We start from the raw sequence: 113161 nt of genomic DNA, 5'->3' as shown, positions 1-113161 counted from the left end.
GGCTGGCGGTGGCCCCCGGGTTCGTGGACGCCCACGCGCACTCCGACCTGGTGCCGCTGATGGCGCGGGCGCAGCCGTTCAAGCTGCTCCAGGGCGTCACCACCGAGGTCAACGGCAACTGCGGCTTCTCCTACGCCCCCGCCGCCTCCGCGCTGGAGGAGCTGACCGGCGAGGACGTGCCCGACTGGACGTTCGCCCAGTACCTGGACGCCGTCGAGGACGCCGGGCCGACCAACCACGTGGCCACGCTCGTCGGGCACTCGACGCTGCGCGGGGCCGTGGCCGGCTTCGACGAGCGCCTGCGCGAGGGCGACCTGGAACGGATGTGCGAGCTGGCGGCGGCGGCCTTCACCGCAGGGGCGTGCGGGCTGTCGAGCGGCCTCATCTATCCGCCGGGCAGCTACGCCGGCACGGCGGAACTGGTGGCGCTGGCCAAGGTGGCGCACGGGTACGGGGTGCCGTACACGACGCACATGCGCGACGAGGGCGCCGGCCTGGCCTCCGCGCTGGACGAGGCCGTCGAGATCGCGCGGCGGGCCCGCGTCCGGCTGCAGGTGTCCCACTGCAAGGTCGCGGGCCGGGCCAACCACGGGCAGGCGGGCATGCTGCTGGCCAAGCTGCGCCAGGCCCGCCTCGAAGGGGTGGACGTGCGCGGCGACCAGTACCCGTACCTGGCGGGGGCCACCATGCTCGCCGCGCTGCTGCCCCCGTCGGCGCTGGCCGGCGGGCAGGTGCGCGACCTGCTGGCGGCCCCCGCCGAGCGGGCGCGACTGCGCGCCCTGGCCGAGTCCGGCGGGACCGGCGCGGGGCTGTGGCAGGACGCCGCCCCTGACGCGGTGCTGGTCACGGGGCACGCCGAGGAGGCTCACGCCGGTCGCACGCTGGCCGCGCTCGCCGCCGACCCGGTCTTCTCACACCTCGGTGGGGACACGTGGGAGGTCGCGTGCGCGCTCATCGCCGCCGACCCGGCCGCCACGATGGTGATCTCGCTGATGTGCGAGCAGGACGTGACCGAGATCATGCGCGATCCGCTCATCGGCGTCGGCTCCGACAACGGGACGCCGGTCGGTCTTGAGCATCCCCGGACATGGGGCTGCTTCCCGCGCTTTTTCGGCACGTACGTACGCGAGCAGCGGCTGCTCCCGCTGGAGGAGGCGGTGCGCAAGGCCACCTCGGCGACCGCCGACCAGTTCGCCCTGCACGGACGGGGCTGGCTCGGCCCCGGCTCATGGGCCGACGTCTGCGTCTTCGACCCGGAGACGATCGGCCATGCCGGCACGTACGCGGACCCGTCCGTCCGGCCGTCCGGGATCGCGTACGTGCTGCTCGAAGGGCGGGTGGTGGTGGAGTCGGGCGAGTTCACCGGCGAGCGCAGAGGACGTGTCCTGCGCTCCGGGCACTGACCGGAAGCCGGCGCGGCGCTGTAGGTTCTGAAGGGATGCGGGCTCTCACGCCCGGTGGCGCTCCCAGCGGACCTCGCCGTCCTCCCACCGCTCCGTCGGGCTCAGCCCGGCCGCCGTGGCGACGGAGGCCGAGGCCGCGTGGTCGGGGTGGATGTGCGCCACGACCGTGTCGACCTCCCGTTCCATGAGGTGCTCGACCAGGGCGACGGCGGCCGCGCGGGCCAGCCCGCGGCCCTGCCACGGCGTGCCGACCACCCAGGCGACCTCGGCCGTGCGCCCGTCGATCGTGGCCTGCACGTAGCCGACAAGCCGGTCCTCCGCGCGCGGCCGGATCATCCAGTTGCGCCAGCCGGGCGGCCCCGACGTCTGCCGCTCGTAGCGGGTGCGCAGCTCGGGCTCGGTCAGCGGGACGCCGCCGGTGAACTCGTGCAGGGCCGGGTCGGAGAGCACGCCCGCCATCTCGCCCGCGTGATCGGGGTGGAGGGGGATGAGGACGAGAAGCGGCGTCTCGATGCGGTCCATCCGCCCACGATAGGGCTCCGCAAGTGGCGCTGTCGGCAGGTGTTGGCGGCTATGGGGTGACAACGAACGACCTTGGCCCATACCAGGGCGAAGCGGAGAGTTGAGTAGACCTCTACGCGGGAGACTTCCATGACACTGCAGATTCCGACGCCCGGTGAGCGGATCTCCGAGACGATCAGCCGTCTGCGGGACACGGCGGGGCCGGTCGTCCGCGTCGAGCTCCCGGGTGAGGTCGGCGCGTGGATCGTGAGCTCGTTCGAGACGGTCGAATACGTCCTCACCAACGACGGCACGCTGTTCAGCAAGAACCCGCGCAACTTCCCCGCGCTGAACGACGGCACCATCCCGCCCGACTGGCCGATCCGCCAGGTCATCTCCGGTGACCACCTGCTGGTCAAGGACGGCGCGGACCATCGGCGGCTCCGAGGGCTGGTCAACCGGGCCTTCACGCCCGGCCGGGTGCAGGCCATGGGGCCGCGCATCCAGCAGATCACCGACGACCTGCTCGACCGGATGAACGATCAGGACGGTGTGGTCGACCTCGTCCGGGTCTTCAGCGAGCCGCTGCCGATCGCGGTGATCTGCGAGCTGTTCGGGGTGCCGGAGGAGGAACGGCACCTGATCCGCGCGTACACCAACGTGCTGCTGTCGCACAACGCCACGCCGGAGGAGGCGGCCGCGGCTGGCGGAGGGCTGCTGGGATACCTGCGTGAGTTCATCGATCGCCGGCGGGTCGAACCCGGCGACGACCTCACCACGGGCCTCATCCGGGTGCAGGAGGAGGACGGCGAGCGCCTGTCCGACGACGAGATGGTGTGGTTGCTCTGGCTGGTCCTCATCGCCGGTCACGAGACGACCGTGCACCTGATCGCCAACACGGTGATCGCCCTGGGCGCGGATCCCGAGCAACTGGCCAGGGTCCGGGCGGAGAACGCCTGGGAGGACGTGGTCGAGGAGGCGCTGCGCAGCCGCAACTCCGTGGTCAACGTCTTCTTCCGGTACGCGCTCGAAGACGTGGTGGTGGGCGGGACCACGATCCCGGCGGGCGAGCCGGTCATCGTCACGCTCGCCGGAGCGGGCACGGACCCGGCCAGGTTCGGCTCGGACGCCGCCCGCTTCGACGCCACCCGCGAGCCCGACGTGCACCTCGGCTTCGGCAGGGGGCCGCATTTCTGCCTGGGCGCGCCGCTGGCCCGGCTGGAGGTGCGGATCGCGCTCGCGTCCCTGTTCGGCCGGTATCCGGAGCTGCGGCTGGCGATCAAGGAGGACGAGATCGCCTACACCCCCTCGATCATCACAGAAGGCCCGTTGGAACTCCCCGTCATCCTGGGCCCCCGCACCTGACCACCCCGCCCGCCCGGTGACCGCCGAGCCCGGGCGGGTGCGGGGGGTGGGTCAGCCGCCGCTGAGGCTGTTCAGCAGGTCGGTGACGCCGATGGCGTCCAGGAGTGAGGTCGGGGCCTGGTCCTCCTGGTCCTCCTGGTCCTCCTGGTCCATCTGGTACACCACGTCCTCCTGCGGGACCTGGCCCGGCTGGGCGAGGGGCACGCAGGGGGCCGGGGCGGCGATCAGGGAGTCCACGAGTTGCTGCACGCCGAGGGCCGACAGCAGCGACTTCGGGCGCGGCGCGGTGGGGGCGCAGGCCTGCTTGCTGGTCGTGAAGAGCGTTTCGAGGTATCGCGCGACCCGCTCAGGGTCCTCCTCGGGCGGCAGCAGCGAGGTCGTGGTGTGGTTGGTGCCGTGGCTGCAGACGACCGCGTTGTAGATCAGGCCCTCCATCGTCTCCCCGTCCTGCGCGGCCGTCCCCGGGGCCGGAGTGACGGGTGGCGTCGGGGCGGGAGCGGGGATCGCGGGCGGCGCGTACGGATTCGCCGTCCCCGCGCCCGTCCCGTAGGCGCCCTCCATGGTCCTGAGGCCCGCGACCGAGTCCATGAGCCCGCCGACCACGTCGGCGGTGACCGTGCCCAGCCACGGCGGAGGCGGCGTGACGTTCACGACCCTGCCGTCATGGGTGGTGCACTCGACGGGCGGGAAGGCGGCTTCCTCTTCCGCGTGCGCCGCCCCGGCGGGTGCCAGCAGAACGGCGGAAGTCGCGACGAATAGGGCAATGGCCTGCCTGGACATGATGCTCCCTGAAGGGCGTTGATCGGCTTTTCGAAGCGATCATTACCCTTGGTGGTGGTTCGGTTACTCCATAGTTGGATCTAGCCCTCTTTACCGGTGCGATCGGAGCCCCTGGTCCGGGCTAATATATGAGTACTGTTATATCTCTGGAGAGGAACCCCCTTGCGTCCCCCGATAGAACCGTACGACCACGGCATGCTCGACACCGGCGACGGCAACCTCATCTATTGGGAGGTCTGCGGCAACCCGGACGGCAAGCCCGCGCTCGTCGTCCACGGAGGCCCCGGATCGGGATGCAGCACCGGCGTCCGCCGCAGCTTCGACCCCGAGCGCTACCGCATCGTGCTGTTCGACCAGCGCAACTGCGGCCGCAGCCGGCCGCACGCCAGCGACCCGGCCACCGACCTGAGCCGCAACACCACCCAGCACCTCATCGCCGACATGGAGCTGCTGCGCGAGCACCTCGGCATCGACAAGTGGCTGCTGTTCGGCGGTTCGTGGGGCTCGACGCTGATCCTGGCCTACGCCGAGACCTACCCGGAACGGGTGTCGGAGATCGTCATCCCGGCGGTCACCACCACCCGCCGCTCCGAGATCGACTGGCTCTACCGGGGCGTCGGCCGCTTCTTCCCCGAGGCGTGGGACCGGTTCAGGGACGGTGTGCCCGAGGCCGACCGCGACGGCGACCTGCTCGCCGCGTACGCCAGGCTGCTGTCCGACCCCGACGACAAGGTCCGCGAGAAGGCCGCCATCGACTGGATCACCTGGGAGGACGCGGTGATCTCGATGGAGTCGAACGGCAAGCCCAACGCCTACAGCGACCGCCCCGCCGACGCCATCATGGCGATGACCCGGATCTGCAGCCACTACTTCTCCAACGGCGCCTGGCTGGAGGAGGGCGTGTTGCTGCGCGAGGCCGGGCGGCTGAAGGGCATCCCCGGCGTGCTGATCCACGGCCGCCTCGACATGGGCGGCCCGCCCCAGACCGCCTGGGAGCTGGCGAAGGCCTGGCCGGACGCCGAGCTGATCATGGTGGAGGACTCCGGCCACACCGGCAGCGACACGATGCGCAACGCCATCTTCGCGGCCATCGACCGCTTCGCCGACCGGTGAACCCGCGGCTCGCGATCATCTGGGGGTCTGGACGGTGCCCCTGGCGACCATCGCCTCGCCGTCGGTCGATTCCGTACGGATGAGCCGCGGGTTCGAGAAGGCCGGGCCGGCGGACAGGGCGCGACGATGCGCCGCGAGGCGGCCGTCGCCACCCCTTGTCCGCTCGCTGACCTGCGGTAACAGTAGCGCCAGGGCTCGCACGGCGACCACCTATTTATGCGTGCGGCCGGTACGCGGGCGCGACGGGGCCTCAGGGGGCAGCACTTCGACCGACGTCTTGCGGATGTGGTCGTAGACCAGCGACGTGCGCACGTCGGCGATGTTGCGATGGCGGGCCACGTGGTCGAGCACGAAGTCGCGCAGGTGCCCGGCGTCGCGCACGCCCACCTGGATGATGAAGTCGTCCCCGCCCGACACGACGAACACGGCCAGCGTCTCGGGCAGGGCGGCCACGTAGTCGCGGAAGCCCTCGACGGCCTCGCGGATCTTCGGATGCAGCCGTACGTTGATCAGCGCCTGCACGGGACGGCCGACGGCGTCGAGGTTCACCTCGGCGTGGAAGCCCTCGATGACGCCCGCCGAGCGCAGCGAGCGCACCCGCTCCAGGCAGGTCGAGGGGGCGATGCCGAGGTGCTCGGCCAGCTCCTTGTTGGTCTGGCGGCCGTCGCGCTGCAACTCGGCGAGTATCGCCGCATCAAGTTCGTCCACGTACGCATCCTGCCACGATTTTCCGAACTTCCTTCGGAAGCAGTCGTTCTGAGTTGTCATATCGACGGCATGGGTGTGAATCTCCGGAGAGAACTTCGGAGAGGAGATTGCCGGATGAGCGTGCTCGACGAGCTGGAGCGCCGTACCGACCTGCCCACCAAGGAGCTCGCGGTCAAGTGGGCGATCGTCATCGATCGTGACCTGCCCAAGGGGTTGCAGGCCAACGCCGCCGCCTGCCTGGCCGCGTCCGTGGCGGCCGCCGTGCCGGCGATCGTCGGGTCGGGCGGCGCGGACGCCTCCGGCGCCGTCCACAGCGGGCTGCCGTGGACGGGCTGCACAGTGCTGGGCGCGCCCGCCGCGATCGTGGCCAGAATCAGGAACGAGGCGGCGGCCGAGCCCGAGCTGGTGCTCTGCGACATGGCCGCCATCGCCCAGCGGGCCAGCGTGTACGACGACTATCTGGCCGAGCTGGCCCGCACCGAGGACCCGCCCTACTACGCGGTCAGCCTCTTCGGCCCGAGGGCGCTGGTCGAGCGGCTCACGGGACGGCTTCCGCTGCTGCGATAACCGGGCGGCTCATACGGGAGGAACCAGGGCGAAGTAGCGGTCGAGCACCGCCTGGTCTCCCCGCACGTCGAGCCCGTCGGCCGGCAGCCTGCCCCACAGGAACAACATCAGGTCGGACGCCGTCCCAGCCAGTTCGACGTCCGCCGGTCCGCCGTCCGCCTGCTCGACGTTCGCCGGCCCGCTGTCCGCCAGCCGTACGTGCTCGCCGTCGAAGCGCACCAGCCACTCGCCCGGCCCGTCGGTCCGCACGAACCGGTAGCTTTCCCCCTTCCCCGGCGGCGCCTGCGACCAGGCGCGCCGCTGCGGCGCCATGACCTCGAACGTCTGCGGGATCGCGTCCACGGCGACGTCCGGCGGGATCGGGCGGGCCGTGCCGACGGCGTTCTCGGCGTCCCACCGGTGCACCGCGGCTTCGATGACCTGCATGCGCAGCCAGAAGCCGACGGTCTGCTCCCGCGACCAGGTCCACGCGGGGTCGTCCGGGGCGTGCCGCCCGAACTGCTCCACGAGCCGTTCCACCCCCTCGTCGAACCAGTCGAGCAGGGTGGGCGGGATCGGTCCCGCGCTGGGCGTGCCGTCCATCGAGGGCCAGCCGTCCATGCTGGGCGGCGACTCGGTACGGGCCACCGTGGCGAGGTCGGGCGGCGCCGGCAGCCGGTCTCTGATGAGGACGATCACGAACCGGTGCACCCCGCCCAGGTGGAGCACGAGGTCGGCCATGGACCAGGCGGGGCAGGACGGCACGAGCGTCGTCCCGCCCCGAGCGGCGGCCTGGCGGGCGGCGCTTCCGAAGGCGCGGGCCTCCCGCCGGAGACGTGCGGCAGCTTCCATCACCTCACTGTGCCCCAGGGTGAAGCTCGTTCTCCACCTGATCGGCGGCCGGGCTTCCGGCGTTCGCCGAGGTCAGCCGTGCCGCTCCGGCGACGGCCAGGGAGAGGCCTACGAGCGCGGCGCTCACCCACAGCGGCGCGCGGAACCCGTGCCCGGCCCCGAGGGCGAGCCCGCCCAGCCAGGGGCCGAACGTGGCGCCGACGTTGAGCGCCGCCGTGGCGAAACCGCCGGCCAGCGTGGGGGCGCCGGTGGCGGCGTACAGGACCTGCGAGATCAACGTGGAGCCGACCGCGAACGAGAGCAGCCCCTGGACGAAGACCAGCGCGACCGCGACCACCGGAGTGCCCGCGGTCAGCGCGAAGCCGGCCCAGCCTGCCGCCAGCGCCACCCCGCCGGCGACCAGCAGCGGCACCGGCCGCCGGTCCGCGTACCGCCCGCTGATCGTCACCCCGGCGAACGACCCCAGCCCGAACAGGGCCAGCATCCCCGGCATCCACGCCGCCCCGATCCCGGTGACCCCGGTCAGCAGCGGCGCGAGGTAGGTGAACGCGCAGAAGGTGGCCCCGTTCACCAGGGCGCCCAGCAGCAGGAGCACCAGCAGCCGGGGCCGGCGCAGGGCACGGAACTCCGCGCGGGCGCCCCCGGAGGAGCCCCGCCCCGCGCCACCCGACCCACCGTCGGCTGGCGCAGCTCCGTCGGAAGGGGCGCCGCCGGTTCCGGCCTCGGGAGTCTCGGCCGGTACGGACTTCAGCACCGCGACGACGGCCGGCACCAGCGCCAGGGCCACCGCCCAGAACGCCGAGCGCCACCCCCACAGCTCCCCGAGCAGCGCCCCGCCGGGAACCCCGGCCACGCAGGCGGCGGTCACCCCGCCCAGCAGCACCGAGGTGGCCCGGCCCTTGGCGTCCGGCGGCGCCAGGCCGATCGCGGTCGCCATGGCCACGGCCAGGAACCCGGCGTTGGCCAGCGCCGCCACCGCCCGGCTCACGAGCAGCACCCCGTAGCCGGTCGTGACCGCCCCCACCACGTGGGCGAGCAGGAAGACGACGAGGAACGCCGGCAGGGCGAACCTCCTGGACCACCGCAGGCTCAGCACCGCCATCAGCGGCGCCCCCACCACCATCCCGGCGGCGAACGCCGAGGTCAGCAGCCCCGCGGCGGGGATGGACACGTTCAGATCCTCGGCTATGCCGGGCAGGAGCCCGGACAGCATGAACTCGGACGTCCCCTGGGCGAAGACCGCCAGTCCGAGCAGGTAGACAACGAAAGGCATCGACAACTCCGCGACCACGTCATGGATCGGCACAGGTAAGGCGCGCGGGGCCGAAGTGAAGGCCCCGCGGCGATGGAGTGGCCCGGGATGGGCGTCATGGAGCGACGCGCGATCCCGGGCACGACACGGCCCGTGTCACGGTGATCCGGATGGCGTGGAGGCAGGCGGGAAACATCCCAGCGGGCTCAGGAGACGCGCGTCAGCGCCCTGGCCGGGCGACGGCGGGGCGGAGACGGCGCGTGACGGCCACCGGACGACCGGTGGCTAGCGTCTTGATGCCTCGGGGCTGGACATGACGGTCAATATAGCAAGCCGATCAGCGGTCCCTGACGCCATGGCAAGGCGATCAGCGGCAGGATGTACCCCATCAGCGGTCCCTGACGCCCTGGACGTACTCCATCGCCCGGACGAAGACCGGATCGCTCAGCCGCCGCGTCATCTCCTCCGCCGAGACCTCCTCCACGCGGGACTGGATCCACCACAGGTTCCCGAACGGGTCGCGCACCCGTCCCACCCGGTCACCCCAGTACAGGTGGGTGACCTCGGTGTGCGAGGTCCCGCCCGCCGCGACGGCCTGCCGGTGGGTGGCGTCGGCGTCGGGGACGTACAGGCGCAGGAAGGCGGGGGTGGGTTCCGCGTCCTGCGCGGCGTCGAAGAGCATCACGATCGCGTCGCCGATGCGGACCTCCGCGTGCCCGATCCGTCCTTCCGCGTCGGTCACGCGGCCCAGCTCGACGGCGTCGAACGCGGCCTCCAGGTAGCCGATGATCCCGGCGGTGTCCTGGGAGATGATCCACGGCGTGACGGTGGTGTATCCCTCGGGGATGGGGTTGACGGTCATGGTTTCTCCTTTTTGAAGGGCGATGACGGCCACGTTAGGAGCGCAGTAGGTCAGGACTTGTCCTACATGTCGGGCATTCTGGGATTCATGAGCGAGTCCCGCCTGCTGGCCCTGCTGTCGCTGCTCCAGACCCCGCGCGAGTGGCCAGGCGGCGAGCTGGCCGAGCGCCTGGGAGTCAGCCGCCGCACCGTGCGCCGCGACGTCGAACGGCTGCGCGACCTCGGCTATCCGGTCGAGGCCACCATGGGCTCCACCGGGGGCTACCGGCTGGTGGCGGGGACGGCGATGCCGCCGCTGCTGCTGGACGACGAGGAGGCGGTGGCCATCACGGTCGGCCTGTCCACCGCGGCCAGGCAGCCGGTACGGGGCATCGAGGAGGCCTCGGTACGGGCCCTGGCCAAGCTGGAGCAGGTGCTGCCCGCCCGGCTGCGCCACCGGGTCAGGTCACTGGGCGGCGCCACCGAGCCCATGCCAGGGCTCGACGGGCCGCGGCTCGACCCCGGGCTGCTCGCCACGCTGGCGATGGCGGTGCAGGGAGGAGAACGGGTGCGGTTCGCGTACCGGGCGAACGACGGGAAGGTGAGCGGGCGGCTGGTCGATCCGCACCGCCTGGTGGCGGCCGGGCGGCGCTGGTATCTGCTCGGGCACGACCTCGACCGCGACGACTGGCGGATCTTCCGCCTCGACCGTGTCAGCGAGCTCCTGGCCACGGGCGCCAGGATCGTGCCGCGCGAGCCGCCGGGCGGTGACGCGGCGGCCTACGTGGCCGAGCGGCTGTATTCGGCGGAGCCCACGTACGAGGCCGTCGTCACGCTGCGCCGCTCCGTGACGGAGCCGGTCAGGGCGCTGGGCGAGGTGACCCCGCTGGGCGAGGGCGCCTGCCGGGTGCACATGCATGCCGACACCCTCGACTGGCTGGCCTTCCGGCTGCTGGCGCTGGGCTGCGAGTTCGAGGTGCACGACCCGCCCGAGCTCGTCGCCCGCCTGCGCACGCTGGCCGGGCGGCTCACGCGGGCGGCGGGGTAGCCCTGGCCAGGAAGTCCAGCACCACAGGGCTCGCGACCTCGCGGAACTCCTCGAAGTACGCGTGCCGCGCCCCCTCGATCATCCGCAGCTCGGCCCCGGGGATGCGGCCGGCCAGCAGCGGGGCGTTGGCCGCCGGGTTGAGCAGGTCGTCGGTGCCGTGCACGACCAGCGTGGGCGCGGTGATGGAAGGCAGCACGTCCCAGCTGTCATGGGCGGCGCTGGCGGCCAGGTGGCGGCGGCGGGCGTGGGCGGGCAGGGCGGGATCGCCGAGAGTGACGTGGGGGCCGGGGTGGGTGGCCAGCCAGGCGGGGGTGTACATCAGCTCACGCAGCGCCTGCTCGGCGGCGGCCCGGTCGGGCTGGGCCAGCGACTTGCGTACGTCGTTGCTCCGCTCGATCCCGTGGGCGCCGCCCGGCGAGGTGCAGCCGAGCACCAGCGCGCCGACCCGGGCGGGGTGGTCGGCCGCCAGCCACTGGGCCACCCGCCCGCCCATCGACGTGCCGTAGACGTGCGCCCGCGCAAGACCCAGCTCGTCGAGCACGGCTAGCACGTCGGAGACGAAGCCGCGGGTGCTGTAGGGCTCGTCGGGCTTGTCGCTGCCGCCCGTGCCCCGGTAGTCGAAGGTGACGCACCGATAGGTCGCATCGAAGTCGGCGCGTACGGGGCCCCACCAGCGGTGGTCGTTGGCCTGGCCCTGCAGCAGCACGAGGGGCGGCCCGGCACCGGTGACCTGGTAGAGCAGCTTCACACCGTCGGGGGCGGTCGCGTATGGCACGCCTCCAAGAGTGCCCTACACGGTGACAAGGAAAAAACTCGGGGGGATGATGTCCGGAACGCCGCCCCGGCTCCGACGTACCGGTCGAAAGGACACGACGGAAAGGACTCAGACGATGAAGTACATGATTCTTTCGTACGCCTCCCAGCGCGACTACGACGAGATGACCGGCAAGGACACGGGAGGGGTCGTCTGGAAGCCCGAGGACATGGCGGCCATGTACGAGTTCATGACCACCGTGAACAAGGAGCTGGAGGAGGCCGGGGAACTGGTCGAGACCCGCGGCCTGGCCGCTCCCGTGCACACCCGCAGGGCCGGCGTCCGCGGCGGCGTCCCGTTCGTCACCGACGGGCCCTACGCCGAGACGCAGGAGGTGTTGGCCGGCTACTGGGTGGTGGAGTGCGAGAGCTTCGACCGGGCCACCGAGATCGCCGTCCGCCTGGGGCAGTGCCCGATGCCGGGCAACGGTGACGGGTACGCCGACATCCGGCCGATCACCGACTCGGTCGAGGACCTCGGGTTCTGAGCGCGATGGTCGAGGGCCTGCTGCGTGAGCTGACGCCGCAGGTTCTCGGCGCGCTCGTACGCCGGTACGGGCACTTCGCCATCGCCGAGGACGCGGTGCAGGAGGCGCTGCTCGCCGCCGCCGGACAGTGGCCGGAGGAAGGGCTGCCGGACGATCCGCGCGCCTGGCTGATCACGGTGGCCGCGCGCCGCCTGACCGACCTGCTCCGTGCCGAGCAGGCGCGCCGGCGCCGCGAGGACGACGCCGCCGCGCGGACCCTGCCGGGTGACTGGCTCGCGCCCGCCGCCGACCAGCCGCTCGCCGCCTCGGACGACACGCTGGTGCTGCTGTTCATGTGCTGCCATCCGTCGCTGTCGCCGACCTCGCAGATCGCGCTGACGCTGCGCGCGGTCGGCGGGCTGAGCACCGCCGAGATCGCCCGCGCGTTCCTGGTGCCCGAGAGCACGATGACGCGCCGCATCACGCGGGCCAAGCAGTCGGTCAGGGACAGCGGCCTGCCGTTCCGCCTGCCGCGCCCGGACGAGCGCGCCGAGCGGCTGGCCGCGGTGCTGCACGTGCTCTACCTGATCTTCAACGAGGGGTACGCCAGCACGTCGGGGCCCGACCTGCAGCGCGCCGAGCTGGCGGCTGAGGCGATCAGGCTGGCCCGCATGGTGCACCGGCTGCTGCCCGACGACGGGGAGGTGGCCGGCCTGCTCGCGCTGATGCTGCTCACCGACGCCCGCCGCCCGGCGCGGACGGCTCCCGACGGGGCGCTGATCCCGATGGCCGAGCAGGATCGCAGCCGGTGGAACGCGGACTTCATCGCCGAGGGCGTGGCCCTGATCACCGCCGCACTGCCGCGCGGGCGGCCGGGGCCGTACCAGTTGCAGGCGGCCATCGCGGCTCTGCACGACGAGGCGCCCACGGCGGAGGAGACCGACTGGCCGCAGATCGCGGCGCTGTACGAGCTGCTGCTGCGCATCTCCGACAACCCCATCGTGGCGCTCAACCAGGCCGTGGCGGTGGCCATGGCCAAGGGCCCCGAGGCCGGTCTCGATCTGCTCGAACGCCTCCGCGACGACGACCGGGTGTCCGGCGACCACCGGCTGAGCGCCGTGCGCGGGCACCTGCTGGAGATGTCGGGGGACCTGGCGGGGGCGCGGCGGGCGTACGACGAGGCGGCAGGACGCGCCATGAGCCTGCCCCAGCAGCGCTATCTGCGGGCCAGGGCGGCTCGGCTGTTGACGGAGTGAGTACTCACTCCGTACAGTGAAGCGCATGACGGATGCGACGAGCCGGCGGCGAGCGCCGGCGATGAGCCCGGAGTTGCGCCGCGAGATGATCGTCCGCGCCGCTCTGCCCCTGGTGGTCGAATACGGCACGTCCGTGACCACCGCCCAGATCGCCCGCGCCGCGGGCATCGGCGAAGGCACGATCTTCCGGGCCTTCGGCGACAAGGACGCGCTGCTGGCCGCGTGCATGGCCGAGGCGGCCCGGCCGGACGACACGCTCGCCCACGTGGGGGCGATCTCGCTGGAGCTGCCGCTGGCCGAGCGGCTGATCGAGGCGTCGGAGGCGCTGCGCGGCTACCTGTCGCGGATGGGTGCGGTGGCCGGCGCCCTCGCGGCCTCGGGCGGCCTGCGCCGCGAGCCTCCCTCGGAGGGTTCTTCAGAAGGCGCGGCGGAGAACAGGAGACGGGCGCTGAACGGGCGGGAGGCCTCGATGGCGGCCACCCGCGAGGTCCTGGCGGGCCTGTTCGAACCCGAACGCGACCGGCTCAGGCTGGACCCCGAACGGCTCGCCGAGGCGTTCCAGTTCATGACCATGGCCTCGGGGCGCGGCGTCACCCCGCTCACCTCGGCCGAATTGGTGGAGTTGTTCCTGCACGGCGCCTACGCCGGCGGCCCCGCGGAAAATTGATCGGCGTGGACGGGGAATGCCCGGGCCCCGGGTGTGGTTACATGAATCGTGGCCGGTGTGCCCAGTGTCCCCGGGCCTCACCTATTGCCTTCGCGGACTACCGTTCGGCTGGAGCCGCGTTGTGCCTTTCGCCGAGAGGCGACACGCACACCGGTACGCACTCGTCGGGCGCCCGCCCTCCCCGGAGGGCGGGCGCTCACGTGTGTCAGGTCTTCTCCCAGTACGGATCCGTGATGCCGCCGGGGGAGGCCAGCGCCTCCGAATCGATCCCGGTCAGCCTGGCCCCCGCCTGGTAGGCGCTGTCGAGGAACTCCAGCACCGCGCCCACGGGGTCCTCCATGGCCCGTACGTCGTCGTAACGCAGCACGGCCAGATGGCTGCCCCGCGCCGCGACCCACTCGGCCTGCCCGGGACGCAGCGGCTCCCGTTCCAGGCCCTCGGGTTCCGGCGCGGTGTAGGAGTAGAACGCCGGCCACGGCCGTTCCTTGTCGCCGAACCAGAACCCCGAGCTGATCACCTCCCAGCTGTACGCCTCCCGCGTGACCGGATCGGCCTGCGGCGAGACCTTGACCACGCGCCCGGTGAACCGGGTGACCGCGATGTCGAAGGTGTGCCAGAAGTGGTGCACCGGGCTCGTCTTGCCGGCGAAGTCGGCCGCGAAGCGGTCGAGGAGCTGCACGACCTGCGACAGGATCCGCCAGTAGCGGTTGAGCAGGACGGGGTCGTAGCGCGCGTGCAGGGTGTCCTCGGGGAACGGCGTGTCGTCGCCCAGGTCGAACGGCACCGCCCAGATCTCGGGCCGGATCCCCAGCCCCGCCAGGGTCTCGAAGAGCCGGTCGTGGAACGAGGCCACCGACCTGCCGATCAGGCTGAACTCGGCGCTGCGCCCGTCGAAGACGTCCACCACCAGCCGGTGGCGGACGAGGTCGAAGTCGATGCAGAACAGCGGCTGCTCGCCCAGCCCGCCCATCGGGCGCGTGGTGAGCCCGCGCCCGGTCGGGTGGAACGGGACCTGCCACCAGTGGTTGCGCCGGTTGCTCGACGCGAGCCGGATCTTCCCTACGATCTGCGCGAATCGGTGAAAGGTCTCTTTGGCCTCTGTCCACTCCGCGAGCGGCATGGCCGGGAACAGCTCCATGACGGCCCCCCTCCGACTAGAGCATTTCCCCGCAATCGTAACTACCCTCAGTATTCGCTCAACTCCCAGGGGTCGTGAGCGGAGAAGACCTCGACCCCGTGGTCGTGCTTGAGCGAGCGCAGCACCGCCTGGCTCGACACCCTGCGCTCCTCGTCCACCTGGGCGCTCAGCTGCACGATGTCCATCAGCGGATGGGGGCGCGGCGCCCGCTCCAGCTCGCCGCTGTAGAAGTAGGCGTCGCCCGCGTGCAGCAGCCAGCGGTCGCCGTCCCTGACCGCCACGCCGGCGTGACCCCTGGTGTGCCCGTCGAGCGGCACCAGCAGGAAGTCCTCCTCGGGCAGGCCCGCCAGCGGCCGCACGCCGTCCACGCCCAGCCACCGGGTGCCCGTGTCCGGATAGGTCTCCCAGCGGGGCCCGTGCTCCCAGTGGGAGGGCCGGTAGCGGCGGTTGGGCGCCTGGGCCAGCGCGTCCTTCAGCTCGGCCTCGGTGACGTGCACCCTGGCCTGGGGAAAGTCGGGCAGGCCGCCGCTGTGGTCCACGTCGAGGTGGGTGAGCACGATGTGGCGTACGTCGGAGGGATCGTATCCGAGCGCCGCCACCTGGCGTACGGCCGTCTCCTCCGGGACCAGCGCCGGCTCGACCAACTCCCGCCACTCACGGTCGAGGCTCTCGCCCGGCTCGGCCACGTCGTGCAGGCCCAGCCCGGCCTCCACCAGCACGAGGCCGGCGGCCGGGGTCTCGACGAGCAACGCGTGGCACACCGCCGGCGCCGAGGGCCGGCCGTCGGGGGAGTCGATCTCGCGCATGGAGCCGAGGTTCAGATGGTGGATTCGCATGGCGAATAGACTGCGACTTGAACCGCGGTTCAAGTCAAGGGGAGTGCCAGGGTCGTGGACGACGGACTGATCGACATCGGCGAGGTGGCGGAGCGGAGCGGGCTGGCCGCTTCCGCGCTGCGGTTCTACGAGCGCAAGGGGCTCATCCAGGCCGAGGGGCGCAACGGGCTGCGCCGCGCGTACCGGCCGGAGACGCTGGAGCGCTTGACGCTGATCACCTGTGCCCGCGACGCGGGATTCACGCTCACCGAGATCGCCGCCTTCCTGCGCGCGCGGCCGTCCGACGCGGTGCTGCGCGAGCAGCTGGCGGCCAGGGAGCGGGCGGTGACCGGGCGGATCGCGCAGCTCACCCGGCTGCGCGACAGCCTGCGCCACGCGGCCGTCTGCGAGCACGACCCGCTGGTCGACTGCCCCGACTTCAAGCGGGCCCTCGGACGGGTCCCGCAGGGGTGAAGCCCTATGGCCCGAGCCTGGTCGGGAGCCCGGGCCACCGGGGTCCGTACGTACGCTGTCAGGCGGAGCTGACGTACTTCCTGGGGCGCAGGGCGTGGGCCCGGAGCGCCGCCAGGGCCGCGAGCTGACCGGGCCGGTCCATCCGCACCGCCAGCTCGTCACTGAAGGCCAGCCCCAGCGCCGTGAGCTGCGCCACCAGATCGGTCACCGGCCGGGCCACGTCCTCCAGGCTCGTCGCCGGATGCCAGCCCTCGCCGCCCACGACCTCGGCCACCCGCTCGCGCAACTGGCCTGGCGACATCAGTGTGCCGTCGGCCAGCAGCATGAGCGCGGCCTCCCTGGCCGACACCTCGAACTCGTGCTCACCCCTGGCCAGCAGCAGCCTGGTGACCGCCTTCCACATGGCCGACTTCGACTTCAGCAGCCGCATGCCGTAGTCGGTGATGGCGAGCCTGGCACCGTCGCGCCTGATCGCGCCGAGCTCCCGCTCGGCCAGGTCGCGCAGCCGCAGCGCCTCGGGCGACGGCGCCAGCCGCAGCGGCAGGCTCTCACCCGAGGCCGCCAGCGTCAGCAGCCCGTGCAGCGCGGGCAGGGGTTGCGGGGACACGGGCGCGTGCAGACGCACCTCGAACGGCTGCGCCAGCTCCCGCCTGGCCGGGCCACGGCCGAGCACCCAGCGGTTGAGGCGCTCGCCGTGCACCCGGTTGAGCCAGCTGTCGCCGCCCAGGTCGGTGCGGGGCTCGGTGAGCCAGCGCCGGGTCAGGGCGGCGCGGTCGGTGGTCTCGCCGGCCACGATGGCCAGTTCGAGGGCGGCGGAGCAGGCGAGGTGGGCGCCCAGCTCCTCCGGGCCCATGATCATGCTCCACTGCAGCTCGGGCACGTCGGGCGGGAGCACGCCCGTGGCCTCCAGCGCCTGCTGGTAGGCGCTGGTGCCCGCGTCCTCGCCCTCACGGGCGTAGGTGCGCAGGATCTGCAGGGTCGTAGGGGAGACGCACAGAGCGGCGTACCGCTCCATGCCGCCGAGCTGGAGCAGCCGCCCCAGCGAATGGGCCAGGCGCTCCTGGTCCGCGCCCGTCATCTGCGGGCCGACCTTGAGCGGCAACGTGTACCAGAGGAACTCGCAGACGTCGAGCTGGGTCACCGACTCGAGCGGCTCGCCACCCGTCAACCATTCGACGGCGGTCCTGGCCTCCTCGGCCAGATCCGGCTGAGATCGCTCCAACTCGGCGAGAAGGGCGGTGACATCCGGTGCACTCATGCCTCGAAGTTTGCCGTATCGACCCCGGACCTGACGATGACCGAAACCGGTGCGTATTGGGTCTTGCACAGCGACTACCTAAGAAACCCCTATTGAGCCGACTGTAACGTGATCATATCCACCCTTTTTCAAACAACATGCGGGCCTTCCAGTCCAGGTACGGGATCAGTTCGGCGGACAGGACGGGATGCAGCCACCAGAAGTTGATCAGGGCGAGCAGGGCGAACGCGCCGACGGCCGCCGCCCCGGCGGTGCGCCGCAGCGGCACCACGCCCTTGACCGTGAGCCTGGACGTCCCGATCAGCAGCCCGGCGCACAACGTGATCGCCAGCACCATGAACGGCACCATCGGGATGGCGTAGAACAGGAACATCGTGCGATTGTCGGCGATGGCGAAGTAGAACCACGGCAGCCAGCCCATCGCGTACGCCAGCAGCACGGCCCCCGCCCGCCAGTCGCGGGAGGAGAAGTACCAGGCGATCAGGGCCACGAGCGCGGCCACCGCGCCGAACCAGATCACCGGCGTGCCCACGCCGAGCACCGCCTCGGAGCAGTCTTTCACGCCGGGGCCGCAGACGTTCTGCCTGCCCTCGTAGTAGAAGGCGACGGGCCGTAGCAGCAGCGGCCACTGCCACGGCTCGGACATGTACGGATGAGACGTCTCAAGCCCGCTGTGGAAGGTGAAGACCTGCCACTGGTAGTGGACCCACGACCGCGTCGAGTCGAACAGGAAGAACAGCGGGTTGCCCGCGGAGGTGGCCTGGTCCCAGTTGCGGCCGTAGCCGGTCGCGTTGACGAACCAGCCCGCCCAGGTCGCCATGTAGGTCACGAACGGCACCACGACGAAGGCCAGGGCCCCCTGCGGCACGTCCTTGTTGAGCGCTCCCACGTAGGGCTTGCGCAGCCCGACCGCGCGGCGGGCGCCGAAGTCCCACAGCACCGACATGATCGCGAACGCCACCGCGAACGCCAGCCCCGACCACTTGACCGACATCGCGAAGGCCAGGCAGACCCCGGCCCCGATGCGCCACCACCTGATGCCGAGCGACGGGCCCAGCGTGGACATCGAGGTGCCGATCGGCGAGACCGGCGAGCGCTCGTACCAGGAGACGAGTTTCTCGCGTGCCTGGTCGCGGTCGACCACCAGGCAGGCGAACGCGGCCAGGACCCAGAACATCAGGAAGATGTCCAGCAGCGCGGTGCGGGAGAGCACGTAGTGCAGGCCGTCGAGCGCGAGCAGCAGGCCCGCGAAGCAGCCGAGCAGGGTCGAGCGGGTCATCCTGCGCGCGACCCTGGCGATGACGAGGATCGACAGCGTGCCGATCACGGCCGCGGCGAAGCGCCAGCCGAACGGGTTGAGCCCGAACAGCCACTCGCCCACGCCGATCATCCACTTGCCCAGCGGCGGGTGCACGACGTAGGAGGCGCACTTGTCCAGCTCCGCCGGCGAGCACGCCTGCCAGACGTCGGTGTTGCCGGCCATGATCGCCTTGTCGGCGTCCTTGATGGTGACCTTCTCCACGCCGTGCGTGATCAGCGAGAAGGCGTCCTTCATGTAGTACGTCTCGTCGAACACCACGGACTTGGGATGGCCGAGCTGGAGGAAACGCAGGACACCGCCGAAGACCATGACGAGAATCGGCCCGATCCACCCCCACAGCACGCTGCCGCGCATGGGGGGAAGGACCCGATCGCGTACGGACCGAGTCTCGGGCTGGCTGTCGCCGGCCTCCGGGCTCTCGTAGGCCTGGTACGGGGAATCGGTCACCGCCATTCGGACATCGTACGGGCCCCAGAGCGGTGGTTACCCAAGAAACACCGTCTAATTGGGATGCCCTGCCACAATGGTCAGGTGACTGGGAACGGCAGGTTGGTGCTGGCAGGGGCCCCCATAGGCCAGGCGGGTGACGTCTCGCCCCGGCTGCGTGAGGCGCTGGCGGGCGCCGACGTGGTGGCGGCCGAGGACACCAGGCGGCTGCGCAGGCTCGCCGCCGACCTCGGCGTCGAGATCACCGGCCGGGTGGTGTCCTACTACGACCAGAACGAGGCCGCGCGCGCCCAGGAGCTGGTGGAGGCGCTCAAGGAGGGCCGCACGGTCGTCGTGATCACCGACGCGGGCATGCCGGGCGTGTCGGACCCCGGCTACCGCTTGACGAGCCTGGCGGTCGAGGCGGGCGTCCAGGTCACCGCGCTGCCGGGGCCGAGCGCCGTCACCACCGCGCTGGCCGTGTCCGGCCTGGCCAGCGACCGGTTCTGCTTCGAGGGCTTCCCGCCGCGCAAGACCGGCGAGCGGGACCGGCGGCTCGGGGCGCTGGCAGAAGAGGAGCGCACGATGGTCTTCTTCGAGGCGCCGCACCGGCTGGCGAGCTCGCTGGAGGCGATGGCGCGGGCGTTCGGGCCCGACCGGCGGGCGGCGGTGTGCCGCGAGCTCACCAAGACCTACGAGGAGGTCCGCAGGGGCGGTCTCGGCGAGCTGGCCGAGTGGGCGGCCAAGGGCGTCAAGGGCGAGATCACGATCGTGGTCGCGGGACACGTACCCGGCGAGGCCGAGCAGGACATGGACGCGCTCATCGCGGAGGTCGCCCGCCGGGTCGCCGAGGGGGAGCAGCGCAGCCAGGCGGTCGCCGCCGTGGCCAAGGGGGCGGGGGTGCCGAGACGAGAGCTGTACGACCTGGTTCACAGGCGAACCGCCACGCCATAGGGTGCGCAACGTGAGCAACTGGGGGGTGTCGGCACGGCGGCTCGTCCCGCCCATGCAGGGCTCGGCGCTGGTGGGCTGGCTCGGCCCGATCGCGGTTGCGATCTTCGGCGGTCTCCTGCGTTTCGTCAGGCTCGGCGAGCCCAAGGCGGTCGTCTTCGACGAGACCTACTACGTCAAGGACGCCTACTCGCTGATGATCCACGGCGTCGAGCGGACCATGCTCGGCGACGCGAAGAACCCCGTTGCCGACCAGCGCCTGATCGCCGGCAACCTGGACGTCTTCCAGCAGTGCGCCCAGCCGGTCGACTGCGCCTCCTTCGTGGCCCACCCGCCGCTCGGCAAGTGGATGATCGCGGCGGGCGAGTGGCTGTTCGGGATGAACCCCTTCGGCTGGCGTTTCGCCGCGGCCCTGGTCGGCACGCTGTCCATCCTCGTCCTGGCCAGGGTGGCGCGCAGGATGACCCGCTCGACGCTCCTCGGCTGCCTGGGCGGGCTGCTGCTGGCGCTCGACGGCCTGCACCTGGTGCTGTCGCGCACGGCCCTGCTGGACATCTTCCTGATGTTCTGGGTGCTCGCGGGGCTCGCCTGCCTGGTGGCCGACCGCGACCGGGCCCGCGAGAAGCTGGTCGCCTGGTACGAACGCTCGCCGGTCACCGCGCTCGGCCCGCGCCTCGGGTGGCGGCCGTGGCGGCTGGCCGCCGGGATCTGCCTGGGGGCGGCGTGCGCGGTCAAGTGGTCGGGGATCTTCTTCCTGCTCGGCTTCGCCGTCATGTCGGTCTTGTGGGACATGGGCGCCAGGCGGGCGGTGGGGCTGCGCGAGCCGTACCGGGGGGCGCTGACGTACGACCTGCCCGGGGCGGCGGGGGCGATGGCGCTCGCGCCCGCGGTGACGTTCCTGGCGTCGTGGACCGGCTGGTTCGTCACCGCCGGCGGCTACGGCCGCAACTGGGAGCAGGCCACCTCCTCGGGGCCGCTGTTCTTCGTCGTCGACTCGGTGCGGTCGTGGCTGCGCTACCAGCAGCAGGTGCTCGGCTACCACAGCGGCCTGGACGACTATCACCCGTACATGTCGGAGCCGTGGCAGTGGCCGGTGCTCTTACGCCCGGTCTCCTTCCACTACCCGACGAACCTGCCGCCCTCCGCCTGCGGCGCCGACAAGTGCGCGCAGGCCGTGCTCGGGGTCGGCACCCCCGCGCTCTGGTACGCCGCCGCCATCGCCCTCGTCGGCCTCGTCGCCTGGTACGTCGCCACCCGCGACTGGCGGGCCGGGGCCGTGCTGCTGACCTACGGGGTGGGCTGGCTGCCGTGGTTCTACTACGCCATCGCCGACAACCGCACGATGTACCTGTTCTACATGATCCCCGTGGTGCCGTTCATGGTGCTGGCGCTGGTGCTCATGGCGGGGCTGATCCTCGGGCCGCAGGACGCCCCGGCCGCCCGGCGGGCGATCGGGGCGGCGGTCGTGGGGGCCTACGCGCTCGTCGTGCTGGTCAACTTCTGGTGGCTCTATCCGGTGCTGGCGGCCGAGACGATCACGCAGGCACAGTGGTGGACTCGGATGCTCCTGAGCTCTTGGGTGACCGCCGCGCCCAAGTGACGCCCCTGCGCAGCGTGATCGCCGCCGCGACGCAGGCCAACGGGACGGCGGGCAGGACGTACCGGTAGTCGAACTCCGCCGTCGCCGCCGGGGCCAGCAGCAGCCCCACCGCCCCCAGCCAGGGCAGCACCACCGGGCCGCCGAACTTGCGCCAGCGCACCACGACGCCGTACAGGCCGATCAGCAGGATGCCGCCGAGCATGATGCCGCGCAGGTAGAACACCTTCTGGTAGCCGCTCATGATGCCGGCCCACGGCTGCACGATCCTGGTCTCCGGCGGGCCCTGCTCGTAGCTGAACGCGTCGGTGTCGGTGCGCCCGCCCGCGTACGACGACCATCTCGGCAGCCGCTTGGGCTGGCCGTTCTCGTCGAGCGGGACGTACGGCTTGAACTCGTACATGTTGTACGTCGACTCGTCCGGGAAACGCGGCCGCGACCAGTGGAAGGAGCGGAAGAAGTCGCGCGCCACCACCTGCAGGTAGTCGCCGGGCTGCGACAGGATCGCCTTGGTGGCGAACGCGCTGGCGGCGTCGTTGGTGATCTCGCTCCACTTCTTGTTGATGCCCCACCGGTGCAGCACCTCGCCGGTGCCGGTGCCGTCGCCGTTGCCCTGGCCCCACAGGTACCACTGGGCGTAGTCCTTGCGCTGGTTGACCGGGTCGTTGATGCACAGCAGCAGCAGCTGGACCTCTTTGTACTTGTCGATGTCCATCTTGTTGCAGTCGGCGAAGATGGCCGTGCGCATGTAGAGGATGAGGCCGTCGCTGTTGGTCATCGCGAACTTGCCGTACGCGGAGGCGAACCAGCCCATGTACGCCATCACCGGGATCGCGCAGGCGGTGATCAGCGCCGTGACGGTACGCCAGCCGGCCCGCTTGACCAGCAGGTAGAGCACGACGAGGGCCAGGACCGGCAGCCCGATCGAGCGCGTCAGCCAGGTCATCGCCAGCAGCAGGCCGACGACCGCGCCCGCCTGCCAGGTGAGCCGCCGCTTCCACAGCACCATCGTGATCACGCCGACCACGAGCAGCATGAACAGCGTGTCGGACATCACCATCTGTTCGAGCTGGATCTGGTAGGCGTCGAACAGCACCGGCGCCGCCGCCAGCGTGGCCCCCCACTTCGGCAGCCTGAACTTGATCCGCAGCAGCGCGTAGATCAGGCAGGCCGTGGCCAGGCCCATCAGGTGCTGGGTGAAGATCACCAGGCTGAAGCTGTGGAACGGCTTGAGCAGCATCAGCCAGGTGCTGTAGCCGTCGGGCCTGATCGGGTGGGGCCGCGGGTGCAGCGCCACCGAGACGTACTCGTAGGAGTCGTTGAACCACATCGCCGGGCCGTAGCCGAGCATGGTGATGAGCCGCAGCACGGCGCCGACGCCGAAGGCCGCGGCGAACACCCGATGCCTGCCCAACATCGACAGCGCGCGCGCTATCCGACCAGGGGCGGAGTGGTCCACAGGGGTAATCTCCGCGACGCTCACCATGTTGTAAAGAATGCCAGTCGTTTTCAGGTCCGTGCCCGAGCATGGTCGTCTTCAGGGCATGATGGTTCACTGGAAGAGCCTTAACTGAAGGGTAGACACGTGGAACTGACGGTGGTCATGCCCTGCCTCAACGAGGCGGAGACCGTGGAAGTCTGTGTACGCAAGGCGTTGGCGTGCATGGAGGAGCATGGCATCGAGGGCGAGGTCCTGATCGCCGACAACGGCAGCACGGACGGCTCGCAGCAGCTGGCCCGCGATGCCGGGGCCCGCGTGGTCCACGTGGACGAGAAGGGCTACGGCAACGCCCTCATGGGCGGCATCAGGGCCGCCCGCGGCAAATACGTCATCATGGGCGACGCCGACGACTCCTATGACTTCACCGCGCTGCTGCCGTTCGTGGAGCAGTTGCGTGACGGCGCCGACCTGGTGATGGGCAACCGTTTCCGCGGCGGCATCGCCCCTGGCGCCATGCCGCCGTTGCACCGCTACCTGGGCAACCCGGTGCTGTCGTTCATCGGGCGGCTGTTCTTCCCATCGGCGATCAAGGACTTCCACTGCGGCCTGCGCGGCTTCAGGCGCGACTCGATCCTGCGGCTGCAACTGCAGACCGGTGGCATGGAGTTCGCCTCGGAGATGGTGGTCCGCTCGACGCTGGCCGGCCTCGACGTACGCGAGGTGCCGACCACGCTCGCCCCCGACGGCCGCTCCCGCCCGCCGCACCTGCGCTCGTGGCGCGACGGCTGGCGCCACCTGCGCTTCCTGCTCCTCTACAGCCCGAAGTGGCTGTTCTTCTACCCCGGCGTGCTGATGATGGTCATCGGCCTGGTCGCCGGCACGGCGCTGACCTTCGGCCCGGTCGAGATCGGCGAGCTCGCCTTCGACGTCGACACCCTGGTCGGCTCGTCCGCCCTGGTGGTGATCGGCTTCCAGGCGGCGTTGTTCGCGGTGTTCACCAAGGTCTACGCGGCCGAGGAGGGCTTCCTGCCGGAGTCGCCGCGCATCCGCAGGCTGATCGACATCGTCAGCCTGGAGAAGGGCCTCGTGGTGGGCGGGCTGCTGGCGCTGGCCGGTCTGATCGGCCTGGTCATGTCGCTGGTGCACTGGCAGGTGCGCAGCTTCGGCGAGCTCGACCCGCGCGAGTCGCTGCGCATCGTGGTGCCGTCGGCGACGGCGCTCGTCATGAGCTTCCAGACGATCTTCGCGTCGCTGTTCATCAGCATTCTGGGCATCCGCCGTACGCGCGAGACGTTCATCGACAACGCGGCCCGCGCGGCCGAGGAGGCCGCCGAGGGCCTCGCGCTGGAAAAGGCCAAAGCGAAGAGCTGACCATCCTTTACGCGCTGCCGTGGCAGGCCACCCGCCGCACTCCGGCGGGCGGTCCTCCAGGGAAACGCCCGCTGACCCTTCACCGGCGCGCCGCCGCAACGGCGCGCCCCGTGGGCCGGGCGCCGTGGCCGGCGCGTAACAAACGATCATCACGGACCCCGTAGGCTTAGGACCATGTCCCAGCACATCTTGACCGCCGTCGCGTGGCCGTATGCCAACGGCCCCCGTCACATCGGGCACGTTTCCGGATTCGGAGTGCCGTCCGACGTCTTCAGCCGCTACCAGCGGATGGCGGGCAACAAGGTGCTGATGGTCTCCGGCACCGACGAGCACGGCACCCCGATCCAGGTTCAGGCCGACAAGGAGGGCGTGAGCGCCAGAGAGCTGGCCGACCGCTACAACCGCGTCATCGCCGAAGACCTGACCGGGCTCGGCCTGTCCTACGACCTGTTCACCCGCACGACGACGAAGAACCACTACGCCGTCACGCAGGAGATCTTCAAGGGCCTTTACAACAACGGCTATATCTTCCCCAAGACCACGATGGGCGCGATCTCGCCGTCCACCGGCCGCACCCTGCCCGACCGCTACATCGAGGGCACCTGCCCCATCTGCGGCTACGACGGGGCACGCGGCGACCAGTGCGACAACTGCGGCAACCAGCTCGACCCGATCCAGCTGATCAACCCCAAGAGCCGCATCAACGGCGAGACCCCGGTGTTCGCCGAGACCGAGCACTTCATGCTCGACCTGCCCGCCTTCGCCGAGGTGCTCGGCTCCTACCTGCAGTCCAAGCAGGGCGAGTGGCGGCCCAACGTGCTGAAGTTCGCCCTCAACCTGCTCGGCGACCTGCAGCCGCGGGCGATCAGCCGCGACCTCGACTGGGGCGTGCCGATCCCGCTCGACGGCTGGAGCGAGCAGCCCAACAAGCGGCTCTACGTGTGGTTCGACGCGGTCATCGGCTACCTGTCGGCCTCCATCGAGTGGGCCAGGCGCTCCGGCGACCCCGACGCCTGGCGTCAGTGGTGGCAGAATCCCGACGCCCGCGGCTACTACTTCATGGGCAAGGACAACATCGTCTTCCACGCCGAGATCTGGCCGGCGATGCTGTTCGGCTACAGCGGCATCGGCGCGCGCGACGGCTCGCCGGGCTCGCTCGGCGCGCTCGACGTGCCGTCCGAGGTGGTCTCCAGCGAGTTCCTGACCATGGAGGGCAAGAAGTTCTCCTCTTCCCGCCAGGTCGTCATCTACGTGCGCGACTTCCTGGCCCGCTACGACGCCGACGCGCTGCGCTACTACATCGCGGTGGCCGGGCCGGAAAACCAGGACACCGACTTCACCTGGCAGGAGTTCGTCAACCGCAACAACGGCGAGCTGGTCGCGGCCTGGGGCAACCTGGTCAACCGGTCGATCTCCATGGCCGCGAAGAACTTCGGGGCGGTGCCCGAGGCCGGCGACCTCACCGACGCCGACCGGGCGCTGCTGCAGCGCTCCCGCGACGCCTTCGCCCCGGTCGGGGCCGAGCTGGGCCGCTCGCGCTTCAAGAACGCCATCACCGAGGCGTTCGACGTCGTGCGCGAGGCCAACAAATACCTGGCCGATCAGGAGCCGTGGAAGCTCAAGGACGACCCCGAGCGGCAGAAGTCGATCCTGCACGTCGCGCTGCAGGTGGTCGACGACGCCAAGACGATGCTCACGCCGTTCCTGCCCGGATCGTCCAACAAGGTGTTCGCGATGCTGGGCGGCGAGGGCGTCTGGTCGGGCATGCCGGAGATCCGTGAGGTCGACGAGGACGGCGGCACCCCCTACCCGGTGATCACCGGCGAGTACGACGGGGCCGCCCGCTGGGAGCACCGGCCGATCAAGCCGGGCACGCCGCTCGCGCCGCCCGTGCCGCTGTTCAAGAAGCTCGACCCGAAGGTCGTCGACGAGGAGCTGGCCCGCCTGGGCCAGTGACCTCGAAGCCCGTGTAGTCCTTGAGCGCGATGGCGGAGGCGGTCTTCCTGGCCGACTTCGCCATCAGGCCCTTCCACGGCAGGTAGGGCAGCAGCCGGTTTCTGGTTGACGAACCAGGCCATGAACCTGCTCCGCGGCACCATGAACCCGGCGACGCCCTCGGCCGAACGGCCGCACCCCTCGGCGTAGCCGCGCACCTCGCGCTCGTAGGCGGCGAAGGCGGTGCGGTGGTCGGGGGCCGCGGCCAGCTCGCCCGCCAGCACGTACGCGCTCACCACGGCCAGCCCCGTTCCCATGCCCGACACCTGCGCGTGCAGGGCATGGACGCCGTCCTCCAGCGCCCGCTCCCCGTACAGCGCCTCGACGAGCCGATCGCGTCTCCCCGGGCCTGAGCAGCAGCAGCGCCGGCAACGCCCGCCGCGCCGGACCGCCCAGTGGCACCTCGCTCCCGTCGGCCCGCCACGCGCGGGTGGTGCCGAGGATGCCGTACCGCATGGGGGCTACTTTAGATGCCGTGACCAAGCTTCCCGCCGCCCCAGAGCCGCTCTCCGCACCCGTGTTCGACAGCCACTGCCACCTCGACATCATGGTCGGCAACCGGCAGGCGTCGTCCGGCGACCCGGTGGCGCAGGCCGCGCAGCAGGCGGCGGCGAGCGTGCGGAGCATCCTCGACGACGCGCGGGCCGTGGGCGTGACGCGGCTGGTCACGATCGGCTACGACCTGGCGTCGTCCCGCTGGAACGCGGAGGTGGCGGCCGGGCAGGAGGGCGTGTACGCGGGCGTGGCCATCCACCCCAACGAGGCCCACGCGTCCACGCCCGAGGTGCTGGCCGAGATCGAGGCCCTGGCCGGGCAGGACGCGGTGCGCGCGGTGGGGGAGACGGGGCTCGACTACTACCGCGACTGGGCGAGCAAGGACGACCAGCACGCGAGTTTCCTGGCGCACATCGAGATCGCCAAGCGCACCGGCAAGGCGCTGGTGATCCACGACCGCGACGCGCACGACGACGTGCTCAAGGTGCTGGCCGCGGCCGGTGCTCCGGACAAGGTGGTGTTCCACAGCTTCTCCGGCGACGCCGAGATGGCGAAAAAGTGCGCCGAAGCCGGATATTTCATGTCTTTCTCCGGGCCGGTGACGTACAAGAACGCCTCCTACCTGCGCGAAGCCGCTGAGGCCGCGCCCGCCGAGCTCATGCTGGTCGAGACCGACGCCCCTTATCTGCCGCCCGTCCCGCACCGGGGCAAGCCCAACGCCCCCTACCTCATCCCGCTCACCCTGCGCTGCCTCGCCGAGGTCAAGAACGTCCATCCTGACCGGTTGTGCGAGGTGATCAGCGGCAACGGAGTCACGGTCTTCGGCGAGTGGTGACCATCTTTCGGTGAAGAAGCGGAGGCCGGCGCGCGCCCGCGGCTAGCGTTCTGGCGATCCTGCCCCGCTACCGGAGGTGGTTCGTGCGAGGTAAGAGGCGTGCGCCCCGTCCGTCGCTCCCGTGGCGCTCCCCATGGACGCCCGTCGTGTGCGTGGCCGGCGTGGTGGCCGCGAGCGCGCTCGTGGCGGTGTCGTTCCTCGTCAAAGAGGTCGTTCTGGTCGTGGACGGCGAGCGCAGGCCCGTCCACGCCTTCGCCGGCACCGTCGAAGGAGTGCTCGCCGCGGCGGGCGTCACGATGGCGTACGGCGACGTCGTCCATCCACCCGCCCAGGAGGAGGTGCGCGACGGCGCCACGATCGAGGTACGCCGCGCCCGCCCCCTCACCCTGACCCTCGACGGCCACACGAGTAAGCACCTGGTCACCGCCTCGAACGTGGGCGAGGCCCTGGCCGAGCTCGACCTCACCCCCGCCGCCGGCCGGCTGTCGGCGCCGCCCGGCGACGCGGTGCCGCTGGAGGGGATGGAGCTCACGGTCTACACCCGGCGCAAGGTGTACGTGGTCGCGGGCACCACCCGGCTGACCTCGCGGACGACCGCCAGGACGGTGCGCCAGGTGCTCAGGCAGCAGCGCGTCGAGCTGCGCCGGGGCTATCACGTGGACCCGCCGCTGGACAGCTTTCCCGAGGACGGGACGGTCATCACGATCGTTCCGCCGCGTACCATCCAGATCGACCCCGCCACCGCCCGGCTCGACTGGCCTGCGCTGGCCGCGTGCGAGTCGCATGGGGATCCGGAGGCGTACAACCCTGACGGGCCCTATTACGGCATGTACCAGTTCAGCCTGCCGATGTGGGAGGCCGTGGGCGGCATGGGGTTGCCGTCGACCTGGCCGGAGGACGAGCAGACCTATCGGGCGCAGGTGCTTTATCAGAAGGTGGGCGGCAGGTGGCACGGCCAGTGGCCCCACTGCGGCGCCCGCCTCTTCGGCCGGCCCACGGTCACAGCCCTGCGCCGCTGACGGATCTCATGAGCCGGTGCCGCGGATGCGGCGCCGAATCCGGCGAGCCGGCATGAAGACGGCGGATCCGATCGGCATGAAGACAGCGGATCCGAAACGCGTCCTGTGCGCCGGAGCCAAGACCATCGGCCCGGCGCTCCGGACCGTCAACCCGACACGGAGACCCCGAAGTCGGCGCCCTTGGCGGGCTGGAGCGGTTGCATGGTCTCGGCGTTGCGCCCGGCGACCGCGACCTTGCCGAACGGTCCACCGTCCGGCTGCCCCACGTACAGCCTGTTCCCGCTGAAGGTCACCGACCATCCGAACAGCCCGTCCCCGGTCGTCAGCTTCCGGTCCTCGGCCGCGTCCTTCCAGGACACCACCCGGACGCCGCCCCCGTAAGGAGCGCCGATCGCCAGCCGGCCGTCCGAGGAGGTGGCCATCGAGAACCCGAACGCCTGCTTGCCCTCCTGCGTCACCCTCCTGGTGGGCTTCCTGGCGGTGTCCAGCAGCTGCACGTACCCGGGGCCGGGCGAGCTGACCGCGTACCCGGAGCCCTCCGCGTAGGCGACGGCGTACCCGTACCGATCGCCCGACTCGGCGGTCGGCGAGTCCAGCTTCAGTGACGTCAGCCTCGGGGCCAGCACGTCGTCGATGAAGACGACGCAACCCGAGTCGATCTTGCCCTTCTCGATCTGCCGGCCCAGGCCGTCGTCGTTCTCGTACGGCACACCGACGACCAGCCCGTTCTTCGGCCCGATCGCCAGCGAATAGCCGAACTGGTCGCCCACCTCGCTGTTGCCCCGCACGTCCACGGACTCCTGGCTGATCCTGCGCAGGTCACCCGCGCCCTTGCGCACGTAGACGGCGCCGACGTCCAGCATGTCGCCCTCGTCCTCGTACGGCGCCCCGATCGCGACCAGGTCGCCGCGCGCGGCCAGTGACCAGCCGAAGTGCGCGAACCGCTGCGGCTGAGGCGCGGCCAGCCGCTGCGGGGGAGTGGTGCCGCCGCCGTAGACGACGTACGCGGCCCCGGCGTCCTCGACACCGTCCACGTCCGCGTACGGGGCGCCGATCACCAGGTCGGCGCAGGTGTCGCCGTTGACCTGCGCCAGCCGTACGGACCAGCCGAACCCGTCGCCCTCGCTCAGCCCGGGCACGCTCACCGGCGTCACCTTGCCGGCGGACAGCACGTGCACGGCCCCCTTCCGGTCGTCGCCGAACGGGTCGCCCACCGCCACGTCGTCCACACCGTCACCGTCGAAGTCGGCGGCCCCGGTACAGGCCACGGCCTTCGTCGTAGAGGCTCTTGCCGTGGCGGCCATCGTGGCGGCTATCGTGGCGGTTTTCGTCGTGACAGTCGCGGTCGTGGTGGCCGCCGTTGTGGCGGCGGCTGTTGTGGCGGCGGCTGGGACGCCGCTCGCCACGAGCATGAGTGCGGTGAGCGCGGATCCGATCATCACAGCGCCACCTCGATCTGCTGACCGTTCTCCAGCATGTTCGCCGTCATGCTCACGGGCTTGCGGTACGTCGCCAGGTCGAACACGAACGCGCTGTCCACCCGGGCACCGGGCAGGATCGCCGGTGGCAGCGTGACGGGGATCGAGTCGTGCTCGCCACCCCGGTCGTCGACCATGGTGACCACGGGCTGGACCAGCACCCTGCGCTCGCCGCCCGGATTGAGCATCGTCCAGCGGATCACGCAGAGTTGTCCCTTGGTCGCGGTGATGCCCTCGTACTCCCTCAGCCCGCACTCCGGCGCCGCGGACACGATCGCGACCGGGTCGTCGAAGTTGGCGCCCAGAGCGAACCTGCGGCCCACGTCGTTCGGCTTGGCGCTGCCGACCACCTGGGTGGGGGTGCCCGGGGTTCCGGTGACGGCGGTGTTGCGCGCGGAGGTCACGATCAGCACCCCCGCCGTCACCACGATGGCCAGCACCGCCGCCGCTGCGGCGATGAGCCAGCGGGTGCCGGGCGTACGCGTACCGCCGATGGTGTCGGAATCGTCACCAGGCACGGCGGTTCTGACGCCGGGCTGGGTCTCGGTGCCCAGCGCGGCGCCCTGCGGTACAGCGACACCCTGCTCCGGCCGCCACCCCGGCCCCGAAGGCGCCCCGGGCCAGCCGGGACGGTCCTGCTGCGGCCCTGGTTGCAGGGGCCGCACCTGATCGGGACGGTCCTGCTGCGGTCGCACCTGCTCAGGACCGCCCTGCTGCGGCCCTGGCTGCTGGAGACGGTTCTGCTGGGACCCCGGGGTGGACTGATCGGGCTGCTGGAGCCGTACCTGCTCGGTCGGGGCCTGCTGCGCCGCAGCCTGCTCGGGCTGTTGCCGCACGGGCGACGACGAGTCCGTCCGAGATCCGCCCGCCTGGGATCCGCCAGCCTGGGATCCGCCCGCCTGGGATCCGTCAGTCGGAGATTCGTCCGTCCCAGTTTTGTCCGTCCGCGGCGACGTACCGAAGCCGAACAGGGCGCGCAGCCGCCCCTGCCGCTCCGGAGGCCCCTGGTCGGGCACCTTCCAGCGAGCCAGCTCCTCCTTGGCCGCGTCCTCCTCGCGACGGGCCAGCTCCTCCGCCGACAAGCCACTGGGCGACGAGCCGTACGACGACCCCTGCGCAGGCCCGTACGACGACCCCGGAGACGACCCTTGAGACGGCCCGCCGGCCGACGGGAAGGACCCGGAAACGCCAGGGGACCCCGGCGCGCCAGGGACACCGGACGGCGAACTCGGCCCGGTCGCCGGATCCGCGGACCCCGGACCGCCAGCCCCGGTTCCAGCGGCCACCGACGACTCAGCGGCCGCAGGACCTCCGGCCATGGGACTCGCGGCTCGCTCCCCGGAAGGCGGCACACTGGGCACCCGCCCAGCAGCGTCACTCTGCCCTGCCCGCCCAGCGGCATCCCCCTGCCCAGGCGCAGTCCCAGGAACCGGCCCCCGGCCCGTGGCATCGCTGGGAGGAGGCGTCGTGAAGGTGGCCGTGATGTCCGGCTCATCCACCACGTTCTGCGGCGGCTCCCACTCACTCAGCATCTCCGTCGCGACTAGAGTCGGCGGATCGGCCGCGGCAGCGACCGGCGCCGGCGCACTGCCACCGACCAGCGCGATCAGCAGATCCTGCGCGGTCGGACGCAGCGCGACGTCCATGGAGGTGGCCCGCCGGACGAGCTCGTCGAGCGGCGCGGGCAGCGCACCCAGGTCGGGCGGCGTGTTCAGCACGCGCGTGGCCAGCGTGATGGGGTCGCCGCGGCCGAACGGATGCCGTCCGTTCCCGGCGTAGGCCACCAGGCAGCCCCAGGCGAAGATGTCGGCCGCCGGGTTGACGACCTCACCGCGTACCTGCTCAGGAGCCCACCACCCCGGGCTGCCCAGCAACTCGCCGGACATCGTGAACCCGGTCTCCCGGTCGAGGGCCCTGGCGATGCCGAAGTCGATCACCCGCGGCCCCGACAGCGAGAGGATCACGTTCGCGGGCTTGAGATCCCTGTGCACCAGCCCGGCCACGTGGATCGCCGCCAGCGCCGCCGCGACCCCCAGCGCGACGCCGTGCAGCGGCCCCGGGTCCAGAGCTCCGTAGGTCGTGATCTGGTCGGACAACGGCGTGCCCGCGATGTACTCGGTCACCATGTACGGCCGGCCGTCCCCGGTGTTGCCGTTGTCCAGCACCTGGGCCGTACAGAAGGAGGCCACCCGCCGTGCGTTGTCGACCTCCGCGTGGAACCGCGCCGCGAACCCCTCCTGGTTGGCGAACTCCGCCTTCACCACCTTGAGCGCGACGAAACGCCCCGTCGGTGCCCGTGCGAGGAACACCGTCCCCATCCCGCCCTCGCCTAACCGGCCAAGCAGCCGGTACGGCCCGATCTCCCTTAAGTCGGTCGGCCGTAGCGGCGCGGCGCCCGTTGGCTCCATGAGGGACGTTCCTTCCTGTTCCACGCCATCCTCTCCTTTGGTCTCCCCATCCGCCATCACACGTTCTTCGATGCGAGAGACTGATTGGATGATGAGGCTGTTGGGCCCTGCAGAAATACGTATTTTGGCGAACAAGCTAGATCTTCGTCCCACAAAAAAACTAGGCCAGAACTTCGTGATCGACGCGGGGACCGTCCGGCGCATCGTCCGTGTGGCCGATCTCACCCCTGATGACGTGGTCATAGAGGTGGGCCCGGGGCTCGGCTCGCTCACCTTGGGGCTCCTGCCCGCGGCCGCTCACGTGGTCGCCGTCGAGATCGATCCGGTGCTGGCCGGTCAACTCCCCGTCACGGTGGCCGAACGCGACGCCGCCGACCGCCTCACGGTCGTCAACGCGGACGCCATGAAGATCACCCTGGACGACCTGTCCGGCCACGTGCCGACCGCACTGGTGGCCAACCTGCCGTACAACGTGGCCGTCCCGGTGCTGCTGCACCTCCTGCAGGTGCTCCCGTCCCTGCGCAAGGGCCTGGTGATGGTCCAGTCGGAAGTGGCCGACCGCCTCGCCGCGGGTCCCGGCTCGAAGGTGTACGGGGTGCCGTCGGTCAAGGCGGCCTGGTACGCGGACGTACGCCGGGCGGGACCCGTGGGCCGCACGGTCTTCTGGCCCGTCCCCAACGTCGACTCCGGCCTCGTCTCCCTCCGGCGCCGCGACCCACCGCCCACGACGGCGACGCGCGAGGAGGTGTTCGAGGTGGTGGACGCGGCCTTCGCCCAACGCCGTAAAACCCTCCGCGCAGCCCTGTCCGGCTGGGCCGGCACCCCCGCAGACGCGGAACGCGCCCTGCGCGCAGCCGACGTGGACCCCTCGGCGCGGGGCGAACAACTAGACATCCACGCCTTCACCCACATAGCCGAACACAGACCTTGACCCGCTGCCCTCACCCGGGGGCAGCCCTCACCCACCCCCCCATCACCAACACCCGCCGTTCCCCCCGACCACGAGGTAGCCCGTCACCAACGACGCCCGTCACCAACGACGCCCGTCACCAACGACGCCCGTCACCAACGACGCCCGTCACCAACGAGGCCCGCCACCTAGGACGTCCCACACCACCGACACCCACTCCGTTATCCACAACCCTCGCCCCCCTCCCTCCTCTTTTCCACAGAACCGCGTTCGGCCGCTCCTCGTAACCCCGCATCCCCAGATCCTGGCCTCCCACCCCCGATAAACCGGAGGCCACCATGACCACCCGCATCACCTTCCTGCGGCTCGCCATCGGCGGAGCACTCCTCTCGGCACCCCTCACCACGCTGACCATCAACGCCACCCCCGCCCGAGCCACCCCCGCCCGAGCCACCCCCGTTCGAGCGACCCCCGCCCCTTCACTCACCGACAAGCTCCCCAAACTCAAGGGCACTCTCACAAAGGGCCAGATAGCCGCAGCAGCGGCCCTGGCCCAACTGGGCGTCTCCTTCTCCTGGGGCGGAGGCTCGACGAAGGGCCCAACCCTGGGGATAGGCAGAGGCGCCACCACCAGAGGCTTCGACTGCAGCGGCCTCACCCTCTACGCCTGGTCCAGAGCAGGCATAAGACTGAGCCACCACACAGCAGCCCAGTTCCGCCAGGGCCGCAAGATCCCTCTCAGGGCCCGCCGCACAGGCGACCTGCTCTTCTTCGGCGGCACCCCCGGCGCCCCCACCCACGTGGCCCTGTTCCTGACCGGAACCCTCATGATCCACGCCCCCAAGACAGGCGACGTGGTCAGAAAGGCCAACTTCAACACGCCCTACTTCCGCACCACCTACCGCGGCACCGTACGCCCAGGCTGACCCACCTCCCTCCGCCCCACCTGGACAACCGCCCCCACGCCGGCGAAGTCCCAGCCACCCACCCCACGCCCTCACGACCTCAACCCGAGTTCCTGCCACGAACTCGCCCTGAGCCCCGCCCCTCACCGCCGTTCGTGACCTCAACTTGAGACCTCGCCCCTCACCACCATCCATAGCCTCAACCTGAGGCCCCGCACCCCACCGCTACCACCATCTCGCCTGTCATAGCCCTGAGCCCCGCACCACGTCCTCTGCCCACGGCCTCAACCAGAGACCCCAGAGACCCCAGAGACCCCGAGACCTGCAGCCCCCACCCAACGACCAGTCAGCCAACGAAACCTCGAACCAACCCCGTTGATGGCCCCTTCCCCCGCCCGAGGTGCGAAATGCTCGATACTCGGCTGCCACCACCCCGGAGAAGCGAGGCCGCACACGGAGATCCCGGAGACCCCGCAGCCTTCGCCCCCGACGACCGCTCAACGAACCTGACTCCCTAACCCCCGACCAACCCCCGGTTCACCATGGATGAGGGGGGACTCAAGGGAACCCGGCAAATGCCCACCAACTTGACTCTCTGTGTTGAGAAGTCGGCCACTCGGGGAGTCATATTCCCAGAACCGCATGTCAGGGCAGCGCGCCCCGATAACATCGAGTGTCCTTGACCCCGGCAAGTGATGAGAGTGGCAGAAGATCGATGAGTTCGGTGACCGTGCGTGTGCCTGCGAAGGTCAACGTGCAGCTTTCTGTCGGCCCGCTCAGGGAAGATGGCTACCACGACCTGGTCAACGTCTTCCATGCCGTATCGATCTTCGATGAGGTCGTCGCGAAGGAGTCCGAGTCGATCACCGTCCAGGTGAACGGCAAGTGGTCCGACCAGGTGCCGACCGACGACAGCAACCTGGCCATCCGGGCTGCTCGCGCGCTCGCCAAACACGCGGGCCGCACCTACGGCGCCGACCTGATCATCCAGAAGGGCATCCCGGTCGCGGGTGGAATGGCGGGCGGCAGCGCCGACGCCGCCGGCGCGCTGGTGGCGTGCAACGAGCTCTGGGGGTTGGGGCTGCCCTTCGAGGACCTGATGGAGATCGCCGGAGACCTCGGCAGCGACGTCCCGTTCTCCCTGCTCGGCGGCACAGCGGTCGGCACGGGCCGCGGCGAGCAGCTGACCGAGTTGCCCACCGGTGGCGTGTTCCACTGGGTGTTCGCGCTGGCGAACGGCGGCCTCTCCACGGCCAGCGTCTACGCCGAATGCGACCGTCTCAGGAAGGCCTCGGCGGCCGAAGTCCCCTGGCCCCAGCTGAACGACTCCCTCATGGAGGCCCTCGGCACCGGCGATGCCTACGCCCTGGGCAACCACCTGAGCAACGACCTCCAGACCGCCACCCTCAACCTCCGCCCCGAGCTCGCCCCCACCCTCGACTCGGGCCGCCAGCACGGAGCCCTGGGCGCGATCGTCTCCGGCTCGGGCCCCACCTGCGCCTTCCTGGCCATCGACGCCACCCACGCCCGCGACCTGGCCCACAGCCTGACCACCACCGGCGCCGCCCACACCGCCGTAGCCGCCCACGGCCCGGTCCAGGGCGCCACCTTGCTCTGACCTCGCGACCAGCACACAACCCCAAGGAGCACCCTTTGAGGGGCCATGTGACTCTGTCGAGCCTCAGGAAGATGACAGCGAGCCTGGTCACACTAGCTCTACGGCCCATTTGCCAAGCAAGATACGGTCCCACGGGCACCGTGTATTTTGACGCTTCTAGGAGTCGGCCGGAGCCGCGCGTGGACGATGTGCAGACGGCGCCGACCTCACAGCCGCGTGGAGAGAAACTCATTCACGGCATCGTTGATCCAAGCCCGCGGTCACGGCGCGGTACGTAGCGTCGAGCAGGATTACCGAATGTCACATAGTGAAGAGCTTCTTCGCCTGCACCTGTGATCACGTAACGCGGCCTGGGACACTGACGTCGTCACCACCTCGGCGGCAGCAGGTGAGGTTCGGTGCTGCTCTCGAACCGGTCCAGCGCAGCTAACCCGGTATCCCGGTCGATGGCGAAAGCAACCTTCTCCCAGCCGCGCCCACTAGTAAGCTGGCCGGCCACGCGAGCCATCTGTGTGACCGCACCGAGATAGTCCGCAAACGCTTCATATCTGCGAACATCCCACCGGATGATCGTCTCTCTTTGGTTGCGCGCCCGTTCAGTGCGGGATGTGAAAATGAACGACGCCGTTGCGCCGAGGACGACTCCTGCGAGGGTTAGTAGCTGAGTCCACACGCGCCGCCTGATCCGCCCCCTTCCTGTGAACGGTGGTTCTCCACGTCCGCCTCACTCGATCGTGAACAGATCGCCCGTACCCAGGGCCTCCGGGCCGCCGATACCCTGGGAAGGCCATGAATCTGGTCAACCTTGAGTCGGTCTCCCACGCTTACGGGCCCAAGCCTCTCCTGCACGACGTCTCCCTGGGCGTCGAAGCCGGAGAGCGCATCGGCGTGGTCGGGCGCAACGGCGGCGGTAAGACGACCCTGCTGTCGGTCATCGCGGGAGCCCTGCGTCCCGACAGCGGTCGCGTCACCCACAACCGGGGCCTGCGGGTCGGGTTCCTGTCGCAGCAGGACGACCTCGACCCCGGCGTTCCGGTGCGCGAGCTCGTCCTGGGCGAGCTGGCCGAGCACGAGTGGGCGGGAGATCAGCGCGTACGCGAGATCCTGGCCAACCTGATCGGCGACCTCGACCTCGACGCCAGGGCCGCGGACCTGTCGGGCGGTGAGCGCAGGCGTACGGCGCTGGCCCGCCTGCTCATCGGCGACCACGACCTGATCATGCTCGACGAGCCCACCAACCACCTCGACATCGAGGCCATCGCGTGGCTGGCCGGGCACCTGGCGGGTCGGAAGAGCGCGCTGGTCGTGGTGACGCACGACCGCTGGTTCCTCGACGCCGTCTCCATGCGCACGTGGGAGGTCGTCGACGGGCGGGTCGAACGGTACGAGGGCGGATACGCCGCCTACGTGCTGGCCAAGGCCGAGCGGGCCCGGATCGCCCAGGCCGCGGAAGAGCGCCGCCAAAACCTCATGCGCAAAGAGATCGCCTGGCTGCGGCGCGGCCCGCCCGCACGTACGTCCAAGCCGAAGTTCCGCATCGACGCCGCACAGGCGCTGATCGCGAACGAGCCGCCGGCCCGCGAGACGGTGGAGCTGATGCGGTTCGCGGCGGCCAGGCTCGGCAAGACCGTCTACGACCTCGAAGACGTCACCCTGCACGCGGGCGGCCCCGGCAACGGGCCGCTGGTGCTCGACCGCCTTACGTGGCAGTTCGGCCCGGGGGACCGGATCGGGCTGATCGGCGTCAACGGCTCCGGCAAGTCGTCCGTGCTGCGGCTGCTCGCCGACACGATCAAGCCCGACTCGGGCCGCGTGACCAGGGGCAAGACCGTACGCCTGGCTCACCTGTCGCAGGAGCTGGCCGACCTCGACCTGACGCGGCGCGTGCTGGAGTCGGTCGAGGAGGTTCGCAAGTACCTCCAGCTGGGCAAGCGCGAGTGGACCGCGTCGCAGCTGCTCGAACGGCTGGGCTTCAAGGGTGAGGCGCAGTGGAAGGTGGTCGGCGACCTCTCCGGTGGTGAGCGGCGGCGGCTGCAACTGCTGCGGCTGCTCATGGACGACCCCAACGTGCTGCTGCTCGACGAGCCCACCAACGACCTCGACATCGAGACGCTCAACGAGCTCGAAGACCTGCTGGACGGCTGGCCCGGCACGCTGATCCTGGTGAGCCACGACCGCTACTTCCTGGAGCGGGTGACCGACCGCAGCGTGGCGCTGCTCGGCGACGGCAAGCTGTCGCTGCTGCCCGGTGGGGTGGACGAATACCTCGAACGACGCGCGGCGGGCACGGCCGTCACCGCGCGCCTGGGTGTCGCCGCCACGACCGGCGCCTCGCCGTCCGGCCGCATCGGCGCCATCACGGAGGCCGCCTCGGCACCTTCCGGGCCGGCGGTCTCCGGTGCCGGGTCCGGCCAGGCCAAGGACGGGCTCTCCGCCAAGGAGGAACGCGAGCTCCGTAAGGAACTCAACCGCCTGGAACGCCAGCTCGACAAGCTGGGCGACCAGGAGTCCCGCCTGCACGCCGCCATGGCGGACGCGGCCAGCGACTACGCCAGGCTCGGCTCGCTGGACGCGCAGCTGCGCGAGATCACGGCCCAGAAGGACGCGGTGGAGGCCGAGTGGCTTGAGGTGGCCGACCGCCTGGGCGACTGACTGTCCAGGGCAGGTCAGGGGCGGGGTGGGTCGGGTGGGGAGTCGAAGGGGGTGAGGAGGGTGCGGAGGAGTGCGGCGAGTGTGCGCTGGTCCTCGCCCTTCAACCCCGACAACAACTCCCGCTCCCTGCGCAGCAGATCGGCGAACGCGGCGTCCACCCGTCCCAGCCCCGTATCCGTCAGCGACACCAGCACCCCACGCCGATCCTCGGGATCGGGCCGCCGCCGTACGAGGCCGGCCGCGGCGAGGCGGTCGATGCGGTTCGTCATCGTGCCGGAGGTCACCAGGGTGGCACGCAGCAGGGCGCCGGGGCTGAGCTCGTAGGGTTTGCCGGCTCGGCGCAGCGCCGTCAGCACGTCGAACTCCCACGGCTCCAGATCGTGTTCGGCGAACGCCGCCCGCCGCGCCCGGTCGAGATGCCGGGCGAGTCGTGACACTCTGGAGAGCACCTGGAGCGGCTCGACATCGAGGTCGGGGCGCTCGGCGCGCCAGGCCGCGACAAGGCGATCGACCTCGTCTCTAGCATCCTCCGTCATGACACAAGAGTGTACTGTCTTGACATCGAGATATCTCTCTCGATATCAATTATCTTCATGTCAAGAGATATCTGGGACCCGGTCACGTACGCCGTCTTCGCGGACGAGCGGTCGCGACCGTTCATCGAGCTGATCTCCAGAGTGGGGGCCGTCGAGCCCGATTATGTCGTGGACGCGGGCTGCGGAAGCGGAGAACTCACCGTTGAGCTGGCCGGACGCTGGCCGCGCGCGACGATCGAGGGCTTCGACTCGTCCCCAGCGATGATCACGAAGGCCCGCAGGCTGGAGTCGAACGTCAGGTTCGCGGTCGCGGACGTGACCACGTGGCGGCCCGACCGGCCCGTGGACGTGATCGTGTCCAACGCCGTGCTGCAGTGGGTGCCCGAGCACCGCTCCGTGCTGGAGCACTGGATGGAGGAGCTGGCTTCGGGCGGCTGGCTGGCGTTCCAGGTGCCGGGCAACTTCGACGCCCCCAGTCACGTCGCGATCCGCGAGCTGTGCGGCTCGCGTGCCTGGTCCGACAAGCTCGGCGACTACACCAGGGGCAAGCCCGTGGACGAGCCCATCGAATACCTCGACCTGCTCAACCAGGGCGGTTCGCAGGTGGACGCGTGGGAGACCACGTACGTGCACGTGCTGCAGGGCGAGGACCCGGTGCTCGGCTGGGTCTCCGGCACGGCCCTGCGCCCGATCCTGGACCGCCTCGACCCGGACGAACAGCGCCGTTTCAAGCGCGATCTGGCCAAGCCGCTCGCCGAGGCGTATCCGGCCAGCAGTTACGGCACGCCGTTCCCGTTCCGGAGGATCTTCGTGGTGGTGCAGAAGTGAGTGGTGGTAGAAGAAGGAGCGGATCTTGATTCGGGGGCTGCATCACGTTCAGCTCGCTGCCCCGCGCGGCAGTGAGCCGCTGCTGAGGGAGTTCTACGCGGGCGTGCTCGGCCTGCGCGAAGTGCCCAAGCCGCCCGAGCTGGCCGGACGCGGTGGCGCCTGGTTCCGGGGTGACGGGGTGGAGGTGCATCTCGGCGTCGAGGACGACTTCAGGCCGGCTCGCAAGGCTCATCCGGCCTTCGTGGTGGACGATCTCGACGTATATATCGCGAAATTTCCGGGGTCTGTCCCCGACGAGCTGGCCCCTGGCTGGCGCAGGATCTACGTCTCCGATCCGGTGGGCAACAGAATCGAACTCCTGCAACTGGTGTGATGTCCACCGCCCGGTGGCATCATTGTCCGAAATCGGACTTTTTGCGAGGTGCGGTGGGCATCGAGATCGAGGACAAGTTCGACATCTCCCCGGAGTTCACGCTGCCGGACCTGAGTGGTCTGGGCGACGTCGCAGGCCCGAAGAGTCACCAGCTCGTGGCTCTCTACTTCGACACCGCCGACCTGCGGCTGGCCGCCCGGGGCATCACGCTCAGGCGCAGGCGGGGCGGTGACGACGCGGGCTGGCACCTGAAGCTGCCCAAGGCTAAGGGCGTGCGCCAGGAGATCCACCACCCCCTCACCCGCAGCGCCAAGATCGTGCCCACCGAGCTGGCCGAGCTCGTCCGCGCCTACACCCGCGGCGCTGAGCTCAAACCGGTCGCCGAGCTCGACACCCGCAGGAACGTGACCGTCCTGCTCGACGGCGACACCAGGCTGGTGGAGGTCGCCGACGACCGGGTCAAGGGCACCGTGTACGGCGCGGAGACCACGATCGTCCGCTGGCGGGAGGTCGAGGCGGAGCTGCTCGAAGGCGGCACCGCGAAACTGCTGGCCAAGGTGGGCAAGCGCCTCAGGAAGGCCGGCGCTGTACCGTCACAGGCCACCAGCAAACTCGCCAAACTCCTCGAACCCGCTCCGCTGCCCACCGCCCCCACCGAACCGGGCACGGCGGGCGAGGTCGTCGTCGCCTACCTGGCGTCGCAGGTGAACGCCCTGCTCTCGCAGGACCCGCGGGTGCGCAGGGCCGAGGACGACGCGGTGCACCAGATGCGCGTGGCGGCCCGCAGGCTGCGCAGCGCGCTCAAGGCGTTCAAGAAGGTCGTGACCGACACCGATCACGTCCAGGACGAGCTGCGATGGCTCGGCACAGTGCTCGGCGAGGCGCGTGACCTGGAGGTGATCAGGGCCAGGTTCGCCAGACTGCTCGACGGGCTGGCGCCCGAGCTGGTCACGGGCCCGATCAGGACCCGGCTCGGTACCGATCTGCACGAACGCGAGCAGGAGGCGTACGGCCGCATCGGGGAGGCGCTCAGCGGCGAGCGCTACTACCTGCTGCTCGACGCGCTCGATCAGCTCGTGTCGGCCCCGTCCCTGGGCAAGGCCGCGGCCAGGCCCGCGCAGGACGAGCTGCGCGCCATCGCCGTGGCCGGCTGGGAGCGGGTGACCAAGCGGTACGACCAAGCCCAGGCCATCGACGACCCCGAGCGCCGCGCCCTGGCCATGCACGACGTACGCAAGGCGGCCAAACGCGCTCGCTACACCGCAGAAGCGCTCAAGCCGAGCATCGGCGGCGGCATGGGCAGGCTCGCCAAGCTGGCCGAGGGCGTCCAGGAGATCCTGGGCCTGCACCAGGACGGCGTGGTCGCGCAGGAGACCCTGCTCCAGGAGGCGGAGCGCGCACGGCAGTCGGGCGAGGACACGTTCACGTACGGCCTGCTGATCGGCATCGAACGCGGCAAGGCGGAACGTGCCGATGCCGAGTTCCCCGAGGTGTGGGCCGAGACCGTGAAGGCGGTCGGCAAGCTGCTGTGAGGGATCCCGCGCCGGGCGGGACGCGGCTCAGCTCACGCCGGACTGCAGGTCCGGCTCAGGGCCGTCGTGGTCCGACGGCAGGTGATCGCTGGTGGGCGTTGGTCGCGTCCACCTCCCCGCGGACGATGATGAGTACGCCGCCCGACAGGGGCCGGGCTTCCAGAATGAGCCCCACCATGCAGACCTCCACCATTCGGCGGGCCGACACGCTGGCCGGTGGCCGGAAAGTCTCGGCCTGAGCGCTCGGCTGCCTTGAATGGTGAGACTTTCCGTTGCCATTTGTCAGCAGTCGGAATGGTTACAGTACCGCCACGATACGTTACTCATGGTTGTCGGTAAGTGACAGACGCAATTGCACCAGAGTGAGGCCGGGCCGCAGGTCGATACTCAGCTCGTCACACGCCTGCCGCATCACCCACAGCCGGGCATTGTGCGCGTCCGACCAGGAAGGCTGCTCGGGTATGGACTCTTCACGCGGCAGTCCGTGCTCGTCGATGACCTGCACGGTGAGGGAATGGTGATCCTGCCAGGCGTGCACACTGCCCCGCCCGGCGCCTTTGTCGAGCACATGAAGCACCGCCTCGTGGACCGCGATCACCAGATCGTCCACGCGACGTGCCCCCAGTCCGGCCTGCCGGCCGACGGCCCGCAGGCGGGCGCGCAACGTTTCCAGGTCACTGTTGATCGGCGCGTGGAGCAAGTGCTTACTCACGTACCCACCCGACCATCCATCGCCTGTGAACGCACCCGGCATGTGTTCGCCGGAGCCAGGTACGGCTACCCACTTCTGACAGGCTTTCACAAAACCGGAAATGAACGTTTCCTGTCAATCGCAGGCGCTTGGTCCGGCGGGGATTTGTGCACGGCTTCTCCAGGCCGGGAGGATTCCTGCCGTCGTCATTACGGCTCGTCTCCATTCATGTCGCGTCTGAAACGGCGAAGACCGCAATAGAGGGCGAATCCGCTGCAAAATGCATCAGATCTCGTAGCGCCGCACCATCGCTCAGGTCTCGTAGCGTTCCACGCTGACGACCTGGCCGCCGGCCCGGTGCAGGACGGCGAACGCTCCCTTGCGCAGGTGCACGTCCTTGCCGCTCAGCGCCTCGATGAGGGCGGGCAGCACCTTGCCGTGGCTGCACACGGCCGCGGGCCCCGAGAGACGCCCGACCAGTTCCGGCGTCTTGTCCGGATCCTGGCTCTCCTCGCTGAGCAGCGGGTCGGTCCTGAGCGAGGCGCCGATCGCGGCCGCGTACGGCTCCAGCGTCTGCACGCAGCGCAGGCTGGGCGAGCTCAGCAGCGTCTCGGGGCGGTAGGCGGGCAGGGCCGTGGCCAGGGTCGCCGCCTGGGAACCGCCGTCGGCGTCGAGTGGACGCGCGGCGTCGTCGCCCTGCCACTCGCTCCTGGAACCGGCCGAGCCGTGCCGGACCAGGACGAGGGGCACGGTCTCCAGCGGCGCGGCCCGCAGCGCGCGCAGCAGCCCGGCGTCCCACTCGTACGTCAGCAGCTGCCTGGCCTCCTCGACCGGCAGCCAGCGCAGCTCGTCCACCTCCTCGCCCGGCTCGAAGCCGGCATGGAAGCCGCCGTCGAACCCGGCGTCAGCCCCGTTGTCAGTGGCGGCCCGCGCCACCCAGTAGTCGACCCGCTTGAGCCGTCCCATGGTCATGTAGTGGACCGGCGGCAGCGCGCGGCCGAGCAGGACGGTCAGGCCGGTCTCCTCGCGGACCTCGCGCAGAGCGGCGGCGATCTCGTGCTCGCCCGGCTTCAGCTTGCCCTTGGGGAGGGTCCAGTCGTCGTAGGCGGGCCGGTGGATGACGGCCACCTCGGGGCGGCTCTGCTCGCCCCGCCAGACCACGGCTCCGGCGGCCCGGAGCGGGTCGGTCATCATCACTCTCTCCCGGTGACGCGAGGCAGGTCAGTCGTCAACGGTCCTCCAGCGGCGGGTGCCGATGAGGTGACTCTGCAGGTCCTCGCCAGGATGACGGTTCCAGGTGCCGTCGGAGTTGAGCCACCACGCGTTGGTGTTCTCGGCCATGGCCAGGTCCATCAGCTCCATGAGGTACGCCTTGTGCTGCGGCGCCGTGACCTTGACCAGGGCTTCGACGCGGCGGTCGAGGTTGCGGCGCATCAGGTCGGCGCTGCCGATCCACACCTCGGGCCGGCGCCCGAGGCCGAACTCGTAGACGCGGGAGTGCTCCAGGAAGCGCCCCAGGATCGACCGTACGCGGATCGTCTCCGACAAATCGGGAATGCCCGGACGCAGGGTGCAGATGCCGCGTACCCACAGATCCACCGGAACGCCCGCCCTGGAGGCCCGGTAGAGGGCGTCGATGATCGGCTCGTCCACCAGCGAGTTCGTCTTGATCCTGATCCGCGCGGGACGCCCGGCCTGCTGGTGGGTGATCTCCCGCTCGATCCTGGCCAGCAGCCCGCCGCGCATGGAGTGGGGCGCGACCAGCAGGCGGCGGTAGGCGGAGTGGTGGGAGTAGCCGGTCAGGTGGATGAACAGGTCGGTGACGTCCTCGCCGACCAGCGGATCGGCGGTGAGCAGGCCGAAGTCCTCGTACTGTCGGGCGGTCTTGGGGTTGTAGTTGCCGGTGCCGATGTGGCAGTAGCGGCGCAGCTCGCCCGAGGGCTCCTGGCGTACGACGAGGGCGAGCTTGCAGTGGGTCTTGAGCCCGACCACGCCGTAGACGACGTGACAGCCGGCCCGCTCCAGCTTGCGCGCCCAGGTGATGTTGGCCCGCTCGTCGAAGCGGGCCTTGATCTCGACGACGACCACGACCTGCTTGCCGGCCTCGGCCGCGTCGACCAGGGCGTCCACGATGGGGGAGTCGCCGCTGGTGCGGTAGAGGGTGTGCTTGATCGCCAGGACCCGCGGGTCGGCCGCGGCGGCCTCGATGAAGTGCTGGACGCTGGTGGCGAACGAGTCGTACGGGTGGTGCAGCAGCACGTCGCGCTCGCGCAGGATCGAGAAGATGTCGTCCTCGGCGTTGATCACCTCGGCCGGCACGAACGGCCGGTAGCTCAGCTCGCCCCGGTCGAGGTCGGCGATGGCGTGCAGGCCCGACAGGTCGAGCGGCCCAGGCAGCCGGTAGATCTCGTGCGTGGCCAGCTCCAGCTCCTCGACCAGCGGCGCGAGCACCTCGGGGGTGATCGTGTCCTCGACCTCCAGGCGCACGGGCGGGCCGAACCGCCGCTTCAGCAGCTCCTTCTCCAGGGCCTGCATGAGGTTCTCGGTGACGTCCTCGTCGACGTCGAGGTCCTCGTTCCTGGTGACGCGGAAGACGTGGTGCTGGAGGATCTCCATGCCCTTGAAGAGCTGTCCGAGATGAGCGGCGATGACGTCTTCGAGCGGGACGAAGCGGTCTTTGGACGCCGGGACGAACCGGGGGAGCTGCGAGGGAACCTTGACCCGGGCGAACACCGTGTGGCCGGTCGCCGGGTTGCGCACGAGGACGGCCAGATTCAGGCTGAGCCCGGAGATGTAGGGAAACGGGTGGGCGGGATCGACGGCCAGCGGCGTCAGCACGGGCCTGATCCGTTCCCTGAACAGTTTGCGCAGCTCGGTGCGCTCCTCGCGGCCGAGGTTGTCCCACCGGACGACCTCGATGCCCTCGGTGGCCAGCTCGGGGCAGATCTGCTGGTGGAAGGCCGCCGCGTGCCGCCTGGCCAGCCGGTCGGCGACGGTCGCGATCCTGATCAGCTCTTCGCGGGGCTTGAGCCCGCTCCTGGTCCGCAGCAGCAGGCCGGTCGCCATGCGCCGTTTCAGTCCGGCCACCCTGACCCGGAAGAACTCGTCCAGGTTGCTGGCGAAGATGGCGAGGAAGCGCACCCGTTCGAGGAGGGGAAGGGAGGGATCTTCGGCCAGGTCGAGGACGCGTTCGTTGAACTGGAGCCAGCTCTCCTCACGGTTGAGAAACCGCTCCTGTGGCAGGGGCAGGTCGTTGGCAGTTCCGACCGGTTCTGCGGACATATGGCGTATATTGCCCCAATTGGTTGAACAGAACGTTAACGTAGCCGCAACGGCTCAACCTGGAAGGTCGGCCCAGCTCAACCCCATCGTCACCCGGTACGCCCCGAGTGTTCAAGACTCACTCAGGATGATCTACCTGTTCGAGACGGGCGGCCCGTTCGGCCAGCCTGGCCTCCCGCTGGCGGATCTTCTCCTCCCGCTCGCGGGCCTTCTCGGCCTCCTTGAGCAGGCGCTCGCGTTCCTTCTCCGCCTCCTTCAGCAGCCGCTCGCGCTCCTTCAGCTCGCGCACCCTGGCCTTCTCTGCCTCCTTGAGCTCGCGCTGACGCTGCTTCTCGGCCTCCTTGAACTCCTTCTCCCTGGCCTTCTCGAACTCGCGCAGCTCCTTCTCCCCGCTCGTCCGCGGCTTGGGCGGCTGGCCCTGGCCACGGCTGCCCGTGACGGTGATCGACGGAGTGGGGTTGAGCCCGGTCAGGCCGTTCCAGGCCAGGTTGACCAGATGGGCGGCGACCTCCTCGCGGCCCGGCTTGCGCACGTCGAGCCACCACTGGCCGGTCAGCGCCACCATGCCGACCAGCATCTGGGCGTACATCGGGGCCAGCTTGGGGTCGTAGCCGCGGCCCGCGAACTCGTCGGCCAGCACGTCCTCCACCTGGCTGGCGATCTCGCTGATCAGGCTCGCGAACGTGCCCGTGCCCGAGGCCGCGTGGGAGTCGCGGACCAGGATGCGGAAGCCCTCGCTGCTCTCCTCGATGTAGTGGAGCAGGGCCAGCGCGGCCCGTTCCAGCTTGATCAGCGCGTGGGAGGCGGAGAGGGCTTCGGTGATCATGCCGAGCAGCTTCTGCATCTCGCGGTCGACGACGACGGCGTAGACGCCTTCCTTACCACCGAAATGTTCGTATACCACGGGTTTCGACACCTGCGCGGTAGCGGCGATCTCCTCGATAGAGGTCCCGTCGAACCCCTTCTCCGCGAAGAGCGTGCGGCTGATGCTGATCAGCTGCTCTCTTCGCTCTGCACCGGACATGCGCCTGCGGGATCGGGGTTCGGTCACGGTACCCATAATGACGGCCACGCTTCCGTGGCCGCTCATCGAATCTTGGGCAGGGTCAGGCAACGCGCTTCGCCGCCAGGCGCTCAGGCGTCGGCCAGCGCACGTCATATACCCAGCCCAGCTTCTCGAAGATCCTGATCAGGCCCGCGCTCAGGTCGATCTGACCCTTGAGCACGCCGTGCCTGGCGCAGGTCGGGTCGGAGTGGTGCAGGTTGTGCCACGACTCGCCGAAGGAGGGGATGGCCAGCCACCACACGTTGCGCGACTTGTCGCGGACCTGGAAGTCCTCCTCGCCGAAGACGTGGCAGATCGAGTTGATCGACCAGGTCACGTGGTGCAGCAGGCCGATGCGGATGAGCGAGCCCCAGAACAGCGCGGTCAGGCCGCCCTGCCAGGACCAGGTGAGCAGCAGGCCGAGCACGCCGGGCAGCAGGATCGAGGCGAGCGCCATGGCGCCGAACCACTTGTGCATCTTCAGCACGTCGTCGTCCCGGCACAGGTCGGGGGCGTACTTCTCCCTGTTGGTGCGCTCGCTCTCGAACAGCCAGCCCATGTGGGCGTAGAGCAGGCCCTTGGCCATGTTCTTGAAGCCAGGGCCGAAGCGCCACGGCGAGTGCGGGTCACCCTCCTTGTCGGAGAACTTGTGGTGCTTGCGGTGCGTGGCCACCCAGTCGAGCACGGACATCTCCAGCGACAGGGTGCCGGCGATGCCCAGCGCGATCTTCAGCGGCCGCTTGGCCTTGAACGAGCCGTGCGTGAAGTAGCGGTGCAGCCCCACCGTGACACCGAGTCCGGAGACCACGTAGAAGACGAACGCGATGGCGATGTCCGTCCAGCCGAGCCCCCATCCCCACGCGAACGGCACGGCCGCGGCGAGCGCGACGATGGGCAGCCCGACGACCAGTCCGAAGGTGATGAGCTCGGACTTGGACTTCGGCTCCGCTTCGAACTCCGGTTTCGGGGAAGAGGCTGAACGCTCGGCGATAACGGTCACTGGCGACCTCCAACGACGTGTATGTGGATGTATGTCCAGGCTACGCCACCGTAACCTACGCCAGCGTAAGTTAGGAAGACCTAAGTTGGGAATATCGGGAAGATGACGGCGCTTCCGGCAAGGTGCGTGGGGTTCGTGGCTTGCGCCGTTTCGGACGGTCTGTTATAAGGACGCCCGCTCCGAAACCCCTGTCAGCAGGGCGGATGCGCTACGTTGCGCGGGCGGGAGGCTATTACGGGCGCGCGCCAGGCCGCGGGGTCGGTATCGTAGGGGGTGTCGGACATCACGTGTTCGGCCCGTCCCGGATCGTCTAATCGGCAGGACAAGTGGTTTTGGTCCACTTTGTAGGGGTTCGAGTCCTCTTCCGGGAGCTCTGAGGTGTTCCCCCCGCGAAATCTCCGGGGTGGGGCCAGGTATCCTCACGGTGTCGGGAGGGTAGCGGTGCGGTAGACGTACCGCAGAGCCCTGATCCTTCCAGCCACAGGAGCCTCAGTCCGTGAGTGTGCCGCGCCCGGCAGCCGTGATCGTCCTCGCCGCGGGCGAGGGCACCCGGATGAAGAGCCAGACCCCGAAAGTCCTCCACGAGGTGTGCGGCCGAGCACTGGTCGACCACATGCTCTCCGCCGCCCGCGACCTCGACCCCGAGCGGCTCATCGTGGTCATCGGCCACGCCCTTGAGCAGGTCGGCGGCCATCTCGCCGCGAGCAGCCCCGACGCCCGCGCGGTCGTCCAGCGCGAGCAGCGCGGCACCGGCCACGCCGTCCGCACCGTGCTCGAAGAGGTCGGCACGATCTCCGGCACCGTCCTGGTCACCTACGGCGACGTGCCGCTCCTGCGCACCGAGACCCTGGCCGGGCTGCTCGAACGGCACGCCGCCGAGGGCAACGCGGTCACCGTGCTGACGGCCGAGGTGCCCGACCCGACCGGCTACGGGCGGATCATCCGCGACGACGCCGGCGCGGTCCTGGAGATCGTCGAGGAGAAGGACGCCGATCCGGAGCAGCGTGCCATCAGGGAGATGAACTCCGGCATCTACGCCTTCGACGGCCTGCTGCTCGCCGACGCCGTCAAGCGCGTGTCCACCGACAACGCCCAGGGCGAGGAATACCTGACCGACGTCCTCGCCATCCTGCGCCGCGACGGCCACCGGGTCGGCGCCTGCGTGGCCGCCGACTTCGTCGAGGTCGAGGGCGTCAACGACCGCGTGCAGCTGGCCGCCGTCCGCAAGGTGCTCAACCGGCGCCTGCTTGAGGCCCACATGCGGGCCGGGGTCACGATCGTCGACCCCGACTCCACCTGGATCGACGTCGGGGTCAAGATCGGCCCCGACGCGGTCGTCCACCCCGCCACCCAGCTCCACGGCGCCACGGTCATCGAGTCCGGCGCCGAGGTCGGCCCCGCGACCACGCTGACCGACACGTTCGTCGGGCAGGGCGCCGTGGTCCGCAACGCGGTCTGCGACCACGCCGAGATCGGCCCGGAGGCCAACGTCGGCCCCTACGCCTACCTGCGCCCCGGCACCGTGCTGGGTCACAGGTCCAAGGCCGGGACCTTCGTCGAGATGAAGAACACCAAGGTCGGCCAGCGCTCCAAGGTGCCGCACCTGTCCTATGCGGGAGACGCCACCATCGGCGACGACGTCAACATCGGCGCCTCCACCGTCTTCGTCAACTACGACGGGGTCGACAAGCACCACACCACCGTGCGCGACGGCGCGTTCGTCGGCTGCGACACCATGCTCGTCGCCCCGGTGACCGTCGGCGACGGCGCCTACACGGCGGCGGGCTCGACCATCACCGACGACGTCCCCCCGGGCGCCATCGGCGTGGCCCGCGCACGGCAGCGCAACATCGAGAAATGGGTCGTGCGCAGGCGCGCGGGCACGAAATCGGCCGCGGCCGCCGAGCGGGCGCTGGCCGGGCAAGATCAGGAGAAAGAGCAGTGACCAGCATCAAACAGCCCGGTGAGAAGAACCTCATGCTCTTCTCGGGCCGGGCACATCCGGAGCTGGCCGACGAGGTCGCCGAGCACGTCGGCGTCTCCCTCACCCCCACCAAACTCATCGACTTCGCCAACGGCGAGATCTACGCCCGCTATCTGGAGTCCGTACGCGGCTGCGACGCCTTCGTCATCCAGAGCCACACCGGGCCGATCAACAAGTGGATCATGGAACAACTCATCATGGTCGACGCGCTCAAGCGGGCCTCCGCCAAGCGCATCACCGTGGTCATGCCGTTCTTCGGCTACGCCCGCCAGGACAAGAAGGGCCGCGGCCGCGAGCCCATCACGGCCCGGCTGATGGCCGACCTGTTCAAGACCGCGGGCGCCGACCGGCTCATGTCGATCGACCTGCACACCTCCCAGATCCAGGGCTTCTTCGACGGCCCGGTCGACCACCTGTTCGCCATGCCGGTGCTGGAGAGCTACCTCAAGAACAAGCTCGACCTGGAGAACACCACCGTCGTCTCGCCCGACACCGGCCGGGTGCGCCTGTCGGAGCGCTGGGCCGACACGCTGGGCACGCCGCTGGCGTTCATCCACAAGCGGCGCGACCTCGACGTGGCCAACTCGGTCAAGGTCAGCGAGGTCGTCGGCAAGGTGCGCGGCCGCACCTGCGTCCTCATCGACGACATGATCGACACCGCCGGCACCATCTGCAAGGCCGCCGATGCCCTCTACGACCAGGGCGCCACCAACGTGATCGTGGCCGCCACCCACGCGGTCTTCTCCGACCCCGCCGTCGACCGGCTGAAGAACTCCCGGATCTCCGAGGTCATCGTCACCAACACGCTGCCGCTGGCCGAGAGCGCCAAGTTCGACAAGCTCACCGTGCTGTCCATCGCGCCGCTCATCGCCCGCGCGATCACCGAGGTGTTCCAGGACGGTTCGGTCACGAGCTTGTTCGAGGGCGACACGTGAGCCAGTAGACTGAACAGGTTGCGCTCGTAACGCCTCCCGCTAGGGCGGGTCAGGGAGAGCGCCGCACCAGCCGCCTACCGCATCCCTAGGAGATGTCGTGTCTGAAGTTCGCATCGCCGCCGAGCCGCGCACCACGTTCGGCAAGGGCGCCGCCCGCAAGATCCGCCGTGCCGACAAGGTGCCCGCCGTTCTCTACGGGCACGGCATCGACCCCAAGCACCTGACCCTGCCGGGCCACGAGGTGCTGCTCGCGCTGCGCACGCCCAACGTGCTGATCCGCCTCAAGGGTGAGGGCGTCGACGAGCTCGCGCTGCCCAAGGGCGTCCAGCGCGACCCGATCAAGGGCTTCGTCGAGCACGTCGACCTGCTCCTGGTCCGGAGCGGCGAGAAGGTCACGGTCGAGATCCCGGTCACCACGACCGGCGACGTCAACTCCGAGGGCCTGCTCGACCAGCAGCTCGTCTCCATCGGCGTGGAGGCCGAGGCTACCCACATCCCGACCGGCATCGAGGTCGACGTCGAGGGCCTCACGGTCGGCACCGTGGTCACCGCCGCCCAGCTCAAGCTGCCGCAGGGCAGCACGCTGACCGCCGACCCCGAGGCCGTGATCCTCCAGGTCATCAACAAGCCGATGGAGGCTCCCGCCGAGGGCGAGGAAGGCGGCGAAGTGGCCGCCGAGGGCGAGACCGCGCAGGCCGCCGACAGCGAGTAAGCGTCGGGTTCGATCGTGGACGGGGCGGCCGGATTCGAGCCGTCCCGTTCCGCTGTGAGGGGAGCGCATGGATCGCTGGTTGATCGCCGGACTGGGTAACCCAGGGCCCGAATACGCGGGCAACCGGCACAACGCCGGCTTCATGGTGCTGGACGAGCTGGCCGCCAGGGCCGGCGGGCGGATGAAGGCCCACAAGATCAGGGCCGAGGTGTGCGAGACGAGCACCGCCGTTCTGGCCAAGCCCCTGACGTACATGAACCTGTCCGGCGGGCCCGTCAAGGCGCTCTGCGACTTCTACAAGATCGGCCCCGAGCGGCTGATCGTCGTCCACGACGAGCTCGACGTGCCCTACGGCGCGCTGCGGGCCAAGCCGGGCGGCGGCGACAACGGCCACAACGGCCTCAAGTCGATCACCAAGGTGCTCGGCACCCGCGACTACCTGCGTGTCCGCTTCGGCATCGGGCGCCCGCCCGGCCGCATGGACCCGGCCTCGTTCGTGCTCAGAGACTTCGCCACCATGGAGCGCAAGGACCTGCCCTTCCTGGTCGACCGGGCCGCCGACGTGGTGGAGTCGCTGATGACCCGCGGCCTGGAGGCCACACAGAACGACTTCCACCGGGCTGATCTGCACATATCCGGCCCTCCTCGCTGATCCCCGCATAGAGCCGTTCGCCGGATCGCGGCCTTACGCACGGCTACGATCGGTGACTGTCCGTTCAGGAGAGGTTGGTCACCTGGAGGCAGGCGTGCGCGGTGATGGGGTCATGGCCGTCGTCAGGACGGGTCATGAGCTCGGCTGGGGAGACCGGCCGCGCACGCTCTCCTGGGTCCGCTCCTACCGGCTGATGGCCGTGGCGGGAGACCTGTGCGGGGCGGCGATCGGGGCCGGGGCCGCCTTCACCGTCAGATTCGGCGGGATCACGCCTTACGTGCTGCCGTACCTGCTGGTCAGCATGGTGCTGCCGGGGGTGTGGTGCTGCGCGGTGGCGCTCAACCGGGCGTACGAGCCGCGCATGCTCGGCGTCGGTTCCGAGGAGTTCCGCCGGATCGTGCAGACCGGCGTGGCGCTGGTGGCCGGCACGGCCATCGGCTCCTACGTGACCAAGACCGACGTCGCCCGCGGCTACGTCGTGCTGGCCCTGCCCCTGGTCACGCTGTTCACCCTCGTCTTCAGGTACGCCCTGCGCCGCTCGCTGCACCGCCGCCGCGCCGCGGGCGCCTGCATGCGCAAGGTGGTCGCGGCCGGTCACGAGTCCTCGATCGAGGAGCTGATCCGGCTCTTCCGCCGCGAACGCCACCACGGCATGGACGTGGTCGCCGCCTGCCTGCCCGGCGGGCACGTGGGCCGGCGGGTGGCGGACGTCCCGGTCGCGGGCGACCTCACCGACGTGCCGATCGTGGTGGAGCAGTACGACGCCGACACCGTGGCCGTGCTGGCCTGCCCCGAGATGGACGGCCAGGCGCTGCGCCGGCTGGCCTGGCGGCTGGAGCGCACCCGCACCGAGCTGGTCGTCGCCCCGGCGCTGATGGACGTGGCCGGGCCGCGCACCATGATCAGGCCCATCGCCGGCATGCCGCTGCTGCACGTCGATCACCCCGAGCTGGCCGGGGTCAGGCAACTGGTGAAAAACGTCTTCGACCGGCTGGTGGCCGCCGCCCTGCTGGTGCTGCTGGCCCCGGCGCTGGCCGGGCTGGCCGCGGCCGTGCGCCTGACCAGCCCGGGGCCCGCGCTGTTCCGCCAGACTCGGGTGGGCAGGGACGGCCGGCTGTTCACGATCGTGAAGTTCCGCACGATGCGCCGCGGTTCTGAGCAGCAGAAGGTGACCCTGGTCAGCGACCGCGACGGGCTGCTGTTCAAGCTGCGCAACGACCCCCGGGTCACGCCGCTCGGCTCGCTGATGCGCCGCCACTCGCTCGACGAGCTGCCTCAGCTCCTCAACGTCGTACGCGGCCACATGTCGCTCGTGGGCCCCCGGCCGCCACTGCCGGAAGAGGTGGCGCGCTACGGTGACGACGTGCGCAGACGACTCCTCGTACGCCCTGGGCTGACCGGGCTGTGGCAGGTCAGTGGCAGATCTGACCTATCGTGGGAGGAATCCGTACGTCTGGACCTGCGTTACGTCGAGAACTGGTCCCTCACCTTGGACCTACAGATCCTGTGGAAGACTTGGTCGGCCGTCGCCCGCGGGCAAGGAGCATATTGATGACGATTCGCGACGACCACGCCCTCGCCGCCGATCTGGCGAACGAGGCGGGCGAGCGGCTGCTGCGGATCCGCGAGCGCATGGGCTACGGTGACGCGGCCGCGCTGCGGGCGGAGGGTGACCGGGCCTCCCACGTCTACCTCATGGAGTCCCTCGGCCGGCTGCGGCCCAGCGACAGCGTGCTGTCGGAGGAGGCCACGCGCGAGGAGCGGCTCGATCCGCGCCGGCTGAGCGCCGAGCGGGTCTGGATCGTCGATCCCCTCGACGGCACGCGCGAGTTCTCCGAGCGGCTGACCGAGGACGAAGAGGTGGGCCGGGCCGACTGGGCGGTCCACGTGGCGCTGTGGGAGCGGGGCAGGCTGGCCGCCGGCGCCGTGGCGCTGCCCGCCCAGGGCCGCACCCTGACCACCGCCGAGCCGCCGAAGCCGCCCGCCTTCGAGAAGGGCCGCTTCCGCATCGCGGTGAGCCGCACCAGGCCGCCCGAGTTCGTGCGCAAGCTGGCCTACCTCGTCGGGGCCGACCTCGTGCCCATCGGGTCGGCCGGCGCGAAGATCTCGGCCGTGCTCACCGGAGAGGTCGAGGCGTACGTACACGCCGGTGGCCAGTACGAGTGGGATTCGGCCGCGCCGGTCGCCGTCGCCCAGGCCGCCGGGGCTCACGCGAGCCGGATCGACGGCTCCGAGCTCACCTACAACCAAGCCGACCCATCACTACCGGATATCCTGGTTTCCCTACCGGAGCTGGCGACATCCCTGCTCGCCGGCATCCGGGACCTGCACCGCTGAACCGCCGGAGGAAAGCTCCCATGCTCCAGCGCGACTACACGACGTCGCAGCTCGACGTGCTCGAAGCAGAGGCCATCCACATCATGCGCGAAGTGGCGGCCGAGTTCGAGCGTCCGTGTCTGCTCTTCTCCGGAGGCAAGGACTCGATCGTGATGCTCCGCATCGCGGAGAAGGCCTTCTGGCCCGCGCCGATCCCGTTCCCGCTCATGCACGTCGACACCGGCCACAACTTCGACGAGGTCATCGAGTTCCGCGACCGCCGCTCGGCCGAGCTGGGCGCGCGGCTGATCGTGGCCAGCGTGCAGGACTCCATCGACCAGGGCCGGGTTGTGGAGGACACCGGGCGGCGCGCCTCGCGCAACCGCCTGCAGACCACCACGCTGCTCGACGCGATCGAGGAGCACGAGTTCGACGCGGTGTTCGGCGGCGCGCGGCGCGACGAGGAGAAGGCCAGGGCCAAGGAGCGGGTGTTCTCCTTCCGCGACGACTTCGGGCAGTGGGATCCGAAGAACCAGCGCCCCGAGCTGTGGAACCTCTACAACTCGCGCATCCGCAAGGGCGAGCACATCCGCGTCTTCCCGCTGTCCAACTGGACCGAGCTCGACGTCTGGGACTACATCAGGCGCGAGGGCATCGAGATCCCCTCCATCTACTTCGCCCACACCCGCAAGGTCTTCGAGCGCGACGGCATGCTGCTGCCCGACTCCGACGTCGTACAGCGCGGCGACGACGAGCCGCTGTTCGAGTCGGTGGTGCGCTACCGCACGGTGGGCGACATGACCTGCACGGGCGCCGTGCAGTCCTCGGCCGCCACGGTGGAGGAGATCATCGAGGAGATCGCGGCCACCCGGATCACCGAGCGCGGCGCCACCAGGGCCGACGACCGTGCCTCCGAGGCCGCCATGGAGGACCGGAAACGCGAGGGCTACTTCTGATGGAACCGTCCGTACCAGTCATTCAGACGGCGTCTACTTTCGAAGGTCACAGCTAATGGACATCCTTCGCTTTGCCACGGCGGGAAGCGTCGACGACGGCAAGTCCACCCTCATCGGACGGTTGCTCTTCGACTCCAAGGCGATCTTCGAGGACCAGCTCGAAGCCGTCGAACGCACCTCGCGCGACCGGGGCACCGAATACACCGACCTGTCGCTGCTGACCGACGGCCTGCGGGCCGAGCGGGAGCAGGGCATCACGATCGACGTGGCGTACCGCTATTTCGCGACGCCGCGCCGCAAGTTCATCATCGCCGACACGCCCGGCCACATCCAGTACACGAGGAACATGGTCACCGGCGCCTCCACGGCCGACCTGGCGATCATCCTCATCGACGCGCGCAAGGGCGTGCTGGAGCAGTCGCGCAGGCACGCGTTCCTGACCTCGCTGCTGCGCGTCCCGCACCTGGTGCTGGCCGTCAACAAGATGGACCTGGTCGGCTACTCGCGTGAGCGCTTCGAGGAGATCAGGGAGGAGTTCACGGCGTTCGCGTCCAAGCTGAACGTCACCGACCTGACCTTCATCCCGATCTCCGCGCTCAACGGCGACAACGTGGTCTCCCGTTCGGAGAACATGCCCTGGTACCTCGGCACCTCGCTGCTGCACCACCTGGAGAACGTGCACATCGCCTCCGACCGCAACCTGGTCGACGTGCGCTTCCCCGTCCAGTACGTGATCCGCCCGCAGCGGGCCACCGACCACGCCTTCCACGACTACCGCGGCTACGCGGGCCAGGTGGCCGGCGGCGTGCTCAAGCCCGGCGACGAGGTCGTCCACCTGCCCTCGGGCCTGACCACGCGGATCGCCTCCATCGACACCTTCGACGGGCCGGTGGAGGAGGCGTTCCCGCCCATGTCGGTGACGCTGCGCTTCGAGGACGACCTCGACATCTCGCGCGGCGACATGATCGCCAGGCCCAACAACCAGCCGCAGGTCGCGCAGGAGCTGCAGGCGATGGTCTGCTGGATGGCCGACGCGGTCAAGCTGACGCCGCGCTCGAAGCTGACGATCAAGCACACGACCCGTACAGCCCGCGCCATGGTGCGTGACCTGCACTACCGGCTCGACGTCAACACCCTGCACAGGGACGAGGAGGCGACCTCGCTCGGCCTCAACGAGATCGGGCGCGTGTCGCTGCGGGTCACCCAGCCGATGTTCGTGGACGACTATGCCCGTAACCGGCTGACCGGCGGTTTCATCCTCGTGGACGAGGCCACGAACGGCACCGTCGGCGCCGGCATGATCATGGACGCCAGCTAGGTAGATCTTTTGGGGTTTTCCATACCCGCCGATTACCCTGCGCGCTAAGGTCGTCGCGTTCGGTAGTCGACGACGCGAAGGCCCTGCCCCGTGACAGACAGCACGCACGCCCAGGTGATCTACCTGGGCGGCCTCGGACGCAGCGGCACCACGCTGCTGGAGCGGCTCCTCGGTGAGCTTCCCGGCGTGGTGGCGCTCGGCGAGGTGGTGCACCTGTGGGAGCGCGGGGTTCTCGCGGAAGAGCTCTGCGGGTGCGGTGCGTCCTTCCCTTCGTGTCCATTTTGGCGCTTCGTGGGGGAGCGCGCCTTTGGTGGCTGGACGCGAGGGTCGGCAGAACGGATCCTGAGACTGAGAACTAGGATCGACCGCACCCGCAGAATCCCCCGGATCGGCCATCCCGATCTGGCCGAGTACGTGCGGGCGTACCGGCAGCTCTACGACGCGACCGGCGCGCCGGTCGTCGTCGACTCCAGCAAGCACGCCTCGCTGGCCCGCTGCCTGATCGCCGGCGGCGTCGACCTGAAGATCGTGCACGTGGTGCGCGATCCCCGCGCGGTGGCCCACTCCTGGAGCAGGACCGTGCGGCGGCCCGAGGACGGGCGGCCGATGACCCGCTGGAGCCCGGCCCGCACCGCCGTCCACTGGACGGCGCAGAACGCCGCGCTCTCGCTCCTGCCCATGCGCAGGGCCCGCGTGACCAGGATCCGGTACGAGGACCTGGTCGCCGCGCCCGGCGACACCCTGCGGGCGCTGGCGTTCCAGCTCGGGCTGCCCGAGCCCGAGCTGCCCTTCCTGCACGGACGCACCGCCTGGCTCGGCCACTCCCACACGGTCTCGGGCAATCCGATGCGCTTTCACGTGGGGCAGATCGTGCTGTGCCGCGATGACATGTGGCGGGCGCGGCTGCCCGAGGCGGACCGGCGCGTGGTCAGCGCCCTGACGTGGCCGCTGCGGGCGCGTTACGGGTATCGGGGGGCGGCGTGACGCCCTCGGTGGGGGTGATCGTCCCGACCCGGGGCGACCGCCGGGGGCCGCTGCGCGAGGCCGTGGCCGCCGTGCTCGGCCAGGAGCATGCCGGGCGGCTCGACGTGGTCGTGGTGGCGGACGGCGTCAGCGCCCATGAGGTGACGGGGCAACTGGCCGGGCTGCCGGACGAGCGACTGGCTGGGCGATCGGGCGGGGCGGAGCGGACGGTGCGCGTTCTGGGCAACACGCGCACCCCTGGACTTCCCGGTGCGCGTAACACCGGCATCGACGCCTGTGACACCGAGCTGATCGCCTTCTGCGACGACGATGACGTGTGGCTGCCCGGCAAGCTCACCGCCCAGATCCGCGCCCTGCGTGACGGCGGCGGCGAGTTCGCCAGCTGCGGCATCGAGGTGGAGCACCGCGGCCGTCGCGTGGCCCGTCTCGCCGGCGCCTCCGTGGTGACCGCGGCCGACCTGATCCGGTCGCGGATGGTGATGGTGCACTCATCGACCTTTCTGTTCCGGCGCGGCGAGCTCCGGCCCGACGAGAGCGCCCCCGCCGGACAGAACGAAGACTGGGACCTGGCGCTACGCGCCGCCAAGCGGCGGCCGCTCGTCCACATCGACCGGCCGCTTGTGCTCGTGCGCTGGGCCGGGTCCCACTACGCCGCCCGGTGGGCGGACCGCATCGCCGGGCTGGAGTGGATGCTCGCCCGGCATCCGGAACTGGCCGTGGACCCGTGCGGCGCGGCGCGGGTCTACGGTCAGCTGGCGTTCGGCCACGCCGCCCTCGGGCGACGGCGAGCGGCCGTCCGCTGGGCCGCCCGCGCCTTCGCCACCCGGCCCCGCGAGCCACGCGCCCCGATCGCGCTCGCGGTGGCGGCCGGGCTCGTCTCCGCGCCCACGGTGCTGTCGGCCCTGCACACCCGCGGACACGGCATTTGATCCCGCCCCAGGGCGACGAGCCGCAGGGGAGTGGTGAGGCGTCGCGGCGGCGGTCTGGCGACGGGCGGGTGGTCGTGGGTGGGGTGGGGGTGGATGCGTTGACGGAGGCGGAGGTCGTTGAGCGGGTGGCCGCGGATCTGGAGGTCGGCCGGGGCGGGCGGATTGTCACCCCGAATGTGGACATCTGCCGTGCTGTCGCCGCAGACCCCAAGCTCCAGCGGCTGGTGTGCTCGGCCGAGCTCGTCGTTCCCGACGGGATGCCGTTGGTGTGGGCCGCCAGGCTGCTCGGCACGCCCGTGCCGGAACGGGTCACGGGGGCCGATCTCATCTGGTCGCTGAGCGGGCTCGCCGCCCGCCGTGGCTGGCCCGTCTACCTGCTCGGCGGCCCGCCCGGTGTGGCCAGGAAGGCGGCCGGCGCGCTCAGGCGGCGTCACTCCGGGTTACGGGTGTGCGGGGTCGACGCGCCGCCCTACCGCTTCGACGCCACCCCCGAAGGGATCGACCGCGCCCGCCGCAAGGTGGTCGCCGCCCGGCCCAGGATCGTCTTCGTCGGCCTCGGCTTCCCTCGCCAGGACCGGCTCATCGCCTCCCTGCGGGAAGAGCTGCCGCAGGCGTGGTTCGTGGGCTGCGGGGCGGCCATCGCCTTCGCCGCGGGCACGGTGGCCAGGGCTCCTGAGTGGCTGCGGCGGGCCGGGCTGGAGTGGGCGTTCCGGCTTCTCACCGAGCCGGGGCGGCTGGCGCGCCGCTACCTGATCGACGACCTGCCGTTCGCGGCGGGCCTGCTCACCGGCTGCTTGACAGTCCGCCTCAGAAGCGGCCTCCGCGCACTGAGACACCCTCGCCATCTCCTCACGCCGAGCCGCCGCCGCCCGGAGCGACTCAGCTCGCCGTAGCAGGCTCAGGTCCCCGTCAGGGCGCGGATGCGGGTGGCCTGGTCCGGGGTGAGGCCGCGGGGGCCCTCCGACAGGGCACGGCGGGAATCCATCGGGCGGTAGGCCGTACGCGACAAACCGGACCAGGCGAAGCCGGAGCCCGCGCCCTCGCCCGCCTCGTGGCAGCAGGCCCTGGTGATGCGGCGTTCGGCGGCGGGGGTCCAGGGCAGCCCGGCGTACGCGTACAGGCGCCGGAAGGCGGGCACCGGGTCGGCGGCCAGCGACTCGTACGACGTGACCAGGATGCCCGGCGTGCGCTCCAGGATCGCCCTGGTCACCCGCCACAGCGCCGCCGCCTTGGCCAGCCGGTCCTGGGAGCCGACGAGCGAGCGCAGCTCCAGCAGCTCGGGATGGTCGCGGACGAGCAGCGGCTGTTCGAGCAGCTCGTGGAAGTACACCGTCCAGCCCAGCCGCTCCCAGCTGGCCACGAACGACACCGGATCCCGTACGAGGGCGATGACCCGGCAGCCGAGCCGGCGCGCGAACCAGCCCGCGCTCAGCACCGCGAACGGGTCGTCGAGCAGCGCCCTCCGCCCGGCCAGGCGGCCGAGGGTGAAGGCGGTGCCGTAGCGGAGCAGGCGCGCCAGATCGTACGGGGACCGGTTCGCACGCAACTCGGCCAGCCACCGGTACCGCAGGGCCGCCGTGTCGCGGAAGGCGGGCAGCCAGAGGTCGGAGTTGTCGTCGCAGATGTACTGGAACCGGTGCGTGACCTGGGCGGACAGCACCCCGGGGCAGCGGCCGGGAGGGTGCTGGGGGTTGAGCGGCTCGTTGACGTAGACCAGGTCGCCGCCGGCGGCGAGCATCTTGCCCGTCCAGCTCGTCCCGCTCCGCGGCAGGCCCGTCACCAGCACCGTCATGCCGCCGCCCAGCCGCGTACGCGCAGGGCCGCGAGGGTGTGGCGGCCGAAGGGGTGCAGCCCGTAGCGGCGGTGCAGTTGCCACAGGGGGAGCAGGTTCTTCACCAGCACGCCCCCCGACCAGCCGGCCACCGCTCCGAGCGCGCCGTGGGCCGGGACCAGCGCCAGGTCGAGCAGCACGGTGCAGCCGACGGCGGCCAGCAGGTTGAGCAGGCTCGTGCCGGTATGTCCGGCGGCGGTCAGGACGACGTCCACCATCCCGCACGCGGTGGCCACCATCATCGTCCCGGCCAGCACCAGTGCCACGGGCACGGCGGAGCCGTACGAGGGCCCGAACAGCCGCAGCACCCACGGCGCGAGCCCCGCGTAGGCCAGCCACACCGGCCAGGTGAGCAGCACCAGCCAGACGGTGGCCGCCTGGTACAGCTCCCCGGCCCGCTCCCGCTCGCCCGCGGCCAGCGCTCTGACCAGCCCGGTCTGCACCGCCTGTGCCAGCCCCTGGTTGGCCAGTTGCCCGACCACCTTGAACCGGGTCGCGGCCGTGTAGACGGCGGCCGGCGCGGGCCCGGCGAGCACGGCCACGATGACGATGTCCATCCGCTGGAACACCGCCTGGATGGCGCCGGCGGCCGAGCGCGGCGCGGTGTAGCGCCACAGGTCCCTCCCGGTCCCCGGCAGGTACGCCGTGCGCGGCGCCCGCCCCCGCAGCCCGGCCGCGGCCAGCACCAGCGCGGGCAGGTACGGAGCCCCCCACGCCACCGGCAGCCACGAGGCCGGCGTCCCGGCCAGCGCCAGAGCGGCCACTAGCACGAGCTGGCAGGCCGGCACCAGCATCCCGTCCAGCAGCACGGTGGGCCGCAGCGACCCGAACCCCCGGGTGGCGGCCAGCAGCACGTCCACCACCACCATGACGGGCAGCAGCGCCGCCAGCGGCCCGATGCGCGGGTACAGCACGACCGCCGCCCCCGCCGCCACCAGCACGCAGGGCACGAGCGCCGCCCGCAGGTAGCCGGAGATGCCGCGATAGCCGTACGTCCTGGCCCGCGCGATGAAGTAGATGAGCCCGTTGCCCGCGTCCAGCTTGGCGACGCCCGCCACCATGAGCGCGAGCGCGGTCGCGGTGAAGAACCCGCCAGCCTCGGCCGCCGGATACGCCCTGGTCACCACCACCACGAGGACGAACTGGGCGAGCGCGCTGAAAGCGGCCCCGCTGACCCCGGCCAGCCCTCTGCGGAAGGTCACCGCCGCCACGAGGGCTCACCGCCCAGCCAGCGCGTCAGCCGCGCGTCGTACGGCGCGAAGTGCTCCCGCAGAGACCGGGCGAGCTCCTTCGGCACCCGGCGCGGCAGCGAGCGCCCGTTGTGCCGCTCGAACACGGGATAGCCCACGTGCGGCACCCGCAGGAACTCCAGCACCCGATCGTAGGCCGCCTCGGGATCGGTGAAGAAGCGGTGGCTGTCGAGCACGAGGATGCGCTGGTGGCCGATCAGCGGCTCCAGCCGGTCGAGCTGGTCGGCGTAGCGGCCCCTGGCCAGGTAGGCGTGGTGGCGGTGGGAGTGGTGCAGCGCGTACGGGGACTCCCTGAGCAGGTCGTCGGCCCCGGCCAGGCGCTCCGGCTCGAGCTCCAGAGCCCGCTCGAAGTGCGACTCCGTCTCGAAGCCCCTGGCCAGCTCGTGGGCGTGGGCGGAGCAGGCCCGTTCGACCGGGTCGCGGACCAGCACGATCAGCTTGACGCCGGGCAGGTCGGCGGCGATGCGCTCGCCGGCCAGCGGGTGGAACAGGTAGTAGGGAGAGGACTCGTAGGCGTGGGCGCGGCTGCCGTACCGGTGGCCGAGCAGGGCCGCGCTCATCCGCAGCGGGAAGTGCGACTGATACCAGTTCAGGCCGTGCTCGTAGCCGACGTCGAAGTAGTGCACCCCCTTGCGCAGCACCGGCTTGAGCAGCAGCGGATGCTGGGCCAGGGCGCGGTAGAGCGACGTGGTGCCGCACCGCTGCGCGCCCGTGATCAGGAACGACGGCAGCAGGCGGGCCCCCGAGGTGAACCGGCCGGTGGCCAGCGACAACGACAGCACCGATCGCTTCATGGTCTTCACGTGAGCAGCTCCTCGTGGTCGACGGCCGGGTTGAGCCAGGACTCCGGCGGCCCGAGCGGGGTGTGGCCGTCGGCGGCGTGCCGGTCGGCCAGGGCGATGAGGTAGCGCATGGCGGTCTGCTTGGCCGCCGCGGCGGCCAGTCCGAGGGGCGCGAGCGTTCGTACGGAGCGGGCCACGCACGCGCGGGCCGCGACCGGCGGCGCCATCCTGCGCAGCGCCCGCTGGAAGAGGTGGTGCACGGCGTCGAACCCGTAGGGGACGCCGATCTCGTACCGCTCCCAGTCCCACACCAGCAGCCGGCCGTCGGGGGCGTTGCCGAGGTTCCACGGGGAGAAGTCGCCGTGCCAGGCCGGGCGCGGGCCGCCGGTGCCGGCGATCTCCTTGATCGCGTCCAGCAGCAGCCGCTCGGGGACCCGGCCGCGCCGCACCGGCAGCGGTGACAGGGCCAGCACCGACAGGCCGCGCCAGTCGCCGTGGTGCAGCACCGTGGGGACGGTGACGGTGTCGAGGGCCAGCCCGGCCAGCCGGCGCAGCGCCGCCGCCTCGGCCGTGACCAGCGCGCGGGCCCGCGCGGTGTCGCCGATCTTCACGAACGCCAGCCGCCGCCCGCCGGAGCGGGCCTCCAGGACGGGCTTGCGGTTGGCCCGCAGCGCGGGACGTACGTGAAGAACGGTCTCCACCGGCCGCTCGAACACCTCGCTCAGGTACGTGGTGATGGAGTCCTCGACCGGCACCGCGATCCGCGCCCCCATGTGCCACCAGCGGCGCGGCGCCAGCCTGCGCGGCACGCGGGCGTGCGGCAGCAGCGTGTACGCCCGCGCGGGACCGCCCCCCGGATACAGCAGCCGCACGGTCTCCTCCAGGTAGCCGAGACGGACGGCGGAGTCGTTCATGAGTTCCTCCACAGGAGGGCGAACGAGACGAGATACAGGCTGAGCGGCGTGACCAGGCCGTCGTAGACGAACATGTAGAGCAGCACCAGCCCCATCACGAGCACCCCGGCCAGCCCGACGGGGCTGCGGTCGCGCCAGTGGCGGCGGATCGCCCCCAGGAAGAACGCCACGTAGAGGGCCGCCCCCGTGAACCCCTGCGTGATGATCAGCAGCCAGAGTTGCCCGTCGCTGCCCAGCGGCGGATGCCCGCAGGTGTCGCACCAGCCGGTCTTGCCCGTGGTGATCGAGCGGTGGCTGCCCAGGGCGTTGCGGGTGTTGCCGTAGCCGATGACGGGCGAGTGACCGGCGGCGGCGAGGGTCGCGGAGATCGTGAAGGCGCGGATGTCGTTGGAGTGGGGCCGGTCCAGCCGCTGCGTGACCAGGCCCGCCAGCGGGCTGAGCGTGAACGCCAGCGCCGCCGCCACCACCGCGCCGCAGAGCGCGACCCTGGTCCGCCCTCCGACCCGGACGATCACGTACAGCACGGCCAGGCCGAGCCCGATCCACAGGCCGCGGTTGAGCGAGTACACGATCGGGATGGCGGCCAGGGCCAGCACGACCGCGACGAACACCCGGTGCCGCGTCCTGCCGTGCACCCACCAGCCGACCACGAACCAGACCAGCAGCACCGAGGCGTTGCTGCCCCAGGCGTTGGCCCACTCGTACGGCGCCTCCGGCCTGGGCATGGCGAAGCCGAGCACCTTCTGCGTCTGGGCGGCGGTGGGATGGATGAGGTTGCGCACGAACGAGTTGCCGCTGATCCACTCGGGCAGCACCAGCTCCAGCGGCGAGGTGAAGGAGAAGGCGGGGAGGAACACGCCGAGCAGCCCGCCCGCGACCGTGGTGACGAACAGCACGCCCAGCATGCGCACCAGGCGCAGCTGCGGCAGCTCCCGCTCGGTGAGGTTGCCCAGGTAGAGCACCATGATCAGGGCCGAGCAGTAGAGCCCCAGGCGCATGCCGTAGCCGATGATCCGGCCGGCGCCGAGCTCGCCGTACGTGCCCGGCGGCGTCTCGGCCAGCATCAGCGCGCTGATCAGGTAGCCGGCCAGCAGCAGCGCCCACAGCCCGAACCCCCGGGGCACCCTGATCGGGCGGCGCCGCCACAGCAGCACCGCCATGGGCCCGGCCAGCACGATCACCGACAGCCCGCCGAACCCGAGGGCCCACCAGATCGGGTAGCCCACCAGCAGCGCCGCGATGGGCCACGCGGCCGTCGTCACGTCGGATGACCCGGCCGCCGCGGGTGGTGGAGGGCCTGCATGGGGGTGGTCTCGGCCGCGGTGCCCGGCTCCAGCTCGCCGGTCGCGACGAGCTTGCCGAGCGGGGTGTGCGGGAGCGGCTCCAGCAGGGGTACGAACGACGGCACCGCGTCGGTGGCCGTCACCACGCCGATGACGGGAACGTCGTGCCGGGCGAGCCGGGTCACGGTGGCGGTGACCTCCCCGGCCCGCACCAGGCCGAGCCCCACCAGCAGCACGGCGGCGTCGGCCCTGGACAGGTCGCGTACGTCGGTGCCGTCGAGCACGACCAGCGGTGCGCTGATCGACAGCGGCTCGGCCAGGGCGGAGGCGTACAGGTCGGCGGGCAGTGCCTTGACCAGCAGCCGCTTGCCCGGGCAGGCGGAGACCACGGCGCCGGCCAGCTCGTGCAGCGTGCCGTGCTCGCGCGGGCCCGACAGGTCGCTGAGCACGGGCAGGCCGGTGAGGCGTTCGACGTCGGCGGCGGTCCGCAGCCGCGTGTCGAGGCGGTCGCGGGCGTAGGCGGCGGCCGAGCCGATCAGCAGCCCGGCCATCAGCCCGGTGCCGAGGTGCAGCGGCAGGCTGGGGGAGCTGGGCTCGGCGGGCGGGACGGCCTGGCTGATGACGGAGCCGGGGGTCACGGCGACGGTCCTGAGCGCGTCGTACTTGAGCGCCAGGTTGGCCGCCTGCCGGTTGAGCACGCCCTGGCGCTGCGCGGCGATGGCGTGCTCCGCGCCGCCCTTGGGCAGCGTGCCGAGCTGCTTGATCACCGTGTCGATGCCGGCGTTGACCTGCTTGAGCTTGCTCAGCACCGCTTCCTGCTGCTCGGCCATGGAGGTGAGCGCGCTCTCGCGCCGGTTGGCGAGGTAGGCCCGCGCGTAGGCCCTGGACCGCGCGGCCGCGGCGGTGGGGTCGGCGGCGGTCACCGAGATCCACAACACCGCCGAGTTGGGCGGCACGGAGACCTCGGCCGGTTCGAGCACGTCGGCGCCCAGCTCTCTGGCCGCCCTGGCCGCGACCACGGCCGACTGCGCGACCTGGGCCTCGGTGTCGAGGTTGAGCGCCTCGCGCTGGCGGCTGGTCACCTGGTTGGCCTGCTCCTGCGGGCCGACGGGCATGACCAGCACCTGCGTGGTGGCGGTGTAGGCGGGCGGGACGAAGCGCATGAGCGCGAGGCCCGCGGTGCCGCCGACGACCACGCAGCCCACCAGGAGCAGCCACCGCCTGCGCAGCAGCGACAGATGCTCGTCCAGGTCGGTGCCGGAGCTCATGAGCGCCCACTATAGGCGGGCCGGTAATTGGCCCGGCTGAATACTCAAGATTTTCTCCGGAAAGGCCATATAGAAGCCTCCCGATAAATGGAAATTTCGGGAAATTTGGAACGTCACCTCGCGGCTATGAACTGGAGAGACTTCCACACTGGCTGAAGTTCCAGGAATGACATGGCAAGGTTCAGGTGTGACAGGCGGGGGTCGTTCGACGAAGGGGTTGGAAGGCTTTGCAGCTACGGGGAATTTCGCGAAACGCAACATTCCGCGGCGTCATCCTGGCCGCGGTCGCGGCACTGACCGCCTGCTCCAGTGCCGAGGGCTCACGCGCGGTGCCGCCGGCCGGGGCGCCCGCGGTGAAGGAGGCGGGCTCGCCCGCCTGCACCGCCACCTCCAGGCTCATCCCGTCGTGCGGCGCGTGGTGGGGGATGGCGCCCGAGGTGTTCACCGGTGCGCCGGTGGAGCAGGCGCTGCACGGGGCCGAGTCGCGCATGGGCGTGGCGGCCGACGTGGTGCACGTCTATCACCGGGGCGGCGAGTTGTTCCCCACCGGGGCCGAGGTGCGGCTGGCCCGCGATCCCGCCAGGCCGCGGCTGCTCATGATCAACTGGAAGCCGTCGCTCGACCGGACCTGGGCCGAGATCGCCGGCGGCGCGCTCGACGCCAGGATCGACCGGCTGGCCGCCCACCTGCGGCGCACCTTCCCCGAGCGGTTCTTCCTCACCCTGCACCACGAGCCCGAGAACGACGTCGATCCGTCGTCGGGGTCGGGCATGCAGGCCACCGACTACGCCGCCATGTTCCGCCACGTCGTGCTGCGGCTGCGGGCCGGGGGCGTGCGGAACGCCGTCGTCGTCATGACGTACATGGGGGCGCCCAACTGGGCGGCCGAGACCTGGTTCGAGGACCTCTACCCCGGTGACGACGTGGTCGACTGGGTGGCGATGGACCCCTACGCCGACGACCGCGTCCAGGACTTCGACGGGCTCGTCAACAAGACGCGCAAGGAATATCCGCAGTGGCCCGGCTTCTACCGGTGGATGCAGGCGCGCTTCCCCGGCAAACCGGTCATGGTGGCGGAGTGGGGGGTGTTCGAGCGGCCGCGCGACCGGGCGTTCAAGCGAAGATTCTTCGAGTCCGTACGCACCCAGATCCAGCGGTATCCGCAGATCAAGGCGCTGCTCTACTTCGACTCCCCGCAGGCCCCGCGCGGCGACACCAGCTTCGACTCCGACTCGGGGGCCGACAAGGCGTTCAGCGAGCTGGCTCGAGATCCGTACTTCCGCTCGACGCCCGTGCCGCGGCCCTGACCCGCAACCTCCAGCCGGTGACGGTCACGAGCGTCGCCGCCGCCAGCGCACCGACGGTGAGCGCGTCGCCCGCGCCGAGGAGCTTGAGCGCGGAGGCGAGCAGGACGATCGCCAGCAGGGCTCTGATCAGGCCGCCCGGCGCCCGCGAGGAGATCCTGGCGCCCAGGTAGACGCCCGGGATCGAGCCGATGAGCAGCGACACCGTGAGGTCCATCCGGAAGTCGCCGAACAGCAGGTGGCCGAGCGCGGCGGAGACGACCAGCGGCACGGCCTGCACCAGATCGGTGCCGACGAGCTGGTTGGCCTTGAGTGCCGGGTAGAGGACGAGCAGGGCCACGATGATCAGGGATCCCGAGCCCACGGAGGAGACGCCCACGACCACGCCGCCCACCATACCGACCAGTAGGGTCGGAATTGGGCGCACGACGATCTCCCGTGGGCTCGCCGCGCCGCCCTCCTGGCGGGACGCGAGCCAGGACTTGACCGCCATCCCCGCCACGGCCAGCAGCAGGGCGACGCCGAGGGCGTACTTGACCCCGTCGGTCACCGCGAACGCCCTGGCCAGGAAGACCCCGCAGAAGGCCGCCGGCACCGAGCCCGCGCACAACCAGCCGACCAGCCGCAGGTTGACCGTGCCCCGGCGCAGGTGCACGACGCCGCCGACCGGCTTCATCACGGCCGAGGCCACCAGGTCGCTGGAGACCGCGGCCAGCGGCGGGACGTTGAAGAACAGCATCATCATCGGGGTCATCAGGGCCCCGCCGCCCATCCCGGTCAGCCCGACCACGATCGCGACCAGGAACGAGCCCGCGATCAGGGCCCAGTCGATCAACGGACCCACCCTCCGCCCTTCAGGGTGTCGAGCACCCGGGACACGGCCGCCTCGATCGAGATGTGGGTGGTGTCGATCACCAGGTCGGCGTCGTCGGGCTCCTCGTAGGGGTCGGAGACGCCGGTGAACTCGGGGATGAGGCCGGCGCGGGCCTTGGCGTACAGGCCCTTGCGGTCGCGCCGCTCGCACTCCTCCAGCGGCGTGGCGACGTGCACGAGCAGGAAGTCGGCCCCGACCGACTCGACCATCTCGCGCACCTCCTCGCGGGTGGCCGCGTAGGGGGCGATCGGGGCGCAGATGGCCAGGCCGCCGTGGCGGGCGGTCTCGGCGGCGACGAAGCCGATGCGGCGGATGTTGAGGTCGCGGTCGGCCTTGGAGAAGGTCAGGCCCTTGGACAGCAGGTGGCGCACCACGTCGCCGTCGAGGTAGGTCACCGTGCGGGTGCCCAGTTCGAGCAGCGCGTCGCGCAGGCCGCGGGCGATCGTGGACTTGCCCGAGCCGGACAGGCCGGTGAAGAAGACCACCAGGCCGCGGCGGTGGGGCGGGCCGGGGATGTGCACGGGGTCGGGTCCTGCCAGGTGTTCGGTGGCGCCGTAGGCGGTGGCGACGTGTTCGCGCAGCTCCAGGTCGATCTCGGGCTCGTCGCGTGGCGCGAGGGGGACGGGGACCACGAGGGTGCCGGCGGGCAGGCGTTCCTGGGCGCGTAGCGCGGCGCGGACGAGGGCGGGGCCCGGCTCGCCGTACGCGAGGGGGAGCAGGAGGATCACCGCGTCGAGCTCTTTCGCGGTGTCGGCGATCTCGGAGAGGTCGTCGAGCGGGCCGCGCATGGTGACGGCGAGCGCGGGCCGCCCGCCGAGCTCCTCCCTGACCCGGGCAGGGGTACGCCGCAGGCGGGCGAACGGGCCGTGCTCAGGAGTGCCGAGCCCCTTGATCGGCCCGGAGGTGAGCCCGTCGGGCTCGTGGGCGGTGACGGTCAGCACGGCCAGCGGCAGGCCCTCGGGGTCGAGCAGGGTGACCTCGTCGCCGGGTGAGACGCCGGCGGGCAGGTGGAGGGTGACCGGCGCGGGCCAGCGGGTGCCGTCGGCGAGGGTGCCGCGCTCGTGGACGGTGTGCAGGTCGTCGTGGCCGAGGAACCCGGTCAGCGGCTCGAACGCGCCCGACAGCAACAGTTCGAGGTCGGCCAGCTCGCGCGGGTCGGGGGTCCACTCCACGGTTCCTACATCCCAACTATTCCGATTGAATTGGTAGGAAAGGAGCATACCGACTGATAACAGTGTGCCGCTAGATGAGCCTGGCGAAGTGGTGCTGGGGTTTCCTGATCACCATCGTGATCTCGTCGTGAGAGGCGGGGAAACGATTGTGGGTCAGGCGCGACATCAGCGCGACCGCGGCGGCGCCGAGCCGGCGCGAGCGGGCCGGGCCGCTGGTGGTGCGCTCGTCGTCGGTGATCATGAGGCCGCGGCTGAGGCAGAACGCGTGCAGGCCGTCGCTCGACGCCAGCGGCCCGTAGACCCTGGGCAACGGGCCCGGCGTGCCCGGTGGCACCAGGACCCGCCACAGCAGGCGGCGCAGCCACGAGGGCGTGATCCGGTCGAGCAGCCCGTAGGCCGACCCGCGGTCGCGTACGCGCACCAGCACCAGCCCGCCAGGCCGCAGCGCCAGCAGCAGCCGGTCGAACACCAGCTCCGCGTGCTTGACCCGCTCCAGCAGGAACGACAGCTGGATGACGTCGAAACCGCGCGGCGGCAGCGGCGCCGAGCGCAGGTCGCCGAGCGAATAGGCCACCAGGTCGGCCCGCTCGGCCACCACCCTCCTGATCGCCGGATGGTTCTCGTCGACCCCGGTCGCCCGCGTCTCGACGTGGTCGAGCACCAGGGGCTCACCGTGCGCGCAGCCGGCGACCAGCACGTCGAGCCGCCTGTCCGGCCGCCCCGCGCAGTGTTCGCGGACCCGCTCACCGAAGAGGTCGCCTCGCTGGGCGACCGATCGCACCTCAGACATGTGACCTACAGTAATCAATCAAGCCGGATCGGTAAGGCATTTCCCTGCTAGCGTCCTGCCCCGTGAACGATCCCCTCGACGAGCAGGTCTATGTCGGCAACGCCGGTGTGGACGGCGCGCTCGACCACGGCTGGCTGCTCGGTCACTTCAAGCCCCCCGGCGACCCCCGCCACAGTGACGACGTCGAGATCAAGTGGGGCGTGCACCCGCAGGGCGACGAGCGGGCGCAGTGGGTCGAGGGCGAGGCGCGCACGGCCCTGCTCGTCCTGATCAGCGGCCGCTTCCGGGTGGAGCTGCCGGGCCGCAGCGTGCTGCTGGCCGAGCCGGGCGACTACGTGGTCTGGGGCAAGGGCGTGGACCACTCCTGGCGGGCGGAGGAGCCGTCCACCGTGCTGACCGTGCGCTGGCCGTCCGTGCCTGGTTATCGGGTCGAGTGAGGTCGGGAGCGGCGAGTAGTCTGGAACGAGACCCCCGCGACCTGACACATCCGGGGGTAGTCGTGTTGCCGTCGTGGGGCTGTGGGCGTATCTGATGAGTCTTTCCGGACTACTTGACCTTGTTCGCGCCGACCCGAGACTGACCGCCGCTCTCGAAGAGGGCGGCGACGTCGCGCTGATCGCGCCGTCCGCGCTGCGGCCGTTCGGCGTGGCCGCGCTGGCCGGGCACGATCAGCGGACCGTTCTGGCCGTCACCGCGACCGGGCGCGAGGCGGAAGACCTCGCCGCCGCGCTGACCAGCCTCATCGAGCCCGGCTCCGTGGCGGTCTTCCCGGCCTGGGAGACGCTGCCGCACGAGCGGCTCTCGCCGCGCAGCGACACCGTCGGCCAGCGGCTGGCGGTGCTGCGCAGGCTGGCCCACCCGGTCAAGGGTGACACCGCCGCCGGGCCGCTCAGCGTGATCGTGGCGCCGGTCAGGGCGCTGCTGCAGCCGATCGTGAAGGGCCTCGGCGATCTGGAGCCGATCAGGCTGCGCGCCGGTGACGACGCCGACCTCGACGACGTCGTCGGCAACCTGGTCACCAACGGCTACCACCGCGTGGACATGGTGGAGAAGCGCGGTGAGGTGGCCGTGCGCGGCGGGCTGCTCGACGTGTTCCCGCCCACCGAGGAGCATCCGCTGCGACTGGAGTTCTGGGGCGACACGGTCGAGGAGATCCGCTGGTTCAAGGTGGCCGACCAGCGCTCCCTTGAGGCGGCGGAAGACGGCCTGTTCGCGCCGCCCTGCCGCGAGCTGCTGCTGAACGACGAGGTCAGGCAGCGGGCGCGCGAGCTGGCCGAGGAGCATCCGGCCCTGGCCGAGGTGCTCGACCAGCTCGCCGAGGGCACGCCGGTCGAGGGCATGGAGGCGTTCGCGCCCGTGCTGGCCGGCGAGATGGACCTGCTGCTCGACCACCTGCCGGTCAGGTCGGCCGTGTTCGTCTGCGACCCCGAGCGGATCAGAGGCCGGGCCGAGGAGCTCGTACGCACCTCGCAGGAGTTCCTCGAAGCCTCGTGGATCAACGCGGCGGCCGGCGGTGAGGCGCCCATCGACCTGGGCGCGGCCGCGTTCCGCTCGCTGGAGGAGATCCGCGACCACGCCGACGCGCTCGGGCAACCGTGGTGGACGATCGCGCCCTTCGGCAACGGGGTCGAGCTCGACGCCCACGACTCCGAGGCCTATCGGGGCGACACCGCCAAGGCGCTGGCCGACATCAAGGGCTGGCTGGCCGAGGACAAGGCCGTCGTGCTGCTCAGCGAGGGCCACGGCCCGGCCGAGCGCATGGTCGAGCTGCTCAAGGGCGTCGACGTCCCTGCCAGGCTGCACCAGTTCCTGGACAAGGCACCCGAGGCCAAGGTCGTGCACGTCTCGACCGGCCTGATCGAGCACGGCTTCATCACCCCCGGCCTGGCCGTGCTCACCCACCTCGACCTGGTCGGCCAGAAGGCCTCCACGAAGGACATGCGCCGGCTGCCCTCACGCCGCCGCAACATGGTGGACCCGCTGCAGCTCAAGGTCGGCGACCACGTGGTGCACGAGCAGCACGGCGTCGGCCGCTACATCGAGATGGTGCAGCGCACGGTGCAGGGCGCCACCCGCGAATACCTCGTCATCGAATACGCCAAGGGCGACCGGCTCTACGTGCCGACCGACCAGCTCGACGAGGTCACCCGCTACGTCGGCGGCGAGGCGCCCACGCTCAACCGCATGGGCGGCGCCGACTGGGCCAAGGCCAAGTCCCGCGCCAAGAAGGCGGTCAAGGAGATCGCCGGCGAGCTGATCAGGCTCTACTCCGCGCGCATGGCCTCGCCGGGACACGCGTTCGGCACGGACACGCCCTGGCAGCGCGAGATGGAGGACGCCTTCCCCTACGCCGAGACCGGCGACCAGCTCGAAGCCATCGACGAGGTCAAGCGCGACATGGAGCGCGGCGTCCCGATGGACCGGCTGATCTGCGGCGACGTCGGCTACGGCAAGACCGAGATCGCGGTGCGGGCGGCGTTCAAGGCGGTCCAGGACGGCAAGCAGGTCGCGGTGCTGGTGCCCACGACGCTGCTGGTGCAGCAGCACATGTCCACCTTCGCCGAGCGCTTCTCCAGCTTTCCCGTCGCGATCAGGGCGGTCTCCAGGTTCCAGACCGACGGCGAGGTCAAGGGCACGCTCGAAGGGCTGCGGTCGGGCGCGGTCGACGTCGTGATCGGCACCCACCGGCTGCTCAGCCCCGAGGTCAGGTTCAAGGATCTCGGCCTGATCATCATCGACGAGGAGCAGCGGTTCGGCGTCGAGCACAAGGAAGCCATGAAGCACCTGCGCACGCAGGTCGACGTCCTGGCCATGTCCGCCACGCCGATCCCGCGCACGCTGGAGATGGGCCTGACCGGCATCCGCGAGATGTCCACCATCCTCACGCCGCCCGAGGAGCGGCATCCGATCCTCACGTTCGTGGGGCCGTACGAGGAGAAGCAGATCGGCGCCGCGATCCGGCGCGAGCTGATGCGCGACGGGCAGATCTTCTTCGTGCACAACCGGGTCGCCTCGATCAACCGGGTGGCCGCGCGGCTGCGCGAGCTGGTGCCCGAGGCGCGCATCGCGGTGGCGCACGGGCAGATGAACGAGCACCAGCTCGAAAAGATCATGATCGGCTTCTGGGAACGCGAGTACGACCTGCTCGTCTCCACCACGATCGTCGAGTCCGGGCTCGACGTGCCCAACGCCAACACGCTGATCGTGGACCGGGCCGACAACTACGGCCTGTCGCAGCTGCACCAGTTGCGCGGGCGCGTCGGGCGGGGCAGGGAGCGCGGCTACGCCTACTTCCTCTACCCGCCGGAGAAGCCGCTGACCGAGACCGCCCACGAGCGGCTGGCCACGATCTCGCAGCACACCGAGATGGGCGCCGGCATGTACGTCGCCATGAAGGACCTGGAGATCCGCGGCGCGGGCAACGTGCTGGGCGCCGAGCAGTCGGGGTTCATCGCGGGCGTGGGCTTCGACCTGTACGTCCGGCTCATGGCCGAGGCCGTGCAGGAGCAGAAGGCCAAGCTGACCGGCGCCGAGGTCCAGGAGGAGCAGCACGACGTCAAGGTCGAGCTGCCGATCAACGCCCACATCCCGCACGACTACGTGACCTCCGAGCGGCTGCGGCTGGAGGCGTACAAGCGGATCGCGGCCATCGTCTCCATCGAGAACATCACCGAGGTGCGCGACGAGCTGACCGACCGCTACGGCAAGCCGCCGGTGGAGGTGGAGAACCTGCTGGAGGTGGCCAGGTTCAGGATCAAGGCGCGCGCGGCCGGGCTCACCGACGTCACGCTGCAGGGCCAGAACATCAAGTTCGGCCCCGCCAGGCTGCGCGAGTCGCAGCAGGTCCGGCTCGACCGGCTGTACAAGAAGGCGATATACAAGCAGGCGGCGGAGACGCTGCTGGTGCCCGTGCCCAAGACCAAGCCGCTGGGCGGGCAGCCGCTACGCGACCTCGACCTGCTCAAATGGTGCGGCGATCTGGTCGAGGCGATGTTCCTCGAGCCCGCCCGGGTAAGCTAGCGGCGGTTTTCGGGTCGGAAAGGGACGTACGTGAAGTCGATACGAGTGGCTGTGACCGCCGCGGCGGTGGTCGTAGGACTGACCGCCTGCTCCTCGCCCATGCACGCGGGCGCCGCGGCCGTGGTGGGAAACGAGCGCATCTCGACGAGCAAGCTGAGCGCTGACACGCAGGCCTACCTGGCCGCGCTGAAGCAGAACCAGCTCGACGAGAAGGCGCTGGGCGTGCCGGCCACCCAGGTCGTGCTGCAGCGCCTGGTCAACGTGAGCATCTCCAAGCAGCTCATGGCGCGCTACAACGTAGCGGTGAGCGAGACCGAGATCGACGCCGCGCTCAAGGACCCGGGCCAGTTCGAGTCGCCGCAGATCAACCTGCTGGCCAACGGCGTCTCGCCCAACGACGCCCGCGACTACGGCCGCATCATGGTCGGCCTGTCGAAGCTGCAGCAGCAGTTCGGCGGCGAGGCGGGCCGGCAGAAGCTGGGCCAGGAGTTCGCCTCCATCAAGACGGTCTTCAACCCCCGCTACGGCGCGCTCAACCCGCAGCGCTCGCAGGAGAACCCGGCGCTGTTCCTCGACACCGGCAGATTCGGCAAGCAGATCGAGCAGGCACAGCCGCAGCAGCAGCCGCAGGGCTGACCGTGCCGCTGATCGTCGTCACCACCTCGCCCAGGGTCGCGCCGGGCCTGCTGAGCCACCAGGCCTGGCAGGCCTTGCGCTCGGGCCCTGTGCTCACCGGCTCGGCCGCCCATCCGCAGCTGCCCTACCTGGCAGAGGCCGGGATCGAGGCCGAGGTCGTCGAGCCCGACCCGCCCGCGCTGGCGCGGCGCGCGGTCGCCGAGACCGTGGTGTGGCTGGCGCCGGTGTCGGAGCCCGAGGCCGAGGACTTCATGCGGGGCGTGGGACACGCGGCCATCGCGCTCGACGAACCGCCGGTGATCGAGGTCGTGCCGGGGTCGTACGACCTGCCGGGGGCGCGGGTGCTCGACCTGGTGGGCGTCATGGACCGGCTACGCACCGAGTGCCCGTGGGATCGTAAGCAGACGCACGAGACGCTGGTCCCGTACCTGCTCGAAGAGGCCTACGAGGTGCTGGAGACCATCGAGCAGGGCGACCACGCGGCGCTGCGCGAGGAGCTGGGCGACCTGCTGCTGCAGGTGGTCTTCCACGCGCGGGTGGCCGAGGGCTTCGACGTGGACGACGTGGCCGCCGGGATCGTCGAGAAGCTCGTCCGCCGCCATCCCCACGTCTTCGGCTCCGTGCGCGCCGAGAGCGCCGACGAGGTCAACGCCAACTGGGACGCCATCAAGGCGGCCGAGCGGGCCGCCAAGGGGCGCGAGTCGGTGCTCGAAGGGGTGCCGATGGGCCAGCCGGCGCTGTCGCTGGCCGCCCAGCTGCTGCGCAGGGCCGAGCGGGCGGGGGCGCCCGAGTCGCTTTCCTCCGCGGTCGGGCAAGGGGTCGCGCGCGAGCTGTTCGACCTGGTCCGGCGGGCCGCCGAGGCCGGGCTCGACGCGGAGGCCGAGCTGAGGGCCGCGGCGCGGGCCTACCGCGAACGGGTCCGCACGTGGGAGTCGGCGAGCGGCTGAGCCGTGCGCGACGAGCGGCCAGAGGCGAGCGACTGAGCTCGCCGCGACGGGGCCGTCTGGAGACCGCGCGGGTGCACGCCCGAGCAGCCCTGGCGGGCGGACGTACCGATAGGCTCTGACGGCATATCACCTTTCGATTTAGGAGCGCATCCCGTGGCTACCATCGAGGTCGTATACGCCCGCGAGATCCTCGACTCCCGGGGCAACCCCACGGTCGAGGTCGAGGTCGTGCTCGACGACGGCAGCAGCGGCCGCGCGGCCGTCCCGAGCGGGGCGTCGACCGGCCAGTTCGAGGCGGTCGAGCTGCGTGACGGCGGCAAGCGTTACGGCGGCAAGGGCGTGGAGAAGGCCGTCCTCGCCGTGACCGACGAGATCTTCGAGGAGATCAACGGGGTCGAGGCCGAGGACCAGCGCATCATCGACCAGATCATGATCGACCTGGACCGCACGCCCAACAAGGCCAAGCTCGGCGCCAACGCCATCCTGGGCGTCTCCCTGGCCGTGGCCAAGGCCGCCGCCGACAGCGCCGACCTGCCGCTCTTCCGCTACGTCGGCGGGCCCAACGCGCACGTGCTGCCCGTGCCGATGATGAACATCCTCAACGGCGGCGCCCACGCCGACACCAACGTGGACATCCAGGAGTTCATGATCGCGCCGATCGGGGCGGAGTCGTTCCGCGAGGCCGTGCGCGTCGGCACCGAGGTCTACCACGCGCTCAAGGGCGTGCTGAAGGAGAAGGGCTACGCCACCGGCCTGGGCGACGAGGGCGGCTTCGCGCCCAACCTGCCCTCCAACCGCGACGCGCTCGACCTGATCCTCGTCGCGATCGAGCGGGCCGGCTACGTGCCGGGCGAGGACGTCGCGCTGGCGCTCGACGTGGCCGCCTCCGAGTTCCACAAGGACGGCGTCTACACGATCGACGGCAAGGGCCTGTCGGCGCAGGAGCTCATCGAGTTCTACGCCGACCTGGTCGCCAGCTACCCGCTGGTGTCGATCGAGGACCCGCTCGACGAGGAGGACTGGGCCGGCTGGAAGGCCATCACCGAGGCCCTCGGCGACAAGGTGCAGCTCGTCGGCGACGACCTGTTCGTGACCAACCCCGAGCGGCTCGAGCGCGGCATCAAGGAGGGCACCGCCAACGCCCTGCTGGTCAAGGTCAACCAGATCGGCACCCTGTCCGAGACCCTCGACGCCGTGGACCTGGCCCACCGCAGCGGCTACCGCTGCATGATGAGCCACCGCTCCGGCGAGACCGAGGACACGACGATCGCCGACCTCGCCGTCGCGGTCAACTGCGGCCAGATCAAGACCGGCGCCCCCGCCCGATCCGACCGGGTGGCGAAGTACAACCAGCTGCTGCGCATCGAGGAGCTGCTCGATGACGCCGCCCGTTACGCGGGTCGCGCGGCGTTCCCGCGTTTTCGGCGCTAGTTTCGAGTACGGCTCGCGGCGCCCCTGACCCGGCCGCGAGCCGCACTTGAGGGGGTGTGCAGCAACTTGGCGAAGAGACCGCAGCTGACCGGGCGGGCCGCGATCCTGGCCGTCGTGGTGTGTGCGATCGCGATGAGCCTGGCCTACCCGGTGCGCGAGTACATCAGCCTGCGCCGCAGCATCTCCGAGCTGCGGGCGGAGAAGGCCAGGGTCGAGGCGGAGAAGCAGGCTCTGCTGGCCCGAGACCGGCAGAGCGACGACCCCAACTGGATCAAGAAGACGGCCAAGGAACGGCTCCACTACTGCGGGCCGGGCGAGAAGTGCTACGTGGTGATGGAGCCCGACCAGAGCAGGCAGCAGGCGGCGGTGAAGCAGCCCGCGGTGGTGCCGCCGTGGTACGAGACGCTGTGGGAGTCGGTGGAGGCCGCCGACAAGGGCACGGGACGCAGGGCTGTGACGGCCGCTGAGCCATCCCAGGGGCCATCCCAGGGGCCGTCCGAGGGGTCGGCTCGGGGGTCCGACGAGACTCCCGCCAAGCAGCCCACGAAGCAGTCCACCGGGCAGCCCACGAAGCAGCCTTCGAAATCGCCGGCCGGGCAGCCTGCGAAGAAGCCGACGGAACGGCCGACGAAGCCGCCGACGAAACAACCGACTGGGCCGCCCACCGGGCCGGCCATCGGGCAGCCCACCAAGCAGCCGGTCGGGTGAGCCCGCCGGAGCGACCCGGCGGGCTCACCCGGCGGGGCGGCCGCTTTACGAGCCCGCCGGGCGAGCCCGCGACACGGAAGGAACGCGTTGGACAGTAAGGACGTCGAGGTCGTCGAGAAGCAGCTCGGGCGCCCGCCGAGAGGGCTGCGCGAGGTCGCGCACCGCTGCCCGTGCGGCAACCCCGACGTGGTGGAGACCGCGCCGCGGCTGCCCGACGGCTCGCCCTTCCCGACCCTCTACTACCTGACCTGCCCCAAGGCCGCCTCGGCCATCGGCACGCTGGAGGGCTCAGGCCTGATGCGCGAGATGCAGGCCAGGCTGGCCACCGAGCCCGAGCTGGCCGAGGCCTACCGGGCGGCGCACGACGACTACGTGGCCAGGCGCGACCAGGCGGCCGAGGCGGAGGGCCTGGCCCCGCTTCCCCGCGACATGCAGAGCACGGGCGGGATGCCGGAGCGGGTCAAGTGCCTGCACGCGCTGGTGGCGCACGAGCTGGCGGTGCCCGGGGCCAACCCGTTCGGCAGGGAGGCGCTGGACGCACTCCCCGACTGGTGGAGTGACGGACCATGCGTGTAGCCGCCGTCGACTGCGGCACCAACTCCGTACGCCTGCTCATCGCCGACGTCGGCGACGGCGAGCTGGGCGACGTCGAGCGGCTGATGGAGATCGTCCGCCTGGGCCAGGGCGTGGACAGGACCGGCCGGCTGGCGCCCGAGGCGCTGGAGCGCACGTTCGCGGCCATGCGCGGCTACCAGGAGCTGATCCGGCGCCACGGCGCCACCGCCACGCGCGTGGTGGCGACGAGCGCGACGCGCGACGCGGCCAACCGGCAGGAGTTCGTCGACGGCGTACGGAAGATCTTCGGGGTGGAGCCCGAGGTGGTGACGGGGTCGGAGGAGGCCGAGCTGTCGTTCACGGGAGCGACGAGAGGGCTGCTGCGCCTGTCGCCCGAGACCGAGGTGCCGCAGGGCCCGCTGCCTCCCTACCTCGTGGTGGACATCGGCGGCGGCTCCACGGAGTTCGTGGTCGGCTCCGGCCACGCCGAGTCGGCGCTGTCGGTGGACATCGGCTGCGTCCGCCTGACCGAGCGTCACCTGCGCGACGCCGGCGACCCGCCCGCCGCGCCGGCCCTGGAGGCCGTGGTGGCCGACATCGAGGCCGCGCTCGACCGGGTGGAGGCACAGGTGCCGGTCAGGCAGGCGCACACGCTCGTGGGCCTGGCCGGCTCAGTGACGACGGTGGCGGGCATCGCGCTCGGGCTGCCGGTGTACGACTCCGAGCGCATCCACCACTCGCGCGTTTCGGCGGAGCAGGTGCACGAGGTGACGCGGCGGCTGCTCGCGATGACCCATGGTGAGCGCGCGGAGATCCCGGTGATGCATCCGGGAAGGGTGGACGTGATTGGTGCCGGAGCGCTCATTCTTGACCGAATCGTCCGTCGTTTCGCGTTTTCGCAGGTCGTCGTCAGTGAACACGACATCTTGGATGGAATCGCCTGGTCTCTAGCGACATAGCTGAAGAAATCCGGACATTTCTTATTCACAGTCACTGTTGAGAGTGTGATCAGTATTGTGCTTCAGTAAAGGGGCATTACGGGGGCTTTGTCATATCGCTGTGCGCGGAAGGCGCCGGCGTGACGACCGTTCCCGAGCGCGTCTCTTCCCCCAAAGGAATGGAGCACTCTCACATGATGTCTGTCGGGTTAGCACGTAAGGCCGCCGCGTTCGGCGCTTCGGCCGCGATGCTGGCCGGCTTGGCCGCGGGGCTCGTCGCGAGTCCGGCCCAGGCCGCCACCGCCGCCACGGCCTCGGCCGCCGGCAAGGCGGCGGCCAAGCCCGCGTCCAAGTCAAGGGCCTCGGTCTCCACGCCGAAGGCCTCGCCCCGTGCTCACGACGGCTCCTGCCCGGTCAAGGTCGACTTCTCGGCCAAGATCAGGGTGCCGGTCAAGGGCAAGACCGTGCTGGCCTACCGCTGGCTGCACGGTGACGGGTCCAAGAGCAAGGTCAAGGTGGTCCGGCTCACGGGCAAGGGCACCAAGACGGTGACGGTCAAGCAGTCCATCACCTTCAAGGAGGACGTGAAGGGCTGGGAGGCCGTACAGGTCCTCGGTCCGAAGAAGTTCACCTCGAAGAAGGGCCGCTTCTCCGTCTCGTGCGAGCAGCCGCGGGACGACGACAAGGTGCGCACGCACCTCGACCGGACGGTCGAGGCCACCGCGTGGGCGAGCCCGAGCAGGTACGTCGGCCCCTGCACCCCCGGCGACAAGATCGACTTCGTCGGCCGCATCGAGACCAGCCGCCCGACCTGGGTGCGTTACCGCTGGGTGCTCAACGGTGACGTGGTCGACTACGGCAAGATCAGGGTTCGCGACTCGCGCCGGGTCGGCTTCGGCATCTCCCCGCGCCACAGCGGCGAGGGTTATGCCCAGCTGCAGGTCCTGGGTCGCGACGGCGCCTACTCCAACCGGGCCTACTACAAGGTCTGGTGCAAGGACTCGGCTCCCGAGATCCCCAGGCCGGTGACCAAGGTCTCCGCCAGTGCCACCGTGGTCAGCCTCAACTGCGCGGTCAACGCCTCCGCGGTCGTCACCTCGACCGGCGCCGGCCGGGTCGGCTACGTGTGGAAGCTGAACGGCAGCGTGGTGACCAGCGGCGACACCTACTTCGGTCGTAACGGCGGGTCGAAGTCGATCTCCGGCTTCTCCTCCCCGCTGAGCGGCGACGCCCGCAAGGGCGGCACGGTGACGCTGTCGATCAGCGGCCCGAACAACCGCGACCACGTCGTCAAGTCCTACAGCGCGTGCGAGGCCTCGGCCCCGGCGCCGACGCCGACCCCGACGCCGACGAAGACTCCGGAGCCGACGGCTCCCGCGGCGTCGTAGGGATCTGACACCGGATCTGACACCTGGTCTGACGTCGGATCTGATACCGGATCTGACGCCGGATCCGACACTGGGGCGCCGTAGGCGAGTGGGACGGCGCCTCCAGCACGACGAACCGGGTGGCACCCTCGGGCGCCACCCGGTTTTCTGGTTGCCACTACCGCGCTTTGCACAGTAGTGTGCTTCGCGTGGACAGCAGCCAACTGCTCAAAGGCGTGCTCGACCTGGCCGTGCTGGCCGTGCTCAAAGAACGTGACGGCTACGGCTACGACGTCGTGCGCCGGCTCAGGGAGGCCGGGCTCGACGAGGTGGGCGACGCCTCGGTCTACGGCACGCTGCGCCGCCTGTTCAAGGCGGGCGCCCTGACCTCATACGTGGTGGCCTCCGACGAGGGGCCGCACCGCAAGTACTACGGGCTCAACGACGTCGGCAGGCAGATGTACGCCACCTCGGCCAAGACCTGGGCCTCCTTCTCGGCCACGATGGCGACCCTGCTCAAGGAGGAACGAGAATGACCCCCGAACAGTACGCGCAGGCCGTACGTGAGGCCCTGGCGGATCATCCCGAGCGGCACGAACTGCTCGAAGACCTCGACGACCACCTGGGCGAGATCGCGGCGGAGTCGGACCTGCCGCTGGAGGAGCGGCTGGGCTCGCCCGGGGTCTACGCCGACGAGCTGGCGGCCGCCTACGGGGAGCGCCCTGAGAGCGACGGAAACCGCCGTACGGCCGCGCGCGAGTGGGGACGCAGGGTCGGAGCCCGTCTCCGGGTCTCCGCGGCCTACAGCGGCTTCACGGCCTTCCTGCCGGAGCTGCGGCCCGGCTGGTGGGTGCTGCGCGGCTACCTGCTGGCCATGGTCGTCGTGTCCATGGCGGCGCAGGTACGCCTGGTCCCGATGACCCCGAGCGACTGGGCCGTCGTGCTCGCGGGGGTCTTCGCCTCGGTCTGGTTCGGGCGGCGGGCCAGGAGCCGGCCGGTGGTGCTGGTCGCCGTGGCCGCGAACGCGGTGGCCGCGCTGGCGTTGTTCGCGGGCATGGTGGAGGCCGGAGGTCTCACGACGCCCGTGCCCAGCCCGGAGGCCGTCACCTCGATCGGGCGCGTCTACGTGCGGCAGGCCTCCTCCGACGGGGTCTACAACCTGCGGCCGTACGCCAAGGACGGCACCCCGCTGACCGACGTCTACCTCTACGACCAGGACGGCAGGCCGTTCACGACCACGCCTGAGGACTACGGCTACCAGGTGGACAGGTCGTGCGGCGACCCGGTGCTCAACCGCTACCCGCTGCCGCTGATCTCCGGTGACGCGGCCATGAAGGCGGAGGTGGGCGCGGAGATGGAGACGCCCAAGCCCTCGGTGTGCCCGTCGGCCGCCCCGTCAGGTGGCCCGTCGGCCGTCCCGTCGGCGCGTCCATCGGAGGGGACCACGGTCACCGCGACCCCCGCGCCTGCTCAGGGCGACTGATCGGGCACCATCGGTGCCATGAGCTTCGTACCTCCCGGAACCGGCTGGCCCGACGACCCCGCGACCGCCGACACCCCCGTGGCGCTCGGCCCGGCGGACGTGCGCCGCATCGCCGCAGGGTGCGGCACCCTCGCCGAGCTCACGGCCGCGCAGTCGGTCTGCCGGGCGTGTCCCCGTCTGGTGGAGTGGCGCGAGGAGGTCGCGCGGGTCAAGCGGCGCGCGTTCGCGGACGAGACGTACTGGGGCCGTCCCGTTCCCGGATGGGGCGACGAGCGGCCGCGGATCCTGCTGGTCGGCCTGGCGCCGGCCGCCCACGGGGGCAACAGGACGGGGCGCATCTTCACCGGCGACAGGAGCGGCGACTGGCTGTTCGCCTCACTCCACCGCACCGGCCTGGCCGCGCGGGAGACCAGCACGTACGCGGGCGACGGGCAGCGCCTCATCGGCACGCGCGTGCTGGCCTCCGTGCGCTGCGCGCCGCCGGCGAACAAGCCGGCGCCGGAGGAGAAGGCCGCCTGCCTCCCCTGGATGGCCAGGGAGGTCGAGCTGGTCGCGCCGCACGTACGGGTGATCGTGGCGCTCGGCGGGTACGCCTGGCAGGCCATGTGGCCGGCGCTCAAGGCCGCGGGTTACGAGCTGCCGCGCGCCCGCCCGCCGTTCGGCCACGGGGTGGAGCACGAGATCCGGCACGCCGGGAGCCCCGTCACCCTGCTCGGCTGCTACCACCCGAGCCAGCAGAACACCTTCACCGGCCGCGTCACCGCCCAGATGCTGGACGACGTCTTCGAGAGGGCCAGGTCACTGGCTGTGTGACGCGTCCCACCACGCCCGGATTGGATTCGCCGAGAGGCCCTGACATATGCTTGTGAATGCTTTCACAAGCACTCCCACGAGGGATGGGGCCTCAGGATGAACAAGCACATTTTGATCGTCGGCGGCGGATACGTCGGCCTCTACACGGCGCTGCGGCTGCAGCGCAAACTCCACCGCGAGCTGCGCGGCGGAGAAGCCCGCATCACCGTCATCGACCCCCAGTCCTACATGACCTACCAGCCGTTCCTCCCCGAGGCCGCCGCGGGCAACCTGTCGCCGCGCCACATGGTGGCGCCGCTGCGGCGCATCCTGCCGAAGGTGCACATCCTCAACGGAACGGTCACCAAGGTCGACCACGCGGAGCGCACGGTCACCTTCCAGCCGGCCGAGGGCGAGCCGCGCCAGGTGGCCTACGACGTGATCGTGATGGCCGCCGGCTCGATCTCCCGCACGCTGCCCATCCCCGGGCTCACCGACATCGGCATCGGCTTCAAGACCGTGGGCGAGGCCATCGCGCTGCGCAACCGCGTGCTGCACCTGCTCGACGTGGCCGAGTCGACCACCGACCCCGAGGTCAGGCGCAGGGCGCTGACGTTCGTGGTGGTCGGGGCCGGGTTCGCCGGCGTGGAGGCGCTGGCCGAACTTGAGGACATGGCCAAGGACTCGACCCGCTACTACCGCAACATCACGCCCGCCGACATCCGCTGGGTGCTCGTCGAGGCCACCGACCGGGTGCTGCCCGAGGTCGGCCCCGAGATGGGCAAGTGGACCCTGGAGCAGCTGCGCGAGCGCGGCATCGACGTCAAGCTGCGCACCCGCCTGGAGTCCTGCGAGGGCGGTCGCGTGGTGCTGTCGGACGGCTCGGAGTTCGACGCGGAGACGCTGGTGTGGACCGCCGGAGTCAAGCCCAGCCCCGTGGTCAACGACAGCGACCTGCCGCTCGACGAGCGCGGCCGGATCAAGGCCACCGCCATGCTCACCGTGGCGGGCACGCCGGACGCCTTCACCGCGGGCGACGCCGCCGGCGTGCCGGACGTGACGAACCCCGGCCAGTATTGCGCCCCCAACGCCCAGCACGCGGTCCGCCAGGCCAAGGTGCTGGCCGACAACGTCGTCCGTCACCTTCGCGGGCAGGAACTGGTCGAATACCGCCACAAGTACGTCGGATCGGTGGCCGGTCTGGGCCTGCATCAGGGCGTGGCCAATGTCTATGGCGTCAAGCTTCGCGGATTCCCTGCGTGGTTCATGCACCGGACCTACCATCTGTCGCGGGTGCCGACGCTGAACCGCAAGGTCCGGGTCGTCGTCGATTGGACCCTGGCCCTGTTCTTCAAGCGAGAGACGATCTCACTGGGTGAGATGGAGCACCCGCGCGAGGGCTTCAGGGCCGCGGTGGCGACGACTCGCCGCTAGCCCAGGTACGGCAGCGCCCCGGCGATCATCGCCGGGGCGTTTTCGGCACCCCTGGCGCAAGCGGAAGGGGTACCACGGGTGAGTCTTTCAGCGGTCACCGTGCTCGGTGTCGACCGGCCGGGCGTGATCGCCGCCGTTACAGGTTCTCTCGCTGACTGCGGGGCGAACATCCGGGACTCGACCATGACGCTGCTCGGCGGCCACATCGCGATGATGCTGCTGGTGTCGGGCGAGCTCGACTCCGCCGAGCTGCTGAAACGTCTGAAGGTGCCCGACCTGGTGATCAGCGCCTCGGCGGTGGAGGCCCGCCGTCACTTCTGCGACGAGGGCGGCGGGCTGGCCTACGTGCTGACCGTGCACGGCCCCGACCGGCCGGGCATCGTCTCCGCCATCAGCGCGGTGCTCGCCGAGGACAGGGGCAACATCACGGGCATGAGCACCAGGCTCAGCGGACGCCTGTACGTGCTCATCGCCGACGTCGAGCTGCCCAAGGACGTGGACGTGGCGGCGCTCATGCGCCGGCTGGCGGCCACGGGGGCGAGCCTCGACTCCGACATCACCTTCAGACCCGTAGAACCGGATCTCCTGTGACAGGGACAGGAGGAACGGTGCGTGAGGTGCTCGGCGCCCCGCACCCCCTCCTGTCCGCCGTGGCGGAACCGGTGGACCCGACCGACCCCGCGGTCGTGTCCGCCGCGGAGGACCTCCTGGCCACCCTGCGCGCTGAGCGGGGGACGACGGGGCTGGCCGCCCCCCAGATCGGCCTGAGCCTGCGCCTGATCGCCTTTGACGCCGGTCGCCACCCTAGAAGCCGGTCCTGGGCCGGGGAGCTCGTGGTGGCCAATCCACGGCTCTCGCGCGCGGCCCACTGGGACGAGGGCAGGGAGGGGTGCGCGTCCGTCGAGGGGCTCACGGCCGACGTGCGCCGTGCGACGCGTATCACCGTACATGGGCATTTGCCAGGCAGCGGCGAGGCAGTCACCATCGAAGCGGACGCGTTCGAAGCTCGTTGCATTCAGCACCAACTGGACCATCTAGACGGTCTACTCTTCTTGGACAGAGTCCCTGGAGCGCTATCACTTCACCGCAGACTTCACACTTGTGGCGCCTGATGCGAAGTTGTGCTCCTCGGAAGCATGGTCCGTTTCGTATGATTGCGGCGCCCCCGTAGCCCAATGGCAGAGGCAAACCCCTTAAAAGGGTTGACGTGCGGGTTCGAATCCCGCCGGGGGCACTTGCCATCTTCATTGTCCTCGGGTCTCTGACCTGGAGGTTTACCGCGATCGACGGACGGGCCCCGGCCGGCCCTTCTCGGTCGATATCGAGTTGTTATGGAGCTGTCCTGTCACCGGGCGGTCACTGCTGGTGGAGGGCCGGTGCCGCCGGGGCTGAGGGCCCTGTCGGACGGGTGGGTAAGGTCTCGCTCACTGGCTGTTGATGTAGGCGCGCGTTTACCCGGCCGAGCGGTTTTCGTACGCACGACGATATTGACAACGTGGCCGGTTTCTGCTTTCTCCCGACCTGTCGGAGTTTCTTTCCGTGAATGGTTGACTACGCTTTACGACCGGCCCTTTTCGGTTCGGGATAACGGCGTTAGTGGACACCGGCCCGATCGCGGCCGCCATCCCGGCCCCGCCACCGCCGATCTTGACCTGATCTCCCGCCCGATCTCCCGCACGTCGCCGCCCGGTCCGGCCCCGGCCGGTCATCGCGCGCCCGGCGCGCTCCCGGCGGGTTTCCCCGGGGGCGGGGGCGGGGAACTTCGCGGTGAGGCGGTTCGTTGTGATCCCAGCCGAAGTCCCGAATGAACATCGATCTGAGCGTCTAGTTGACCAAGGTGCCGCCGCGCATCGTAGGCTCGGCGTCACAGGAGGCAGCGATGGAGAGCAAGAACCCCGTATTCAGCAGGTCGCGGCAGCAGGCCGCGACGGGCTGGGGCGGCCCCAGTCCGTCCCCCGAGCAGTTGCAGAACATGTACGACTCCCCGTCGTACGCACCCCCGGCACGGCCGGCGTTCCGAACCATGACGCTCGACGACGTCGTGGTCCGTGGGTTCATGACCCTCGGCACCCTCGTCGTGGCCGCCGCCGCGGCCTGGATTCTCAACGTGCCCCCGATGATCGCCATCGGCGCGGCGGTCGTCGCGCTGATCCTCGGGCTGATCGTCTCGTTCACGGGGAGCACCAACCCGGCGCTCATCCTGGGCTACGCCGTGTTCGAGGGCGTCTTCCTCGGCAAGATCAGCGCCGTCTTCGAGGGGATGATCAGCGGCATCGTGATGCAGGCGGTCCTCGGCACGGCGTTCGCCTTCGGCGCGGTGCTGACCGTCTACTCGCTGCGCATCGTCAGGGTCACTCCCAAACTGGTGAAGTTCACGGTCGCCGCCGCCATCGCCGCGCTCGGGCTGATCCTGGTCAACCTGCTCGTCGGCTTCTTCGTCGAGGGCGGTCTCGGTCTGCGTACCGACAGCCCGATCGGCTGGATCTTCAGCGTCGTGATGATCCTGATCGGCTGCTTCTTCCTCCTGCTCGACTTCGACTCGATCGAGCAGGGCGTCAAGCAGGGCGCTCCCGAGAAGTTCGCCTGGCAGTGCGCGTTCGGGCTGACGCTGAGCCTGGTGTGGATCTACCTGGAGGTGCTCCGGTTCATCAGCTACTTCAGCAGTAGCGACTGACCGTCACCACTTACGGTCGTCAGGGGCCTCGCCGTCAAGGCGGGGCTCCTTTCGCTGTGCGATCGAAGATCTACCCATGGTCACGAAATGATGCCCGGCTCAGGGGTTGCCATTCGCACGTCCGTGTTGCAGTGTCAAGCAAAGGACCTTAATCCGCGGAGGTGCCCATGTCCTTGAACCACTCAATGGAGACGCAGACGAAGCTGATAGCAAGGGTCCCAACGATCACGGGACGCGAACTCCCCGAGTGGTTCCAAGCCATCGACAACGGCCCGTCCTTCCTGAGGTGTGACGAGCGGGCCAACTGGCTCGCCGACGAGCACGGGCTGACCCACGGCTACGCCGCCGCCATCGTCCACGAGCACGAGCGGCACCGCCGTAACCGCATGGGCTTCATCTAAGCCCAACCGCCCCCGCGCCCGTGCCGCAAGCGCGGGCGCGTCATCATGAGGGCATGGACATCGACAAGGCCCTCGGCTTTCTTCGCGACAACCACCGAGCGGTCCTGCTGACCCGGCATCGCGATGGGCGTCCGCAGATGTCGCCGGTCACGGCAGGGGTGCAGGACGGTCACATCGTCATCAGCACCAGGGAGACCGCGGCCAAGGTGCGCAACGCCCGCCGCGACCCCCAGGTGTCGCTGTGCGTCTTCACCGACGGCTTCTTCGGCGACTGGATCCAGGTCGACGGCACCGCCGAGATCGTCTCGTTGCCGGAGGCGATGGAGCCGCTGGTCACGTACTACCGCGACATCTCCGGCGAGCATCCCGACTGGGACGACTACCGCGCCGCCATGGTCAGCGACCGCCGCGTCATCATGCGCGTCACGCCGGTCCACGCCGGCCCCGACCGCCACGGCTGACCCTCAACGGCTGACCCTCAACGGCTGGCCCTCAACGGCTGACGGCCGGGTCGCGTTTCCGCGACCCGGCCGCTCGCCGCGCGTCCGCTCAGACGCTCAGACCTCGATCGCGTGCGCCTGGCGTCAGCTCAGGCGCTCGATCACCATCGCCATGCCCTGGCCGCCGCCCACGCACATCGTCTCCAGGCCGATGCTCTTGTCGTGGTGCTGCAGGCTGTTGATCAGCGTCGAGGTGATCCGGGCGCCGGTCATCCCGAACGGGTGCCCGACCGCGATGGCCCCGCCGTTGACGTTGAGCCGGTCGAGGTCGATGCCGAGCTCCCGGTAGGAGGGGATCACCTGGGCGGCGAACGCCTCGTTGATCTCCACCAGGTCGATGTCGTCGATCGCCATGCCGGCCCTGGACAGTGCCATCTTCGACGCCTCGACCGGCCCCAGCCCCATGATCTCGGGCGACAGCCCGGTGACGCCGGTGGAGACGATCCTGGCCAGCGGCGTGATGCCCAGCTCGGCGGCTTTGACGTCGCTCATGATGACGACGGCCGCGGCCCCGTCGTTGAGCGCGCAGCAGTTGCCCGCCGTGACGGTGCCGTCGGGACGGAAGACGGGCGCGAGGGAGGCGACCTTCTCGTACGTCGTGCCCGCCCTGGGCCCGTCGTCCTTGCTCACCACGGTGCCGTCGGGCAGGGTCGCCGGGGTGATGTCCTTCTGCCAGAACCCGTCGGCCAGCGCCTTCTCGGCCAGGTTCTGCGACCGTACGCCGAACTCGTCCTGCTCCTGGCGGGAGACGCCCTTGAGCTGGGCGAGGTTCTCGGCCGTCTGCCCCATGGCGATGTAGACGTCCGGAACGGCGTCGTCCTCGCGCGGGTCGTGCCAGGTGCGGCCGCCCTCGGCGAACGCCTTCGTCCGGCCGCCCGCGTCGAGGAAGGCGGGGTTGTGCGTGTCGGGCAGGGAGTCGGAGTTGCCCTTGGCGAACCTGGACACGGTCTCGACCCCGGCCGAGACGAACACGTCGCCCTCGCCCGCCTTGATCGCGTGGAAGGCCATCCTGGTGGTCTGCAGCGAGGAGGAGCAGTAACGGGTCACGGTGGTGCCGGGCACGTTGTCCAGCCCCAGCATCACCGCCACCACCCGGGCCATGTTGAAGCCCTGCTCGCCTCCCGGCAGGCCGCATCCCAGCATGATGTCCTCGATCTGGGACGGGTCGAGCTGGGGCACCTTGGCCAGCGCCGCCTGGATCATCTGCACGGTCAGGTCGTCGGGCCTGATCTCCTTCAGCGAACCCTTGAAGGCTCGTCCGATCGGGGAACGCGCGGTTGCGACGATGACTGCCTCGGGCATGGCCCCTCCTCTGTCGGCGCTAATTGTAGAACTATATTCCAGTTCACCACGCGAGGCCCGCCCGGCCCATCGCTTATCCGTACATACCCGGCGCCGTCGCTGTGTGGTCATTGACCGCGTGCACGGCGCCCTTCTCGTCGCGCCACAGCCGCCAGCCGTCCTGGCTGCCCGTGAACCAGGGCGGCGGGGCCGTGGCGGGGGAGATCCGCTGCCCGGTGGCCAGGTCGTACTCGCAGACGGCGGCGGTGGCGTAGAAGCCGGGCGCCTGACCGCGCAGCGGCAGCGGCTTGGGGTCGGTGACGCAGAAGGACCAGCCGCGCTCCTCCTCCACCGGCACAGGCCGGCCGGAGGCGATGTCGAACGCCGTGCCCTTGGCGCCGTGCTTGAGGAAGCCGAGCCGGTCCATCCCGTCGGGGAAGGCCAGCCACCAGCCGGAGCCGGGCACGTCGGCGGCGGTGATCTGGCCGAGCACCCGGCCGGAGGCCGAGTCGAGCCGGGCGAAGCCGCCGTAGCCGCCCTGGCGGTCCACCGGGCGCACGACGGGAGCGGCGCCGGGGTTGCCGCTGGGATAGACGCGGACGACGGAGGGCCGCATCCAGTTGATCGTCCCGTCGGCGATCTTCACGGAGAAGAGCCCGAAGGCGGACAGCTTCTTGGTCCGCGGGTTCGTGTACGGGGCCACGTAGCCGACCAGGTCGTCGCCGGTCGAGCCGAAGGCCCAGCCGCCCGACAGGTCGATGCCGGGGCCGAGCGCCTGCTCGATCGGCTGCTGCCACTGCAGCTTGCCGGTCTTGAGCTCGTACGACTCCACCATGGGGTTGGTGGCCAGCCGCAGCAGCAGCACCCGGCTCTCGTCGGACCACTCGACCTCGGAGATCCCCGGCAGCTTCCACAGTTGCTTGCCGGTCGCCGGGTCGAGCACCACCATGCGGGCCTTGGCCAGGGCGGTGTGCTCGGACAGGCACACGTAGGGCCCGCACCGCTGCGGCCCGAACGTCGAGTGCACGGGCCTGGACCACTTCTGCGCGCCCGACAGGGCGTCACGGGCGACGAGGGTGGCGTTCCAGCGGCCCTTCCTGCCCGGGTCGAGCGCGACGATCACGCTGTCGCCGCCGCTCGTCTCCACGATCGCGGGCGTGGAGACCCCCATGCCGGGCAGGCGGCCGGCCATGGTGGCGGGGTGGGCCCACAGGCGCCTGCCGTCACGCAGGCCGATGGCGACGGTTTCGAGGGCTCCGCCGGGCTTCATCGAGGTCGTGGCGACCACCCCGCCGCCCACGGCCATCCGGCTGACGGCGTTGACCTGGCCGTTCTCCCAGGTCGTGAACTTCGTGGTGGCCGCGTCGCTGCCGGAGCAGGCCGTCACGGCGAGGGTTCCGGCGAGGGCGAGGGACGGTTTCCAGTGGGGCCGGAGCACGGGCAATCCACTCCAAAGTGGGACGAGGAGTGACGGCTTCGACGCGAAGGGTGACCGGCTGGGGGCGTGGTCCCGCCGAGCCGTTCAGGCGTCGTTGACTGGCTCGCCGAGCCGACGGCGGAACAACGTGGCCCACTTCCCGTGCAGGCCCGTCGCCCGCCCGTCGACCCTGGTCGCGGTGACCTCGGTGCCGGGCTCCTCCGCGGCCGTAGCCGCCGCGAGATAGATCGGTTGCAGTGCTTCGCCGCGTGCGGGGCGCGGCTCAGGCCACAGTCCCAACGCAGCGCACACTGACGGTAGCACCGCGTAAGCGGCCTGCGCGTAACCTCGGTCACTTGGATGGAAACGATCGGGTCCGAACATTTCTGTCGGATTTGTCGCGAACTCCGGGCCCAGGACGTCGGCGAACGCCACCGTACGGCCGCCGGCGTCCACCACCGCCACCGTCTGAGCCGCCGCGAGCTGCCGGCTCCAGCGCCGCGTCACCCAGCGCAGCGGCTGCGCGATGGGCCGCACGGTGCCGAGGTCTGGGCACGTGCCCACGACCACCTCGACCCCCGCGTCCCTGAGCCGCCGCACGGCCTTGGACAGATGTCGTACGGCGGTCGCGGGCGGCGTCTGCGTGATGATGTCGTTCGCGCCCACGAAGATCACCGCCAGGTCGGACTCCATCGCCAGCGCCACGTCCACCTGCTCGGCCAGCTCGGCCGAGGGCGCGCCGGACTTGCCCGCGACCACCAGGCGCACCGGACGCTCGGCGACCGCAGCCAGGCCGTTGGCGAGCAGGACTCCGGGGGTCTTGGCGGGGTCGGTCATGCCCAGGCCCACGGAGGTGGAGTCGCCGAGCATGGCCATTTTGAGTGGTTCGCCGGGAAACGCCCCGTACAGTCCGTCGGCGACGGGGCCGTCCAGCCCGTGGGGTCGGCCGATGGCCTTGCGGGCGAGCAGCCCTTCGGCGATCAGCAGCCCGTACGCCGTGGCTCCGAGAGCCGTGAGGCCGCCTCCGCCGAGTGCCGCCGCTGTTGCGATCTTCCGCGCCGCGCGCGCCATGCCAGCTGGCCAGACCACGTACGTGCCCTCCCCGGTCGAACTCGGCGGTAGCGTTTGCTTGAAAAGTAGCCGAGGGCCTGCCACCCCCACCGGACCTCGGCCGTCGGCAAGCTGATCAAGCTTCGGCAAAGAAGGTGAACACCTCGGTGCGCGTTTACGATTCCCTGGTCGACCTCATGGGGAACACCCCGCTGGTCCGGCTGCACAAAGTCACCGCGGGAGTCCCCGCCCAGGTGCTCGCCAAGGTCGAGTACTTCAACCCGGGGGGCTCGGTCAAGGACCGCATCGCGGTCCGCATGATCGAGGCGGCGGAGAAGTCGGGTGAGCTGCGCCCTGGCGGCGTGATCGTTGAGCCGACCTCCGGCAACACGGGGGTGGGGCTGGCCATCGTGGCCCAGCGCAAGGGCTACCGGTGCCTGTTCGTGGTGCCCGACAAGGTGGCCCAGGACAAGATCTCGGTGCTGCGCGCGTACGGGGCCGAGGTCGTGGTCTGCCCGACCGCCGTCTCGCCCGACCACCCCGACTCCTACTACTCGGTCTCCGACCGGCTGGCCCGCGAGGTGCCCAACGCCTGGAAGCCCGACCAGTACTCCAACGTCAACAACCCCGACTCCCACTACCACTCGACAGGACCCGAGGTGTGGGAGCAGACCGAGGGCCGGGTCACGCACTTCGTGGCGGGCATCGGCACCGGCGGCACGATCAGCGGCACCGGGCGCTACCTGAAGGAGGTGTCCGACGGGCGGGTGAAGATCATCGGGGCCGACCCCGAGGGCTCCGTCTACTCCGGCGGCTCCGGGCGCCCCTACCTGGTCGAGGGGGTCGGCGAGGACATCTGGCCGGCCACGTACGACACCGAGGTCTGTGACGAGATCATCGCGGTGTCCGACAAGGAGTCGTTCAACATGACCCGCAGGCTCGCCCGCGAGGAGGGGCTGCTGGTCGGCGGTTCCTGCGGCATGGCCGTGGTGGCGGCGCTGCGGGTGGCGGCCAAGGCGGCGCCCGACGACGTGGTGGTCGTGCTCCTGCCCGACGGCGGCCGCGGCTACCTGTCGAAGATCTTCAACGACGACTGGATGGCCGACTACGGCTTCCTGACCACCTCGTCCGACGAGGGCCTGGTCGGCGACGTGCTCGCGCGCAAGCGGCCGGGGCTGCCGGAGTTCGTCCACGCCCACCCCCACGAGTCGGTCGGCACGGCCATCGCGATCATGCGCGAATACTCGGTCTCCCAGCTCCCGGTCATGAAGGAGGAGCCGCCGGTCATGGCCGCCGAGGTGGTCGGCTCCATCGTCGAGCGCGACCTCCTCGAAGCGCTCTATCACGGCAGGCTCTCCTCCGACGACCCGATCGCCGATCACATGTCCGCGCCGCTACCCACGATCGGCAGTGGTGAACCTGTGGCGCGTGCGGTGGAAGCGCTGGAGAAGGCCGATGCGGCCGTTGTGCTGGAAGACGGCAAGCCCTCCGGCCTGCTCACCAGGCAGGACCTGCTCGCCTTCCTGGCCAACCACTAGGGCTTCATGATCGACTGGATCACGGTGCCGAGGCCCTCGCCGCCGCGGCCCTCGGCGTCGGCGCGCTCGAACAGCCGCCACAGCGCCGTCGGCACCGTGATCTCCACCCCGGCCTCCGCCAGCGCCTCCACGGCGTGGCCGAGGCCCACGGCCTGCATGTGCAGGGAGTTCAGCTCACCCGGATAAGACCCGGCCGCGAACTCCTCGGTCAGTTGCCCGACGAACCCCATGGGCCCGTCACCGCCCAGCTGGATGAACGTCTCCCGCGCGAACGGCAGGAACTCCTCCGGCGCCACCCCGGCCGTGCTCAGCAGCGCCATCGCGTGCATGTAGCTGGTCAGGCTGGACCAGAAGATCAGCAGCTGCGCCTGGTAGTACATCATCGCCAGGCCCTCGTCGGCCCCCACGTAGGAGACCTCGCCGAGCGCCTCCAGCACGGGCGCGTGCCGGTCGAGCACGTCCTTCTGGCCGCTGTAGAACGTGTACGCCCCCGGCTGCCCGATCCCCGGCGGCGGCACCATGATGCCTCCCGTGATCAGCGTGCCCCCGCGCTCCGCCACCCGGCGGGCCGCCGCGCGCAGCTCGCCGGGGCTGCCCGAGCTGAGATTGACCACCACCTTCCCGTCCAGCCGCGCGTCGCCGAAGCTGTCGTCCATCGCCTGGTAGCCGATCTGGCTCACCACCAGCAACTCGCCGTCCACCGCGTTCGCCGCCCGCCTGGCGCCCTTCGCCAGCAGCGGGTCTGCCTTGCTCGCCGTACGGTTCCACACCGCCACCTCGTGGCCCGCGGCCAGGAACGTCTCGGCCATCTTCGACCCCATCGGGCCCAGTCCCACAACCGTCACTTGACTCATGGACCTCACCATCGGGCCGGCCGCTACGGAATTCCTTCGGCTCCGCCACGGGTTGGCATGGACGTGCTGCGTTTCGAGGTTCTGGGGCCGTTGCGAGTGGTGGCCGGCGACGGCTCGCCGGTGCGCGTGGCCGAGCCCAAGGTGCGCGCGCTGCTGGCCGACCTGCTCGCGCACGGCGGCGGTCCCGTACCCGCGGACCGGCTGATCGACGACCTGTGGGGCGCCCGGCCCACTCGCAACCCGGCCGGCACCCTTCAGGCGCGCGTCTCCGAGCTGCGCCGCGCGCTCGGCGGCGCCGGCACGGTCGTGCTCGGGCCGGCCGGCTACCGGCTGGCCGCCTGCGACTCCGACGCCGGCCGCTTCGCCGCGCTCGTCGCCCGCCGCTCGGGCGATCCCGCCGCCCGGGCCGCCGAGCTGGAGGAGGCGCTGGGGCTGTGGCGCGGACCGGCCTACGCCGAGTTCGCCGACGACGGCTTCGCCCGCGCGGAGGCGGCCCGGCTGGAGGAGTTGCGCCTGGGGGCGCTGGAGGAGCAGGCCGAGCTGCGCCTCACGCTGGGCGAGCTGGTGGACCTGGGCGATCTGGTGGCGCGCCATCCGCTGCGTGAACGGCTGGTGGCCGCCCATATGACGGCGCTCTACCGGGGCGGGCGGCAGAGCGAGGCGCTTTCTGCGTACGGGGAGTTGCGGGGGCGGCTGTCGGAGGAGCTGGGGGTGGATCCTTCGCCCCGGCTGGCCGCGCTGCACCAGGCGATTCTGCGGCAGGAGCCGGGGCTTGGGGGCGCGCCGCGTACCAACCTGCCCGCGCCGCTCACGGAGCTGATCGGGCGGGAGGGGGATCTGGCCGAGGTGGGTGCGCTGCTGGCGGCGTCCCGGCTGGTGACGCTCACGGGTCCTGGCGGCGTCGGCAAGACCCGGCTCGCCCTCGCCGCCGCCGCGAACGTCCCGGCGCCGGCCGACGGGGTGTGGCTGGTCGAACTGGCCGGAGCGGCCGACCCGGCCGAAGCTCTCGCGGCCGTGCTGGGGGTGCGTGACGACGCCGTTGCTCCGCGCGGCGGCCGTGACTCCACGACCGCCGCGCGCGCGGACGTGACCGGTGGGTCTGGTGATGGCGCGGCCCCGTTCCGGGTGCGTGGTGAGGCGTCCGGTTCGATGGTGGAGCGGCTGGGCGGGGTGCTGGCGGGTAAGCGGGTGCTGATCGTGCTGGACAACTGTGAGCACCTGGTGGAGGCGGTGGCGGGGCTGGTGTCGCGGCTGCTGCGGGTCGCGCCGGGGCTGCGGGTGCTGGCCACGGGGCAGGAGCCGCTGGGGGTGACGGGCGAGCGCGTACGAGTGGTCGAGCCGCTGCCCGAGGCCGAGGCCGTGCGGTTGTTCACCGCCCGAGCGGACGTCCCGGCCGACGAGACCGTGGCGGCCGTCTGCCGGCGGCTCGACGGCATCCCGCTGGCCCTGGAACTGGCCGCCACCCGCGTGCGGGCGCTCGGCGTACGGGAGCTGGCCGCGCGGCTGGACGACCGGTTCCGGCTGCTCAACGCCGGGATGCGGGACGCGCCCGCCCGGCAGCGCACGCTCAGGGCGATGATCGACTGGAGCTGGGAGCTGCTGGGCGACGCCGAGCGGGTGGTGCTGCGGCGGCTGGCCGTGCACGCCGACGGGTGCACGCTGGAGGCGGCCGAGGAGGTGTGCGCAGAACCCGGCGTGGACGTGCTCGACACGCTGGCCAGGCTGGTGGACCGCTCGCTCGTGGTCCGGGTCGAAGGGCCCCGGTACCGGCTGCTGGAGTCCGTGGCGGCGTACTGCGTGGAGCGGCTGCGGGAGGCGGGGGAGCACGACCGGATCAGAGACCGGCACGCCCGCTACTACACGGCGCTCGCGGCGCGGGCCGACCTGCGGGGGCCGGGCCAGCGGGAGTGGCTGGCCCGGCTCGACGCCGAGAGCGCCAACCTACGCCTCGCGTTGTCGGGGGCGGAGGTGGTGCGGCTGGTCAACGCGCTGGCCTGGTACTGGATCCTGCGCGGGCGACTCAACGAGGGCCGCCGCTCCCTGACCGCCGCATTGCGCGCTGCCGCGTCCGGTGCCGGGGACGCGGACGGAGCCGCGGACCTGGATGGCGGCGCGGTTCGGGCTCGTGCGCGGGAGGTGGCGCGGGCGTCGGTGTGGCTGGCCGGGATCGAGTTGCTGATCGGGGAGAGTGCGCCGCCCGTACGGCGGGACGGGCTCGACGCGGCGGGGGTGGCACTGGCCGACTGGCTGCTGAGTCACGTGCGGTGGGCGTACGGCGATCACCAGGCGCATGAGGCGGCGGCAGACCGGGCGCTGGCGGCGTTCGAGGCGCTGGGGGATCGGTGGGGGGTCGCGGCGGCGCTGTGCCTGCGGGCCAAGCTGGCCGTCGGGCGGGCCGACCTGGCCGCCATGGAACGCGACGGGCGGCGGGGGCTGGCGTTGTTCGAGGAGCTGGGTGACGCCTGGGGCCGGATCGAGGCCATGGACGTCCTCGACCGGGCGGCCGAGATCAGGGGCGACTACGCCGAGGTCGTCCGCCTCAGGGAGGAGGGGCTGCGGCTGGCGGAGGAGCTGGGGATCGAGGTGTCGTTCAAACTGGCGGGGCTGGGCCGGATCGCGCTGCTGGCGGGTGACTACGCGCGGGCCGACGACTACCACGAGCGGGCCAGGGTGCTGGCGGTGGCGCAGTCGTACAAGTCGGCCGAGGAGAACGCCGTGCTCGGGCTGGGTATGAGCGCGCGGCGTCAGAGCCGGCACGAGGAGGCGGAGGCGCACCTGCTGTCCCTGCTGGACTGGCTGCGGGAGGTGGAGGGGACGCCCGGGGTGGCGTTCATCATGGCCGAGCTGGGTTTCACGGCCGAGCAGCGCGGCGCCGGCGCGGCGGCGCTGAGCCGGCATCGCGAGGGGTACGCCGCCGCCCGGGCCACCGGCGACCCCCGCGCGGTCGCGCTCGCCCTGGAAGGGCTGGCCGGGGCCCTGTCGCTGGCCCCTGAGCGCCGTACGGCCGGGGAGCAGGAGCTGGAGGCGGCCGGGCTGCTCGGGGCGGCCACGGCCATCAGGAGGGCCGCGGGGACGCCACTGCCCTCCGGCGAACGACTGGACGTGGACCGGATCCTGCGCCGCCTGCGCGCCGCCCTCGGCGAGCACACACTCGCCGACGCGCTGGCCTCAGGGGAGCGGGAACTCGGCGATCACTTCCCAGGCGCCCTCAGGGGACGGGCCTGCGTAGAGCCTGCCGCCCAGCGCCTCCACCCGTTCGCCCATCCCGACCAGGCCGAAGCCGCCGCCGAGCCGGCTCACCCGGGAGTCTGAGCCGGAGCCGAAGTTGCGGACGCGTAGCACCGTCATCCGCTCGAAGCGCCGCAGATCCGCCTCCACCCAGGCGGTGCGGGACGCGTGCTTGCGGATGTTGGTCAGGGCCTCCTGGAGCACCCGGTGCAGGGTCGTCATGACCTCGGGCGGCAACGTACGGTCGTCCAGCCCCTGGCCGATCTCGAACGCCACCTGCGGCCCCTCCGAGGAGAACCGCTCGGTCAGCATCCGCAGGTCCGCCAGCGTGACGCCCGGCTTCCTGGCCGCCTCGTCCTCCGCGCGCAGCACCGTGACCATGCGCCGCATCGAGGTCAGCGCCTCCGAGCCGGCAGACGCGATGGCGTCCAGCGCGGGAGCCACCGCGTCCGGCCGGGTCTCCGCGACCGTACGGGCGGCCTGGGCCTGCACCACGATGCCGGTGATGTGGTGGGCGACCAGGTCGTGCAACTCCCTGGCCAGCTCCAGGCGTTCGGCCCGGCGTACCGAGTGCACCGCCTCCATCCGGCGTTCCTGCTGGAAGCGCAGGTAGCCGCCCGCGCCGGCGGCCATCGACCAGCCCGCGAACAGGATGAACGAGAAGGCCAGCCCCGCCCCGCCGTAGTCGCGCCCGCTGCCCTCGATCATCAGCACGACCAGTGCCGCGATGGTCAGCATCGCCGCCCGGTGCACCGGCTGCACGTGCCGCAGCACCCCGATGAGCAGGACGAGCAGCGCGCCTGTCTCCGTCATGCCCGGCGCGCCGGCCGTCCCGGTCAGGCCGATCACCATCGACGAGACGAACGACAGGGCCAGCAGGACGCAGAAGCCCTCCAGCCGGTACCTGCGCCGCAGGATCACCGCCGCGATGCCGGCCGCGCCGCAGATGGGGACCAGCCACTGGAACGTCCCGACGGAGGTCGCGAGCACGAGGTCGATCGGCAGCATGAGGCCGAGCCAGCCGAGCATCGCCAGCTCGCTGAGCCGGCGGAGCCAGTACACGACCCGTTTCGAATCCCCCACGGCCCCGAGCCTAAGCCGGAAGTCGGACAAGTCGTATCAACCGTTCGGCCGAGGCGGCTCGCCGGAGACCAGCCCTTGAGTGGAGGCGCGCCGCCGGGTGCCTGGCCGATGCTGGATATGTCGGAAGGGGACAGAGAAATGGTTGCCATCGGGTTCGCGCTGCTGAGTCTCGGGCTGGTCGTCGCGGTACTGCTCGCGCTGGCCGACCCGGTGCTGCTCTCGCGCATCAACGGGGAAGAGGCGCAGGGCGGCAGCGGCCGGTTCGTCAAGGCGGACGTCGTACGGCTCCCGCCCCGGTCAGGCGGGGACCGGCGGGAGCCGAAGGCGGCCTGACCGACCCGGCTCGCGCGGGCATGGTGCGCGAGCCCCACGGGGGCCGTTGGGGACGGAACCCTCGTGAGCGGCCCGCGGTCCGATGGGGATCGGATCGCGGGCCGCACCCATCTTCGGCGAGCGGCCGGGGCTGCGGTGAGCGGGTGGGTCGAGGTGCGCCGGGCGCGGGGGTCAGGGGCCGCGGTGTGCGGCGTGCCAGGCGGACGTTCACCTGGGGCGGGGCCTGTAACGTTGCCTGTATGAGCAACGGTTTTGAGACGCTGGCCATCCACGCAGGTCAGGAGCCCGACCCCCTGACCGGCGCGGTGGTGCCGCCGATCTACGCCACGTCCACGTACAAGCAGGACGGCGTGGGCGGGCTGCGTTCCGGATATGAATACAGCCGCTCGGCCAACCCCACCAGGACCGCGCTCGAATCCGCGCTGGCCGCCGTGGAGGGCGGGGCGCGCGGGCTGGCGTTCGCGTCGGGGCTGGCCGCCGAGGACACCCTGCTGCGTACGGTGTGCAAGCCGCAGGACCACGTGATCATCCCCGACGACGCCTACGGCGGCACCTATCGGCTGTTCGCCAAGGTGCACGAGCGCTGGGGGCTCCACTACGACCCGGTCCCGCTGCACGACCTCGACGCCGTCGCGGCCGCGATGACGCAGAAGACCAAGGTGGTCTGGGTCGAGACGCCCACCAACCCGCTGCTCGGCATCGCCGACATCGCCGCCCTGGCCCAGCTCGCCCACGACAACGGGGCGCTGCTGGTCGTCGACAACACCTTCGCCTCGCCCTACCTGCAGCAGCCCCTCGCGCTCGGCGCCGACGTGGTCGTCCACTCGACCACCAAATACGTGGGCGGGCACTCCGACGTGGTGGGTGGTGCGCTGATCGCCGCCGACGCCGGGATCGGCGAGGAGCTGACCTACCACCAGAACGCGATGGGAGCGGTCGCGGGGCCGTTCGACGCGTGGCTGACGCTGCGCGGCCTGAAGACGCTCGGCGTCCGCATGGACCGCCACTGCGACAACGCCGAACGCGTCGTCGACCTGCTGCTCGCCCACCCGCGCGTGACCGACGTGCTCTACCCGGGGCTGCCTGAGCACCCCGGCCACGAGATCGCGGCCAAGCAGATGCGCCGCTTCGGGGGCATGGTGTCGTTCCGCGTGGCCGGGGGAGAGGCCGAGGCCGTCGCGGTGTGCGACCGGGCGAAGCTGTTCACCCTGGGCGAGTCGCTCGGCGGCGTGGAGTCGCTCGTCGAGCACCCGGGCCGGATGACCCACGCCTCCGTGGCCGGTTCGGCGCTGGAGGTGCCGTCCGACCTGGTCCGGCTGTCGGTGGGCATCGAGACCGTCGACGACCTGCTCGCCGACCTCACCCAGGCACTGCGCTGACGCGCCGGGTCAGGAGGGGACGACCATCAAGAAGAGGATCACCAGCCAGATCACGGACAGCAGCCCGCTGATCGCGGCGATCCTCCCGTTCTGCACCTTCGCGTCGTCGTCCGCGCTCTCGCTGGTGAGAGCCTGGACGGCGGTGCGCAGGTCGCGGTCGATGATGACGAGCAGCACGGCGGCCACGATGAACAGCGTCATCGACGCCGTCATGTACCACTTGCCGAGCACCCCGCCGCCCATGACCACGCCGAGCACCAGCCCGAACACGAAGACCCCCAGGCTGCCGAAGGCGTAGATCCTGGTGGTCCGCTGGATGAACTGCAGCGAGGGCACGTTCTTGGTGCGGATGGCGCGCGGCGCGGACATGGTCGCGGCGGTCACCGGCCCGATGGTGAAGACCGCGAAGACGATGTGCAGCCAGAGAAGCAGGGACGACATGCGGGAGAGACTAGTCCCCGACGATCTCGGCGGGGGACTCGACACTCTCTTTGCCTTCTCCGCCACAACGCAGGCACAGCTCCGTGGCCGCCACCGCGACGACCATGAGCACGATGAGGAGAACCGTGGCTATCATGGCTGCCCCTCCTTCCCCGTCTCGGACGTAAATATCGTCCGTAATGACTAGACGGCTGTGCAACGGAATAAGTTCGGCGCGGGTATGGTTGGGGACCGCCGCAATTTCCTTACCGTCTGGGCACAAGGGGGTGCCGTCCGTGGCCATCAGGCACGTCGAGCCTTACACCGACGAATGGCTGCAGCAGCCGTACGGCTACGTGCTGCAGGTTCGTGACCTGCTCGGATCCGAGGTCGTGGACTGGTGGAAGGGCCCGTGCGATCCGCGTGACGCCACGCTCAAGCTCGCCGACGGCACGGCGCTGGTGTGGGACGAGGAGAGCGGCTGGCGCCTCGGCGTCTTCGCCTCGGGCGGCCGTGGCCGGCACACCGAGCTGTCGGGCGTCGTCCGCTACCTGGGTCACGGTCTGCTGCCGAAACCGGAGCGCGTGGTGGCGGCGTTGCACGACGCGCGGGCGGGGGTGGGCGCGAGCTCGGCCTGGCGCCCCTGCTACCGCTCCCACCGCAACTGCCGCGACGGCTTCGACGTCGCCCTCGACTTCTACACCCGACTCGTGGACGCCTGAGCTCCTTCCCCCGGAGAGCTCTCTCCCGCCAGAGCCTCGTCCCGCCCCCGGAACCTCCTCCCGGCAGAGCCCCCTCCCGGCAGAGCCTTGTCCCATCACCGGCTCCCCGCCGGAGGCTGCTCAGTCCAGGCAGAACTCGTTGCCCTCCGGGTCGGCCATCACGATGAAGCCGCCGCTCATCGGGGGCTCGGGCTCGAAGCGGCGGGTTCTCGTCGCACCCAGCTTGACCAGCCGCTCGCACTCCGCCTCCAGCGCCGCCATGCGTTCGTCCCCCTCAAGCCCGGGAGCCGCGCGTACGTCGAGGTGGACGCGGTTCTTGGCCACCTTGTCCTCCGGCACCTGCTGGAAGAACAGCCGCGGCCCGGCCCCGTCCGGATCTTCTAGCGCCGACCTGGTGTTGCGCTGCTCCTCCGGTATGCCGGCTCGCTCCAGGAAGTCGTCCCACGCGGCCAGCGGATCGGCGCCCTCGGGCAGGTCGACGCCGGGAGGCCCTGGATGCACGTAGCCCAGCACGTCGCGCCAGAAGATCGACAGCCCTCGCGGGTCGTGGGCGTCGAAGGTGACCTGGATGGTGCGGCTCATCGATTCGTGCCTTCCGCGTTGTTCGAGTCGTTCGCGGTTTCCGTGGTTTCTGCGGTTTTCGTGGTGGGGTGGGTGTGCAGGTAGAGGTCGCGCAGCAGGCAGACCTCGGACAGGTGGTGGATCAGCTCGCGGTGGATGTGCAGCACCAGGTCGGCCATGGGGGCCTCGGGGTAGGGCTCCTTCTCGCCGACCGGGGCGCGCAGCTGCTCCTCACTCAGGCCGCGTACCCCGGCCAGCCACGCCTCCACCTCCGTCTCCAGTTGGCCGAGCGCACCGGCCGCGGTGCCGGCGTACTCCCAGCTCTCGTACGACGCCGGCGGCCCGCCGAAGTGGGAGGCGGTGCGGGCGGCGAGCACGCCGACGATGACGTGGCCGAGGCGCCAGGCGATCGTGGTGAAGGGCGCGGGGACCGGCTCGGGGAAGCCGTAGTCGATCGTGAAGTCCCCGGTGCCTGCCTGCACGGGCGCCGTCGAGTGCCCCCGTGGCCGCACGCTCCAGGCGTCCGGGACCGGTGACCAGAAGTACTCGTCGTCGGTGAGACCGTCGAACCGGCGGAGAAGATGGTGGTTCCAGTGCCACTCCAACTGCTCGCGCAGCGACCGGTTCCAGTCGAAGTCTGTTGCGTCCATGGCCCCACTCTGACACCACAGGCGGACAGGATCGGTCCGCTATCTCTGGCAGGCTATGGGCGTGGCGAACGGTGACGAGCGGGGTACGACGGAGCGAGTGCTCACCCTGCTCGGGCTGCTGCAGCAGCGCCAGGTCTGGACCGGCCCCGAACTCGCCGCCCGGCTCGGGGTGACCCCGCGCACGGTGCGGCGCGACGTCGAACGGCTGCGCACGCTCGGCTATCCCGTGCACGCCAGCCAGGGCGTCGGCGGCGGCTACCAGCTCGGCCGGGGCCAGGACCTGCCGCCGCTGCTGCTCGACGACGAGGAGGCCATCGCCACGGCGGTCTCGCTGCTGGCCGGCGCCGGTGGCGCGGTCGGCGGCGCGGGCGAGGCGGCGCTGCGGGCGCTGACCAAGCTCGACCAGGTGCTGCCCACCCGGCTGCGGCACGAGGTGCGGGCGCTGGCGGGCTCGGTGGAGTCGTTCGGCGGGGGCGGCCGTACGCTCATCGACCCCAAGACCCTGATGACCCTGGCCAGGGCCTGCCGGGACGAGGTCGAGGCCGCTTTCGACTATCCCTCGAGGGACGAGGTGCGGGCGCGGCGGGTCGAGCCGTACCGGCTGGTCGCCTCCGACCGGCGCTGGTATCTCCTCGCCTACGACCTCGACCGCGACGGCTGGCGCAACTTCCGCGTCGACCGGATGAGCGAGGTGTCCGCCAGGACCCGGCGCTTCCGCCCTCGGCCGGCTCCCGACGCGGCGTCGTACGTGCAGGAGAGCGTCGCCAGCCGGGTCTACCCGCACCAGGCCCGCTTCCTCGTGCACGCCCCAGCCGACACGGTACGGGCGCAGATCCCGGCGTCGGCGGCCGTGGTCAGGGCGCGGGGGAGCGAGCGCTGCGAGGTGACCAGCGGCGCCGCCAACCTCGACTTCGTGCTCATGCACGTGGTGCTGCTGGGTCACGACTTCACCGTGCTCGACCCGCCTGAGCTGGTGGAACGCAGCCGCGAGCTGGCCGCCAAACTGCTGTCGGCCGCAGGACCCCACGACGGTTGACCATGCGTGGCGCGTGAGCCGATCGCGGCGGCAGGTCGTGGAGCCCGCGGCAGGTGGTCGCCGGCGGCTGCTCGTGGAGCCTGCGGCGGGTATGGAGCGCCGGGATGCGCCGGGGTATGCCGTGGGCTTACTCGTGCAGGGTCAGCAGGATGTGCTCGTCGTCGCCGTGCCGCACCGTGCCGGTGCGCTCGAAGCCGAGGCGCTCCAGCAGCCGCACAGACGCCGTGTTGTCGTGGAAGGGGTCGGCGTAGAGCGGTCTGGTCTTCTCCGCCTGGAGGAAGAGGCCGAGCGCCCGCGTGCCGACGCCCCGCCCCCAGAACGCCCGCCCCATCCAGTAGCCGATGAAGCGCCGATCACCCTCCCACCACGCCACCAGGTTGCCCGCCAGCTCGTCGCCCACCATGATCGCCTGCACGTGGACGTCCGGATCGCCGAGGACCGAGGTGCGCCAATGCCGCAGGAACGCCTCGCGCTCCCGTGGCGCGAACCTCGACCGCCGCACCGCCTCCGGATCGTGCTCCTGCGCCAGGAACACCTCCAGGTCGGCCTCCACGACATCACGCAACCGCACGTCCTCGCTCATGGCGAGCAGTCTCGCAGGCGGCACCGACAAGAACGGCCGGTGATCAGCGAGAACGGCGCAGGCGCAGGAAGTCGCTGACGACGTACTCGCCCAGCCGCTCGGCGTCGGGCGAGAAGACGCGCCCGCCGTTCCTGCGGGCCACCTCGTCCACGAACTCCTTCAGCCGGTCGTCGGCCGCCAGCATGAAGATGTTGATCGTGGCCCGCCGCCGGGTCATCTTGTCCACCTCGGCCAGTGTGAGCTCCAGCGTCTCGTGCGACGGCGGCCACTCGAACGCCGAGCGCCCGTCGCGCATGAGGTGGGCGGTCGGCTCGCCGTCCGTGACCACCAGCACCACCGGCTCGAAGTCGGGGTGGCGGTCGAGGTGGCGGCCGGCGATGAGCAGGGCGTGGTGCAGGTTGGTGCCCTGGACCATGTCCCAGTCGAGCCCGGCCAGCTCGTCGGGCTGCAGCACCCTGGCGTAGTTGGAGAAGCCGACGATCTGCACGGCGTCCTGCGGGAACTTGGAGGCCACCAGCGCCTGCAGGGCCAGCGCCGTCTGCTTCGCCGCGGCCCAGGTGCCGCGCAGGGCCATCGAGTACGACAGGTCCACCAGCAGGCAGACGGCGGCGGCGCTGCGGCGCTCGGTCTCGGCCACCTCGAAGTCGTCGACCGTCAGCCGCACCTTGGGCCGCTCGCCGAGGCTGACGCCGCCGCCACGCACGCCGTTGACCAGCGTGCGGACGACGTCGATCGGCTGCTCGTCGCCGAAGCGCCAGGGCCGCGAGGAGCCGGTGAGCTCGCCGGCCGAGCCCGCGTCGTGCTGGTCGTGGTCGCCGCGGCGGCCTCCGTCGAGTGAGGCGAAGACCCGGCGCAGCGCGGTCTCGCCCAGCCGGCGCACCGCCTTGGGGGTGAGCTCCAGCTTGCCGCGGCGGCGCAGCAGGTAGCCCTGCTCCTCCAGCTCGCGTTCGATGCGCTTGAGCGCCTCCAGGTCGTCGACCGCCGAGCGGCCGAGCGCACGGCGTACGGCGGCCTCGTCGATGTCGTCGAGCCGCGCGCCCGGGTAGTCCTGGCGCAGGGCGGTTTCGAGCTGCGTGAGGTCGGCCAGCTCCTCAAGCGCTGTCACGGCGTCGCCCATGGCCAGGGGCTCCTCGCCGGTGAGGCGCTCGGGGGCGTTCCAGGCCAGGTCGGGGCGGCGGGCGTAGAGCGCCTCGCCGAGGCGGCGCATCTGGTCGGCCAGGCCCGCCTGGTCGAGGGTCTGGTTGATGAGGTTGCCCAGCTCCTCGCGCTGGCGCGGGGTCATCGAGGCCAGCATGCGCTGCGTGGCGGCGGCGCGGCGGGCGAGGATGTCGACGAGCTCGTCGAGGGTGCGGGGCTTCTCCGGGAAGAGATCCCCATATTTCGACATGAAGTCATCGAAGTCGTCCTGCGTGTGCTCGCCTCTGGAGTCGCGGTCGAGCATGTCGTTCAGGTCCGACATCATCTGGCGGACACGTTCCATGGCCGCCGGGTCGGGGTTGGCCAGCGCGTCGCGCAGGCCCCTGAACTGGCTGTCCAGCACCTCCCTGCGCAGCAGGTCGCGCAGCTCCTCGAAGGTCTGCCTGGCTGCCGCGGAGCGCCACTCGTACGAGCTCAGCTCCTGGATGGCGCTGGCCGTGTCCTCGGGCAGCGCGTCGAGCTCGGACTCCCGCAGCCGCGCCTCGTCGGACGGGTCGGGGAACAGCTCGGCCCGCTCCTGCCCGATCGCCTTGTCCAGCAGCGCCCTGGCCCGCTCCAGCGTGCCGTCGAGGCGCCCGCGCTCGCGCAGGTCACGGCGGCGCCGGCGGACCTCCTTGAGCATGTCGTCGAGCCCGCGGCGGTCCTGGCCACCGGGCAGGCCGCGCTTGAGCAGATCACGCAGGGCGTGGACCGGCGTCGAGCCCGACAGGATCGCATCGCCCATCTCGTCGAGCGCCGCGCGCACGTCGTAGGGAGGAGCGAGGGGGTCGGGGCCGTCGTGGTATTCGCCATAGCGGAAGGCCATCACGAAACCACGCTAACCCGGAAAACGCCCCCATGTGTGTGCGTGGAAGATCAGGCGTCGCCGAAGATCTCCCACACCTGGTCCAGTGAGTCGGCGCCCGGGGTGTACTCGATCTTGACCAGGACGGGGTGCCTGACCGTCTTGAGGGCCTTCGTGAGGTCCGTCCACGTGCACTGCTTCTTGCCCAGGCCGTTCCTGTCGGCGTTGACCGGCCTGCCGGACAGCCAGCCGTCGCCGCAGCCGGCCGTGGTGCGGGAGAAGCCCGTGACGTACGAGTAGCCGAGCTTGATGGTCTTTCCGCCCGTCGCGAACAGGAGGGTCGTGTCGTCCACCCGCTTGATCGTCCCCCTGGCCGAGCGCTGCTCGGGCCACTCGGCGAGCAGGATCTCGTTCACCTTGACCGCCTTGCCGCCCCGATGCTCGACCCGCACCGGTACGGGACCGCGCCCCAGCGAGGTGGCCAGCTGCCCGGAGGCGCACCGGGTGCGCCCGAGCCCCTTGGAGTCGAGGGCCACGTGCCCCTCGGTCTCCTTCAGGTCGCACTTGACCGTGACCCGACCGTAGGCCGCCCCGGTGTAGTCGAGCCGCAGCTCCTTGGCCCCGGAGACGGCCTTCAGCCGGTGCAGCACGTTGCCCTGGCGGGTCACGCGGGTGGCCGACTTCGGCAAGATCCGCAGGTGACCCTTGCCGTTGGACCAGGCCCATCCGTACGCGGAAGTGGCGGCCTGGGCGGGCACGGCGAGCGTGCTCAGCGTGAGAGCGGCGATGGTGGCACAGGTGAACAGGCGCATGGACGGTCTCCCCCGACGGCGTAGTTCTGTACCACTATGACGCGGGAGAGCGCCCACTTGTTCACGTGCGGTAAACGGTCACCCCGTCAATGTCTTCCTTGGACAACCGCCGCATCAGGTAAAGCCCTTCGAGGGCGAACTCCAGCGCCGCCGCCGCGTGCCCGGGAGACTCCTCGCCCGCGCCCATGCCCAGCCGCGACATGACCTTGGCCAGGCCCGTGACGGGACCGATCCGGTGCAGCAGCTCGCCGGCCGGCACCAGCTCGCCCGACTCCACCTGGTTGCCCTCGGCGAACTTGTCGGTCACCGGCGACAGGTCCATGCCGCCCAGCCGGTTCCTGAACGTCTCGGCCGTCGCCCGCCGCAGCAGGTGGGCCAGGATCTCGGTCTCCCTGCCCTCCTCGCTGACCTCGAACTCCACCTTGCCGCGCAGGCTGTGCACCACGCAGGCCAGGTCGACCACGCGGGCGACCGGCTTGTCCTCGCCGGCGAGCGCCGCCCTGCGGGTCGCGGAGGCGGCGGCGGTCTCGGCCGCGGCGATCGAGAAGCGCGCGGACACGCCGGAACGGGCGTCCACCGCGGTCGACTCGCGGACCAGCCGGGTGAAGCGGGCGATCACCTCGATGAGATGCTCGGGGACGTCGGCCCCGATGTCCGGCACGGACTCCTGGCGGATGAGCGTGAGCTCGTCCTCGACCGTGAGCGGGTAGTGGGTGCGGATCTCGGCGCCGAACCGGTCTTTCAGCGGCGTGATGATCCGGCCCCTGTTGGTGTAGTCCTCGGGGTTGGCGCTGGCGATGAGCAGGATGTCGAGCGGCAGCCGCAGGTTGTAGCCGCGCACCTGGATGTCGCGCTCCTCCAGCACGTTGAGCAGCGACACCTGGATGCGCTCTGCCAGGTCGGGCAGCTCGTTGACGGAGAAGACGCCGCGGTTGGTGCGCGGGACCAGGCCGTAGTGGACCGTCTCGGGGTCGCCGAGCGTGCGTCCCTCGGCGATCTTGATCGGGTCGACGTCGCCGATCAGGTCGCCCACGGACGTGTCGGGGGTGGCGAGCTTCTCGCCGTAGCGTTCGTCGCGGTGCTTCCACGCCACCGGCAGCTCGTCGCCCAGCTCGCGCGCCATGGCCTGGCAGCGGGTGCAGACCGGGGCATAGGGGTGGTCGTTGATCTCGCACCCCTCGACCACCGGCGTCCACTCGTCGAGCAGGCTGGTCACGGTGCGGATGAGCCGGGTCTTGCCCTGGCCGCGCTCGCCCAGGAGGACCAGGTCGTGCCCGGCGAGCAGGGCCCGCTCCAGGTGCGGCAGGACGGAGTCGTCGAAGCCGACGATGCCGGGGAAGCGCGGCTCGCCCGCCCGCAGCTTGGCGAGCAGGTTTTCCCGGACCTCGGCCTTGACGGTGCGATGAACGTGGCCGCTCTCTCGCAACTCGCGGAGAATACGTGGCTGATGCACGGGATCGAGACTACGTCCCCCGTGCGGAATGTGTCAGAGAGTTTCGCAGCTGGCGGAGATTTCGGATCTTGACTATTGCGTGACGGTTCGTGCGCGTGCTTGTCCTTTTAGTGGGGAGAATCGGGCCTAGGGAACTTGGACATGTCGAGGGAGGCGAGATCCGTGGCCTTGATGACAAGCCGCTTCGCCGACGGCCTCGCCGTGGGTTCCGACCTGGTGGAGGCCGCGGAGAACGCCGTCGGTCAGGCACTGTCGAGGCTCAACGGCCCAGCCGACCTGGTCTGCTTCTTCATCTGCGGCGACGATCCCGAGGACGTCGCGCGGGCCGGCCAGGCCGCGATGAAACTCGCGCCCGAGGCGCACGTGATCGGATGCAGCGCCACCGGAGTGATCGGAGACGGCCAGGGCATTGAGCTGACGCCGGCCGTGAGCGCGTGGGCGGCCACCCTGGAAGGGGCGCGGCTGACCACGTTCGCCTTGGAGACGCTGACGGCCGAGGACAGGTTCGTCGTCGTCGGGCTGCCGGAACGCGGCGGCGACGACCACGTGGCGATCCTGCTGGCCGATCCGTACACCTTTCCGACCGACGCCTTCGTCGAGCGCTCTGTCGACGTCCTGGGCGACCTGCCGCTGATCGGCGGGCTGGCCAACGGGCTGCAGGGCAGGGGCTCCGTACGGCTCTTCGCCGACGGCGAGATCTACACCGAGGGCGCGATCGGCGTGCTCCTCAGCGGCCCCGTCAAGATCAGCACGGTGGTCAGCCAGGGCTGCCGCCCGATCGGCCCGAGCATGGTGGTCACCGCGTCGGAGGACAACCTGCTGCTCGAACTGGCCGGCCAGCCGGCGCTGGCCCGGCTGGAGGACATCGTCAGCGACCTGGACGAGGACGACCGCGAGCTCGTCGCGTCCGGGCTGCAGATCGGCCTGGCCATGGACGAGTACGCCGAGCGGCACGAACGCGGCGACTTCCTGATCAGGGGGGTCATCGGCATCGACCCCGACCGCGAGGCCGTGGCCATCGGCGACATCGTCGAGGTCGGCAGGACCGTGCGTTTCCAGGTCCGCGACGCGGCCACGGCCGACGAGGACCTCTACGACCTGCTCGACGCGCACCGCGAAGAGCTGGGCAAGGTGGACGGGGCGCTGCTGTTCTCCTGCAACGGGCGCGGCTCGGCCATGTTCGGCACCGCCGACCACGACCCGGTCGCCCTGCGCGACACGCTGGGGCCCATCGGCGTGGCCGGCTTCTTCGCGGCCGGGGAGGTCGGGCCGGTCGCCGGGCACAACCACGTGCACGGCTTCACGGCCTCGGTCCTGGTCTTCTCCAGCGCCGCCGGCAGCCCCTGACGACGCCTGTCGCGCCCTGACGGCCCGGAGACACTTGCGGGAGCCGTACGGACCTCTGAGGCCCCGCACAGCGGGTCAGGCTGGGCGGCGGGGCTGGTAAAGCCAGGCGTCGAACAGGGCGGTGAGGTCTTTCCCGGACAGCCGTTCGGCGAGGTCGATGAACTGGTCGGTGGTGACGTGGCCGTAGCGGTGGTCGGCGGCCCACGTCTTGAGCAGGGTGAAGAACGTGGCGTCGCCGACGGCCTTGCGCAGCGCGTGCAGGGTCATGCCGCCGCGCGTGTAGACCGACTGGTTGAACAGGTCGTCGGGCTTGGCGCGCCCCGGCGGGTAGGACCACATCGGGTCGGTGGCGGGGCGTTTGAGCAGCTCGGCGAAGGTGGCCTCGGCGGTCTTACGGCCCTTGTGCTCCGACCACAGCCACTCGGCGTAGGTGGCGAAGCCCTCGTTGAGCCAGAGGTCCTTCCAGCGCCTGATGGTCAGGCTGTTGCCGAACCACTGGTGGGCCAGCTCGTGCGCGATGATCGTCTCGTCGGGGTCGAAGCCGCCGTAGAGCGGTTTGGTCTGGTTTTCCAGCGCGTAGCCGGCGGAGTAGTCGTCGACGACGCCGCCCGTCGAGGAGAACGGGTAGGGGCCGAAGACCGTGGACCAGTAGTCGGTGACCTCGGCGGAGACGGTGTAGAGCTTGTCGAGCGTGGACTTGAACCGGGGATCGGTGGCGGCCAGGTTGGGGATGCCGCTCGCCGTGGTGCCCTGGCGCAGGTCGAACTTGCCGAGCGTGGCCGTGGCCAGATAGCTGGCCATGGGGTGGCGCTCGCGCCAGCGGAAGGTGGTCGTGCCGCCCTTGGTGGCGGGCGCGCCGACCATCTCGCCGTTGGCCAGGGCCGTCACCCCGGCGGGCACGGTGATCGTGAAGTCGTAGGTGGCCTTGTCGGAGGGATGGTCGTTGTTGGGGAACCAGGTCTTGGAGCCGTTGGGCTCGGAGGCCACGAAGGCGCCGTCGGAGGTCGGGACGAAGCCGTAGGTGCCCAGGTTGGCGCTGTCCTTGCGCGGCTTCGGGGTGCCCGAGTAGGAGACCTTGACGGTGAACTTGGCCCGGTCGGCGATCGTCTTCGCGGGCCGCACGGTCAGCTCGTCGCCCTGCCTGCCGAACCTGGCGGGGGAGCCGTCGACCGCCACCTCGCGCACGTCGAGCCCGGCCAGGTCGAGGTTGAAGCGGGACAGCTGCTGGGTGGCGCTGGCCTTGATGGTGGTGACGCCGGTGAGCCGCTTGGTGGCGGGCACGTAGTCGACGACCAGGTCGTAGTGGGCGACGTCGTAGCCGCCGTTGCCGTCCTTGGGGAAGTCGGGGTCGCCGATGCCGGGCGCGCCCGCTCGCTGGTCGGCGGCGGCCGGCGCCTCGTCTCCCGGCAGCGGCCCGTCGGCCGGTGAGCAGGCGAGCACGCTGACCAGCGCCGCGACCATGGCCATCCTGCGTCTGTTGACCCGCATAGGCGACCGGCCCCCTTCGGTTCGTGACCAGAATCTTACGCTGAGTCAGGCATTGACGACGACCGTCCTGGCGGCCTTGTCGTGCAGTGCCTGTTTTCGGGGGTCGAAGAGGATCCAGCCGAGATCGAGCAGGCTGCCCACGCAGCAGAGCCAGGCGAGCACGCTCATCACGGCCTGCCTGACCGCCGCCTGGCCCACGCCGATCCTGCGGTCGTACTCGCTGACGACGCGGATGCCGAACAGCTTCTTGCCCGGCGTCTGGCCGTTCCAGAAGGCGTGCAGCAGCCAGAAGTACAGGAAGGCCAGCAGCCCGGTCAGGAAGGCGTGCTCCACCGGGTAGCGCTCCCAGGCGCCTCTGCCGCCGTCCCAGGCGTACTCCCAGCTCGTCCAGCTGAACGGCGCGGCGGCGACGCTGACGATGAGCCAGTCGAGGACGCCGGCGAACAGCCGCCGCCAGCGTCCCGCCAGCCCCGGTGGTGGCAATCCCATGATGTCTGGATGACCACCACTAAGTCGGGACAAACTAAAGGTTGCCTCTGCGTTCCTGCTCGCGCTCGATCGCCTCGAACAGCGCCTTGAAGTTGCCCTTGCCGAATCCGAGCGAGCCGTGCCGCTCGATGAGCTCGAAGAACACGGTGGGCCTGTCCTGCACGGGCTGGGTGAAGATCTGCAGCAGGTAGCCGTCCTCGTCGCGGTCCACCAGGATCCCGCGCTTCTTCAGCTCCTCGATCGGGGCGCGCACCCGGCCGATGCGCCGGCGCAGCTCGGGATCGTCATAGTACGAGTCCGGCGTGTCGAGGAAGCGGACCCCGGCCGCCCGCATGTGGTCGACCGTGGCCAGGATGTCGTTGGTGGCCAGCGCGATGTGCTGCACGCCGGGCCCTCCGTAGAACTCCAGGTATTCGTCGATCTGCGACTTCCTGCGGCTGACGGCCGGCTCGTTGAGCGGGAACTTGACCTTGCGGCTGCCGTCGGCCACGACCTTGGACATCAGCGCCGAGTATTCGGTGGCGATGTCGTCGCCGATGAACTCGGCCATGTTCGTGAAGCCCATCACCTTGCGGTAGAACTCCACCCACTCGTCCATCTTGCCCAGCTCGACGTTGCCGACGCAGTGGTCCACCGCCTGGAACAGCCGCCCGTTCCTGGTGTCCGGCGGCGCGACCAGCGGCTCGGCGGCGGCGTAGCCCGGCAGGTAGGGGCCGCCGTAGTTGGACCTGTCGACCAGCGTGTGCCGGGTCTGCCCGTACGTGGCGATGGCCGCGAGCACGACCTTGCCGTGCTCGTCCTCCGCCGTGTACGGCTCCACCAGCCCCTTGGCGCCCTGCGCGACCGCGTGGGCGTACTCCGCCTCGACGTCGGGCACGTCGATGGCCAGGTCGATCACCCCGTCGCCGTGCTCGGCCACATGCCGCGCGAGTTCGGTGCCGGGGCGGATCGACGCCCTGAACTCGAAGGTGGCGCTGCCCGACCTCAGCACGTACGCGACCTCGTCCCTGCTGCCGTTCTCAGGCCCGCGATAGGCGACCAGGCGCATGCCGAAAGCGGTCGAATAGTAGTGGGCCGCCTGCCTGGCGTTGCCCACGGCGAACACCACGGCGTCCATGCCGTTGACCGGAAAGACATCACTCATACCACAAACACTGGATTTACCTGGACGACTTGCGCAACAGTTACTTTGATGAGTGTGCAATCTGCCTAGTCGTATCGCCGATCCTCGGGTACATCTGTACAGCATGACGATCGACGAACTCGACGCCCGATTGATCGCCCTGCTCACCGCCGAGCCCCGCCTGGGGG

At 70.7% G+C, this 113161-nt stretch carries 105 protein-coding genes, 2 tRNA genes and 1 pseudogene (2 of these 108 running past the window's edge); 62 read left to right on the top strand and 46 right to left on the bottom strand.

Features of this window, described 5'->3' with window-relative positions:
* Positions 1-1403, top strand: partial view of an amidohydrolase family protein gene (locus tag AB0C27_RS39340; RefSeq protein WP_357855333.1) — the 3' portion only. 145 nt of this gene lie to the left of the window's left edge; 1403 of the gene's 1548 nt are visible here — the last part of the coding sequence; the start codon falls outside the window, past its left edge; its stop codon occupies positions 1401-1403.
* Between the two features lie 45 nt (positions 1404-1448).
* Here the strand turns inward: AB0C27_RS39340 and AB0C27_RS39335 are convergent, their stop codons facing one another.
* A complete protein-coding gene (locus tag AB0C27_RS39335) occupies positions 1449-1925 on the bottom strand; it encodes a GNAT family N-acetyltransferase (protein ID WP_357855330.1) in 477 nt (158 codons plus the stop codon).
* 129 nt (positions 1926-2054) lie between these two features.
* On the opposite strand from AB0C27_RS39335, the gene AB0C27_RS39330 reads away from it, so the two are divergent.
* The gene (locus AB0C27_RS39330) at positions 2055-3269 is read left to right on the top strand and encodes a cytochrome P450 (RefSeq protein WP_357855327.1); all 1215 of its coding nucleotides are present in this window, start codon (positions 2055-2057) and stop codon (positions 3267-3269) included.
* Between the two features lie 51 nt (positions 3270-3320).
* Here AB0C27_RS39330 and AB0C27_RS39325 read toward each other — a convergent pair whose 3' ends face one another.
* On the bottom strand, positions 3321-4049 hold the full coding sequence (locus tag AB0C27_RS39325) for a hypothetical protein (protein ID WP_357855324.1): 729 nt from the start codon (positions 4047-4049) through the stop codon (positions 3321-3323).
* A 162-nt stretch (positions 4050-4211) separates the two neighbouring features.
* Between AB0C27_RS39325 and pip the strand changes: the two genes are divergently transcribed.
* On the top strand, positions 4212-5162 hold the full coding sequence (gene pip / locus AB0C27_RS39320) for a prolyl aminopeptidase (protein ID WP_357855322.1): 951 nt from the start codon (positions 4212-4214) through the stop codon (positions 5160-5162).
* A 15-nt stretch (positions 5163-5177) separates the two neighbouring features.
* On the opposite strand, the gene AB0C27_RS39315 is transcribed toward pip, so the two are convergent.
* On the bottom strand, positions 5178-5363 hold the full coding sequence (locus tag AB0C27_RS39315) for a hypothetical protein (protein WP_357855319.1): 186 nt from the start codon (positions 5361-5363) through the stop codon (positions 5178-5180).
* Positions 5364-5372: 9 nt separating this feature from the next.
* Positions 5373-5870, bottom strand: a complete 498-nt coding sequence (locus tag AB0C27_RS39310; protein ID WP_357855316.1) for an Lrp/AsnC family transcriptional regulator — start codon at positions 5868-5870, stop codon at positions 5373-5375.
* Between the two features lie 114 nt (positions 5871-5984).
* Here AB0C27_RS39310 and AB0C27_RS39305 point away from each other — a divergent pair, with 114 nt between their 5' ends.
* On the top strand, positions 5985-6437 hold the full coding sequence (locus tag AB0C27_RS39305; RefSeq protein ID WP_357855313.1) for a DUF2000 domain-containing protein: 453 nt from the start codon (positions 5985-5987) through the stop codon (positions 6435-6437).
* 9 nt (positions 6438-6446) lie between these two features.
* On the opposite strand, the gene AB0C27_RS39300 is transcribed toward AB0C27_RS39305, so the two are convergent.
* The 3 genes from AB0C27_RS39300 to AB0C27_RS39290 form a co-directional block, all read right to left on the bottom strand.
* The gene (locus AB0C27_RS39300; RefSeq protein WP_357855311.1) at positions 6447-7268 is read right to left on the bottom strand and encodes a maleylpyruvate isomerase family mycothiol-dependent enzyme; all 822 of its coding nucleotides are present in this window, start codon (positions 7266-7268) and stop codon (positions 6447-6449) included.
* Positions 7269-7272: 4 nt separating this feature from the next.
* The gene (locus tag AB0C27_RS39295; protein WP_357855308.1) at positions 7273-8541 is read right to left on the bottom strand and encodes a Cmx/CmrA family chloramphenicol efflux MFS transporter; all 1269 of its coding nucleotides are present in this window, start codon (positions 8539-8541) and stop codon (positions 7273-7275) included.
* Between the two features lie 367 nt (positions 8542-8908).
* Entirely contained in the window at positions 8909-9382 is a 474-nt protein-coding gene (locus AB0C27_RS39290; RefSeq protein WP_357855305.1) for a VOC family protein, read from the bottom strand.
* Positions 9383-9469: 87 nt separating this feature from the next.
* On the opposite strand from AB0C27_RS39290, the gene AB0C27_RS39285 reads away from it, so the two are divergent.
* Positions 9470-10408, top strand: coding sequence for a YafY family protein (locus AB0C27_RS39285; protein WP_357855302.1), 939 nt, complete (start codon positions 9470-9472; stop codon positions 10406-10408).
* Here the strand turns inward: AB0C27_RS39285 and AB0C27_RS39280 are convergent.
* A complete protein-coding gene (locus AB0C27_RS39280) occupies positions 10389-11183 on the bottom strand; it encodes an alpha/beta fold hydrolase (RefSeq protein WP_357855299.1) in 795 nt (264 codons plus the stop codon). The two genes, AB0C27_RS39285 and AB0C27_RS39280, sit on opposite strands and share 20 nt — an antisense overlap.
* A gap of 115 nt (positions 11184-11298) precedes the next feature.
* On the opposite strand from AB0C27_RS39280, the gene AB0C27_RS39275 reads away from it, so the two are divergent.
* The 3 genes from AB0C27_RS39275 to AB0C27_RS39265 are packed head-to-tail and all read left to right on the top strand — an operon-like array spanning position 11299 to position 13611.
* Positions 11299-11709 carry a YciI family protein gene (locus AB0C27_RS39275; RefSeq protein WP_357855296.1) on the top strand — a complete coding sequence of 137 codons (411 nt, stop codon included), beginning with the start codon at positions 11299-11301 and terminating at the stop codon, positions 11707-11709.
* A gap of 5 nt (positions 11710-11714) precedes the next feature.
* The gene (locus tag AB0C27_RS39270; protein WP_357855293.1) at positions 11715-12944 is read left to right on the top strand and encodes a DUF6596 domain-containing protein; all 1230 of its coding nucleotides are present in this window, start codon (positions 11715-11717) and stop codon (positions 12942-12944) included.
* Positions 12945-12969: 25 nt separating this feature from the next.
* A complete protein-coding gene (locus AB0C27_RS39265) occupies positions 12970-13611 on the top strand; it encodes a helix-turn-helix domain-containing protein (RefSeq protein WP_357855290.1) in 642 nt (213 codons plus the stop codon).
* Between the two features lie 205 nt (positions 13612-13816).
* Here AB0C27_RS39265 and AB0C27_RS39260 read toward each other — a convergent pair whose 3' ends face one another.
* A complete protein-coding gene (locus AB0C27_RS39260) occupies positions 13817-14749 on the bottom strand; it encodes a DUF5996 family protein (RefSeq protein ID WP_357855287.1) in 933 nt (310 codons plus the stop codon).
* Between the two features lie 47 nt (positions 14750-14796).
* Entirely contained in the window at positions 14797-15585 is a 789-nt protein-coding gene (locus tag AB0C27_RS39255; protein ID WP_357855284.1) for an MBL fold metallo-hydrolase, read from the bottom strand.
* Positions 15586-15639: 54 nt separating this feature from the next.
* On the opposite strand from AB0C27_RS39255, the gene AB0C27_RS39250 reads away from it, so the two are divergent.
* Positions 15640-16038, top strand: coding sequence for a MerR family transcriptional regulator (locus AB0C27_RS39250; RefSeq protein ID WP_357855281.1), 399 nt, complete (start codon positions 15640-15642; stop codon positions 16036-16038).
* Between the two features lie 58 nt (positions 16039-16096).
* On the opposite strand, the gene AB0C27_RS39245 is transcribed toward AB0C27_RS39250, so the two are convergent.
* Together AB0C27_RS39245 and AB0C27_RS39240 are read right to left on the bottom strand one after the other, a co-directional pair.
* Complete coding sequence (locus AB0C27_RS39245) at positions 16097-17296, bottom strand: hypothetical protein (RefSeq protein WP_357855278.1); 1200 nt, start codon at positions 17294-17296, stop codon at positions 16097-16099.
* A 112-nt stretch (positions 17297-17408) separates the two neighbouring features.
* Positions 17409-19070, bottom strand: coding sequence for a phospholipid carrier-dependent glycosyltransferase (locus AB0C27_RS39240; RefSeq protein ID WP_357855275.1), 1662 nt, complete (start codon positions 19068-19070; stop codon positions 17409-17411).
* Between the two features lie 78 nt (positions 19071-19148).
* Here AB0C27_RS39240 and rsmI point away from each other — a divergent pair, with 78 nt between their 5' ends.
* Both rsmI and AB0C27_RS39230 read left to right on the top strand, forming a co-directional pair.
* Positions 19149-19997: a 16S rRNA (cytidine(1402)-2'-O)-methyltransferase gene (rsmI, locus tag AB0C27_RS39235; protein WP_357855272.1), complete on the top strand. Its 849-nt coding sequence runs from the start codon at positions 19149-19151 to the stop codon at positions 19995-19997.
* A gap of 10 nt (positions 19998-20007) precedes the next feature.
* Entirely contained in the window at positions 20008-21594 is a 1587-nt protein-coding gene (locus tag AB0C27_RS39230) for a phospholipid carrier-dependent glycosyltransferase (protein ID WP_357855269.1), read from the top strand.
* Here AB0C27_RS39230 and AB0C27_RS39225 read toward each other — a convergent pair.
* A complete protein-coding gene (locus AB0C27_RS39225) occupies positions 21530-23077 on the bottom strand; it encodes a hypothetical protein (RefSeq protein WP_357855266.1) in 1548 nt (515 codons plus the stop codon). The genes AB0C27_RS39230 and AB0C27_RS39225 overlap by 65 nt on opposite strands.
* 99 nt (positions 23078-23176) lie before the next feature.
* On the opposite strand from AB0C27_RS39225, the gene AB0C27_RS39220 reads away from it, so the two are divergent.
* The 4 genes from AB0C27_RS39220 (at position 23177) to AB0C27_RS39205 (ending at position 28747) form a co-directional block, all read left to right on the top strand.
* The gene (locus tag AB0C27_RS39220; protein ID WP_357855263.1) at positions 23177-24403 is read left to right on the top strand and encodes a glycosyltransferase family 2 protein; all 1227 of its coding nucleotides are present in this window, start codon (positions 23177-23179) and stop codon (positions 24401-24403) included.
* Positions 24404-24577: 174 nt separating this feature from the next.
* Positions 24578-26359, top strand: a complete 1782-nt coding sequence (metG, locus tag AB0C27_RS39215; RefSeq protein ID WP_357855260.1) for a methionine--tRNA ligase — start codon at positions 24578-24580, stop codon at positions 26357-26359.
* 481 nt (positions 26360-26840) lie between these two features.
* Entirely contained in the window at positions 26841-27728 is an 888-nt protein-coding gene (locus AB0C27_RS39210) for a TatD family hydrolase (protein ID WP_357855257.1), read from the top strand.
* Between the two features lie 83 nt (positions 27729-27811).
* Positions 27812-28747, top strand: coding sequence for a ubiquitin-like domain-containing protein (locus AB0C27_RS39205; RefSeq protein ID WP_357855255.1), 936 nt, complete (start codon positions 27812-27814; stop codon positions 28745-28747).
* A gap of 146 nt (positions 28748-28893) precedes the next feature.
* Here the strand turns inward: AB0C27_RS39205 and AB0C27_RS39200 are convergent, their stop codons facing one another.
* On the bottom strand, positions 28894-30186 hold the full coding sequence (locus AB0C27_RS39200) for a hypothetical protein (RefSeq protein ID WP_357855551.1): 1293 nt from the start codon (positions 30184-30186) through the stop codon (positions 28894-28896).
* Positions 30186-32633: a protein kinase gene (locus AB0C27_RS39195; RefSeq protein ID WP_357855253.1), complete on the bottom strand. Its 2448-nt coding sequence runs from the start codon at positions 32631-32633 to the stop codon at positions 30186-30188. Before AB0C27_RS39195 ends, AB0C27_RS39200 begins: the two co-directional genes overlap by 1 nt.
* Before the next feature lie 70 nt (positions 32634-32703).
* On the opposite strand from AB0C27_RS39195, the gene rsmA reads away from it, so the two are divergent.
* The 4 genes from rsmA to AB0C27_RS39175 all read left to right on the top strand — a co-directional run bounded on the left by rsmA (position 32704) and on the right by AB0C27_RS39175 (position 38718).
* Complete coding sequence (gene rsmA / locus AB0C27_RS39190) at positions 32704-33564, top strand: 16S rRNA (adenine(1518)-N(6)/adenine(1519)-N(6))-dimethyltransferase RsmA (RefSeq protein ID WP_357855251.1); 861 nt, start codon at positions 32704-32706, stop codon at positions 33562-33564.
* A 317-nt stretch (positions 33565-33881) separates the two neighbouring features.
* Positions 33882-34469 (top strand): NlpC/P60 family protein, encoded by a 588-nt coding sequence (locus AB0C27_RS39185; protein ID WP_357855248.1) that lies wholly within the window; start codon positions 33882-33884, stop codon positions 34467-34469.
* Between the two features lie 694 nt (positions 34470-35163).
* Positions 35164-36066, top strand: a complete 903-nt coding sequence (locus AB0C27_RS39180) for a 4-(cytidine 5'-diphospho)-2-C-methyl-D-erythritol kinase (protein WP_357855245.1) — start codon at positions 35164-35166, stop codon at positions 36064-36066.
* A gap of 789 nt (positions 36067-36855) precedes the next feature.
* Complete coding sequence (locus tag AB0C27_RS39175; protein WP_357855242.1) at positions 36856-38718, top strand: ATP-binding cassette domain-containing protein; 1863 nt, start codon at positions 36856-36858, stop codon at positions 38716-38718.
* A gap of 14 nt (positions 38719-38732) precedes the next feature.
* Here the strand turns inward: AB0C27_RS39175 and AB0C27_RS39170 are convergent, their stop codons facing one another.
* Complete coding sequence (locus AB0C27_RS39170; RefSeq protein WP_357855239.1) at positions 38733-39254, bottom strand: MarR family transcriptional regulator; 522 nt, start codon at positions 39252-39254, stop codon at positions 38733-38735.
* 57 nt (positions 39255-39311) lie between these two features.
* Here AB0C27_RS39170 and AB0C27_RS39165 point away from each other — a divergent pair, with 57 nt between their 5' ends.
* Genes AB0C27_RS39165 through AB0C27_RS39155 form a run of 3 tightly spaced genes read left to right on the top strand, consistent with a single transcriptional unit; the run spans position 39312 to position 41987 of the window.
* Positions 39312-40082, top strand: a complete 771-nt coding sequence (locus AB0C27_RS39165; RefSeq protein WP_357855236.1) for a trans-aconitate 2-methyltransferase — start codon at positions 39312-39314, stop codon at positions 40080-40082.
* Positions 40083-40107: 25 nt separating this feature from the next.
* Entirely contained in the window at positions 40108-40455 is a 348-nt protein-coding gene (locus tag AB0C27_RS39160) for a glyoxalase (protein WP_357855233.1), read from the top strand.
* Between the two features lie 53 nt (positions 40456-40508).
* Positions 40509-41987 (top strand): CYTH and CHAD domain-containing protein, encoded by a 1479-nt coding sequence (locus AB0C27_RS39155; protein ID WP_357855231.1) that lies wholly within the window; start codon positions 40509-40511, stop codon positions 41985-41987.
* A 319-nt stretch (positions 41988-42306) separates the two neighbouring features.
* Here the strand turns inward: AB0C27_RS39155 and AB0C27_RS39150 are convergent, their stop codons facing one another.
* The 5 genes from AB0C27_RS39150 to AB0C27_RS39130 all read right to left on the bottom strand — a co-directional run bounded on the left by AB0C27_RS39150 (position 42307) and on the right by AB0C27_RS39130 (position 48005).
* A complete protein-coding gene (locus tag AB0C27_RS39150; protein ID WP_357855228.1) occupies positions 42307-42699 on the bottom strand; it encodes an ATP-binding protein in 393 nt (130 codons plus the stop codon).
* A 291-nt stretch (positions 42700-42990) separates the two neighbouring features.
* The gene (locus tag AB0C27_RS39145; RefSeq protein WP_357855223.1) at positions 42991-43869 is read right to left on the bottom strand and encodes an NUDIX hydrolase; all 879 of its coding nucleotides are present in this window, start codon (positions 43867-43869) and stop codon (positions 42991-42993) included.
* A gap of 30 nt (positions 43870-43899) precedes the next feature.
* A complete protein-coding gene (locus tag AB0C27_RS39140; RefSeq protein ID WP_357855220.1) occupies positions 43900-45960 on the bottom strand; it encodes an RNA degradosome polyphosphate kinase in 2061 nt (686 codons plus the stop codon).
* Between the two features lie 118 nt (positions 45961-46078).
* On the bottom strand, positions 46079-47020 hold the full coding sequence (locus AB0C27_RS39135) for a TetR family transcriptional regulator (RefSeq protein WP_357855217.1): 942 nt from the start codon (positions 47018-47020) through the stop codon (positions 46079-46081).
* Between the two features lie 46 nt (positions 47021-47066).
* A complete protein-coding gene (locus tag AB0C27_RS39130; RefSeq protein ID WP_357855214.1) occupies positions 47067-48005 on the bottom strand; it encodes an acyl-CoA desaturase in 939 nt (312 codons plus the stop codon).
* Positions 48006-48304: 299 nt separating this feature from the next.
* On the opposite strand from AB0C27_RS39130, the gene AB0C27_RS39125 reads away from it, so the two are divergent.
* The 12 genes from AB0C27_RS39125 to AB0C27_RS39070 all read left to right on the top strand — a co-directional run bounded on the left by AB0C27_RS39125 (position 48305) and on the right by AB0C27_RS39070 (position 59684).
* Positions 48305-48376: transfer RNA gene (locus AB0C27_RS39125), tRNA-Gln, on the top strand.
* A 125-nt stretch (positions 48377-48501) separates the two neighbouring features.
* A complete protein-coding gene (glmU, locus tag AB0C27_RS39120; protein ID WP_357855212.1) occupies positions 48502-49950 on the top strand; it encodes a bifunctional UDP-N-acetylglucosamine diphosphorylase/glucosamine-1-phosphate N-acetyltransferase GlmU in 1449 nt (482 codons plus the stop codon).
* Positions 49947-50924: a ribose-phosphate diphosphokinase gene (locus AB0C27_RS39115; RefSeq protein WP_357855209.1), complete on the top strand. Its 978-nt coding sequence runs from the start codon at positions 49947-49949 to the stop codon at positions 50922-50924. Before glmU ends, AB0C27_RS39115 begins: the two co-directional genes overlap by 4 nt.
* Before the next feature lie 97 nt (positions 50925-51021).
* On the top strand, positions 51022-51636 hold the full coding sequence (locus AB0C27_RS39110) for a 50S ribosomal protein L25/general stress protein Ctc (protein WP_357855206.1): 615 nt from the start codon (positions 51022-51024) through the stop codon (positions 51634-51636).
* 67 nt (positions 51637-51703) lie between these two features.
* Complete coding sequence (gene pth, locus AB0C27_RS39105; protein ID WP_357855203.1) at positions 51704-52288, top strand: aminoacyl-tRNA hydrolase; 585 nt, start codon at positions 51704-51706, stop codon at positions 52286-52288.
* Between the two features lie 193 nt (positions 52289-52481).
* On the top strand, positions 52482-53840 hold the full coding sequence (locus tag AB0C27_RS39100) for a sugar transferase (RefSeq protein WP_357855548.1): 1359 nt from the start codon (positions 52482-52484) through the stop codon (positions 53838-53840).
* Positions 53840-54625 (top strand): 3'(2'),5'-bisphosphate nucleotidase CysQ, encoded by a 786-nt coding sequence (locus tag AB0C27_RS39095; RefSeq protein ID WP_357855200.1) that lies wholly within the window; start codon positions 53840-53842, stop codon positions 54623-54625. The genes AB0C27_RS39100 and AB0C27_RS39095 overlap by 1 nt, the downstream gene beginning before the upstream one ends.
* A 20-nt stretch (positions 54626-54645) precedes the next feature.
* Entirely contained in the window at positions 54646-55560 is a 915-nt protein-coding gene (gene cysD, locus AB0C27_RS39090; protein ID WP_346108859.1) for a sulfate adenylyltransferase subunit CysD, read from the top strand.
* The gene (cysN, locus tag AB0C27_RS39085; protein ID WP_357855197.1) at positions 55511-56878 is read left to right on the top strand and encodes a sulfate adenylyltransferase subunit CysN; all 1368 of its coding nucleotides are present in this window, start codon (positions 55511-55513) and stop codon (positions 56876-56878) included. The genes cysD and cysN overlap by 50 nt, the downstream gene beginning before the upstream one ends.
* Before the next feature lie 90 nt (positions 56879-56968).
* Complete coding sequence (locus AB0C27_RS39080; RefSeq protein ID WP_357855194.1) at positions 56969-57862, top strand: sulfotransferase; 894 nt, start codon at positions 56969-56971, stop codon at positions 57860-57862.
* Positions 57859-58791, top strand: coding sequence for a glycosyltransferase (locus AB0C27_RS39075; protein WP_357855191.1), 933 nt, complete (start codon positions 57859-57861; stop codon positions 58789-58791). The genes AB0C27_RS39080 and AB0C27_RS39075 overlap by 4 nt, the downstream gene beginning before the upstream one ends.
* 89 nt (positions 58792-58880) lie before the next feature.
* Entirely contained in the window at positions 58881-59684 is an 804-nt protein-coding gene (locus tag AB0C27_RS39070) for a WecB/TagA/CpsF family glycosyltransferase (protein ID WP_357855188.1), read from the top strand.
* Positions 59685-59689: 5 nt separating this feature from the next.
* Here AB0C27_RS39070 and AB0C27_RS39065 read toward each other — a convergent pair whose 3' ends face one another.
* The 6 genes from AB0C27_RS39065 to AB0C27_RS39040 are packed head-to-tail and all read right to left on the bottom strand — an operon-like array spanning position 59690 to position 66119.
* Positions 59690-60583 (bottom strand): sulfotransferase, encoded by an 894-nt coding sequence (locus AB0C27_RS39065; protein ID WP_357855185.1) that lies wholly within the window; start codon positions 60581-60583, stop codon positions 59690-59692.
* On the bottom strand, positions 60580-61833 hold the full coding sequence (locus tag AB0C27_RS39060; RefSeq protein ID WP_357855182.1) for a lipopolysaccharide biosynthesis protein: 1254 nt from the start codon (positions 61831-61833) through the stop codon (positions 60580-60582). The genes AB0C27_RS39065 and AB0C27_RS39060 overlap by 4 nt, the downstream gene beginning before the upstream one ends.
* Positions 61821-62666, bottom strand: coding sequence for a sulfotransferase domain-containing protein (locus AB0C27_RS39055; protein WP_357855545.1), 846 nt, complete (start codon positions 62664-62666; stop codon positions 61821-61823). The genes AB0C27_RS39060 and AB0C27_RS39055 overlap by 13 nt, the downstream gene beginning before the upstream one ends.
* Positions 62667-62671: 5 nt before the next feature.
* Entirely contained in the window at positions 62672-63568 is an 897-nt protein-coding gene (locus tag AB0C27_RS39050) for a hypothetical protein (protein ID WP_357855180.1), read from the bottom strand.
* The gene (locus AB0C27_RS39045) at positions 63565-64830 is read right to left on the bottom strand and encodes a hypothetical protein (protein WP_357855177.1); all 1266 of its coding nucleotides are present in this window, start codon (positions 64828-64830) and stop codon (positions 63565-63567) included. Before AB0C27_RS39045 ends, AB0C27_RS39050 begins: the two co-directional genes overlap by 4 nt.
* Positions 64827-66119: a Wzz/FepE/Etk N-terminal domain-containing protein gene (locus AB0C27_RS39040; protein WP_357855174.1), complete on the bottom strand. Its 1293-nt coding sequence runs from the start codon at positions 66117-66119 to the stop codon at positions 64827-64829. Before AB0C27_RS39040 ends, AB0C27_RS39045 begins: the two co-directional genes overlap by 4 nt.
* Positions 66120-66346: 227 nt before the next feature.
* Between AB0C27_RS39040 and AB0C27_RS39035 the strand changes: the two genes are divergently transcribed.
* On the top strand, positions 66347-67426 hold the full coding sequence (locus AB0C27_RS39035) for a hypothetical protein (protein ID WP_357855171.1): 1080 nt from the start codon (positions 66347-66349) through the stop codon (positions 67424-67426).
* Here the strand turns inward: AB0C27_RS39035 and AB0C27_RS39030 are convergent.
* From AB0C27_RS39030 to AB0C27_RS39020, 3 genes are read right to left on the bottom strand one after another with little or no spacing between them, the layout of a single operon-like run.
* On the bottom strand, positions 67371-68258 hold the full coding sequence (locus AB0C27_RS39030; RefSeq protein WP_357855168.1) for a sulfite exporter TauE/SafE family protein: 888 nt from the start codon (positions 68256-68258) through the stop codon (positions 67371-67373). The two genes, AB0C27_RS39035 and AB0C27_RS39030, sit on opposite strands and share 56 nt — an antisense overlap.
* Positions 68255-69517 (bottom strand): adenylyl-sulfate kinase, encoded by a 1263-nt coding sequence (gene cysC / locus AB0C27_RS39025; RefSeq protein WP_357855165.1) that lies wholly within the window; start codon positions 69515-69517, stop codon positions 68255-68257. Before cysC ends, AB0C27_RS39030 begins: the two co-directional genes overlap by 4 nt.
* A gap of 22 nt (positions 69518-69539) precedes the next feature.
* Complete coding sequence (locus AB0C27_RS39020; RefSeq protein ID WP_357855163.1) at positions 69540-70259, bottom strand: methyltransferase domain-containing protein; 720 nt, start codon at positions 70257-70259, stop codon at positions 69540-69542.
* Positions 70260-70321: 62 nt separating this feature from the next.
* Here AB0C27_RS39020 and AB0C27_RS39015 point away from each other — a divergent pair, with 62 nt between their 5' ends.
* The 19 genes from AB0C27_RS39015 (at position 70322) to AB0C27_RS38925 (ending at position 88106) form a co-directional block, all read left to right on the top strand.
* Positions 70322-70696: a signal peptidase I gene (locus tag AB0C27_RS39015; protein WP_357855160.1), complete on the top strand. Its 375-nt coding sequence runs from the start codon at positions 70322-70324 to the stop codon at positions 70694-70696.
* A 94-nt stretch (positions 70697-70790) separates the two neighbouring features.
* Entirely contained in the window at positions 70791-74279 is a 3489-nt protein-coding gene (mfd, locus tag AB0C27_RS39010) for a transcription-repair coupling factor (protein WP_357855157.1), read from the top strand.
* Positions 74280-74309: 30 nt separating this feature from the next.
* The gene (locus AB0C27_RS39005; RefSeq protein ID WP_357855155.1) at positions 74310-74915 is read left to right on the top strand and encodes a SurA N-terminal domain-containing protein; all 606 of its coding nucleotides are present in this window, start codon (positions 74310-74312) and stop codon (positions 74913-74915) included.
* Positions 74916-74917: 2 nt separating this feature from the next.
* Positions 74918-75862 carry a MazG family protein gene (locus tag AB0C27_RS39000; RefSeq protein ID WP_357855152.1) on the top strand — a complete coding sequence of 315 codons (945 nt, stop codon included), beginning with the start codon at positions 74918-74920 and terminating at the stop codon, positions 75860-75862.
* Positions 75863-76015: 153 nt separating this feature from the next.
* A complete protein-coding gene (eno, locus tag AB0C27_RS38995; protein ID WP_357855149.1) occupies positions 76016-77293 on the top strand; it encodes a phosphopyruvate hydratase in 1278 nt (425 codons plus the stop codon).
* A gap of 66 nt (positions 77294-77359) precedes the next feature.
* The gene (locus AB0C27_RS38990) at positions 77360-78001 is read left to right on the top strand and encodes a septum formation initiator family protein (RefSeq protein WP_357855146.1); all 642 of its coding nucleotides are present in this window, start codon (positions 77360-77362) and stop codon (positions 77999-78001) included.
* Positions 78002-78088: 87 nt separating this feature from the next.
* The gene (locus tag AB0C27_RS38985) at positions 78089-78577 is read left to right on the top strand and encodes a DUF501 domain-containing protein (RefSeq protein ID WP_357855143.1); all 489 of its coding nucleotides are present in this window, start codon (positions 78089-78091) and stop codon (positions 78575-78577) included.
* Positions 78568-79515, top strand: a complete 948-nt coding sequence (locus AB0C27_RS38980) for a Ppx/GppA phosphatase family protein (RefSeq protein WP_357855140.1) — start codon at positions 78568-78570, stop codon at positions 79513-79515. The genes AB0C27_RS38985 and AB0C27_RS38980 overlap by 10 nt, the downstream gene beginning before the upstream one ends.
* A 176-nt stretch (positions 79516-79691) precedes the next feature.
* A complete protein-coding gene (locus AB0C27_RS38975; protein ID WP_357855137.1) occupies positions 79692-80882 on the top strand; it encodes a hypothetical protein in 1191 nt (396 codons plus the stop codon).
* A 188-nt stretch (positions 80883-81070) separates the two neighbouring features.
* Complete coding sequence (locus AB0C27_RS38970; protein ID WP_346108819.1) at positions 81071-81397, top strand: PadR family transcriptional regulator; 327 nt, start codon at positions 81071-81073, stop codon at positions 81395-81397.
* Complete coding sequence (locus tag AB0C27_RS38965; protein WP_357855134.1) at positions 81394-82344, top strand: hypothetical protein; 951 nt, start codon at positions 81394-81396, stop codon at positions 82342-82344. The genes AB0C27_RS38970 and AB0C27_RS38965 overlap by 4 nt, the downstream gene beginning before the upstream one ends.
* Before the next feature lie 18 nt (positions 82345-82362).
* A complete protein-coding gene (locus tag AB0C27_RS38960) occupies positions 82363-83157 on the top strand; it encodes a uracil-DNA glycosylase (protein ID WP_357855131.1) in 795 nt (264 codons plus the stop codon).
* Between the two features lie 96 nt (positions 83158-83253).
* Complete coding sequence (locus AB0C27_RS38955) at positions 83254-84570, top strand: NAD(P)/FAD-dependent oxidoreductase (RefSeq protein ID WP_357855128.1); 1317 nt, start codon at positions 83254-83256, stop codon at positions 84568-84570.
* Positions 84571-84648: 78 nt separating this feature from the next.
* Positions 84649-85161: an ACT domain-containing protein gene (locus AB0C27_RS38950; RefSeq protein ID WP_346108813.1), complete on the top strand. Its 513-nt coding sequence runs from the start codon at positions 84649-84651 to the stop codon at positions 85159-85161.
* Positions 85158-85682, top strand: coding sequence for a peptide deformylase (locus tag AB0C27_RS38945; protein ID WP_357855124.1), 525 nt, complete (start codon positions 85158-85160; stop codon positions 85680-85682). Before AB0C27_RS38950 ends, AB0C27_RS38945 begins: the two co-directional genes overlap by 4 nt.
* Before the next feature lie 49 nt (positions 85683-85731).
* Positions 85732-85804, top strand: a tRNA-Leu gene (locus AB0C27_RS38940).
* Positions 85805-86449: 645 nt separating this feature from the next.
* Entirely contained in the window at positions 86450-87244 is a 795-nt protein-coding gene (locus tag AB0C27_RS38935; protein ID WP_357855121.1) for a Bax inhibitor-1/YccA family protein, read from the top strand.
* A gap of 167 nt (positions 87245-87411) precedes the next feature.
* The gene (locus AB0C27_RS38930; RefSeq protein ID WP_106240529.1) at positions 87412-87645 is read left to right on the top strand and encodes a DUF4287 domain-containing protein; all 234 of its coding nucleotides are present in this window, start codon (positions 87412-87414) and stop codon (positions 87643-87645) included.
* Positions 87646-87698: 53 nt separating this feature from the next.
* Positions 87699-88106: a PPOX class F420-dependent oxidoreductase gene (locus AB0C27_RS38925; protein ID WP_357855117.1), complete on the top strand. Its 408-nt coding sequence runs from the start codon at positions 87699-87701 to the stop codon at positions 88104-88106.
* Positions 88107-88229: 123 nt separating this feature from the next.
* Here AB0C27_RS38925 and AB0C27_RS38920 read toward each other — a convergent pair whose 3' ends face one another.
* From AB0C27_RS38920 to AB0C27_RS38910, 3 genes are all read right to left on the bottom strand, one after another.
* Positions 88230-89447, bottom strand: a complete 1218-nt coding sequence (locus AB0C27_RS38920) for an acetyl-CoA C-acetyltransferase (protein WP_357855115.1) — start codon at positions 89445-89447, stop codon at positions 88230-88232.
* Positions 89448-89520: 73 nt separating this feature from the next.
* Complete coding sequence (locus tag AB0C27_RS38915; RefSeq protein ID WP_357855112.1) at positions 89521-90864, bottom strand: PQQ-binding-like beta-propeller repeat protein; 1344 nt, start codon at positions 90862-90864, stop codon at positions 89521-89523.
* Between the two features lie 84 nt (positions 90865-90948).
* On the bottom strand, positions 90949-91932 hold the full coding sequence (locus AB0C27_RS38910; RefSeq protein WP_357855109.1) for an SGNH/GDSL hydrolase family protein: 984 nt from the start codon (positions 91930-91932) through the stop codon (positions 90949-90951).
* Positions 91933-92060: 128 nt separating this feature from the next.
* Here AB0C27_RS38910 and AB0C27_RS38905 point away from each other — a divergent pair, with 128 nt between their 5' ends.
* Complete coding sequence (locus AB0C27_RS38905; protein ID WP_357855107.1) at positions 92061-93431, top strand: cystathionine beta-synthase; 1371 nt, start codon at positions 92061-92063, stop codon at positions 93429-93431.
* On the opposite strand, the gene AB0C27_RS38900 is transcribed toward AB0C27_RS38905, so the two are convergent.
* Positions 93428-94285: an NAD(P)-binding domain-containing protein gene (locus AB0C27_RS38900; protein WP_357855104.1), complete on the bottom strand. Its 858-nt coding sequence runs from the start codon at positions 94283-94285 to the stop codon at positions 93428-93430. The two genes, AB0C27_RS38905 and AB0C27_RS38900, sit on opposite strands and share 4 nt — an antisense overlap.
* 57 nt (positions 94286-94342) lie before the next feature.
* Here AB0C27_RS38900 and AB0C27_RS38895 point away from each other — a divergent pair, with 57 nt between their 5' ends.
* Positions 94343-97597 (top strand): BTAD domain-containing putative transcriptional regulator, encoded by a 3255-nt coding sequence (locus AB0C27_RS38895; protein ID WP_357855101.1) that lies wholly within the window; start codon positions 94343-94345, stop codon positions 97595-97597.
* Here AB0C27_RS38895 and AB0C27_RS38890 read toward each other — a convergent pair.
* Positions 97520-98098 (bottom strand): annotated as a pseudogene (locus AB0C27_RS38890) (histidine kinase); the annotation flags it as partial. The gene AB0C27_RS38895 and the pseudogene AB0C27_RS38890 sit on opposite strands and share 78 nt — an antisense overlap.
* Before the next feature lie 636 nt (positions 98099-98734).
* Here AB0C27_RS38890 and AB0C27_RS38885 point away from each other — a divergent pair.
* Together AB0C27_RS38885 and AB0C27_RS38880 are read left to right on the top strand one after the other, a co-directional pair.
* On the top strand, positions 98735-98929 hold the full coding sequence (locus tag AB0C27_RS38885; RefSeq protein ID WP_357855098.1) for a hypothetical protein: 195 nt from the start codon (positions 98735-98737) through the stop codon (positions 98927-98929).
* Positions 98930-99168: 239 nt separating this feature from the next.
* The gene (locus tag AB0C27_RS38880; RefSeq protein ID WP_357855095.1) at positions 99169-100308 is read left to right on the top strand and encodes a cystathionine gamma-synthase; all 1140 of its coding nucleotides are present in this window, start codon (positions 99169-99171) and stop codon (positions 100306-100308) included.
* Positions 100309-100317: 9 nt separating this feature from the next.
* On the opposite strand, the gene AB0C27_RS38875 is transcribed toward AB0C27_RS38880, so the two are convergent.
* Positions 100318-100749: a DUF2269 family protein gene (locus AB0C27_RS38875; protein WP_357855092.1), complete on the bottom strand. Its 432-nt coding sequence runs from the start codon at positions 100747-100749 to the stop codon at positions 100318-100320.
* A gap of 10 nt (positions 100750-100759) precedes the next feature.
* Positions 100760-100885, bottom strand: coding sequence for a hypothetical protein (locus AB0C27_RS38870; RefSeq protein WP_357855089.1), 126 nt, complete (start codon positions 100883-100885; stop codon positions 100760-100762).
* Positions 100886-101024: 139 nt separating this feature from the next.
* On the opposite strand from AB0C27_RS38870, the gene AB0C27_RS38865 reads away from it, so the two are divergent.
* Complete coding sequence (locus tag AB0C27_RS38865) at positions 101025-101450, top strand: DUF6292 family protein (protein WP_357855086.1); 426 nt, start codon at positions 101025-101027, stop codon at positions 101448-101450.
* Positions 101451-101570: 120 nt separating this feature from the next.
* Here the strand turns inward: AB0C27_RS38865 and AB0C27_RS38860 are convergent, their stop codons facing one another.
* Both AB0C27_RS38860 and AB0C27_RS38855 read right to left on the bottom strand, forming a co-directional pair.
* The gene (locus tag AB0C27_RS38860) at positions 101571-102032 is read right to left on the bottom strand and encodes a VOC family protein (RefSeq protein ID WP_357855083.1); all 462 of its coding nucleotides are present in this window, start codon (positions 102030-102032) and stop codon (positions 101571-101573) included.
* The gene (locus tag AB0C27_RS38855; RefSeq protein WP_357855080.1) at positions 102029-102661 is read right to left on the bottom strand and encodes a DinB family protein; all 633 of its coding nucleotides are present in this window, start codon (positions 102659-102661) and stop codon (positions 102029-102031) included. Before AB0C27_RS38855 ends, AB0C27_RS38860 begins: the two co-directional genes overlap by 4 nt.
* Before the next feature lie 55 nt (positions 102662-102716).
* Between AB0C27_RS38855 and AB0C27_RS38850 the strand changes: the two genes are divergently transcribed.
* On the top strand, positions 102717-103697 hold the full coding sequence (locus AB0C27_RS38850) for a YafY family protein (RefSeq protein ID WP_357855077.1): 981 nt from the start codon (positions 102717-102719) through the stop codon (positions 103695-103697).
* Between the two features lie 127 nt (positions 103698-103824).
* On the opposite strand, the gene AB0C27_RS38845 is transcribed toward AB0C27_RS38850, so the two are convergent.
* The 4 genes from AB0C27_RS38845 to AB0C27_RS38830 all read right to left on the bottom strand — a co-directional run bounded on the left by AB0C27_RS38845 (position 103825) and on the right by AB0C27_RS38830 (position 108526).
* Positions 103825-104280: a GNAT family protein gene (locus AB0C27_RS38845; protein WP_357855074.1), complete on the bottom strand. Its 456-nt coding sequence runs from the start codon at positions 104278-104280 to the stop codon at positions 103825-103827.
* Between the two features lie 43 nt (positions 104281-104323).
* A complete protein-coding gene (locus AB0C27_RS38840) occupies positions 104324-106282 on the bottom strand; it encodes a hypothetical protein (protein ID WP_357855071.1) in 1959 nt (652 codons plus the stop codon).
* Between the two features lie 50 nt (positions 106283-106332).
* Positions 106333-107073 carry a hypothetical protein gene (locus AB0C27_RS38835; protein ID WP_357855068.1) on the bottom strand — a complete coding sequence of 247 codons (741 nt, stop codon included), beginning with the start codon at positions 107071-107073 and terminating at the stop codon, positions 106333-106335.
* A gap of 61 nt (positions 107074-107134) precedes the next feature.
* On the bottom strand, positions 107135-108526 hold the full coding sequence (locus AB0C27_RS38830; protein ID WP_357855065.1) for a sigma 54-interacting transcriptional regulator: 1392 nt from the start codon (positions 108524-108526) through the stop codon (positions 107135-107137).
* Positions 108527-108697: 171 nt separating this feature from the next.
* On the opposite strand from AB0C27_RS38830, the gene AB0C27_RS38825 reads away from it, so the two are divergent.
* A complete protein-coding gene (locus tag AB0C27_RS38825) occupies positions 108698-109873 on the top strand; it encodes an FIST N-terminal domain-containing protein (RefSeq protein WP_357855542.1) in 1176 nt (391 codons plus the stop codon).
* 75 nt (positions 109874-109948) lie between these two features.
* On the opposite strand, the gene AB0C27_RS38820 is transcribed toward AB0C27_RS38825, so the two are convergent.
* Genes AB0C27_RS38820 through hppD form a run of 3 tightly spaced genes read right to left on the bottom strand, consistent with a single transcriptional unit; the run spans position 109949 to position 112994 of the window.
* Positions 109949-111361 carry a M1 family metallopeptidase gene (locus tag AB0C27_RS38820; RefSeq protein WP_357855062.1) on the bottom strand — a complete coding sequence of 471 codons (1413 nt, stop codon included), beginning with the start codon at positions 111359-111361 and terminating at the stop codon, positions 109949-109951.
* Between the two features lie 45 nt (positions 111362-111406).
* The gene (locus tag AB0C27_RS38815; RefSeq protein WP_357855059.1) at positions 111407-111850 is read right to left on the bottom strand and encodes an RDD family protein; all 444 of its coding nucleotides are present in this window, start codon (positions 111848-111850) and stop codon (positions 111407-111409) included.
* A gap of 34 nt (positions 111851-111884) precedes the next feature.
* Positions 111885-112994 carry a 4-hydroxyphenylpyruvate dioxygenase gene (gene hppD, locus AB0C27_RS38810; protein WP_357855056.1) on the bottom strand — a complete coding sequence of 370 codons (1110 nt, stop codon included), beginning with the start codon at positions 112992-112994 and terminating at the stop codon, positions 111885-111887.
* 103 nt (positions 112995-113097) lie between these two features.
* Between hppD and AB0C27_RS38805 the strand changes: the two genes are divergently transcribed.
* Positions 113098-113161 carry the 5' end (the start) of an Lrp/AsnC family transcriptional regulator gene (locus AB0C27_RS38805; RefSeq protein ID WP_357855053.1) on the top strand. 416 nt of this gene lie beyond the right edge of the window, so only the first 64 of its 480 coding nucleotides appear in the window; it begins with the start codon at positions 113098-113100; the stop codon falls past the right edge of the window.

Source organism: Nonomuraea sp. NPDC048882 (genome assembly GCF_040649755.1).
Classification (GTDB): Bacteria; Actinomycetota; Actinomycetes; order Streptosporangiales; family Streptosporangiaceae; genus Nonomuraea; species Nonomuraea maheshkhaliensis.
This window is presented reverse-complemented; position numbering and strand designations above follow the sequence as displayed.

Bases quoted from the DNA above. Each gene is read 5' to 3' on its own strand.
- AB0C27_RS39335 (WP_357855330.1), bottom strand. From the start codon at position 1,925: ATGGACCGCATCGAGACGCCGCTTCTCGTCCTCATCCCCCTCCACCCC.
- AB0C27_RS39330 (WP_357855327.1), top strand. From the start codon at position 2,055: ATGACACTGCAGATTCCGACGCCCGGTGAGCGGATCTCCGAGACGATC.
- AB0C27_RS39325 (WP_357855324.1), bottom strand. From the start codon at position 4,049: ATGTCCAGGCAGGCCATTGCCCTATTCGTCGCGACTTCCGCCGTTCTG.
- AB0C27_RS39305 (WP_357855313.1), top strand. From the start codon at position 5,985: ATGAGCGTGCTCGACGAGCTGGAGCGCCGTACCGACCTGCCCACCAAG.
- AB0C27_RS39300 (WP_357855311.1), bottom strand. From the start codon at position 7,268: ATGGAAGCTGCCGCACGTCTCCGGCGGGAGGCCCGCGCCTTCGGAAGC.
- AB0C27_RS39295 (WP_357855308.1), bottom strand. From the start codon at position 8,541: ATGCCTTTCGTTGTCTACCTGCTCGGACTGGCGGTCTTCGCCCAGGGG.
- AB0C27_RS39290 (WP_357855305.1), bottom strand. From the start codon at position 9,382: ATGACCGTCAACCCCATCCCCGAGGGATACACCACCGTCACGCCGTGG.
- AB0C27_RS39285 (WP_357855302.1), top strand. From the start codon at position 9,470: ATGAGCGAGTCCCGCCTGCTGGCCCTGCTGTCGCTGCTCCAGACCCCG.
- AB0C27_RS39275 (WP_357855296.1), top strand. From the start codon at position 11,299: ATGAAGTACATGATTCTTTCGTACGCCTCCCAGCGCGACTACGACGAG.
- AB0C27_RS39270 (WP_357855293.1), top strand. From the start codon at position 11,715: ATGGTCGAGGGCCTGCTGCGTGAGCTGACGCCGCAGGTTCTCGGCGCG.
- AB0C27_RS39265 (WP_357855290.1), top strand. From the start codon at position 12,970: ATGACGGATGCGACGAGCCGGCGGCGAGCGCCGGCGATGAGCCCGGAG.
- AB0C27_RS39260 (WP_357855287.1), bottom strand. From the start codon at position 14,749: ATGGAGCTGTTCCCGGCCATGCCGCTCGCGGAGTGGACAGAGGCCAAA.
- AB0C27_RS39255 (WP_357855284.1), bottom strand. From the start codon at position 15,585: ATGCGAATCCACCATCTGAACCTCGGCTCCATGCGCGAGATCGACTCC.
- AB0C27_RS39245 (WP_357855278.1), bottom strand. From the start codon at position 17,296: ATGAGTGCACCGGATGTCACCGCCCTTCTCGCCGAGTTGGAGCGATCT.
- AB0C27_RS39240 (WP_357855275.1), bottom strand. From the start codon at position 19,070: ATGGCGGTGACCGATTCCCCGTACCAGGCCTACGAGAGCCCGGAGGCC.
- AB0C27_RS39225 (WP_357855266.1), bottom strand. From the start codon at position 23,077: ATGGTGAGCGTCGCGGAGATTACCCCTGTGGACCACTCCGCCCCTGGT.
- metG (WP_357855260.1), top strand. From the start codon at position 24,578: ATGTCCCAGCACATCTTGACCGCCGTCGCGTGGCCGTATGCCAACGGC.
- AB0C27_RS39210 (WP_357855257.1), top strand. From the start codon at position 26,841: ATGCCGTACCGCATGGGGGCTACTTTAGATGCCGTGACCAAGCTTCCC.
- AB0C27_RS39200 (WP_357855551.1), bottom strand. From the start codon at position 30,186: ATGATCGGATCCGCGCTCACCGCACTCATGCTCGTGGCGAGCGGCGTC.
- AB0C27_RS39195 (WP_357855253.1), bottom strand. From the start codon at position 32,633: ATGGAGCCAACGGGCGCCGCGCCGCTACGGCCGACCGACTTAAGGGAG.
- rsmA (WP_357855251.1), top strand. From the start codon at position 32,704: ATGCGAGAGACTGATTGGATGATGAGGCTGTTGGGCCCTGCAGAAATA.
- AB0C27_RS39185 (WP_357855248.1), top strand. From the start codon at position 33,882: ATGACCACCCGCATCACCTTCCTGCGGCTCGCCATCGGCGGAGCACTC.
- AB0C27_RS39180 (WP_357855245.1), top strand. From the start codon at position 35,164: ATGAGTTCGGTGACCGTGCGTGTGCCTGCGAAGGTCAACGTGCAGCTT.
- AB0C27_RS39175 (WP_357855242.1), top strand. From the start codon at position 36,856: ATGAATCTGGTCAACCTTGAGTCGGTCTCCCACGCTTACGGGCCCAAG.
- AB0C27_RS39170 (WP_357855239.1), bottom strand. From the start codon at position 39,254: ATGACGGAGGATGCTAGAGACGAGGTCGATCGCCTTGTCGCGGCCTGG.
- AB0C27_RS39165 (WP_357855236.1), top strand. From the start codon at position 39,312: ATGTCAAGAGATATCTGGGACCCGGTCACGTACGCCGTCTTCGCGGAC.
- AB0C27_RS39145 (WP_357855223.1), bottom strand. From the start codon at position 43,869: ATGACCGACCCGCTCCGGGCCGCCGGAGCCGTGGTCTGGCGGGGCGAG.
- AB0C27_RS39140 (WP_357855220.1), bottom strand. From the start codon at position 45,960: ATGTCCGCAGAACCGGTCGGAACTGCCAACGACCTGCCCCTGCCACAG.
- AB0C27_RS39135 (WP_357855217.1), bottom strand. From the start codon at position 47,020: ATGGGTACCGTGACCGAACCCCGATCCCGCAGGCGCATGTCCGGTGCA.
- pth (WP_357855203.1), top strand. From the start codon at position 51,704: ATGGATCGCTGGTTGATCGCCGGACTGGGTAACCCAGGGCCCGAATAC.
- AB0C27_RS39100 (WP_357855548.1), top strand. From the start codon at position 52,482: ATGGCCGTGGCGGGAGACCTGTGCGGGGCGGCGATCGGGGCCGGGGCC.
- AB0C27_RS39095 (WP_357855200.1), top strand. From the start codon at position 53,840: ATGACGATTCGCGACGACCACGCCCTCGCCGCCGATCTGGCGAACGAG.
- cysD (WP_346108859.1), top strand. From the start codon at position 54,646: ATGCTCCAGCGCGACTACACGACGTCGCAGCTCGACGTGCTCGAAGCA.
- AB0C27_RS39065 (WP_357855185.1), bottom strand. From the start codon at position 60,583: ATGACGGTGCTGGTGACGGGCCTGCCGCGGAGCGGGACGAGCTGGACG.
- AB0C27_RS39055 (WP_357855545.1), bottom strand. From the start codon at position 62,666: ATGAAGCGATCGGTGCTGTCGTTGTCGCTGGCCACCGGCCGGTTCACC.
- AB0C27_RS39050 (WP_357855180.1), bottom strand. From the start codon at position 63,568: ATGAACGACTCCGCCGTCCGTCTCGGCTACCTGGAGGAGACCGTGCGG.
- AB0C27_RS39040 (WP_357855174.1), bottom strand. From the start codon at position 66,119: ATGAGCTCCGGCACCGACCTGGACGAGCATCTGTCGCTGCTGCGCAGG.
- cysC (WP_357855165.1), bottom strand. From the start codon at position 69,517: ATGCTCCTTTCCTACCAATTCAATCGGAATAGTTGGGATGTAGGAACC.
- AB0C27_RS39020 (WP_357855163.1), bottom strand. From the start codon at position 70,259: ATGTCTGAGGTGCGATCGGTCGCCCAGCGAGGCGACCTCTTCGGTGAG.
- mfd (WP_357855157.1), top strand. From the start codon at position 70,791: ATGAGTCTTTCCGGACTACTTGACCTTGTTCGCGCCGACCCGAGACTG.
- AB0C27_RS38980 (WP_357855140.1), top strand. From the start codon at position 78,568: ATGCGTGTAGCCGCCGTCGACTGCGGCACCAACTCCGTACGCCTGCTC.
- AB0C27_RS38975 (WP_357855137.1), top strand. From the start codon at position 79,692: ATGTCTGTCGGGTTAGCACGTAAGGCCGCCGCGTTCGGCGCTTCGGCC.
- AB0C27_RS38965 (WP_357855134.1), top strand. From the start codon at position 81,394: ATGACCCCCGAACAGTACGCGCAGGCCGTACGTGAGGCCCTGGCGGAT.
- AB0C27_RS38960 (WP_357855131.1), top strand. From the start codon at position 82,363: ATGAGCTTCGTACCTCCCGGAACCGGCTGGCCCGACGACCCCGCGACC.
- AB0C27_RS38955 (WP_357855128.1), top strand. From the start codon at position 83,254: ATGAACAAGCACATTTTGATCGTCGGCGGCGGATACGTCGGCCTCTAC.
- AB0C27_RS38935 (WP_357855121.1), top strand. From the start codon at position 86,450: ATGGAGAGCAAGAACCCCGTATTCAGCAGGTCGCGGCAGCAGGCCGCG.
- AB0C27_RS38930 (WP_106240529.1), top strand. From the start codon at position 87,412: ATGTCCTTGAACCACTCAATGGAGACGCAGACGAAGCTGATAGCAAGG.
- AB0C27_RS38925 (WP_357855117.1), top strand. From the start codon at position 87,699: ATGGACATCGACAAGGCCCTCGGCTTTCTTCGCGACAACCACCGAGCG.
- AB0C27_RS38920 (WP_357855115.1), bottom strand. From the start codon at position 89,447: ATGCCCGAGGCAGTCATCGTCGCAACCGCGCGTTCCCCGATCGGACGA.
- AB0C27_RS38900 (WP_357855104.1), bottom strand. From the start codon at position 94,285: ATGAGTCAAGTGACGGTTGTGGGACTGGGCCCGATGGGGTCGAAGATG.
- AB0C27_RS38895 (WP_357855101.1), top strand. From the start codon at position 94,343: ATGGACGTGCTGCGTTTCGAGGTTCTGGGGCCGTTGCGAGTGGTGGCC.
- AB0C27_RS38885 (WP_357855098.1), top strand. From the start codon at position 98,735: ATGGTTGCCATCGGGTTCGCGCTGCTGAGTCTCGGGCTGGTCGTCGCG.
- AB0C27_RS38880 (WP_357855095.1), top strand. From the start codon at position 99,169: ATGAGCAACGGTTTTGAGACGCTGGCCATCCACGCAGGTCAGGAGCCC.
- AB0C27_RS38875 (WP_357855092.1), bottom strand. From the start codon at position 100,749: ATGTCGTCCCTGCTTCTCTGGCTGCACATCGTCTTCGCGGTCTTCACC.
- AB0C27_RS38870 (WP_357855089.1), bottom strand. From the start codon at position 100,885: ATGATAGCCACGGTTCTCCTCATCGTGCTCATGGTCGTCGCGGTGGCG.
- AB0C27_RS38860 (WP_357855083.1), bottom strand. From the start codon at position 102,032: ATGAGCCGCACCATCCAGGTCACCTTCGACGCCCACGACCCGCGAGGG.
- AB0C27_RS38855 (WP_357855080.1), bottom strand. From the start codon at position 102,661: ATGGACGCAACAGACTTCGACTGGAACCGGTCGCTGCGCGAGCAGTTG.
- AB0C27_RS38850 (WP_357855077.1), top strand. From the start codon at position 102,717: ATGGGCGTGGCGAACGGTGACGAGCGGGGTACGACGGAGCGAGTGCTC.
- AB0C27_RS38845 (WP_357855074.1), bottom strand. From the start codon at position 104,280: ATGAGCGAGGACGTGCGGTTGCGTGATGTCGTGGAGGCCGACCTGGAG.
- AB0C27_RS38840 (WP_357855071.1), bottom strand. From the start codon at position 106,282: ATGGCCTTCCGCTATGGCGAATACCACGACGGCCCCGACCCCCTCGCT.
- AB0C27_RS38835 (WP_357855068.1), bottom strand. From the start codon at position 107,073: ATGCGCCTGTTCACCTGTGCCACCATCGCCGCTCTCACGCTGAGCACG.
- AB0C27_RS38825 (WP_357855542.1), top strand. From the start codon at position 108,698: ATGACAAGCCGCTTCGCCGACGGCCTCGCCGTGGGTTCCGACCTGGTG.
- AB0C27_RS38820 (WP_357855062.1), bottom strand. From the start codon at position 111,361: ATGCGGGTCAACAGACGCAGGATGGCCATGGTCGCGGCGCTGGTCAGC.
- AB0C27_RS38815 (WP_357855059.1), bottom strand. From the start codon at position 111,850: ATGGGATTGCCACCACCGGGGCTGGCGGGACGCTGGCGGCGGCTGTTC.
- hppD (WP_357855056.1), bottom strand. From the start codon at position 112,994: ATGAGTGATGTCTTTCCGGTCAACGGCATGGACGCCGTGGTGTTCGCC.